A 104,049-nucleotide genomic window follows, 5' to 3' on the forward strand; every position below is an offset into this window, starting at 1 on the left:
GCGCTGCCCGGCCACCATTGCCGACCGCGAGGCCACCTGCGCCAAGGTGCAGGCCGATACCGGCGCCACTCTGGTCCATCCGTACACCAACCCCGCGGTGATCGCCGGGCAGGGCACGGCCGCGCTGGAGCTGCTGCACAGCGAGGGGCCGTTCGACGTGCTGGTGGTGCCGGTGGGCGGTGGTGGCCTGGCCAGTGGCACTGCGTTGGCCCTGCAGCACGCCAGCCCGGGCACGCGGCTGGTGCTGGCCGAGCCGGCCGGTGCCGACGACACCGCCCGTTCGCTGGCGACCGGCAAGCGCCAGGAGGCATTTACCCCGGACACGATCTGCGACGGACTGCGCACGCTGATCGGCGCACCCAACTTCGCGCTGCTGCAGGCGGCGGGCGCCGAGGTCATCGTGGTTGACGATGCCGCCACCGTGGCGGCGATGCGCCTGCTGTGGGACGTGCTCAAGCAGGTGGTCGAGCCGTCCTCGGCGATCGTGCTGGCAGCGGTGCTTGCGCAGCCTGCGCGCTTCGCCGGCCTGCGCGTTGGACTGGTGCTGTCCGGCGGCAATGTCGATCTGCCTGCCCTGCGTTGGGGAGCGCCATGAGCCGCGGCCGCCATCGCGAACGTACCGGCCTGCTCGGTTGGGTGTGGCGGTTGTTCGTACTGCTGGTGATCTGGCTGCTGGGCGTGACCGCCTGGATCGTCTGGGTCGGCGAGCGCGACCAGGCGGCCAAGGCGGACGCGATCATCGTGCTGGGTGCGGCGGCCTACGATGCCAAGCCCTCGCCGGTGTTTGAAGAGCGCATCCGCCACGGCCTGGATCTGTACGACGCCGGCTACGCGCCACTGCTGATCTTTACCGGAGGCTACGGCGGCACCGGTGCGCGCTTCTCGGAATCGCAGGTGGCCCGGCGCTATGCGCTCAAGCACGGCATTCCCGATGAGGCGATCCTCATCGAGACCGCCTCGCGCAATACCGTGCAGAACCTGGTCGAGGCCAAGCGGCTGATGGACCAGCGCAAGCTGCATTCGGTGATCATCGTCAGCGACCCGCTGCACATGGCGCGCGCGCTGCGCCTGAGCAAGGCGCTGGGCATCCAGGCGTTGGCCTCGTCCACGCCCAGCACGCGCTTCCGCAGCTTCCATACCAGCTGGCGTTTCCTGGTGCAGGAGATCTACTTCTTCCACCGCGACCTGGTACGGCCGCCGTTGAGTTCACCGGCCAATACCTGAGCGGCTGCCGCTGCGCTCGCCGGGCATGGCCCGGCGCTACCCATAACGCGCGCCTGGCCGGGACCTGCTTTTGGTAGTTGCCGACCTTGGTCGGCACGGGAAGCACAGCGCCGACCAAGGTCGGCATCTACCAGTGCGGATCGCGTGCCGACATCAGGTCTGCTTGCGCCGGATCGGGATCGCCGACACCGGCACGGAAGCAATGTCATGCCCACCTTCGCGGATCGGCGCGCCCGGATCCGGCGCCCAGGCATGGGCGTAGATTACTTCCCAGCTGCTGGGCAGCTTGCCATCGGCACGGCGCATCGGTTCGTACGCCGCCGCTGCCGCCGCGAACCGCCCCCGGCCGGTCAACGTATGGCGGCGATCGACCCGTGCGTTGGTCGCGCCCATCGCGCGCAGCTCGCGCATCAACGAGGGCAGGTCGTCGTAGGTCAGGGTGAACAGGTCGCGGTCCAGAACTGGATCACGGAAGCCGGCCATCATCAGCGCATCGCCGAACTGGGCGATCTGCGCGAAGCGGCTCACGTGCGGGCGGTCGTCGGCGGCGGCGAAGGCCTCGTTGAGCTCGACCAGCGTTTCCGGCCCGAACGTCGAACACACCAGCAACCCACCGGGCTTGAGCACACGGCGGAAACCGGCGAACACCGCCGGCAGGTCGTCCACCCACTGCAGGCACAGGTTGCTGAAGATCACATCGACGCTGTTGTCGGCCAACGGCAGCGCCGTGGCATCGGCGGCCAGGCGCTGGAACGGCTTCCACCAGCCGGCCTGGCGCTTGGCCTGGTCGAGCATCGGCAGTGCCACGTCCAGCGCGATCACCTGCGCCTTCGGCCAGCGCTTCTTCATCAGCGCACTGGCATGGCCGGTGCCGGCACCGATATCCAGCACCACCTCCGGCTTGCGTGCCTCCAGGTAGTCCAGCGATTCCAGCAGCCGCGACTGCACCTCGCGCTGCAGGGCGGCGGCAGCGTCGTAGCTGGTGGCGGCGCGGGCGAAGGCGCGGCGGACATGGCGGGCATCGAAGTGGGACGGCATTGCAGAAGTCTCTTAGAACGTACCGGGGTAGGCGCCGCCGTCGATCAGCAGGTTCTGCCCGGTGAGGTAACCGGCCTGTGCACTGCACAGGAAGGCGCAGGCGGCGCCGAATTCATCCGGCGTGCCGAAACGGCCGGCGGGAATCTGCTGGCGGCGGCGTTCGGCCACCGCCTGCACGTCCCCGTCCTGGCCGGCGGCGTGGGCGAAGTTGGCGCGCAGGCGGTCGGTATCGAACTGGCCGGGCAGCAGATTGTTGATCGTGACGTTGTGGACGACGGTGCGCCGCGCCAGCCCGGCGACGAAGCCGGTCAGGCCGCTGCGCGCGCCGTTGGACAGCGCCAGCGCGTCGATGGGTGCCTTCACCGATGACGAGGTGATGTTGACGATGCGGCCGAAGCCGCGCTCGATCATCGCGTCCACGGTGGCGCGGATCAGCGCGATCGGCGCCAGCATGTTGGCGTCCAGCGCGGCGATCCAGTCGTCGCGCTCGAACGTGCGGAAGTCGCCCGGCGGCGGGCCGCCGGCGTTGGTCACCAGGATGTCGACCTGCGGGCAGGCGGCCAGCGCCTGGGCGCGGCCCGCCTCGGTGGTGACGTCGGCGGCGATCGCCCGCACTCCAGCGGCACCGGGCAGCGTACGCAGTTCTTCAGCCGCGGCCTGCAGCGCAGCGTCACCGCGGGCGACGATGACCACGTTCACGCCTTCGCGCACCAATGCGCGCGCGCAGCCAAGGCCAAGCCCCTTGCTGGCGCCGCAGACCAGTGCCCAGCGGCCGGAAATGCCCAGATCCATGCGTCAGTCCTGCACAAGCTTAGGAAGGCTCATTGTCCGCCATCGGCCGGTGACAGGCCGGCAATGAAGTGTTGCAGGGCGGCTGCAACGTCATCGGCGTGGCCGAGGAAGGGGGCGTGGCCGCCATGACCCACGGTCAACGACTGCCCCCCGGGCGCCAGCGCGGCAGCGGCCTGCATCGCCGCCGGCGAGACCAGACGGTCACGCTGGCCGGCAATCCACAGGCTGGGCTTGCCCAGTGCGGGCAGGGCACCGCGCAGGTCGGTGTTCTCCAGCAGCTGCAGGCCCTCGTGCAGTGCGCGTTCGGTGGGCGCTCCGCGTTCGACCAGGCGCTGCCGCAGCGTGCGCAGTTCCTCGCGGGCATGCGCCGAACCCATCACGTCCAGTGCCAGGAAACGTTCCAGGGTGCCACTGAAGTCCTGCGCGAGGTCACGACCGAACTGCTCGAATACCGATGGCTCCGCCGCATGCGGCCAGTCATCGCCGCGCACGAAGCGCGGCGTGGCGGCGATCATCGCCAGACCGCGCACCTTCGGCAGCGTGGCCGCCGCGTGCAGCGCGAACAGACCGCCCAGTGACCAACCGCACCACACCGCTGGCGGCGTGGCCGCGGCAATGGCATTGACCACGAACGGCAGGCGCAGCGGGGTGCTGTCATCGCGGCTGTGGCCATGGCCGGGCAGGTCGACCAGATGCAGCGTGAATCGATCGGCCAGGCGCTGCACCAGCGGCGCAAACACGCCGCCCTGCAGGGCCCAGCCGTGGATCAGTACCAGGTCCGGCCCATGGCCGGTCACTTCAATATGCATGGGGAACTACACGATCACTCAGGCCAGCGCCGGTAACGACGGCGGCAGCACTTCGCGCGCGGCAAAGGCCACGCGGTCGCGTGCAACGGCGATGGCTTCGACCAGGCCGCGTACCTGCTCGGTGGTGTGCAGCGCGGACAAGGTGACGCGCAGGCGCGCCTTGCCTTCCGGCACGGTCGGTGGGCGGATCGCGCCGACCAGCCAGCCGGCCTGCTCCAGCGCCTGCGACATCGCCATGGCAGTGTGGTCGTCGCCACACAACAGCGGCTGGATCGGCGTTTCCGATGCCATCAGATCCAGCCCATGACGTCGCGCTTCGCTGCGGAACAGGGCAATCAGATCGGCCAGCTTCGCCCGCCGCCAATGATCGCGGCGGGCCAGGCGCACCGCTTCCAGTGCGGATGCCGCCAGCGCCGGCGCCATGGCGGTGGTGTAGATGTAGGGGCGTGCGGTTTCGGCCAGGTGCTCGATCAGGTCTTCGCGGCCGAGCACCAGCGCGCCGGAACCGCCGAGCGCCTTGCCCAGGGTGACCAGCTGCAGCGGCACATCGTCCACGCCCAGGCCGGCGGTGGCGACCGCGCCACGACCATCGCCGAGCACGCCCACGCCATGCGCATCGTCCACGTAGAACAGCGCCTGCTGCAGGCGCGCGACCAGCGACAGCGCACGCAGCGGCGCGATATCGCCATCCATGCTGAAGACACCGTCGGTAGCCAGCATCGCTGCGCCATCGGGCGCATGCTTGAGTTGGCGCATCGCACCTTCCGCGTCCAGGTGCGGGTAGCGGCGCAGGCGCGCGCCGGCCAGCCGCGTAGCATCGAGCAGACTGGCGTGGTTGAGCTTGTCCTGCACGCAGACATCGTTCTCTTCGCCCAGCAGCGCCTGCTGCACGGCCAGGTTGGCGGTGAAGCCACTGCCGAACAGCAAGGCACGCGGGTAACCGAGCCACTCGGCCACTTCGCGTTCCAATGCGTCGTGCAGCGCGTGGTGGCCGCAGACCAGATGCGAGGCACCGGCACCGGCGCCTTCGCGCGCAGCGGCATCCTGCAGTGCGTTGACCACGCTGAACTGCTGGGCCAGGCCCAGGTAATCGTTGCTGCAGAAGCCTGTCAGCCAGCGCCCATCGACTTCCAGGCGCACGCCATCGCGACGGGTGACCGTGCGCCGCGGGCGGCGACGGCCTTGTGCATCGCGCAACGCGCGCTGGGCTTGGAGGCGGGCGGTCAGGTCGGGGCGTGCCATGGCGGCTGGATGCGGCGACGGGGCGGCTAGGGTAGCGCGTTGCCGCGACGCCTGCTTGGCCGCCGGCTCAGGCCGCGTGGGCGCAGCCGCAGCCGGGGCCATCGGCGCTGATATCGGCATGCACGGTGCCGCCATGGTCATGACCGTCGGCGTCCACCTGCACCGCCATCGGCTGCAGGCCCAGGCGTGCGAACAAGGCCATGTCGCGCTCGCTCTCCGGGTTGCCGGTGGTCAGCAGCTTGTCGCCATAGAAGATGGAGTTGGCGCCGGCGAGGAAGCACAGCGCCTGCAGCTCGTCACTCATCGCCTCGCGGCCGGCCGACAGCCGCACCATCGAATGCGGCATGGCGATGCGGGCCACGGCGATCATGCGCACGAACTCGAACGGGTCCAGCTCGGCACTGCCATGCAGCGGCGTGCCGGCCACCTGCACCAGCTTGTTGATCGGCACCGAATCGGGATGCGCCGGCAAGGTGGCCAGCGCCAGCAGCAGGCCGACCCGCTGCGCGCGTGTTTCACCCATGCCAACGATGCCGCCGCAGCAGGTCTTCAACCCCGCATCGCGCACATGGCCCAGCGTATCCAGGCGATCCTGGTACTGCCGGGTGTGGATGATCGACTCGTAGTAGTCCGGCGCGGTATCGAGGTTGTGGTTGTAGTAGTCCAGGCCGGCGTCCTTCAACGCGCGCGCCTGCTCGCCACTGAGCATGCCCAGCGTGGCGCAGGTTTCCAGGCCCAGCGCTTTCACCCCGGCGATCATTGCTGCCACCTTGGGGATGTCGCGGTCCTTCGGCGAACGCCACGCTGCACCCATGCAGAAACGCGAGGCACCGGCCGCTTTGGCTTGGCGGGCCTTGGCCAGCACCGCATCGGTGTCCATCAGCTTCTGTGCGTTGACCCCGGTGCTGTAGCGCTGCGCCTGCGGGCAGTACGCGCAGTCTTCCGGGCAGCCACCGGTCTTCACCGACAACAGCGTGGAGACCTGCACCTGGGCCGGGTCGAAATGCTCGCGGTGGACGGCGGCGGCGCGGAACAGCAGTTCCGGGAAGGGCAGGTCGAACAGCGCCTGCAGTTCGTCGTGGTGCCAGTCGTGGCGGATGGCGGTTGCCATGGCGGGACCTTGGAAGGGCTGGAGCGAGGGCGCAGTCTGGGTGGGGTTGGGAACGCTGTCAACTATTAATATAAAATAGTGGTTTACAGGAAGTCGTCGCCCGCGTCAGTTGCAGCGGTGCTAAGTTCGCCGCTACGCATGGAATGTGAGAATCGGCATGGACACGCACAAGAACGCCGCAACCCTTCGCAACGCTGTGCTGTGCAGCCTGGCTGATCTGCCCGATGGAGGCTTGCGCGTGGTAATGGATGACCTGCGGAAATCGGACACCGCCGGTATGTGGCAGCACCGCACGTTCGTTACGTTCAAGGACTATCCACCAGGCATGCTTGCCGACCCGGTAGGCCTGTCCGAAGCGGAGTTGGCAGACTTTGGCTTCTTCGTGCTGGTCCGCCTGCTGGCTGTAAATGGCCGGCTGGCTGACACTGACGACGCGCCGGACTGCGATGCGCACCTCACCAACGAACAGCGGCACCGCATCGCAGCGCTGACCGAGGAGGACGTCGCGCGGATCGATCAGCAGCTGCTTTCCCACTGTGACGGTCAGTTCCGCAAAGTCGCCTATATCGTGGGCACGGCGATGTCGTTGGATCCCGAACGTCCGCCGGGAATTCCAGAGGTGTTCTACGCAGGGCGTGTGCGCAAGCTGGTCGAGCGTGGCGCGCTGCAGGCTGCCGGCGACCTGTCGCGCATGCGCTACAGCGAAGTGCGCCGGGTCAGCTCTGCTTGAAGACGGTTCTCTGCCCGATCGCGCTGGACTTTCGAACGTCGGACCGGCCCAACCCGGGAATCAGGAAATCGGCAGGGCTGCGGCCATGCTTGGTCTTCTCGGCAAGCCAGCGCGGCATCCGGCCGCGGCCCGACCACGTATTGCGCTTGTTGTCCGGGTCGCGGTACTTGGCCGCCACCTTGCCCGCCTTGCGCCGTGTGGCAGGTTTGCGGACCGGTGCAGCGGCCTCGGCGGGCGCGGCCCCGATCAGCTCTTCAATCGTGTAGCCGCACTGCGCGGCGAAGGCGATCAGCTTGCGACGGACAACGGCCACGGGGCGGCGGCTGGCAACCAGCGCCCTCCGCTGCTCGGCAGCAGTCACAAGGGCGTTCAGTTCGCGCAGGCTCAGGTGTTCGACGTCGATTGTCATGCCGCGAAGGGTCCGGACATCCCGGCAGCCTGTCAAGCAGCGGACGGGTATCTCAGCCTGGGCAACCAGTCCCCCAGCCGGGCTGCCACCAGGCATCTGGCCACCAGTGTGGGTAGGCCCAGGGCGTCCAGCATGCTGCTGACGCTGTGGGGTATGTTGTTGAAAGGCGGCGGACCCAGCCGCTACCTTGTCGAGTACTTTTACTTTATCGATGCCGCTGAGCGTGGAACGAGACCAGACCGGAAACATGCCCACAACTGACCGAAAGCTCCTGGTGCTCGATCTCGATGAAACGCTGGTTCATGCCAGTGCGCGTCAGTTGCACCGTCCTGCTGACACTCAAGTGGTGGGCTATCACGTCTACAAGCGGCCCTACGTTGACGACTTCCTGGATTTCGCATTCGCGCACTTCAACGTAGGGGTGTGGACATCTTCCGGCAGTCTGTATGCCGAGCCACTGGTGGCATGGTTGATGCCAGGGCGCACGCTGGAGTTCCTGTGGTCGTCCCAGCGTTGCAGTACTGCGCGTGATTGGGAGACCGGTGGCTACACCAGCCAGAAGCGCCTGGCCAAACTGAAACGTCTAGGCTTTGCGCTGGAGCAGATGATCGGCATTGACGACACTCCCAGCAAGTACGCCAAGAACTACGGAAATCTGATACAGGTGCGGGAGTTCACTGGTGATGGTTGCGACGATGAATTGCTTCATCTTTCTCGATATCTGGATGTACTGCGCGCGCAGCCCAACATCCGGACCGTGGAGAAGCGCCGTTGGCGAGAGCGCATGATGGAGTGAATCGGCAGGATCATTGATTCACCCGCTTCCAGTGTCGTTTGCGGAAGTGTCACGCTGCGCACACCACCGCACTCCTGTGCGCGGTGCCCGCAGCGGGCCCCCTTTCTGGTTTCACCAACGTCTCTGCGCTTTCGTATGAAGCGGACGACCAGCAATGTTGAAGGGACGAGTGGGCGGGTTCTTCGCCGATTCAATGGTGCTGGCCGACGTTCCTTCCAGTACGATTCCGCGAACGTTCGCAAGCGCAAGGATGCCTTCGATGTCGACCGCTCAGCACTCTCGAATGATCAACGCTGCAGCCAGAACGGTGCTGCGCCCTCTGGGCTGCGTGCAGAAGGGACGCTCCAGAATCTGGATCGACGACCAGGTATGGTGGATCGGCGTGGTTGAATTCCAGCCCTCTTCGGGACGGAAGGGAAGCTATCTGAATGTTGGAGCGTGCTGGCTCTGGCATGAGAAGGACTTCCTTTCATTCGACGCCGGGCACAGAGTGGGAACCTTCCACGAATTCATCGACGAGGAGCAGTTCTCGGCGGAGGCCACGCTGCTGGCCAGGCGTGCAGCGCAGGAAGTCCTTGCGCTGCGCGATCGCTTCCCCTCGATCGCCCACGCGCTGGCGTGGACTACTGCCAATGCATCGCCCGCGCTATGGAACACGTACCACTCGGCGGTGTTGGCGGGGTTGGCGGGTGAGGTCGAACGCAGTGGGTTGCTGTTTACAGAAGTGATCGCCGATCCAAATGACGTGCCATGGGCCGTTGAGCTGAAGCAGAGGGTTGTCGGGCTGCTGCATTGCCTGGAGTCAGGGGCTGGCTTTGAACAGGAGATCGCGGCCACGGTCGGGCGAACGCGTATCGCGCTGGGACTGCCTGCCTGCCAGCGTGCAGCCAACGGGATCGAGTTTTGAGGGGAATTCACGGTGGTCGATCCGCTGCGTGCGGCTGACCCCCGGTGAGCCCAAGCCAGCCACGTCCAGCCTTGGGCTGCCGCCGCCAGGAGCAGGACAAGCCCATGCGTGGTTGCACCGTCCTGAAGGTATTGGCCATCCTGGCGTGGGCGAGTGCTGACCGGGGAGCTGGGGGGCTCCCCATCGTCATATCGCCCTGATCAGGAACAAGCGGAAGTCTGTTCCTTCTGACCCGGCTGGGATGCTGCACGCCATGCCCATCCTTGCAAGATTCCGTTCCCAGAATGCGTGCGCCACATGATCCTTGCGGAATGTGGCCAGCAGCCATTCTCCCGCCGTTGGCCGCACAAGCTCTGCGACCACTGCGGACGCGATGCCTTTGCCCCGATGCCTTGGAAGGATGAACAGATCGGCCAACTCTGGCAGGCGCCGCCCCTGGAAGTCGACTTCATCCACCTGGACGAATCCACACAGCTGGCCATCGAGCCAGAGCAGACGGGTCCACTCCGGCTCTTCCTGCAGGCGGGCCCGGACATCGGCAAGTGTGCAGTCGTAGAGACCATCGGCAAGGATCTCCTCACCACTCCAGGCAGAGGCTTCGAAGTAGTACAGCTGCATCAATCTGAAGACCACATCTGCGTCCTGCGCAGTTGCTTTGACCAGCGTCAGTCCGTCCATGCAGTAGAGGTCCATCCAGGGCAACCGCGCCCATCCTGATGATAGCTGGCGCAGGATCGGCCAGTAGTGGTTCTGCAGTTCCGGCCGTACGTGGATGGAAGCGCGCGGTAGCAGGTGCGATGCAGGTCTACGGCCTGGCAAGGTGCAGCCCCCATCGGCCAACGCTCCCTGTACTGACATGCAGGCAGCCCCTTTACCGATGGGCAGCCTGCGCTTGCAGGGCGATGCTGCGGCATGCGCTTCCCACTGCCTTCTGCCCTTGGTGAACCGTTGCAGGCCGCCTTTCGCCTGTTGCTGCCCCTGCGCTGCCTGGTCTGCAGCGAGCGCGGCCACGACACCCTCGACCTCTGCGTCGCCTGTCTCGCCGACCTACCGTGGGCGGGTCGCGCCTGCCTTCGCTGCGCGCTGCCGCTACCGGAGGAAGCCCTGCCCATCTGCGGCACCTGCCGTGACGAGCCGCCGCCGCAGACCGCTACCCACGCCAGCCTGCTGTACGTGCCGCCGATCGATCAACTGCTGGTCCGCTACAAATTCCACCAGGACCTGGCTGCCGGACGCCTGCTTGCGCAGTTGATGCTGCGCAATCCGCCGCCATGGTCGTGCCCACCGCTGGTACCGGTGCCGCTGCATCCCAAACGCCTGCGCCAGCGCGGCTATGATCAGGCAGCCGAGCTGTGTCGGCTGCTGCGGACGCCGAGGTGGCGCGGGCTGTACCGTCGCCGTCATACCGCGCCGCAGTCCGAACGCAGCGCCGAGCAGCGCCGCGACAACCTGTTCGACGCCTTCGATGTGCGCGGTGCCGTCCCCGCGCGGCTGACCATCGTCGACGACGTGATGACCACCGGCAGCACCGTGCTGGAAGTCGCCGAGACGCTGCGGCTGGTGGGGGCTGAAGATGTGCGGGCATGGGTCTGTGCGCGGGTGCCGTGATCGCGCCTTTCATTCCGTAGGTCTAGGATGTTCGCGAACCCGGATCGAAGGAGTGGTCATGAATTCCCCTCTGTCTCCCTTGTTGTCGGCCGTTGGACGCAGCTGGTGGATCCTGCTGCTGTACGGTCTGGTCGCGCTGGGCTTCGGCATCATCGCGATCGGCTGGCCGATGTCAGCGGCTATCGCGCTGGCGTGGACGCTGGGCGTGATGGCGATCGTGGAAGGCGTCATCAGCCTGCTGGCGCTGATTACCGGTGGTAGTGGCGCCTCGCGTGGCTGGCTGCTGCTGTATGTGGTCGCCTCGCTGGGCTTCGGTATCCTGGCGGTGATCAATCCGCTGGCCACCGCCAGCGTGCTGGTGCTGTTCCTGGCGGCATGGCTGCTGGTGGCAGGCATCTATCGCATCGTCTTCGCCATCCGCGTGCGCAGGCAGATCCAGGGTGAGTGGTTGCTGATTCTCAGCGGCGTGCTGGCCATCGTGCTGGGCCTGCTGTTCGCGGCCAATCCGTATGCCGGCGTGGCGGTAACCACGTTGTGGATCGGCATAGGCAGCCTGCTGTACGGCGTGCTGCAGGTGCTGGTGGCGTTCAAGCTGAGGAAGCTGCGCTGATGCGGGCCTGGAACAGATGGGCGCTGCTCGGCGGCGGCCTCGCGGTGTTGCTGCTGGCGGGCTGCAACCGGGTGCTTCCGGCGGAGACCCGGCATCCGCCGCGGGAGGGGGTGCAGGTGCAGATGCGTGAGGTCGATCCCGATGGTCGCGCTACCCTGCAGTGGCAAGGGCGCAGCATCGCCGTGAAAGCGCCGCCGATGCTCACCAGTGCCGATATCGTCGACGTGCGAGCGGCGTTGGACGCCGCGCACCAGCCCGTACTGGAACTGACGTTCCGCAAGGAGTCCGCCGGCCGGTTGCTGCACGCGACCGAGGCCCTGGTGGGCAAGCAGGTGGCGCTTACCGTCGATGACCACGTGCTGTCCGTGGCCACCATAGCGGGCCCTTTTGGCGAGTCCATGCAGGTGGCCGGTACCAACATGAGCGTGGCCGAAGTGCACGACATGGCGCGCTACATCGTGCACGGCGGCCCTGCGCCGCCACAGCAGCGCTGAATCAGCGCTGCTTTCCTGCAAACCCGGCTTCGATCTCTTCCAGCGAGCGCCCCTTGGTTTCCGGCAGCCAGAATGCGGCCACCAGGAAGAACACGAACGTGCAGCCCGCCCAGAACAGGAACATGCTGGCGTAGCCGTAGTGTCCCACCGTCGGCAGGAAGATGGCGGCAATGGTGGTGGACACGAACTGGTTGACCAGCAGCGCGATGCTCATGCCGTTGGAGCGGATGCGGTTGGGCATCAGCTCGGACAGCGCCAGCCACACGCACACGCCTGGGCCAACTGCGAAGAACGCCACGAATACCAGGATGCAGGCAGCGACGGCCCAGCCATGCGCGGGCGGCGGAATCGGGCCGATACGGGCTTGCTCGATGCGCAGCGGTGCCTGCGCGGCACTGGCCGGGTCGGCGAACGGATTGAGGTGCAACGTGCGGAAGAACGCGCCGATGACGCTGTCCGGCTGCACGGTGCCGGCGCGCTCGATGCGCAGCTCGCGGTCGGTCAGGTTGTCGCTGCGCAGCGCGCGCACGTTGGTGAAGTCGCCATAGGCGTAGGACACGGTCAGCTGCAGTGGCCGGCCTTCGCGGTCGACGCCACCGGCAAGCCGCTGCCACTGCGCGTCATCCAGTACCAGTTGCAGACCATCGCCACTCACTGCGGCCTGCAGGTGCGGCTGCACGTCGGCGCGGCCCCGTTCGGCCTGGAAGAACAGCGTTGCTGCGGCCAGCAGGGCCACGCAGATGCCACCGCTGCCCAGCATCAGCAGGAACTTGCGACCCTTGCGGTCGACCAGCAGCAGCGCGGCGACGGTCATCACCGCGTTGAGCAGTTTGATCGCCACGTCGGCGCCGTTGGCCACCGAGCCGGACAGGCCTGCCTGGTTGAGGATGTTGACCGCATAGGCCAGCACCGAGTTGATGCCGGTGGCCTGGGTGCAGGCCAGCACCACGCAGGCCAACACGAACGGCACCACGTAGCGGCGGCTGAGCAGCGGGTCACGCTTGCCGCTGCTGCTGCTCGATTCCGGAGCCTGGATCTGCGCCAGGGTGGGCTCGACGTCGGCAGCGGGCAGCACGCGCTGCAGGCTGCGGCGCGCATCATCGATGCGGCCACGACGCACCAGCCAGCGCGGTGATTCGGACAGCCAGAAGATGCCAGCGCAGAACAGCAGGCCCGGTGCCAGGCAGGTCCAGAAGATGGTTCGCCAAGCGTGGTCCTTCACCGTGAACAGCTCCTGCGCCTGCTGCGCGACCGGCAGCGAGCGCACCGACTCTGCGGCAGCGTCCACGGCATGGGCGTGGTACAGGCCGATCAACGCGGCCAGCACCAGGCCGACGGTCAGCAGCAGCTGGAACATCGCCGCGCCGCGGCCGCGTCGTTCCGGGCTGAGCACTTCGGCCAGGTACAGGGGAATGACCACGCCGATCAGGCCGCCGCTGACACCCTGCAGCAGGCGCCCCAGCAGCAGCGGGGTGTAACCCGAGGCCAGTGCCATGATCGGGATGCTGGCGGTGAACAGCACGCCGGCCAGCAGCATCGCGCCACGGCGGCCGATGAGGTCGGCGATCATGCCGGCGAACAGCGAGGACAGCACGCTGCCCAGCAGCACCGCGGCGACGACGAAACCGAGCTGCTGGCTGCTGAGCTGCCAGGCGTGGCTGGCAGTCGCTTCGAGGTAGGGCAGGGCACCGGCGATGATGCCGATGTCGATGCCGTACAGCAGGCCACCGAGGCCGCCGATGAAGAGCAGGTAACGTACGGGCCAGCGCGGGGCGGTGGAAGCGGGTACGGCAGGTGCAGTGGCTGCGGTCATCGGCTCGTTCCTGGACTGACGGGATGGTGCGTGGCTGATGCAATGCGCTTGCGCGCCTTGTGTGCGGCATCCGGGCCGCATGGCGCGTGTCAGTCCAGATCGATCAATCGACCGCCTACCACCACTTTCTGCAGGCGCAGTTCCGCATCCAGCACCACCAGGTCGGCGCGGGCGTCGGGCGCAATGCGGCCGCGATCGCTCAAGCCCAGGTAATCGGCCGGGAAGGTGGACACGCGCTGCGATGCGTCAGCCAGATCCAGACCCACCTGCACCAGGTTGCGCAGCGCCTGGTCCATGGTCAGCGCGCTGCCGGCCAGCGAGCCGGTGGCCAGGCGCACGCAGCCGCCGCACTTGTGTACGCGCTGCTCGCCCAGTGCGTACTCACCATCGGGCATGCCGGTGGCGGCCGTCGCGTCGGTTACCGCATACAGGCGCGGAATCGCGCGTGCGGCCAGACGGATCACGCCGGGATGGATGTGCTGCAGGTCGGGAATGATCTCGGCGTACTGCGCATGCGCCAGGGCAGCGGCGGCGATGCCCGGCCGGTAGTGGTCGACGCCGGTCATGCCGTTGAACAGATGGGTGAAACCGGAAGCGCCGGCCTGCAATGCGGCCACGCCTTCCTCGTAGGTGCCTGCACTGTGGCCGAGCTGCACGCGGATGCCGAGTGCGGACAGCGCGGGGATCAGTGCGGTGTGCTCGCCGATCTCCGGCGCCAGCGTCATCACCCGGATCGGTGCCAGCGCGTGCAGCTGCCGCACCAGCGCCATCGTCGCCTCGATCGTACGATTGGGTTGTGCGCCCAGCCGCTGCGGGCTGATGAAGGGGCCTTCCAGGTGCACACCGGCGATGCAGGCGGCATCGGCATCGGGCGCTGCCATCGTTGCCGCAACGCCCTGCAGCGCGTATTCGATCTCGTCCAGGCCAGCGGTCATGGTGGTCGCCAGCAGCGTGGTGGTACCAAAGCGCGCATGGGTGCGGGCGATGCTGCGGGCCACGTCGCCGCCCTGCATCAGGTCGACGCCGGCCGCGCCATGCACGTGCAGGTCGATGAAGCCGGGCAGGATCACCGGCAGTTGCGGGTCATCGCCGCCGCTGTGGTCATCTACCTGCAGCTGGCGCACGTGTGAATCGAACTGGACCTGGCCGCGACGCCAGCCCAACGGGGTGAGGATGCGGCCGTGCAGGGAGCGGGTGTCGGTCATGCGGGGGGCTCGGCGATGATCACTTCGATGCCCAGCCGCTGCAGCCCCTCGCGGGTCGCGTCGTCGATGCCGGCGTCGGTGATGATGGCGTGGATCTGATCGAGGCGGGCGATGCGGTGCAGGCTGACGCGTCCGAATTTGGAGGCGTCGGTGAGCACCACGATGCGCCGCGCGCGTTCGACCATGCGGTGGTTGAGGCGGGCTTCGGCTTCGTCGTGGGTGGTCAGGCCGAACTGCAGGTCCAGGCCATCCACGCCCAGGAACAGCGTGTCGAAGCTGTAAGAGTTGAGGCTGGCTTCAGCCTGGCTGCCCTGCAGCGACAGCGATTGCTGGCGCAGCAGTCCGCCGGTCAGCAGCACGGTGATGCCGGCGGCGTTGGCCAGTTCCCAGGCGATGTTCAGGCCGTTGGTCATCACCGTCACATCGCGGTGTTCGCGCAGATGGCGGGCCAGGGTCATCGTGGTGGAGCCGGAGTCGATGATGATGTTGTCACCGGCCTGCACCAGGCGCGCGGCCGCCGTGCCGATGGAGTCCTTCAGCGGCAGGTTCAGCGCATCCTTTTCGTGGATGTCCTGTTCCTGCGGCGGTGTACGCACCAGGGTGGCACCGCCGTGGGTACGCGTGGCCAGCCCCTGCGATTCGAAGTGGGTCAGGTCGGCACGGATGGTCACCGCCGACACGCCGAAGCGCTCGACCAGATCGGCCACCTGCACCGAGCCGTGCTCGATCAGCAGCTGCAGGATCTGTTGCCGGCGGGAGCGGGTGTTGCGCATGGCCATTCTCGGTTTCGCAGGGAAAGGTAGAGATTAGCCGTTCGCAAGATCGGCGGCAGCCGGACTTGCGTTGTGCTTGCGGGTTCCAGCCTGGTTGGCGCTGCAGGCGCGGGCGTATTCGCCCAGGCAGAGGCCGATGCGATGCTGCACCAGGGCGGTAGGCGTATTGGCCAGGGTGCCCTCGCGCACGGCGCGGTACTGCTCCGGCAGGTACTGGCTGAGCAGCACCAGCGGCGGCGCGTGCTGTTCCAGGTTGGCAAACAGGGTGTGCACGGCCTGCACCAGCGCCGGCTCGCCCCAGTAGTAGCGGCAGCGGTCGCTGAAGGAATAGCTGCGCAGCAGGCGCAGGGTCGCTTCGTCGCCCTGGTAGTACGACTGCCAGGACTTCGGCTGCGCCACCATCACCTCGTCCAGCACCTGCGGCAGGCGCGAGCACTGCGCGGCCGGCAGCAGCTCGGCTTCGATGGCAGAGAGTGCGAACAGCGCTTCGCGATAGGCGAAGGTCGCCGCGGGGCCGACCTTGAGGATGGCGAAATGGTCGCGCACCAGCGCATGCAGGCCGCTTTCGCGCTGGTAGTCGGTCGAATGCGCTTCGAACACAATGCGCGGCTGCTGTTCGAGGAAGTCGGCCAGTTCGCTGGCGGCGGCCGCGTCGTACTCGTGCACGCTGCTGTGGTCGAAGTCCACGCCCGGCTGCACCACCATGGCCAGCACACGCTGCCATGCATCGCGCAGCAGCGGGGTATCGAAGGCCTGCCGATGGATGGCCAGGGTCTGCGCAGCGGCGGCCGGGGTGGTCACCTGCAGGCCACCGGCCAGCGAGGCTTCGCCACCGGGAATCGGCACTTCGGTACCGATGACATAGACCGGCGGCGGCAGGCCGTGCTCGGCGGCGGTGCGCTCGGCGATCTCGGCCAGCTCGGCCGAACGTGCAGCAACGATGGCATCGGGCAGCGGCACCGGGTCATCGGCGCAGGACATGCTGCAGTCCAGGTGGATCTTGTGGAAACCCGCGGCGACGTAGGCCTCGATCAGCACGCGCGCATGGGTCATCGCTTCGGCGGCCGGGCGCTTCTGCCAGGCGTTCGGGCCAAGGTGGTCACCGCCGAGGATCAAGCGCTCGCGCGGGAAGCCTTCCTCATCGGCCAGGGTACCGACGTAGTCGCGGTACTGCGGCGGGGTCATGCCGGTGTAGCCGCCGAACTGGTCGACCTGGTTGGAGGTGGCTTCGATCAGCAGCACGGTATCGTGCGCCAACGCCACGTGCATGGCCGCGCGCAGCACCTGTTCGTTGCTGCAGCAGACGCTGTACAGGCCGACGTTGTGGCCGGCGCGGTGGGAGGCAAGCAGGGTCTGCAACGGGGACATGGTCAAGCTCCGGACATCAGGAAAACGAGGGTTGGCAGGCCAGCAGGGCGGCACCGCGTGCACCACCGGCATCGCCGAAGCGCGGCGGCACGATGGGCGGCACCTGCACGCCGTTGAACAGATGCGCGGCGATGGCCGCCGGCAACAGCTGGTACAGCGGTGCGTACTGGGACAGGCCGCCACCGAGCACGATCACGTGCGGGTCCAGCGCCAGCACCAGGGCGGCCAGGCTGTGGCCGAGCAGGTCGCGATGGATGTCCAGCGCCTGCCGTGCACGCGCATCGCCGGCTTCGGCCAGGGTGACCACCACGCTGGCATCGGCAGCGCTGCCACCGAGGTGGCGCTCGATCATCGCCAGGCCACTCCCGGACACGTAGCGCTCCACGCAGCCTTGCAGGCCACAGGCGCAATCAATGAGCGGCAGGCCATGACGCTGCAGCAGGTGACCCGGCACGCTCCAGTGGCCCCATTCGCCGGCCAGGCCGTTGAAGCCGGACAGCAGGCGCCCCTGCAGGCAGAAGCCGCCACCGGCACCGGTGCCGAGGATGGCGCCGAACATGCTGGGGTAGCCATCGGCGGCGCCACCGTGCGCTTCAGAGAGCGCAAAACACTGCAGGTCGTTGCCGAAATGCAGCGGGCGCTGCAGGCGTGCCTGCAGATCAGCCGCCACGCATTGACCGGTCAGCGCAGGCACATTGGCGCTGAGCTGGCGGCCGTTGCGACGATTACGCACGCCGGGCAGGGCGATGCCGATGGCCGCATCGCTGCGACCCAGCGCAGCATCGGCTTCAGCAACCAATGTCACCACCGCCTGCAGGAAGCCGTCGTAGTCGCCCTGCGGGGTAGCCACGCGGCGGCGCCAGGTGACCTGCATCGCCGCATCGCACACCACCAGCTCGATCTTGGTGCCGCCGATGTCGATGCCGTAGCAGGCGTTGGCGATCAGCTCAGCCATGGTGGATGGTGACACCCTTGACCACGCGGTTGACGGTGCCGTCCGGGAACGGATTGTCGGGGGTCAGGCCGAGTGCGGCCGAACGCTGCAGCGCGTACAGCTGCGCAAAGCCCAGCCACACCGGCGCCAGCCACGGGTCATCCAGGGCAGGCACGGTGAGGGTGTAGTCATCGTCGGCGCCGATATCCGAATGCGGGCCGATCGACAGTACCTGGCCAGCCACGCCGTCGCGGCGCAGCTCTTCCAGCAGGTCCTGCTCATAGCGGCGTGCCAGCGGCTGCACGCTGCGCAGCACGACCACCAGGGTGCTGCCGTCCAGCGTGGACTTCGGTCCATGGCGGAAGCCGAGCGGGGTGTTGGCCAGCGCCAGCACGCGGCCGGCGGTGAGCTCCAGCACCTTCAGCGCAGCCTCGCGCGCCAGTGCTTCCAGCGGGCCGCTGCCAAGGTAGATGACCCGGTTGAACGGGCGCTGCGCCAGCGCGGCCACAGCTGCATCCCACTGCGCCTGGCCTTCGCGGGCCAGACCGGCAATCTGCTGCAGGCGCGCGATGCGCGCATCCCACGGCGAACGGTCGAACACGGTCAATGCCGCCAGCAGCATGCAGGTCAGGCTGCTGGTCATGGCGAATGCACGGTCGCAGCTGGCCGACGGCATCAGCAGGGTGCAGGTGTCGGCACGGCCGGCGCCACGGCGGGCCAGTTCGCCCTCGGCATTGCAGGTGATGTCCAGGAAGCGCGCATCGTCCACGTCACTGCGCACGCGGTCGACGGCGGCAACGCTTTCGGGGCTGGAGCCGCTGCGGCCGAACGACACCAGCAGGGTCGGACGATCGCGCTGCAGGTACAGCGCAGGATGGGTGAGCAGGCTGGTGGTATGCACCACGCGCACCTCGGCCGGCCACTGCGCGTTGATGGCATCGGCCACCATTTCAGCGATGAAGCCGGAACTGCCGGCGCCGGTGAATAGCACGCGCTGGTTCGGGTCGTTGAGGCTGTCGCCGAGGAAGGCCTGCAGGCGGTCGCGGGCACGCGACAGATCCTGTGCAAGGGCTTCCCACAGCGCCGGCTGCTGGGCGATTTCGGTAGCGGTATCGGCTCCGCCGCGGCGCTGCCAGGCGGACACATCGGAAAGCAGGGTGACGTCCATTCGGAGGTTCCAGTTGGGCCAGCGCACCATCTGCGTTTTCTTTCGAAATGTCAAATACCGAAAGTAAAAAGAAAGATATCGCGGTGATGACTTTCCTCGCGTGGCATCACTCCGGAAACGAAAGAAACCGCCGGATGCCGTATCGCACAATGCTTAACAGGCGCCTGCAAGCGGTTACACAAAGTATTGCGCCGCAACAACTTTCGTTTCATGTAAATATATCTTCCTTTTTCCTTTCAATTTGTTGACATCTTTCGAATCGCTGCCCTAGAGTCGGCCCAACCGCTTTCGAAACGCCCGGTGAACGGGTTGGGAGTCCGTGTGGAAATCTGCGTTCGTCGTTCGCCACTGCTGCTGGCCCTGTTGCCGGCACTGCTGTCGGCGTCCCTGTCGGCCCAGGCCGCACCGGTCGGCAACCTGCGCTCGGTCAGCGCCAGTGCCAGCACCGACGGTGTAAATGGCTGGGACCTGCAGACCGACAACGGCACGCGCATCCGCATTGAACTGCCGGCCACCGACATCATCCGCGTACAGGCCGGCCGCAACGGCAAGCTGACTGGTGCCGGTGACAAGGCCGCGCCGATCGTGCTGCCGCAGCCCAAGGCCAACGTGCAGGCACAGCTGGAAGAAGATGCGCAGGAGATCCGCGTGCGTACCGCTGCACTCGTGCTGCATGTGCAGCGGCAGCCGTTGCGCCTGCGCCTGGAGCGCCTGGACAACGGCCAGCCCACCGCGCTGTGGCAGGAACTGCAGCCGCTGGACCTGGATGCCGCGCAGAGCGTGCAGGTGCTGTCCTCGCAGGCCGATGAAGGCTATTACGGCGGTGGCCAGCAGAACGGCCGCTACCAGTTCAAGGGCCGCGAACTGGACGTCTCGTACTCCGGCGGCTGGGAAGAGGGGGATCGCCCGAGCCCGGCACCGATGCTGCTGAGCAGCCGTGGCTGGGGCATGCTGCGCAATACGTGGAGCGATGGCAGCTACGACCTGCGGCAGAGCGACCAGGCCACCCTGCTGCATCGTGAAGACCGCTTCGATGCGTACTACTTCGTTGGCGCCGACCTGCCGAAGCTGATCGAGCGCTACACCCAGCTGACCGGCCGCCCGAACATGGTCGCGCGCTGGGCGCTGTCCTACGGCGATGCCGATTGCTACAACGATGGCGACAACGGCAAGAAGCCCGGCACCGTGCCCGAGGGCTGGAGCGACGGCCCGACCGGCACCACACCGGATGTGATCAACAGCGTGGCCAAGCAGTACCGCGCCAACGACATGCCCGGCGGCTGGATCCTGCCCAACGATGGTTATGGCTGCGGCTACAAGCAGTTGCCGGAGACGGTGAAGGGCCTGGCCGGGTACGGCTTCCGCACCGGCCTGTGGACCGAGAACGGCGTCGACAAGATCGCCTGGGAAGTGGGCAAGGCCGGCAGCCGCGTGCAGAAACTGGACGTGGCCTGGACCGGCAAGGGCTACCAGTTCGCGATGGATGCCAACCGCCAGGCATTCAACGGCATCCTCGACAATTCCGATTCCCGCCCGTTCCTGTGGACGGTAATGGGCTGGGCCGGCATCCAGCGCTATGCCGTGGCCTGGACCGGCGACCAGAGCAGCAGCTGGGACTACATCCGCTGGCATGTGCCGACCCTGGTGGGTTCGGGCCTGTCCGGCATGGCCTACGCCAGCGGCGATGTGGACGCGATCTTCGGCGGCAGCGCCGAGACCTTCACCCGCGACCTGCAGTGGAAGGCGTTCACCCCGGTGCTGATGGGCATGAGCGGCTGGTCGTCGAATGCGCGCAAGCACCCGTGGTGGTACGACGAGCCCTACCGCAGCATCAACCGCGATTACCTGAAGTTGAAGATGCGCCTGACCCCGTACATGTATGGGCTGGTGCATGAGGCTGCGCAGACCGGTGCACCGCCGGTGCGTGGCCTGATGTGGGACAACCCGCGCGATCCGTACGCGCAGGATGAAACCTACAAGTACCAGTTCCTGCTCGGCCGCGACCTGCTGGTTGCACCGGTGTACCGCAGCCAGGCCGCCAGCCGTGGTTGGCGCCGCGACATCCACCTGCCCGCCGGCGGCTGGATCGACTACTGGGATGGCCGCCGCGTGCAGGCCGCCGCCGATGGCCGCCAGCTGGACCGCCAGGTGGACCTGGCCACGCTGCCGGTGTTCGTGCGTGCCGGTGCGATCCTGCCGATGTACCCGTCGATGCTGTTCGACGGCGAGAAACCGCTCGATGAAGTGACCTTCGACCTGTACCCGCAGGGTGATTCGCAGTACACGCTGTACGAAGATGACGGCAACACCCGCCGCTACCAGCAGGGCGAATCGAGCACGCAGCGGATCAGTGTGCAGGCGCCGGCACAGGGCAGCGGCCCGGTACAGGTGCAGATCGATGCGGTACAGGGCCAGTACAACGGCCAGCTGGCACAGCGCCGCTATGGCCTGCGCGTGCTCAGCCGGCAGGCGCCGCGTGCGGTGCAGGCCGCTGGCCGCGCGCTGCCGGCGCTGGCCGACGCGACCGCATTCAACAGCGCCAGCGAGGGTTGGTACTTCGATGCCAAGGAGCGTCGCGGCACCCTGCATGTACGCACCGCGGCGCAGGACATCCGCCAGCCGCTGCAGCTGCAGCTGGACTTCGCCGTCGCCGCAGCGGCCGCCGACGATGCCTATCCGGCTGCACCGGTGCTGGGCCGCGAACTGCCGGCCGACAGCCTGCTGGTGGTCAACCGCCCGGCCGAAGAACCCGGCCATGCGCTGGAAAATGCCTTCGATGATGATCCGGCCACCTGGTTCCGCAGCGTGCGCAACCAGGCCGTGCGCACCGGTGCCCATGAGTGGGTGATCGGTTTCGGCGAACGGAAGATGATTGATGGCATCGACATCGCGCCGCGCAACGACAAGAACTGGAAGCACGGCCAGGTGCGCGACTACGAAGTGTACCTGGGCGACAGCAACGGCGAGTGGGGTGAACCGATTGCCCGCGGCCACCTGCAGCTGAAGGAAGGCACGCAGCGCATCGACTTCCCGGCCCACGCCGGCCGCCTGCTGCGCTTCCGCGTGTTGAGCGTGCAGAACCCCGAAGGTGATGGTGCCTCCAGCACCGATCCGATGGTGACCGCTGCACAGGGCAGTGCGCGTGCCTTCGACGCGCTGCAACCGCGCGACGTCGGCCCGATTGCGCTGTCCACCTTCCACATCCTCGAACACCAGGAACCGGAGCGACCGGCCCGGCAGCGCTATCTCTCCGAGCTGCCGGTGCCGGCCGCGCTGGCCAGCCAGGTGCACGCCGACAAGGCGTTCACCGGCGACGCCGGCATGCGCATGAACGGCCTGCAGTTCCGCCGCGGCCTGGGCGTGTCCGCCAACAGCCGCATCGACCTGCGCCTGCAGGGGGGATGGCGCCTGCTGCGTGCCGACCTCGGCATTGACGACGCCTGCCGCACGGCCGGTGGCCTGCAGTTCCAGGTCTGGGGCGACAACCGCCTGCTGTATGACAGCGGCCTGGTGAAGGCACCCGGCGTGGTCAAGCCGGAGCTGGACATCCGTGGCCTTTCCACCCTGAGCCTGCGCACGCTGGGTGCGCAGGGCAGCCAACCCGCCCAGGTCTGTGCCAACTGGGCCAACGCCGTGCTGATCGGCCAGGAGGGCGACTCCGCCAGCATCGTCGCCCCATGACCGCCACGTAACACCGCTCCTCCCCCGCCCATTCCGACTACGGCTTCACCACGACGGTGGGAGCCGTGGCCCGGGAGCGTTTTGCCCGCCGATCCACCATTCGCGCCGCACCCCTGCCAGGAGAGAACCCCGATGTTGCCCGCCCGCCACCACCGCCCCCCCTGTCGTTCGATCGCACCGTTGTCGCTGGCCATCGCCGGCGTGCTGCTGTCGGTCGCCGTTCCTGCCTTCGCCCAGGAGAGCAAGGACAAGGCCACCGACCTGGCCCGCATCGAGGTCACCGGTTCCAACATCCGCCGCACCGACGTTGAAACCGCCTCGCCGGTGCAGGTGATCAGCAAGCAGGACATCCAGAACATGGGTGCGCGCACGCTGCTGCAGGTGCTCGACAACCTGCCTGCTGCCCGGCCAGCGCAGCAGGATTCGCGCTCGCTGTTCACCGGCTCCGACGGCGCTTCGCAGGCCAACCTGCGCGGCCTCGGCGCGCAGGGCACGCTGGTGCTGTTGAATGGCCGTCGCCTGTCGTACTACGGTGCGCCGGCGGGCTTCCAGACCCAGTTCGTCAACATCGATGCGATTCCCGCCGCCGCCATCGAACGCATGGAAGTGCTGACCGACGGCGCCTCGGCGGTGTACGGCACCGACGCGGTGGCCGGCGTGATCAACGTGATCACCAAGCGCAACTTCCAGGGCGCGGAGATCAGCTTCACCAACGACACCTCCTCGCGCATCGATTCCTACGGCGAGCGCCAGGCCAGCATCACCGCCGGCTTCGGTGACCTCACCGAGAACCGCTTCAACATCTACGGCGCGGTGAACATGTACCGCCGCGACGCGATTCCGCTGGCCGACTTCTATGACAAGCGCCCGGACCAGTACTACGTCAACAACCCCAACTACCTGAACAACCTGCGCCTGGGCGTGGGCAGCAAGCCGGGCGAGTTCAACCCGGGCAGCTATTTCGCGTTCGATCCGGTGACCGGCCGCCGCGTGCAGGAAGCCGCACCGGGCTGCAAGAACGTGCTGACCAGTGAAGCGGCCGGCCCGCGTTGCGTCTGGGAAACCTGGATGAACAACGAGATCGACGCCGGCGCCAAATCCGAGCGCAACACCGCCTACCTCAACGGCACCTTCCTGGTGGGCGACAGCACCGAGATCTTCGCCGAGGCCACCTATACCGATATCGACCTGCGTGCCAACGGCGGTACCCCGCGCAGCTACGGCACCACCACCGGCAACCCGACCAGCTGGTTCTCGCGCGATACCGGAAACAACGTCAACCAGTTCCTGTATCCGTTCCTGGGCCCGAACAACGAGTACAACCACGCCAGCCCCGAGCTGAAGGCCATGATGGGTGGCGTGGTCGGCCTGCAGTACCTGCTGCAGGATGCAGGCGCCAACTACTTCGGCCAGCGCAACACCGACAAGAGCTACCGCGTGCTGACCGGCGCGCGCGGCAACGTCGGTGACTGGAACTGGGAAACCGCGTTCGCCACCGCCGGCACGCACTCGACCACCTACCAGACGATCAACGTCAACGTGAAGGGCTTCGAGAAGGCCTTCGGTCCTTACAGCATCGACCCGGGCACGGGCCGTGTGATCATCTCCGATCATCCAGCGTACAAGTTCGGTGAGATCAGCGAGGCCAACGCCGCACTGATCCGCGGCGCCTTCCCGACCTTCGACATCCAGTCGTGGACGCGCCTGCATACGCTGGATGGCAAGATCGAAGGCCCGCTGTTCCAGCTGCCGGCCGGTGACATGCGCGCCGCGTTCGGTTTCAACGCCAGCCGCGAAACCTTCTACACCCCCGGCAACGCCGACGCGGCCGCCGGCCTGATCACCCAGCAGGGTGGCTCGTGGTTCGATGGCGCGCGCAACACCTATGCGCTGTTTGCTGAAACGGTGGCGCCGATTACCGAGAAGCTGGAGCTGGACGCGGCCGTGCGCGTGGACAAGTACCCGAACTTCAGCGCCAACGTCGCGCCGAAGATCGGCTTCAAGTACCAGGCGTTCGACCAGCTGATGCTGCGCGGTACCTATTCCACCGGCTTCCGCGCCCCCAGCCTGGCCGAGTCCGGCAACGGCGGCGTGTACGCGCAGCTGGGCGGCTACCGTGATGAACTGCGCTGCGCCGAGACCAACGCCATCGCCAACCTGCTGCTGAAATCGCAGCGCGGCGGTGATGTCGACCTGGGGAAGAGCCTGCTCAACGTGGACTGCAGCCGCACCGTGGCCCGCATGACCCAGCCGAACCAGAACCTGAAGCCGGAGAAGGCGAAGATCGCCACGCTGGGCTTCGTTTACGAGCCGGCCAGCTGGCTGTCGGTGTCGGCCGATTACTGGTTCATCTACCGCGACAACGAAATCGTTGCCCCGGACTACCGCCGCGCCGAAGACATCATCTCCTCGTCGCGCTCGCCGATCACCGACAGCGACCGCGCCAATCTGGCGCAGCTGGCGGCGATGTGCGCCGACCCGGCAAGCGGTGTGAGCTGCCCGGGAACGCTGCCGGGCTACTCGGCCGGCAACGTGGCCAGCGTGGTGGGCCAGTACAAGAACCGCGGCAAGACCCTGATCGATGGCTTCGACATCGATGCGCGCAGCCGCTTCTCGCTGGGTGAGTGGGGCGGGCTGAACATCGGCCTGGCAGCCACCATCGCCAACCGCAACCGCTTCTACATGGATGAACAGAACGGCTGGTACTACGGCGACGTGGTGGGCTATTACAACAACCCGCGCCTGCGTGCGACGCTCAATGCCGACTGGACCTACAAGCAGGTCACCACCAGCATGTTCGTCAACTACGTGGGCGGCACCAAGTGGGCCACCGACCAGATCGACGAAGAAAGCAACAACAAGGAAACCTGCACCGGCGGTTACCTGGCCCTGGAAAAGAGCAAGTGCGATGGTGCACCGTCGTGGTGGACCGCCAACATGAGCGTCACCTGGCGCCCGGATGACGCGTGGAACCTGAGCTTCACCGTCAAGAACCTGTTCAACCGCCTGCCGTTCTACGATCCCAACAGCTTCCTGGGTGACTCCAGTGACTACGCCACCATCTTCGGTCGTGGTTACAGTGTGACCATCGGCTACCGGTTCAAGTAATTCCGTTTGCGTGACCAGGCGCGCCGGCCCAGGCTGGCGCGCCTTCAAGAGGAGAGTGTTTGCCATGAAGCGTAGGGAATTCATCGCGGCCAGCGCCGCTGTCGCCGCCAGCAGCCTGCTGCCGCAGACCCCGGCATGGGCACGTGGCCGCAAGGTACGCCTGGCCGTGATCGGTACCGGCATGCGTGGCCTGGTGCTGCTGAAGGAACTGGTGCGCCGCGACGACGTGGAGGTCGTTGCCCTGTGTGATATCGAGCCGATCATGCTCGGCCGCGCCGTGGAGATGGTCAGCAAGGCTGGCAAGCCCGCGCCGAAGACCTACGGCCAGGACCGCGACATCAACGCGTGGAAGCGCCTGCTGGAGCAGAAGGGCATCGATGGCGTGATCATCGCCACGCCGTGGGAGTACCACGCACCGATGGCGATTGCCGCGATGCAGGCCGGCGTGGCCGTGGGCTGCGAAGTGGTGGCCGGCATCACCCTGCAGGATCACTGGGACGTGCTGAAGACCCAGCTGAGCACCGGCACCCCGTACATGCTGCTGGAGAACGTCTGTTACCGCCGTGACGTGATGGCGGCCCTGCAGATGGTGCGGCAGGGTCTGTTCGGCGAACTGGTGCACCTGCAGGCCGGTTACCAGCACGACCTGCGCGGGGTGAAGTTCAACTCCGGCGACCCGAACCAGCCCTACGACAGTGGCGTGGAATTCGGCCCCAAGGGCTGGAGCGAAGCACGCTGGCGCACCGAACACTCGGTGGAGCGCAATGGCGAGCTCTACCCCAGTCACGGCATCGGCCCGTGCGCGATGTATACCGGCATCAACCGCGGCAACCGTTTCACCCGCATCAACGCATTCGCCACCAAGGCGCGTGGCCTGCACGAATACACCGTAGCCAAGAGCGGCGGCACCACCCATCCGAGCACCAGGGTGAAGTTCAAGCTCGGCGACATCGTCACCACCACGCTGGCCTGCGAGAACGGCGAGACCATCCTGCTGCAGCACGACACCTCGCTGCCGCGACCGTATTCGATGGGCTTCCGCGTGCAGGGCACCAAGGGCCTGTGGATGGACGTGAACCATTCGATCCACATCGAAGGCCGCAGCCCGCCGCACCAGTGGGAAGAGTTCAAGAAGTACCAGGACCAGTACGAACATCCGCTGTGGAAGCAGAATGCCGACACCGCTGCCAGCGCCGGCCATGGCGGCATGGACTGGTTCGTGATCCATGCGTTCGTGGAAGCACTGAAGGCCAAGGCGCCGATGCCGATCGACATCTACGACGCAGTGACGTGGAGCGCGATTACCCCGTTGAGCGAGCAGTCGATCGCCAACAGTTTCCAGACGCTGGAGTTCCCGGATTTCACCGCGGGCCTGTGGCAGAAGCGCAAGCCGATTTTTGCGTTTGACGGAAAGTACTGAGGTCTACACCCTTCCACGCTGTGACGGAGACGCCGGGCATTGCCCGGCGTTTTTGTATCTTCGGGCCATTATCGATGGTTGGCGGTTATCAGAAAACTCTGAAATTCGACCCGCTCCACACTTTCTGACTTGAATGCGTAACCCACATCGGAGATAACGTCCCCATGCGGCCACGCCGCAATCCGGAACAGGGACGATCCGACGCAGGGCGGGAAAGGGCAATGGCTGCCCGAGCGCCTTCGTTCCTCCCGGTGCGGTAACCGCCCAGGAAGGAGAACAGGGATGTTGAAGCGATTGAAGGATCTGTCGTGCGCAGTGCTGGCGATGGCCATGCTGGGGTGCGTGGGTACCACTGCGGTGCAGGCGCAGGAGGTGAAGAAGAAGTGGGAGAGCTACCTGTCGATGGGCCAGCCACGGGCCACCGAAGCTGCAGTGCAGAAGGACATCAGGGCCTTCTTTGCCCGGTACGAGGACGACAGGCCGTTCGTCTGGGAAGTGAAGCGGCAGCGCGTGCAGGCAAACAAAGTCATCTATGACTACCGGGCCAAGCCCGAGGCTATTGTCAGCACAGACTGGGTCTACGTTTACTCGGATCAGGAGTATGCGTCTGAAGATGAGGTCCGGGAGGCGATCCTTGGTCTCAACGCGAGCGACCCCCAATGTCCGGCAACCACGCTGACGGAGGAGGAGTGGGCTGAATTTCCAGGCCTTGGCGTCGGAGACGACGGAAGCATCACACACGAGGACAAGAAATTTCACTATACCCAGAATCGTTTCTACGCAGGTACACAGAGCTGCTCAGAGATGAAGGGATGGGAATACGTGCGCCGCGATAGGACAGCTGAGTGTCCGAATCGATCCGGTATGTTGTGGAATGAAGCCATCCAGATGTGCTCGCTGATTCAGCAGGATGAGCCGATGATGGCGCCAATGCTGGCGTATACGAGTACCCCGCTGCCGCCCCAGCAGTGCCCGGTGGGAAATCCGTGTGATCCGACAACGGGTGACAAGTCCCAGCCAGAATTCGATTTCGATTTCGGCTGGATCAGCTTCCGTCGCCATTATCATTCGCTTACCAGTACAGCGGGCGGAGCACTTGGGACTGGCTGGACGCACTCGCACAACCTGCGGCTCACAGCTGCGGTGGACGACTCGACATTCCCACCGAGCACCGATGTGAAGGTCGGGCTGATTGAGGAAAATGGCGGCCAGATTTCCTTCCAGAAGGTGGGGGCTCAGTACGAGGCAACGGATGGCAGTGGCGATCGTGCGGTGCAGCAAGGCAGTGGCTGGCTGTTGTCAAGGGCGCAGGAACGCATCGAGTTCGGCTCCGACGGGCTGATGCAGCGCCGCGACTTTGAAGATGGCACGTCATTGGTCTATGAGCGCGACGCTCGTGGCCGGCTCCTCGGCATCACCCATTCCTCTGGTCGTCGTTTGGATATCCAGTACGGTGCGCCTGGCGACGATGCGCTGATTTCGACGATTTCGGTAGCCGGTCAGGTCGTGGCCGCGTACGGCTATTCCGTGGCAGGCGAACTGACCACAGTCACCTATGCCGACGGCGGAGTAAGGACCTATCACTACGAAGATGCCCGCTTCCCTGGATACCTGACAGGCGTCACCGCCGAGGATAGCCGGCGCTATAGCTGGTTTGGCTACGACGCCAAGGGGCGTGTGACCTGCAGCCGTCATTCGGGCGACTGCACACAGGCGGATGTCGGCATTGATGGGGTGCGGCTGGATTACACGACCGCCGGCCCGGTCATCGTCACCGATGCACTCGGCAAGCAGAGCACGTACGCGCTTACCGCAAGCGGCACCAGCGGCCTGCCACGCAAGGTCAATGGCATCACTGACAGCAGCGGCACCGCCGGTCGTACCTACCTCCCAGAGGGCACGGACTTCCGCCGCCGCCTGCAGTCCTCGACCGACCGACGCGGCGTGGTCACCCAGTTCGCCTACGCAGAGGCCAGCGACCCGGCCGCCGGTGCAGTAGCCGTGACAACGACGACGGAAGCGGCGGGTACCCCCGAGCAACGCATCAGCGAAACGCGTGTCGCGCTCGACAGTAATCGCCTCGTGCAGCAGACGGTCGGCAACCAGGAAACCCGCATTGTCCGCAACGCGCGCCTGCAGCCGACCAGCGTCACCGTGCGCGATACAGCGACCAACCATACCCGCGTGACCACGCAGAACTATTGTGAAGCCGAAGGTCAGGACTGCCCGCAGGTGGGCCTGCTGCGAAGCATCGACGGTCCGCGTACGGACGTGGCAGATACCGTGACCTATGCCTGGTACACCGCCGACGATGCAGGGTGTGCGACCAACGGCACCTGTGCGTTCCGCAGGGGCGATCTGCGCAGCGTCACCAGTGCGTTGGGCCATACCGTTGAGACCCTCGCTTACGATGCCTTCGGGCGCCCGTTGTCAGTGCGTGATGCCAATGGGGTGGTGACCGACTACACCTATCACCCACGTGGCTGGCCGACGTCGGTCACCGTGCGTGGCGCCACCACTGCCGAAGATCGCAGCACCCAGCTGAGCTACTGGCCCACCGGCCAGGTGCAGCAGGTCACCGAGCCCGACGGCAGCAGCGTCACCTATGTCTACGACGCCGCCCAGCGGCTCACCGACATTGCCGACAGTGCGGGCAACACCATTCACTACACCTTGGACAACGCCGGCAACCGTCTGCAGGAAAACACGGTCGATGCAGGGGGTACGCTGCGCCGCACGCTGGCCCGTGTCTACAACACCCTCGGGCAGCTGACCGCGCTGAAGGATGCCGGCAACAACGCCACCGGCTTTGCCTACGACGCCAATGGCAATCCGCAGTCGGTCACCGATGCCCTGCAGCGGGTGACGAACCAGCAGTACGATCCGTTGAACCGGCTGGCGCAGTCCCTGCAGGACGTGGGCGGTGTTGCTGCGGAAATCCGCAGCCAGTACAACGCGCTGGATCAGGTCACCCAGGTAATCGATCCCAAGGGCCTGCACACCACCTACGCCTATAACGGCTTTGGTGATCTGACCGGACAGGTCAGCCCGGATAGCGGGAACACTACTTTCACTGTTGACGCCGCTGGCAACCGCAAGACCCGCACTGATGCGCGCGGCGTGACGGCCACCTACAGCTACGACGCGCTCAATCGACTGGTCGGCATTGCCTATCCGGATCCCAACCTGGACGTGGGCTATCACTACGACACCGCACCAGCGGTATGTGCCAGCGACGAGCATTTCGCCAAGGGTCGCCTGGGCCAGGTGCTGCACGCCAATGGCAGCACCGTGTACTGCCATGACCGCTTCGGCCAGGTCACCCGCAAGGTGCAGACGATCAATGGTGTAGCCAGCACGCTGCGCTATGCCTACAGCAAGTCCGGTCGCCTGACCGCGTTGACCTACCCGGACGGCAGCGTTGCCGACTATGTGCGCGACGCCCAGGGGCGGATCAGCCAGATTGGCCTGACCCGCCCGGGACAGGCCCGGCAGGTGGTGGTCAACAACGTGGCCTACGCAGCCTTCGGGCCAGCGACCGGCTGGACCTACGGCAACGGCCGCCAGCTGCAGCGCCCGCTGGATCTGGACTACCGGCCGCAGGCGGTGCATGACCCCGCGGCAGGCGGTCTGTCACTGGGCTACGGCTACGATCCCGTCGGCTCGATCACCGAGCTGAAGAGCGGTGCGGGCTCGGAAGTGCTGGCCAAGTACGCCTATGACACGCTCGGCCGACTGACCCAGACCCAAGACGGTGCGACGGGCACGCCGATTGAAACCTATGGCTACGACGCCACCGGCAACCGCACCTCGCTGACCACGTCGGCCGGGACCGCAAGCTATACCTATCCGGCTGACAGCCATCGACTGATTGCCGTGGACGGTCAGGCGCGCAACCAGGATGCCGCAGGCAACACCACCAGCATTGGCAGCAAGACGCTCGCCTACAACGATGCCAACCGCATGAGTGCGGTGAAGCAGGGCGATGCTGTGGTGGAGAGTTACGGTTACAACCACCGCGGTGAGCGCGTGCTGCGTGCGCCAGCCAGTGGCGATGCGCAGGTCACGGTCTATGACGAAGCCGGGCAGTGGGTTGGCAACTACTCGACGACCGGGCAAGCGCAGCAACAGGCGATCTGGCTGGACAACTACCCGGTGGCGTTGATCCAGACACCCGCCACGGGCGTGCCGGGGCTGGCGTACATCCAGCCCGATCACCTGGGTACGCCGCGTGTGGTGATCGACCCCATACGCGATATCGCGATCTGGGAGTGGAGCAGCAAGAGTGAGGTGTTTGGCGACCAGGCACCGGTCAATGACCCTGATGGGGATGGCGTGCTGTTTGAGCTGGCACTGCGCTTCCCGGGACAGCAGGCGACGAATGCGAGTGAGCTGTTCTACAACTATCAGCGCGAGTATGAGCCGGCGGTGGGGCGGTATTCGCAGAGTGATCCGATTGGCCTTAGTGGTGGGATCAGCACTTACGCCTACGCTGAATCCGGTCCTATGGAAAGGGATGACTCGCTTGGTCTCTGTCCCGGTTGCGTACTTGCTCGGCCTCCGGTCGTCGTTCGGCCCCCAGGTAATTCTGGTCGGGGCACTGGAGCTAGTGCAGGTGCGGGCAGATCGCACTCGTGGTACAGCCGGCCTCAGCAAAAAATTGCGCCTAAAGGAGGGAAGTCAAAAAATGACATACCATCTTGGGCGCGGGGGACAAATCCTACGAATGGGGAGACACCTGTTCAGTATGCCCAGCGAGTGTGCAAGGAGTTTGGTCAGGACCCCGGCAAAGGGCAGGGGTCAAACTTGAGCAAGCTAAAAAAATATGCGGAAACGCACTTCACTCCTAGCGGTGAGAAGCCCGGATTCTTTGAGGAATTCTTTTTCAATTTCAGTCAAGATCCTCTGATGGACGCAATTCCAGAAGAGCTCAGGGTTGATGGCGGCATTTAGGCGGGAGTTTGTGATGGCTGATATATATCCGGTTGGGGTTGCTGCGCATGGGAGAGTCGTCTGGTTTGCGTGGGTGTCCGATGACTATGATTATGCGCTATCAAAAAATGGGAGGCCTGTATCAGCCGGTAGCAAGGAGGATCTCGATTACGAAGTCGCTGCTTGCGACGGGACCCTGGACTGGGAGGGTGAATCGTTGCTCGACTTCGAATCCTTGATATCTTCGATTGATTCGGGAGTTGGAGTTAGCCCAGATGCTGTTATTGATGCTTGGAACTTCATGACTGATCTTTTCAGGGTAGTAGCAAATGCTCCACGGAAGATGTTCCACGTCGATATGATAGATACGTACGACTCATTCTTTTCGCAATGCGAGATCGCTCGAGCTGTTGGGCTGACGTCGGTCTCCATCTCTAGACATGACCTCGATCGCGCGAAGATCGTTTTGGAGGACGGGTTGCAGATGGTACTCAGCATTTAGCGACGCGCTTCTAGTTCGCTACGGTATGTACCCGTGCGGAGTGCGGTGCAGCTGAGCCGACGCTGCAAAGGTGACACTGCCTTCTCGACTTGGTTTAGGCGCAGTGACGCCTATTGGTACCGCTGTGTGTTCAGTCCCCGGGCGCGTAGCAAGGAAATTACATGATGGTTGAACGTGCGGAACGGCATAGAGGGTGTCTGATGCGCTTGTTCACCTTTGCCTGCCCCATGTGCGTCGCCGATCGGCAGCGATTTTCGATCCTTTCGGCGCTCGCGCGCCGGCCGAAAAAGCTCTGTCGAGGCTGTGGGATCGTGCTTCGTTCACGCCCATCAATGGGCGTGTATCTTCTGTTCTTGCTATATACGCAATTCATCGGGCTGATCGCGGACTTTCCGCTGATATGGGCCTACATGGAGCAGCAATGGATGGCGATGCCGCGCTCTGTGTAGCTGCGCTTCTGCTATGCCACGTACCAGCGATGGTGATACATGCGCGAGGAACCGCTGTGACAAGGTGAAGCCAGATCGAAGCTACGCCCGTGCCAAGATGAAGGCGTCCAAGCATGATCCTTGAGTTCAACGCATTGCCCTGGTCGGACGCCACCTTGGTTGCGGTGTCCGTTGACCGCAGCAATCCGGGCAACCAGGATGAAGTAGTGGTCCACGTGCGCTGGCCCGACGGGCGCAATGCGCGGGTGGTGTTCCTTGAATGCTGCGGCGCACGATTGGCGCTCAACTTCGGTGTCCTGGGTGAGGACACGATCGACCGCGCATATGTCGATGAGGACAGCAAGCTACTGGCCGATGGCAGACGGCGCTGGGCGGCCTCGGGTGTGTTGCTGCCAAGGCTTCAGTGCTTCCGCATCGAAACCTGCACCACTGCCAGCTCACTCGACATCCTGGCCCTGGGCTGGCGGATAGACTCGCAGTGACGTCCGGTGTGGAAAATTAGGAGTGGCATGGCATGCATGAGACGCACCGTGGCCGGGTATCGGCGAGTGATTCCGTTCGGGTGGGTCCGCCCACCAGCGGGCATCTGGCCGCTCTGTGGCGCGGCAAGCGCAGGGAGATTCCAGGTGCCCCAGCAAGGGACATCATCAAAGGGCCGGTGGCTGGCATCTTGCGCGCAGCGCTGCTGGTCTTGCCAATGCTGGGCGGGTGCAGCATCAACAAATTTCAACGTTCAGAATGGAGCTCGGACTGGGTAGATGTTTCATCCGACGCGATCTTCCCTGGCAATTCAACGACTCTGCCGCTTGACCGCATTTCCACGCTTGATGCGGATAGTGAAGCCGCCATAGCGGAGTGGATGTTGAAGAACTCACTGGTCGCAGTATCGGCATCAGAGGTTGAAGGGAAGATCGGATCATTGCCGTTGAGTGGCCTGAAGCCAGCCCCCGGGGAGAGCGTCTATCTCGTCAGGACCGCTTCGGATGAAGGTAATGGCACGTTCATCGGCTACGTCAACGACAAGGGACTTCTCATCATGTATGGGGTCATGGGGGGCTGCGGCGAGCAGAAGCACCGGGTGGTTGCTGTGAGCCTGCGGGAGAAGCCCGCCAACGTGTTCGGCAGATGCTCGGCGGCGCTGTAGTGCGCTGAAGAGTCGAGCGGCGGTCTGCCACCGTCCCTGGGCGCGCTGGTTCCACATGTGTGATGTCAGCATTCCGTCCGGCAGCGATACCGCATTCCCCACCTCACGGCCGCGTTGTCGGCGGTGCTGGAGGCGGTGCCATCGGCCGCTGAGGCCGCGTGGAGATCCCAAAACTATTCCCCATCCTCTGCTGGGCGGCAGCCCGATGGGCCAGACCGAGCGCGGTTGGCGCCTGCCGCACCCGCTGCTCGGACGCCGGCATCTCAGGCATGGGCTTGCGCGAGGCGGGCATCAACCGTTCGCTCATGCAGGCGTAGTCGGGGATGCGTTCGCCGTTGACCTCCAGTTCGATACAAGCAGCGTCGGCGGCCGTGAGCGCGGGCGCGGTCCTAGGCGCAGCCTTTGCCGGGCCGCCCCACGCGTGCGGCGGTAGCAGCAGAAAGACGCCCGTAGCAAGCCAGCGCAAGAGATGCATGGGTGTCACCAAGTTGCAATGAAGCCGACCTAACGTGACCGGCTTGGCGTTGTGATGCTGGCGTGTCTTGCATGCAGTTTGATGACACCGGAGCGCAGGACGGGGGGCCGGCAATGCGGGCGGGAAGGCGTGATCGCTGCATCCGCGGCGTTGCCTGGCTATTGTGCATCGCATGGATGCTGGCGCCGACGCTGCTGGCCTGGGCCGGCGCGGGCGCTGCGCCCGAGGGGGCTACCCACCTGTTCGACATTCCAGCCCAACCGTTGCCACAGGCGTTGCAGGTGTATGGGGAGACCACAGGGGTGGCGGTACTGATTGATGCCCGCATGCTGGGCGGCCTGCGCTCGACGGCAGTCAGTGGACGCCATGCGCCATTGCCGGCGCTGCAGATGCTGCTGCAGGGCACGGGCCTGGCCCCTCGCTTTGTCGACGGTGGCGGGTTCACGCTGGTAGCGGGTGAGACCCCGGCGTCCAGCGGTGCAGGCCCAGCCAATGCCGGCACACCCTCTGCAACAGACCCCGCCGCGTCCCGGCGCCGAGCGGCGCGTGTCATCCAGCAGTCACTGGAGACAGCGTTGTGCGGCGCGCGCGCGACGCGCCCGGGCGGCTATCGGGTCGCGCTGCAACTATGGTTGGACCCGGCCAACCATCGGGTGAGCCGCGCCGATGTCATGGAAAGCAGCGGCGACCCACGTCGTGATGCCGCGATTCTGCAGCGGTTGGACGACCTGGCCATGCCAGGGCTGCCGGCGGACCTGCCGCAACCGGTGACGCTGCTGTTGCTGCCACACGCTGCGGGCCGCACGCCGCCATGCAGGGGGGCACTGTGACGGCACTCCGCGGGCTGTTCCTGGACCACTACGAGGCCTTCCGCAAGCGCCTGCGCCGCCGCCTGGGCTCGGACGACCTGGCGCTGGATGCATTGCAGGAGACCTGGCTGCGCGTCGAGCGAATGGGCAATATCGTGCCGCAGCGCAGCCCGGTGGCCTATCTGTTCCGCATGTCGATCAACGCCGCCAGCGACCAGCGCCAGGCCCACGCACGGATGCTGACCGGCACCGAGTTGGATGCGCTGATGGACGAGACCGCCGACCATCTGGATCCGGCCACGGTGACGTTCGGCCAGGTGGAAATGGCGCAGCTGGAGCAGGCGCTGCGCGAGCTGCCCGAGCGCCAGCGCGCCATCCTGGTGGCGGCGCGCATCGAGCAGTTGCCGATCGAGGCCATTGCCCTGCAGCACGGGGTGTCGGCGCGGATGATCGGCAAGGAGCTGAAGAAGGCCCTGCAGCACTGCGCAGGACGGCTGGACCGGCCGTTGGTGCAACGGTTCGGTCCCGGCGCCGGAAAACCGTCATGACTGATATGAAGACGAATGTGGCCTCCCCACTGCCGGCAGACGTACGGCAACAGGCACAGGATTGGTTGCTGCGCCTGAACGGTGCGGCAGTCAGTGAAGCCGACGCCGACGCCTTCCGCCGATGGCGGGGGCTCGACCCGCGCCACGCCGCTGCGTTTGCACAGGCACGCGCGCTGTGGAAGGCGCTGGGGCCGGCGCTGCAGGCTACGGGTGCGCAGGCAGAACAGGCGCCTGTGGCCCGTGAGGAGCAGCCGGTGGCAAGTCCGCCGCCAGCTGCCCATGCCGGCAGCCCTGCTCGGCCGCGCAGCCGCGCGCGAATGGGGCGCAGGGCATTCCTGGGCGGCGCAGTCGCAGCGGCGGCAGGTGGCTGCTGGCTGGCGGCCAGTTCGCCACTGGGTCTGTGGCCGGAGCTGGGGGCACTGGGCGCGGACTACCGCACCGCCACCGGTGAGCGCCGCGAGCTGGAGATCCAGGGGGTGACGGTGGCGATGGGTACACGCACCCGTCTGCGACGGTCCGACGATCATGCGCGCGGACTGCAGTTGAGCCAGGGCGAGGCACAATTCGCGCTACCTGCGTGGGCACGGCGTGGCTTCGAGATCCAGGTGGAGGGCGCGCGGGTGACGCTGGACCCGGGCGCTCGGGTGAACGTGCGCTGCGTGGGTGGGGATGTACGGGTGACCTGCCTGGCTGGCACCGCCGCGCTTGCCCGTGGCGCGCGGACAGTGGTGCTGCAGCAGGGCTGGCAGGCACGGCTGGATGGCGCGCGCATTGCCTCGGTGGGGGAGGTGCCCACCGAACGCGTCGACGCGTGGCGACACGGCTGGTTGATGTTCGATGACCAGCCGCTGTCGGAGGTGGTTGAAGAGATCAACCGCTACCGCACCGGGCGCATCGTCATCGCAGACAGCACGTTGTCGCAGCGCCGTGTGCAGGCCCGTATTTCGTTGCAGCGCATCGATACCTTCATCGACTTGGTACGCGATGCCTATGGCGCACGTGTTGTCAGCATGCCCGGCGACGTGGTGCTGTTGGGCTGAGCATGCGGATCCTGCGGGCGCGCGATCACAACACGCCTGCATGACGTTGCGATGACACCTGCAGTGCTGACCGACAGGCCGTCATCTGTAGATGAAATTTTTGTTGCAGCGGTTCAGTCGCTGCCATCCAACCCGGTCTTATCCACCGTAACAAGCGCAACGCAATGCGGCGTCAGGCTGGCTCCTGTTCCTGGGGGTGCGCCGATGGAGTGCCGCTACGGCATGTGCTTGCCCTTATCAGCGAACGATATTGCGACGGGTGATGGCGATGGTGAAGCAGCAGAACGATCTGGGCATGCGCGCAGCTGCACGGGCACCGCAGGTGCAGCCGCTGGCGCAGGCCATTGCCCTGTTGCTGATGGCAGGCGGCATGGTGGGCGGAGTATCGGCGCAACAGGCCTTCAGCCCTGCGTGGTTCGCCAACAAGGGCGCACAGCAGCAGACCGCCGCGCAGAGCGGACGGCTGCCCAGCGGCATGCCGTCCAATCTGCTGCGCACCGATGCACAGGCGCAGAAGGCGCGTGAGACGCTGCAGACCTCGCTGGACAATCTCGGCACTGCTGCGCAGGCCATCGCAATGCAGCAGCGCCTGCAGCAGAGTGCCCGCGATGCGGCGCGATTGCGCGTCAGCCAGGTGCCCGATGGCCTGGGCCAGGGTGGCCTGAAGATCGACGACGATGCGCTGACCAAAGGCTGGTCCAACGCCAGCGGCCCGGTGCAGAGCAGCAAGGACGGCACCACCACGGTCAGCATCGCGCAGACGGCCGACAAGGCCATCCTCAACTGGGAAACCTTCAACGTCGGCCGCAACACCGTGGTCGACTTCGACCAGCAGGCGGGCTGGTCGCTGCTGAACCGCATCAGCGATCCGTCCGCACGGCCGTCGCAGATTCTTGGCCGCATCCAGGGCCAGGGTACGGTGATGCTGGTCAACCGCAATGGCGTGGTGTTCGACGGCAGCAGCCAGGTGAACGTCCGCAACCTGGCGGCCTCGGCCGTGAACATCAGCGATGCGCAGTTCCGCAAGGGCCTGTACAGCGATGCGCAGGGAACGGCTTTCATTCCCACGTTCGGCAACGAACTGAGCAGCAGCGCCAACAGTTTCGCGCATGCGGCAGCCACCGGTGATGTGGTGGTCGAGCGCGGTGCGCAGATCACCACGCATGCGCCTACCACCGTTACCGAAGGCGGTGGCTATGTGCTGCTGCTCGGCCGGCAGGTCAGCAACCATGGGCAGATCAGCAGCGCCAACGGGCAGACCGTGCTGGCCGCTGGCGATGCGTTCGTGATCCGCAAGGGTCTGGGCACCGACCAGAACCTGACCTCCACCACCCGTGGCAACGTGGTGACCGCACTTCGCGCGCCTGCAGCGGCCGGCATGCCGGTGGACGCTGCGGCAGGCGTGGTCAGCAACACCGGCCTGGTGCAGGCCAGCACCGGCGACATCACCCTGGTTGGTCATGAAGTGCAGCAGCACGGCACGCTGGTGGCCACCAGTTCGGTGCATGCACGCGGCACCATCCATCTGCGCAATGAGCGCAGTGACACCGAAGGCAGCATCCAGCTGGCGCAGGGCAGCACCACCGCCATCGTGCTGGACGACTCGGCCACCACCGCGCTGGATGTGCAGCGCGAGACGCTGGTGCAGGACTCGGACAAGGCCGGCGATGGCATCCAGCATCGCCGCGACCAGTCACTGGTGCAGATCGATACGGCCGGCGATGTCAGCTTTGCGAAGGACAGCCTGACCCTGGCCACCGGCGGCCAGGTGTATGTGGATGCACGCAGCACCGAGCTGCAGCAGGGCGCGCGGATCGACGTGTCCGGCCATGTCGGCGTCAAGATCGCGATGGAAGCCAACAACGTCCAGATCAACGTGCAGGGCAACGAACAGCGCGATGCGCCGGTCAACCGCCTTGGCGAGAAGCTCAGCAGCAACAGCATCTGGCTGGACCGGCGCGACCTGACCCTGGTGCCGGCGGGCACCAACGGTTACGAAGCCGATCGCTGGTACACCGCCGGGGGCTTGCTGGAAGTGGGCGGCTATCTGGGCGTTACCGGTCACGGTATCGGTGAATGGTCGGCGCAGGGCGGCTCCGTGCAGTTCAGTGGCGGCAACCTGCAGACGCGCGCGGGCTCGCAGATCAACCTGTCCGGCGGCACCTTGGACGTGCAGACCGGCTATATCCAGCAGACCCACCTGAAGGGAGCCGATGGCCGTCTGTACAGCGCCTCCACCGCACCGGGCGACCTGCTGTACACCGGCCTGTACAAGGGCTTCGAGAGCAGCCACGCCCGTTGGGGCACTACCGAATACCACTACAACCCGCTGATCGGTGCGCGCCAGCGCCTGGAGAACGGCTACGTGGTGGGTCGCGATGCGGGCCGGATGATCGTGGCCACGCAGTCGGCGCAGCTGCAGGGCGACATCGAAACCGCGACGTTCCAGGGCGACCGCCAGATCAATGCCCGCCAGATCGATCTGGATGGCTACCTGCAGGCGCAGACGGCAGTGGCCCGCAATGGCCAGCTGGTGATCGGCCAGCAGCGTGCGGTGCAGGACAAGGGCACGCACGGCCTGCGCTACACACCTTCGGCCGTGACCGGCAAGGTGCAGATCGGCAGCGTGCCGGTTGCAGAAAGTGACAGCAGCACCGGCATGCATCTGGATGCGGCGTGGTTGAACAGCCTGGCGCTGGGGGGCCTGCAGGTCTACGCACGTGATGCGGTGGTGGTGGACCAGGCGCTGCAGATGGCAGCAGGGGGATCGCTGGGCCTGCATGCCACCCAGGTGCAGGTGAATGCCGATCTGGTGGCCCGTGGTGGCGCGATCGCGCTGGGCAACATCGTGCCCGGCTGGAGCGAGAGTACCGGTTGGCTTGATCGTGCGCTGGTTCCAGTGGCTGCCAACAGCCGTGCACGCACGTTGCTGGGCGAGGGCGTGCTGCTTGATACCCGTGGTCTGTGGAGCAACCTGCAGACTGAGCCACTTGGCATCGAGGGCATGCCCTATGTGGATGGTGGCAGCATCCAGCTACGCAGCAGCCAGGATGTGCTGGTGGCGCGCGGCGCACGCCTGGATGCCTCTTCGGGCGCAGCGCTGCAGGCCGACGACCACCTGCGTGGCGGTCGCGGCGGCGACATCGCGCTGATCGCCAACGCGCTGGAGGAAGCACCGGTGGCCGGCATAGCGGCGGGTCAGCTGAGCCTGCAGGGCGATCTGCGCGGCCATGGTGTCAAGGGCGGCGGCACGCTGCGGCTGCAATCGGGCAAGGCGGTGGTGATCGGTGGACAGGTGGCCGGCAGCGACGGCCTGCTGCGCGCGGGCGAACGCGCGCCAATCGATCTGCTCACCTCCGACACCTTCCAGGTGCTGGCGGGCAGCACATTGCCGGTCGACTATGCCTATACCCGCGTACAGGCCCAACCGGGAGAGACGCTGGGCACGCAGCCGGTGGTGGACCCCGCCCGCCCGGAAACCCACCTCACCCTGGGCGCGAGCTGGACCCCACCCAAGCCGGTGGCCAACGCCGACTCCTACATCCTGCGCACGCTGGATGGGCGCGCGTTCACGGTGAACGCATGGACGCCGCCGCCGACCCTGGCGGCGGGCACCGTTGTTACCCAGATCACCGGCTTCCAGGGTGGCTTCCCGATCAACTATGCGGTGCCGGCGGACGTGTTTCCGCAGGGCATCCGGGTACTGCCGTCGGCGGCAACGCTGAAAGCCGGCAGCGTGGCACCGACCGATATCCGTTTCGCCGCCGGCACGCGCATCGGCGCCGGCAACGTGCTGGCGCAGGATGTGGCGGTAGAGCGCCCGTTGCAGCTGTCCAGCGAGCTGTTCGGGCAGGGCTTCGCGCGCTATGAAGTGACTGGCCAGCAGAGCCTGGCGGTGGCACCCGGCGCCGACCTGCGGGTGAGCATGCCGGTGCTGCAGCTGGACCTGGAACATGCGCGGGCGCTGCGCAGTGGCGGCGCGCCCGGCGAGGCATTGCAGGAATGGTTGGCACCGGAATTCAGCGCTGACACTGCCAAGGCGACGCTGCAGCAGCGCAAGGGGGCCGACCTGCAGCTGCGTGCAGGCAGCACGATGGGCGCGCTGGCAACGCTGGCGATCGGCGAGGGTGCGCACCTGCAGGTGGACAACGGGCGCAGCATCGGTCTGGCCGGCAATGGCCAGATCACCGTGGACGGCACGTTGCAGGCCCACAGCGGGCGCATCGACATCCTCGACATGGGGCTGGGTGAGATCGCCGCGTCGCCTAAGAGCCACGACCGCTCGCTGTGGATCGGCGATCACGCCGTGCTTGATGTTTCCGGCGTGGCCCAGGTTGAACGTGATGCACGTGGCCAGCGTTTCGGCCAGGTTGGTGATGGCGGCCGCATCCAGCTGGGAGGCCGCTACGATGCCAACGCCACCAGCGTGGATGGTGTGGACGCATTCGTGGTGGTGCGCCCCGGTGCACGCCTCGATGCCTCCGGTGCCAGTGCCACGCTCGATGTGCCTGGCCAAGGGGCGACTGACGTGGCCGGCGATGGTGGCGTGCTGCACCTGGCCAGCTTCAATGGCCTGTTCCTGGAGGGCAGGCTGCGTGCAGCTGCCGGTGGGCGCGGTGCCGCCGGCGGCACCCTGTCGGTGGCACTGGAAGCACCGAACTATCTGCTGGCCGGCAATCCAGACGATCGCGTGCGCTCGTTGCGCGAACTCAGCGTGACCCAGCAGCAGGCAGATAGTGGTCTGGCTGCTGCGCTGCAACCCGGCCAGCGCGATCCAGCGCTGGTCTATGGGCGCGCCGCGATTGGCGTCGACCGCATCCAGGCCGGAGGCTTCGGCAACCTGGGCCTGCTGGTCAATGGCGTGATGAGCTTCAACGACGGCGTGGACCTGGCCATGAGCCAAGGCCTGCGCCTGACCGCCAGCAATCTCAGCCTGGCAGAACACAGCGGAAACGGCGCGCAGGTGGCGCTGGCCGCACCGTATGTACGGCTGGCCGGCAACACCCGTGGTGCGAAGGATGCGCACACCCTGCCGCTGCCCGAGATCCAGCGCCTGCCTGCGTTGCGCGATGCCTCTACGCTGCGCGTGGAAGCAGGGGTGCTGGATGTGATCGAGTCGGTGGCCTTCGGCACTTCCGGCAAGCTGGCACAGGGCGCTGGCACCATCGATGTGCAGCGCGATGGCTTTGAAACCGTGGAGCTGCGCAGCAGGGGTGACCTGCGCCTGCTCAAATCCAAGGTGCGCGACCGCAGCTCGATCGATACGGTGGGCGACCTGGTGCTGTCCGCCAGCCAGATCTATCCCGCCACCCAGGCGGTGGCTGAGATCCGTGCCGGCAAGATGGGCACCGTCGACCAGTGGGGTCAGTTCCAGGTGGTGTACGACCCGGCACGTTCGCTGCGCGTGGAGCGCAGTGGTGACGCGCTGCCGGCTGCACCGCTGGCGGCGTTCGGTACCTTGCGGCTGTTGTCGTCCAACATCGAACAGGGTGGCGTGGTCCGCGCACCGCTGGGCGAACTCCTGATCGGCCAGGCCGACGGCGGCACCTTCGGACTGGCCAGCCGCGTGCAGTTGTTGCCGGGCAGCGTGACGTCTGTCAGCGGCGCGGGCCTGCGCATGCCTTACGGCGGTACCAAGGATGGCCTGACCTATGTGCATGACGGCCTGGATGCGGTCTACAAGGGCATCGGTGTCAGCGGCAACGAGTTCGGCGGTGTCACCCTGCGCGGCGAGAACATCGATGTACAGGCTGGTGCGGTGCTGGACCTGTCCGGCGGCGGTGAGCTGAGTGGCGCGGCGTTCCTGAGCGGGCGTGGCGGTTCCACCGATGCACGCTTGCATCCGTTGGTGCAGATTGATGCCAACGGCGGTGGCTTCGTGCTGCCTGGCCTGTCCAGCAATCCGGTCTATGCGATCGTGCCCGGCGCACAGGCCGATGCCGCACCGATCGCAGCGGAGAAGGGCGCGGGTGATCCGGCCATCGGCCGCCAGATCCAGATTGGCGCGGGTGTGCCGGGTTTGCCGGCCGGAACCTACACCTTGCTGCCATCCACCTACGCGCTGCTGCCGGGTGCATTCCGGGTGGAACTCAATGGCCAGGCCAGCAGCCAGGCCGGTTTCGGCGCCAGCACGGCGATGCGCAACGGCTCGTGGAGCACGGCGGCGCGGTTCAGCACGGCCGGCACCGATATCCAGGATGCGCTGACCTCGCAGGTGATCGTGACTGCCGCCGACACCCTGCGGCAGTACTCGCAATACAACGAAACCAGCTACGCGCAGTTCGGCCTGGCCTGGGCGCAGCGTGACGGTGCACCGCGGCCCCGGCTGGAGCGTGATGCCGGCAGGCTGACGCTGGATCTTTCCAATCGCCAGGCTGACAAACCCGAAGTGCATGCGCTGGCGATCGCGCCGGGCAGCGTGCGTGGCGTAGCCGCCAGCGGTGGTTACGGCAGTGAGCTGGTTGTGCGCAGCCCAGGTGCGCTGGAAGTGCTGGCGCCCGGCAGTACGGTCACCGACGGCTTCAGCGGCCTGTCGGTGCATGCCGATGCGCTGAACGCGGTAGGGGCCAACACGATGACGATTGGCGGGACGCCTACGTCGGTGTTCCAGGCCAACCGCATCACCCAGGACGCCTACAAGCTTGGGTTCGGCAGCAACGGCCAGGCGTCGTCGCAGGTGGTGCTGCGCAGCGGGGCGCAGCTGTCGGCCGCGCAGGTGTTCCTGGTGGCCGGTGCGCGCGAAGGTGGCATCACGGTGGAGCAGGGCGCATCCATCACGACGCTCGGCCAGGGCGCGGCGGCGTGGGATTCGACCGCTGGCTATATCTTCGACCCCGGCACCACGGCGGTGCTGGCGGTATCCAACGGTTGGCTGGACATGCTGGCACCGGGCACCAGCACCGAAGCGCGCTATGGACAGGGTGACATCCTGATTGGTGGTTGCGGTGCCGACCGCAGCTGCAGCGGTGCCGCTACGCTGTACGCAGGCGGTACCCTCACCGCCGCCACCACGGCGGGCTTCGAGCTGGCCGACAGTGCGCGCTACGGCGCCCGCAACCTGGTGCTGGCCGTTGGCAACATCAACGTTGGCAGTACTGATGCGCTGGCACGGATGGCCGCCGAGGGCCTGCTGCCGGCTGGACTCACCCTCAACCAGCAGGTGTTGGATCGCCTGCTGCGCGGCGATGCCAGTACCGGTGCGCCTGCATTGGAAAAGCTGGTGCTGACGGCCGGCGATGCGGTGAACTTCTTTGATTCGGTAGAGCTGTCCACGCTCGATGCCAGCGGCAAGTCAACGCTGGGACAACTGGTGCTGACCGCGCCCGCCATCCGTGGCCAGGGCGATGCCGATGCAGTGGCCCGCATCCGCACCGATACCCTCGTCTGGAACGGCAGTGCGCGTCCGGCTGGCGATGTTGTTGCCGGTGGCGCGGGTACAGGCAGTGGCCAGCTGCAGGTGGATGCGCGGCAGATCCTGTTCGGCTATGCCGAGCAGTCCCAGCCCGACACCGTGGCCATGCATGGCCGGCAGACGCTGGGCTTCGGCACGGTTGCACTGAACGCCAGCGATCGCATCAGCGCCAATCACATCGGCAGCCTGTCGGTGTACCAATCGCAGGGCGCCTGGAACGGGCAGGCCAAGGCCTTCGATTACAGCGGCGGTGACCTGCTGATCAGCACCCCGCTGTTCACCGGCGCAGCCGGATCGATCAATCGCATCCGTGCCGGTGGCCGCATCGCCGTGGTCGCAGCGCAGGGCGGCAATGCGGTCGCCAGCGATCCGGCAGCGGCGCTGGGCGCTGAGCTTTCACTGCAGGCCGGCCGCGATCTGCTGCTGGATACCCGCGTACAGCTGCCCAGCGGCAAGCTGCAGCTGGCGGCGCAGGATGACGTGCGCCTGGGCGATGGTGCGCAGCTGGACCTTGCCGGGCGCCGCATCGACATGTTCGATGTCAGTCGCTACAGCTGGGGCGGTGATGTCACCCTGGATTCCCAGGCCGGGAGCATCGTGCAGGCGGCGGGCTCGCGCATCGATCTGTCGGCGGTGAACAACCGCGGCGGTCGGCTCAATGCCAGCGCGCTGGGTGCAGGCGCTGGCACTGTATCGCTGGCTGGCCAGATGCTGGGTGGCAGCAGCGGCCGCTACGACACCGGCGGCACCTGGGTGCCGTACAGCAGTGCCTATCTCGATCTGCGTGCGCAGCACATCGACGACTTCGCCGCCCTCAACACGCGTCTCAACGCGGGGCAGGTCTTCGGTGGCCGCAGCTTCCAGCTCAAGCAGGGCGACCTGGTCATCGGTGATGGGCTGAAGGCGCGCGAGGTGAACGTCTCGGTCGATGCCGGCCATCTGACCGTGCAGGGCCATATCGACGCCAGTGGCGAACAGGTGGGCAGCATCCGCCTGGCCGCCCGCGACGGCCTCAGCCTGGGCACCGCTGCGGTGCTGGACGCGCATGGCAGCGTGCTGCGACGGGACAGCTACGGCCAGGTGATCGACGCACCGAACCGTGCGGTGATCGAACTGGATTCGGGCAATGGTCTGCTGGCACTGGCCGCTGGCGCGCGCATGGATCTCGGTGTCAGCGATGCACCGGCGGCGTACGGAACGGTCGTGCTCAATGCCCCCCGCCTGGGCGGCGCGCGTGGCAATGATGTGGCGATCGATGCTTCGGCACCTGTACGCATCGATGGTGCCCGCGCGATCACCGTCAATGCTTTCCAGACCTACACCGATGCTGCCGCCGGCACCGATGCCACGGTGGATGGCCGCAGCTACCAGGTCATCAACCAGGCGTACCTGGACACGATCCATGCCGACAGTACGGCGTTCATCGACAACGCGCTGGGCAACGGGGCGTTGATCGACGGCAAACTGGCCGGGTTGCGTGCCTATGGCGACCAGTTCCATCTGCGGCCGGGTGTACAGATCAGCAGCAGTGCCGACGCGCTGGTCAATCGTGATGGCCATCTGCATGTCGATGGCGATATCGATCTGTCCGGCTATCGCTACGCCAGCCTCAACCCGCATCTGCAGAAGACCCGCCAGTACGGTTCCGGTGAAGCCGGTGCGCTGGTGCTGCGTGCGGCGGGCGACCTGGAAGTGTTCGGCAGCATCAGCGACGGTTTCGACGGCTCGCGCCTGCTGGTGGGCAGCACACCGGATGACAAGGGCTGGCTGTTGCCGAACGGGCGTATTCCGTTCGGCGGCGAAGTGGTGATTCCGCATGGCGGGGTGGTCACGCTGGATGCCGGCAGTGCGTTCCAGCCGGGACGTACACTCAATTTCGACCTTCCCGCAGCGGCGATGCAGTTGCCCTCGGGTACGCAGCTGCCGTCCCGCATGACCCTGGCAGGCGAGCTGGCGTTGCCGGCCGGCACCGTGCTGGGCGCGGCCATCCGCGATGGCAATGGGGTGCTGCTGCATGCGGCCGGCACGGTGCTGGCGCAGGCCACCACACTGGCGGCAGGCACGCAGTTGGACGCGGGTTTCCGCGTACCTGCGGCCACCTCGATGGCAGCCGGTACCTGGCCGGCCGGCGTTCCGCTGCCGGTAGGCATGAGCCTTGCGCAGCCGCTGCTGCTGGCCAAGGGGGCGATCCTGCCGTCGGAAACCGACGTCAAACTGCCAGGCAGCGCAGAGTCGATCAACCTGCGTCCGGCCGATGCCAACGGCAACCAGGGGCGTACCTGGGCACTGGCGCCGATGCTGGCAGCCGGCTCGCAGTCGTTCGACCTGCGCCTGGTGGCTGGTGCCGATCTGCAGGCGGCCGACACCCGCGCCATGGCGCGAGGCGCCACCGGCACCGTGCGCCTGGCCGATACCCATTACGGCGTGCTGGTGGAGAACGCGCCGGTGCCCGGTACGGGCATCCCCGCCGAGTATCGCTGGGCGGTGGACGTTGATGCTGATACCTGGAACTCGATCGGCCTGCCCAGCCAGGTGATTGCCGGCGAAATCATCACCCAGGACAACATCGACATGTTGATCCTCTTCGGCCTGATCACATCCAGCCCGCTGGAGCTCAATGGCTGGGGCCTGGGGGAGCCGGTGTACGAAGCCAACCCGGGAGTGCCGCCGCAGTTCGCCGACATCGCCCGGCCCGCCCGCGAGCAGGTGTTCAGCGTGCTGCGTACCGGCACCGGCGACCTCGACCTGGTGGCAGCCGGTGACCTGCAGATGCATTCGCCCTATGGCGTGTACACCGCCGGTACGGCGTCGTCGTCGCTGGCCGCCGGCAATGGCGTTGACCCCTACAACCAGCCACGCGGCGCGCTGAAGGATGGCAGCCTGCTGTGGAAGGATCAGGAGGCTGCTTTCCGGCCATTGATCGACGGCGGCACGCAGAGTCTCTACAGCGCGTGGTATCCCGAACATGGTGGCAACGTGCTGGTGCGCGCCGGTGGCAATCTGGTCGGCGACCTGATCGGCGCGGGTGGCGAGCCCCGCAACACCGTGTCCTTCGGCATGATGCGTGGGCAGATCGGCTCGGTGGCCATCGGCAATTGGTTGTGGCGACAGGGCACCGGCAGCGTGACGCCGGGCAGCGACGGCACGCCCGTTGCGTGGTGGGTCAACTTCGGCACCTACGTGCCCGGTTCGGCCGATGGCAGCTACCTGGCAAATTCCAACGCACGCTATGCCAATGCCCCGTTCCTGGCCGGCTTCACCGGCGTGGGCACGCTGGGTGGCGGCAACCTGGTGGTGGAAGCCGGCGGTGATGCCGGTATCCAGTCCGCCCGCGGCGATGCACGCCTCAACCAGGGCGCGCAGAGTCTGGACAAGACGCTGGTACCGCGCAGCCAGGGCCTGAACCTGGCGGTCGGCAGCAGTGGCCGCATGACCGCTGCGGGCGATCTGGTGCTGACCGGTGGCGGTGACCTCGACCTGCGTATCGGCGGCAGCCTGAACCCGAACGCGGAACTGCGCCGCAACGAACACGACCTCAACAGCACGCTGGTCAACCTGCGCGGTGCCTTGCGCGTGGAAGCCGGCGCGCTGGGTGGGTTGCAACTGCGCTACGGCGTGCTGGACCACATCGATTCGCGTGGTGGCGATCCTTTCGCGGCAGGCCGTGCCTACGCCGGTGGCGGACCGGTGCTGGTACTTGGCGATTCGTCAGCACGGCTGGATACGCGCGGCGATCTGGTGCTCGGCGGCGTGGGTGATCCCGGCCGCACCAAGCTGCTCAATGCCACGCCGTTTACGTATGCAGGCCAGCAGGTGGCGGGCGAGGGGTGGAGTTCGTTCTCGCTGTGGACACCTTCCACCAGCATCGATCTGTTCAGTGCAGGCGGCAACCTGACCCCGACCACGGAGTGGGCCGGTGGCGCCAACAACGAAGACATCGCCATCGACCGCCGTGGCAGCAACGCATCGGGCACTCTGGATGGCGATTTCTATCCTTCCATCCTGCGTGCGGTTGCGGCCAATGGCAGCCTCTACTACGGCGTGGGCACCACCGCGCTGCGCAACAACTTCGGCAGCACACCACTGCGCGTGCTGCGCGGGCTGACACTGGCGCCCGCGCCGCAGGGCAGCCAGTTCATCAACGCCACCGGCAAGGGCGAGCTGGCCCTGCTTGCGGGCGACTCGATCTACGCCAGCGGCTACGCCATCACCGCATCCACCGCCGACCCGAGGGCACTCAGCAGTCCGTTCAATCCAGCTTTCATGGGCATCACCGCGCAGACCGGTGGTGGGCCGAATGGCTTCAGCCCCACGCGCATCCACAACGCTGCGGCGGCCAACATCGCCTTCAACGACTGGATCACCGATGGCAATGGCCGCATCAGCAACGCCTCGTTGCTGAACTTTGGCAGCCAGGCGACCTCAAGCTACGCCGCCGTGGGCCAGCAGCCGGCGCGCTATTACGCCGTGCAGGGTGACATCGTTGGCCTGCGCATGGGCCAGATCGCCGAGCTGGGGCTGAAGGCACGCGATGGCTACCGCTATGACGGCTCGATTCCGGTGGCGATCCGCGCCGGCCGCGATATCAGCAACAGCGGCACGGGCCTGGGCCAGAAGGACACCGTCGGCGAGGGCCGCGGCAACCTGATCGCGCACGGCCATGCCGATGACATCTCGGTGGTGCAGGCCGGGCGTGACATCCGCTTCAGCACCTTCTACGTCACCGGCCCGGGCCTGCTGGATGTGAGTGCCGGCCGCAACGTCTACCTGGCCGACAAGGGCGAGATCAAATCGCTGGGCAACGTTGTCGATGCCGGTTCCAGCGACCGCGCCAGCGGTGCCAGCATCGTCGTGGCCGCCGGCATGGGCGCGGGTGCGGACTGGAACGCATTTGCCGCGCGCTACCTGGATGCAGTGAACCTGGCCGATCCGGAGCGGCCGCTGTCCGAGCAGCCTGGCAAGGCCGTGTCGATCTACAGTGGCGAACTGACGCTGCCGCAATGGCTGCAGCGTGAGTTCGGCTACAGCGGCGATGCCGCCGGTGCCGATGCCTTCCTGGCCAGCAAGCAGGCCGAACTGGACCAGGCGCGTGCTGCGTCGCTGGTCGGCGGCGGCAATGCTCCCACACGCTCGTTGGCACGCGAGTTCCGCCTGCAGAGCCAGTTGCATCTGGTGAACTGGTTGAGCACCCGCTTCGGTGCCGACAATGGCCTGGGCCTGCATTTCGATGCGGGCACGATGGATGCGCGCACGTTCTTCGCGGCCCTTCCGGCCGAACAGCAGCACGCGTTCCTGCGCAATGTCTATTACGCCGAGTTGAAGAGTGCCGGCCGCGAGTACAACGATGCCAACGGCAAGCGCTTCGGCAGCTACGTGCGCGGTCGTGAAGCGATCGCCACCCTGTTGCCCGGCGCAGACAACGGCGGCCGCTACAACGGTGACCTCACCCTGTTCAGCAGTGCGCTGTATGTGGATGAGTACATCAGCACCAACGGTGTCGGCAAGGATCGGCCGACGCCGGGCAAGACCTATATCAGCAAGGCCGAGTGGCAGGCGATGGGCAGCCCGTCCTACGGTGTGGCGTACTACGAAGTGGTCGACGCCGGCATCCATACCCAGTTCGGCGGTGACGTGCAGATCATGACCCCGGGCGGGCGCACGCTGGTCGGCATCGACGGCGGCTTCGTGCCGGGTGCCGGTTCGGGCGTGATGACCCAGGGCGAGGGTGACATCAGCATCTACTCGCGCGACAGCATTCTGCTCGGCCAGAGCCGCGTCTTCACCACCTTCGGCGGCAACATCCTGGCCTGGTCGGCCGGCGGTGACATCAACGCCGGACGCGGCAGCAAGACCACCGTGGTCTACACGCCGCAGCGTCGCGTCTACGACAGCGTGGGCAACGTCACCCTGTCGCCGAACACGCCCACCACCGGTGCCGGCATCGCCACCCTCAACCCGATCCCGGAGATCGCACCTGGGGACATCGACCTTATTGCTCCGCTGGGCACCATCGATGCCGGTGAGGCCGGTATCCGTGTCTCCGGCAACGTCAACCTGGCGGCGCTGCAGGTGCTCAATGCCGACAACATCCAGGTGCAGGGCAAGTCCGCAGGCGTCCCGGTAGTGGCAGCGGTGAATGTCAGTGCGCTGACCTCGGCCAGTACCGCTGCCAACAGTGCCGTGCAGGCCGCGCAGGAGATGGTCAAACGGCAGACCCAGCAAGCGCAGCCTTCGACCATCAGCGTGCAGGTGCTCGGCTTTGGCGAGGCCACCAGCAGTACCCGTCCGGCCCGCGATGACGACCGCTACGACCCGGACAGCGTGGTGCAGGTGGTGGGCATGGGCGAACTGACAGCCGAACAGCGTGCACGCATGGCCACGTCTTCGGCCAAGCGGCAATGACGATGCCACTGCCAACCCGTTCCGCATCGCCTTCCCACTTTTCCGCATTGAGACGCCACTGATGTTCTTCCCGACCAAGGCAGGGGCCTGGGCGCCCTTGCCGCTGTGCCTGATGTGTGTGATTCCGTTGGCCGCCGCGCAGGAGCAGGCGCCCACCAACGCGCCGCCCGCCGCCCGCGTCAACATCAACGAGTACCTTGTGCGTGGCAACAGCGTGCTGGATGCGCGCGAGATCGAACGCGCAGTCACCCCGTACCTCGGCCCGGACCGCACATTGCAGGATGTCGAGGCAGCGCGGCTGGCCCTGCAGACCGCCTACCAGGGCAAGGGCTACCAGTCGGTGTATGTCGAGCTGCCCGAACAGCAGGTCAGCGGCGGCGTGGTGATCCTGCAGGTCAGCGAGACCCGCGTCGGTGAGGTCAAGGTGGTCGGTGCGCAGCACAATGATCCGCAGCGGCTGCGCGCCCGCGTTCCCGCCCTGCAGGCCGGGGTGGTGCCGGACTTCGCCCAGGCACAGGCGCAGCTGACCGAACTCAACCGCAACGGCAAGCGTCAGGTGATCCCGCTCGTCAAACCCGGTGCCGACGGCCGCATGGATGTCGAACTCAAGGTGGATGATGCGTCGCCGTGGCGTTACAGCGCCAGCGTCAACAACGACCACAGCGTCGACACCGAGCCGCTGCGCAGCACCCTCAGCATCGGCAACGACAACCTGTGGCAGCGCGACCACACCGCCTCGCTCACCTTCTTTGCCGCCCCGCAGGACCTGGACCAGGCCAACGTGCTGTCGGCTTCCTACGGCCTGCCGCTGGCCGGGCCCGACTGGATGCTGGAACTGTCCGGCTACCGCTCCGACAGCAACGTGGTTTCCAGCGGCCAGACCAACGTGACCGGCAAGGGCCATGCGCTGGGCCTGAAGCTCAACCACACCTTGCCGATGGCCGGTGCGTGGTGGCACCAGTTGTCAGCCGGCATCGACTTCAAGGACCTGGACGAATCGGTGGCGATGGTCGGCCAGGCCTCCGATTTCGCGCCGCTCAAATACGCGCCGATCACCTTCGCCTACAGCGGCTTCCGCCAAGGCGAAAAGCATCAGCTCAGTGTCAACCTGCAGATGGTGTTCGGCACCCGCAGCCTGCTTGGCTACGGCAGTTCCGGCGATGAGTTCGATTGGAAACGCGCCTACGCCGATCCGAGCTTCTTCGCGGTCAAGGCCGACCTCAGCGATACCTACACCCTCGACAGCGGCGCGCAGTGGTTCGTCCGCATGTCGGCGCAGATGACCGACCAGCCGCTGGTGTCGGGCGAACAGTTCGCGGCCGGTGGCATGTACACCACGCGCGGCTACCGCTCGGCCGAAGGCATCGGCGACTACGGTGCGCTGGCCACGCTGGAATGGCGCACCCGTCCCTTCAGCCTGTGGGGGCTGCAGGACTGGCGCTTCTACACGTTCATTGATGGCGCCTGGCTGGGCCTGCGCCGGCCGTTGCCCGAACAGACCGACAGCAACTGGATGTCGGCCGTCGGCGTCGGCAGCAGCCTGCGCATCACCGACCACTTCAACCTGCGCCTGGATTACGGCCGCACGCTCAGCGACGGGCCCACCACCACCAAGGGCGCCAATCGCCTGCACATCAGCCTCGGCACCAGCTACTGAGCCCGGCTTTTCCGAATTCCCTGGAGATATTCCCATGCAACGCGTTCTTGCCCTGTTGTTGTTCTGCCTGAGCCTGTCCGCGCTCGGCACTGCCCGCGCCGATACGCCGTGGTGGCAGGCCGAGTGGAAGTACCGCAAATCGATCACTCTGGATGCGGGCCCGGGCGGTGCTGCGCTCGGCGGCAATCTGGGGCGCACCCCAGTGCTGGTGCGCCTGCACACCGGCAACTTCGCCTTCGATGGCGTGGCCGAAGGTGGCAAGGACATCCGTTTCGTCGGTGCGGATGGCCACACGGTGCTGAACCACCAGATCGAGCAGTACGACGCCGGCCTGGGCATGGCGCTGATCTGGGTGGATGTGCCCAGCCTCAGCGGCACCGCACCGCAGACCGTATGGATGTACTACGGCAACGGCAATGCACCGGCTGCCAGCAATGGCCAGCGCGTGTTCGATCCGGATTACAGCGCGGTTCTTCACTTCGCCGACAGCGGCAATGAAGCACACGACACCACCGCCTACGCCAACCCGGCCAGCGGCGCGTTCACCGCCGCCGACGGCGCCATCATCGGCCGCGGTGCGCGCCTGTCCGGCACGCCGCTGCAGTTGCCGGGTTCGCCGTCGCTGGCGATTGCCGCCGGCGGCGCGATGACCTTCTCGGCATGGATCAAGCCGGCCCAGCTCGGCCCGGATCAGGCCCTCTACGCGCGCCGCGAAGGCAGCAACGTGATGATCGTCGGCCTGGATAACGGCGTGCCCTACGTACGCCTCAATGATCAGCGCAGCCAGGCGGTACCGGCGTTGGTAGCAGGGCAGTGGACGCATGTGGCAGTAACGGCCAGCGAGGGCAGGGTCGTACTGTGGGTTGGCGGTCGTGAAGCGAGCCGGATCGATGCGGCATTGCCGGCCTTGGCGGGTGCGGCCCTGATCGGTGCCGATAGTGCACCGCCCGCAGGCGATGCCAGTGCAATCGCCATGGCGCAGCCGTTCCTGGGCGACATCGACGAAGTGCGCGTTTCCAAGGTCGCACGCCCGGCCGCGCTGCTGCTGGCCGACGCAACTGCGCAGGGCGCCGAGTCGCGCCTGCTGACCTTTGGTGAGGATGAGCAGTCGGCTGGCGTCAGCCACTTCGGTTTCATCCTCAAGGCAATGCCGGTGGATGCGTGGGTGGTGGTGGTGGTGCTGGGCCTGATGATGCTGATGTCGTGGGCGATCATGATCGCCAAGAGCCGCTACTTTGGCACCGTGGCCCGCGCCAACCTGGCGTTCTCCGAACAGTACCGCAAGGTGGCCGGTGCACCGGTGGCTGCCCTGCAGCAGGTGGAGCGCAGCGGCGTGCTGGCACCGCACGTGCGCGACAACTCCACACTGTGGAAGCTGTACCGCATCGCGATGGAGGAAATGGATGGTCGCGGTTCGCACCATCATGGCCTGACCGCCGCGGCGATCACCTCGATCCGTGCGTCGATGGATGCAGAAGTGACCCGTGAAAGCGAGCGCATGTCCAAGCGCATGAACTGGCTGTCCACAACCATCGAAGGCGCACCGTACGTGGGTCTGTTCGGCACCGTGATCGGCATCATGCTGGTGTTCGTGGTGGCCGCGATGGCCGGCGCGGTGGACATCAACTCGGTGGCACCGGGCATGGCCGCCGCACTGCTGTGCACCGCCGCGGGCCTTGGCGTCGCCATCCCTGCATTGTTCGGCTACAACTGGTTGGCATCGCGCGCCGAAGCGATCGCCGCCGACATGTCGGTGTTCGTCGATGAATTCACCGCGCGCCTCGCCGAAGAGTTCGACCGCAGCGAACCGGCCGCCGTCGCGCGTCCGGCGCTGGCCTGAGGGGCATCGCCATGGCCAGGGCAAAGCGGTTCGGCATCAAGAAGCGCGAAAAAGGCATCAATGTCACGCCTTTCGTCGACGTGCTGCTGGTGGTGCTGGTGATCTTCATCCTCACCAGCAACGCCTCCATTCCAGGCATCCAGGTGAACCTGCCCAAGGCCAGCTCCAGCATGGCCCTGGAAAAGCCCAAGACCAAGGCCATCACCGTGGACAACAACGGCCAGGTGTTCCTGGATGCCTATCCGGTGAACCTGGCCGAACTGGAAGACCGGCTGCGCACCGAGAAGGCGCTGACCCCGGATTTTCCGGTGATCGTGCGCGGCGACGCGCAGGTGCAGTACGCCCGTGTGGTCGAGGTGCTGGATCTGTTGCGTCGCATCGATCTGAACCAGGTGGGCCTGGTCACCGGGAAAGTGCAGGGGTGAACACGTGACCTCACTCCACTCCCACGCCAACCACGCGGTTCCCGCATGGCGGCGCTGGTGGCCCTGGCTGGTGGTGCCCGCCGCTGTCGCGCTGTTGGCGCTGCTGGTGTGGCTGCTGCTGTTCAGGAACACAGCCAGTACGCGGCGGCCGGTGGCCGAGGTGCCGATGGTGATGTTGCCGCCCCCGCCGCCCCCGCCCCCACCGGAACCTGAGCGCGAGCCGGAAGCCAAGCCGGAAGAGGTGATGCCCGAGCCGGAGCCGCTGGACGAAGTGCCCAAGCCGACCGAAGAGGCGCCCACCCCGGACACCGCCGACCCGGTGACCATGGATGCCGATGCGCAGGCCGGCGGCGACAGCTTCGGCATCCAGTCCGGCAGCGGCGGTGGCCGCAGTGGCACCGGCAGTGGTGGCGCCGGCAATGCCAGCTACGGCCGTTACCTGGGCTATGTGCTGCAGCAGGCCGTGGCGCGCGATGAGCAGGTGCGACGGTTGGCGTTCCAGCTGACGGTCAACATCTGGCTGGACGCCGACGGCGCGGTGAGCCGTGTCGAACTGCTGCGTGGCAGCGGCAATGCCGATGCCGACGACCGCGTACTGCAGGCGATCCGCGCAGTTGGCCGCATCGACGAGCGTCCCCCGGCATCGCTGGATTTCCCCGCGCGCGTGCTGGTACAGGGCCGACGCCCCGGCGGGTGAATGCTGCCATGACGCTCTTTCCATCGAATTCCCTTTTTCTGCGAGCAAGCCGATGACCCGTTCCAACTCCTTCCCCGTGCTGCGGCACCTGCGTCGCTCTGCCGTGGCCACCGGCATCGTGCTGGCACTGGCCAGCGGCGGTGTCCACGCCCAGCAGGTCGGTGGCGAAAGCACCATGATCAAGCTGATCCGTGGCCTGATGGACAGTGGCGCACTGACCCCGGAAGCCGGCCAGGCATTGCTGCTGGAAGCACAGCGCGATGCGGCCGCATCTACCACGGCCAGCACCGCCGCCGGTACGGCCCAGGCCGGCGATGTGCGCGTGCCGTACATCCCGCAGACCGTGCGCGATGAGATCCGCGATGAGCTCAAGGCCAGCGTGATGACCGAAGCGAAGGCCAATGGCTGGGCAGCACCTGACCAGGTGCCGGAGTGGACCCAGCGCCTGCGCGTGCAGGGCGATGTGCGTGTGCGCAACGAGAGTCGCCTGTATTCCGAACGCAACAGCGACATCGAAGTGGATTGGGCACGCATCAATGCTGGCAATGGCTACGACGTCAACGGCAATACCCATCTGGGCCTGCCGCCGCTGCGCAACAACCGCCAGGACCGCAACAACTCCTGGCGTATCCGCGCCCGGCTGGGCGTGGTGGCCGATCTGGGCGAACACACCCGCGCCGGCGTGCGTTTGGCCACCGGCAACGACAATGGTCCGGTGTCCTCCACCCAGACGCTGGGCGGTGGCTTGGCCAAGAAGGATGTCTGGCTGGACCAGGCCTGGTTGTCGTGGGCGCCAGTGCAGGGGCTGGAAGTGATCGGTGGTCGCTTCGGCAATCCGTACTGGTCCACCGACACCCTGTTCTCCAACGATCTCAACTTCGATGGCGTGGCGTTCAAGTACCGCCAGGCATTGGGTGATGGCGGCCTCTCGCTGTTCGCAACGCTGGGGCTGACTCCGCTGGAGTATTCCTCCGACGGCTTCCCCAACACCAGCCAGAGCAAGATGAAGAGCGAGAACAAGTGGCTCAACGGTCTGCAGGTGGGCGCGGACTGGCAGTTCGGCAACGAGCAGAAGCTGCGCGCGGCGGTCGGTTACTTCGACTTCCGCAACATCGCCGGCGAGTACTCGCAGCCCTGCGCGCTGTATGCCGGTGCCGATTTCTGCAGCAGCGACTGGTCGCGCCCGGCGTTCATGCAGAAGGGCAACACCCTGATGCTGCTGCGTAACATCGCGCTGAATCCGCTGGACCCAGCCAACACGCCGATGCCGCAGTACGTGGGCCTGGCATCGGAGTTCGAGCTGCTGGACCTCAACCTGGCGTGGGAAACACCGCTGTTCGCTGGATACGCGTTGCGTCTGGAAGGCCACGGCATCAAGAACCTGGCCTTCGACCGCAACGCCATGTGGCGTCGCGCGCAGGGCGGCATCGTCACCAACCTGGCCACCGCCGCCAACGGCGTGGCCGGGCCACAGGACATCGACAGTGGCGACATGGCCTACATGGCGCAGGCTACGTTCGGCCACCTCGCGCTGAAGCAGGCCGGCGACTGGAACCTGTGGCTGGGCTACAAGCGCCTTGAGGCCGATGCACTGCCCGATGCCTACAACGATTCCAACTTCCACCTGGGCGGCACCAATGCCAAGGGCTACTACCTGGGCAGCTCCTACATGTTCGACAGGAACGTGTCGCTGACCGGACGCTGGATGGCGGCCAAGGAGATCACTGGTGCGCCGCAGTCCATCGACGTGTTCCAGCTGGAAGTGAACGCTGGCTTCTGACGTGACGGCCGGCGTTCGCGCCGGCCGCTTCCCCGCACTCTGGATGCAAACCGAAATGATCGAAGACTCCCAACTGTCCGTAGCCGAGAGTGATGCCGTGGACGCGCTGTCCGCGCAGGACGCCGTTGGCCCGATGTACCCGCCGCTGTACCGCGCGCCGGTAATGCTGTCCTCGCGCGACCATGCGCGCTGGCGCCTGTTGCCTGGCGATGCCGCCTTCGCTGCGGCCAGCCATGCCGTGCCACTGGTGCTGGGCGAATTTGCCGCTGCTGCGCGTTGCTACCCGCTGGTGTTTGTCGGCGAAGAAGCCGCGCCGGTGGCCGTGCTGGGTCTGGAGGCCGAGCACAATCGTTTCGTGGTGGCCGACCGATGGCAGAGCGGCGCCTATGTGCCGGCCTACGTGCGCCGCTACCCCTTCGTGTTCGCGCGGACCGCCCAACCCGAAGGGTATGCGTTGGCCATCGATGCCGATGCAGCGATGCTGCGCACCGAGGGTGACGAAGGCCAGCCACTGTTCGAGGCCGATGGCCAGCCCAGCGGGTTGACCCGTCAGGCGTTGCAGTTCTGCGAAGCCTTCACCAGCGAAGCCGCTGCTACCGCTGCCTTCAGCGCGCAGCTGCTGGCCTCGGGCGTGCTGGTGGATCGCCAGGCCGATGTAGAGCGTGCCGACGGTCGAACCTCCAGCCTTCTCGGCTTCCAGGTCGTCGATCCCGATCGTTTCGCTGCGCTGCCCGAAGCGACCGTCATCGCCTGGCATCGGCAGGGCTGGTTGGCGCCGTTGCATTTCCACCTGGCCTCGCTGGCGCGCTTCAACGACCTGCTGAACGGCTGACACCTTCACCGGGATACTGGACAGGCGCACGACACGGATGTCGAAGGCCGCGCGCGATGCGTGGCCTGCTGCCCCCCAGGCAGGTGGGAAGACCTCGCCCTGGCATGGCTGCACCCTGTCCGGATCCCGACCTTTGTGCTGCGAAGGATCGGCTCTGCAGCGTCGAGCCGTGCTCGACTGGCCTCAACACGAATGCACGCTTCAGCGTTCCCGGCCAGACAGCGGCCAGGTTGAAATCGTCGCAGGGAAGATGGCGCGCCCGGAGGGATTCGAACCCCCGACCAATGGCTTCGGAAGCCACTACTCTATCCGGCTGAGCTACGAGCGCGTGGTGGAACCGCCGCGCCGTCGGCCAGGGCCGGGGCGGGCATCGCAACGCAATGAGGCGGTGCGGGATGGGCATTCTATCCAGTTTCGCCGCACAAATCTCCCCCCGCCGGCAAAGTCGGTCCGAAGGCACAGGAGTATCCTAGTGTCATGGCTGATACCCCCCTTTCCGCGCCGCATCCGGCGCCGACGCCGCGTTGGCGGCATTACTGGTCCCTGATGCGCGCCGATCGCCCGATCGGCACGCTGCTGCTGCTGTGGCCCACCTGGTGGGCGTTGTGGCTGGCCGCTGGCGGCCTGCCGCCGCTGTGGACCCTGTTCGTGTTCACCGCTGGCGTCTGGCTGACCCGCTCGGCCGGTTGCGTCATCAACGACTACGCCGACCGCTGGCTCGACCCGCACGTAGAGCGCACCAAGGCGCGACCGCTGGTGACCGGCGCAATCAGCGGCCGGGCGGCGCTGGTGCTGTTCGCGGTGCTGATGCTGGTGGCCTTCGGCCTGGTGCTGACCCTGAACGGCCTGACCATCGCCCTGAGCTTCATCGGCGTGTTCCTGGCGGCCAGCTATCCCTACCTGAAGCGCTACACCCATCTGCCGCAGGTCTACCTGGGCATGTCCTTCGGCTGGGGCATCCCGATGGCCTTCGCCGCCGTGCAGGGCGAGGTGCCGATGCTGGGCTGGCTGCTGTATGCCGGCAACATCCTGTGGTCCACCGCCTACGACACGTGGTACGCCATGGTCGACCGCGAAGACGACCTGAAGATGGGTTCGCACTCCACTGCGATCCTGTTCGGCGATCTGGACCTGGTCATCCAGGGCGTGCTGTACGCGCTGTTCCTGGCCACGATGGCGCTGGTGGGCGTGCGCGGCGGGCTGGGTGGGTACTACCTGGCCGGCGTAGCGGTGGCGACGCTGCTGGTGGTGTACGAGTTCTGGATCTGCCGCAACCGCGAGCGTGGGCCGTGCTTCAAGGCCTTCCTGCACAACAACTGGGTGGGTGCCGCGCTGTTTGCCGGTATCGCCGTGGATCTGGCGCTGCGTTGAGAAGGCCGCCGGGCATGGCCCGGCGCTACCCGGCGCCCATGTGCACGGGTCGGAATCCTCGGTCGAACTGGTAGCGCCGGGCCATGCCCGGCGGGCGGCCACCTACGACCAATAGGTGGCTGACAGCCCGCACCCCACCGCCCAGAATCAGGCCATCGAACCTGGGAGGGTAGGTGATGGCCTCGACGGCAACAGTACAGGACGGCTGGATGGCGCGCGCCGCGCTGCGCTCGGCCGCCTGGGCGGAAAAGTGGTTCCCCGATGCGTACGTATTCGCGGTGCTCGGCGTGGTCATCGTCGCGCTGGCGGCGATGGGCTTCGGCGCCACCCCGCGGGCCACCGCCAGCGCCTTCGGCGACGGCTTCTGGAGCCTGATTCCCTTCACCATGCAGATGGCCTTCGTGGTCGTCGGTGGTTATGCGGTAGCCACCGCACCGGTGGTCGCGCGCTTCATCGACTACCTGGCCCGGGTGCCACGCACCGGTCGTGGTGCCGTGGTGTACGTCGGTCTGGTCAGCATGCTGGCCTCGCTGCTCAGCTGGGGCTTCTCGCTGGTGTTCGGCGGCCTGCTGGTGCGCGCGCTGGCCCGCCGCACCGAGCTGCGCATGGACTATCGGGCTGCCGGTGCCTCGGCCTACCTGGGCCTGGGCGCGGTGTGGGCGATGGGCCTGAGTTCGTCGGCGGCACAGTTGCAGGCCAACCCGGCCAGCATGCCGCCGGGGCTGGTGGAGATCACCGGCGTGCTGCCGTTCACCGAAACCATCTTCCTGTGGCAGTCGATCGCGTTGACCTCGGTGTTGATCGTGGTTTCGCTGCTGATCGCCTGGCTGACCGCGCCGGCCGCCGGCAGTGCGCGTACCGCCGAAGATTTCCCCGGCGCGGCGCAGGCCGAACCGGAGCCGCTGCAGCGCCGCACCCGCCCGGGCGAATGGCTGGAGTACAGCCCGTTGTTGACCGTGCTGCTTTCGCTGCTGGCCTTCGGCTGGCTGTTCAACGAGTTCGCCAACAAGCCATTGGTCAGCGCGATCGCCAACCTCAACACCTACAACTTCATGTTCATCTCGCTGGGCCTGCTGCTGCACTGGCGCCCGCGCAGCTTCCTCAACGCGGTGGCCAAGGCGGTACCGAGCACCACCGGTGTGCTGATCCAGTTCCCGCTGTACGGCGGCATCGCGATGATCCTCACCCACGCTGCCGGTGGCGACGGTGAGACGCTGGCGCACCGGCTGTCGAGCCTGTTCGTGCACGTGGCCAGCACCGATACGTTCGCGCTGGTGATGGGCGTGTACTCGGCGGTGCTGGGCTTCTTCGTACCGTCCGGTGGCGGTAAGTGGATCATCGAAGCGCCCTACGTGATGCAGGCCGCGAACGAGCTGAAGGCGCACCTGGGCTGGGCGGTGCAGGTCTACAACGCGGCCGAAGCGCTGCCGAACCTGATCAATCCGTTCTGGATGCTGCCACTGCTGGGCGTGCTCGGCCTGAAGGCCCGCGACATCGTCGGCTTCACGTTCATCCAGCTGCTGGTGCACATCCCGCTGGTGCTGGGGTTGCTGTGGCTGCTGGGCATGACCCTGGCCTACGTGCCGCCGGTGATGCCGTAGCGCAAGCACAGGGTCATGTGGGGCCAGAGCCTCTCCGCTGGAGAGGATCCGACCCCGGGGTCAGATCCCTTTCGAAGGAAGGGCTCTGACCCCGGAGACCCTCAGCCAGCCGGCGCCAGTTTTTCGATCTCGGCCTTGCGCAGCAGGAAGCGCTGCAGCTTGCCACTGGGCGTCTTTGGTAGTTCCGCCACGAACGCCACCTGGCGAGGGTACGCATGGGCGGACAGCCGGCGTCGCACATGCTGCTGCAGTTCCTGGGCCAGCGTGTCGCTGCCGCTGAACCCAGCGCGCAGGATCACGAACGCTTTGACGATTTCGGTGCGCTCTGGATCGGGTACGCCGATCACCGCCGTTTCCGCCACCGCAGGGTGTTCCATCAGCACGCTCTCCACATCGAATGGACCGATGCGATAGCCCGAGGAGGTGATCAGGTCGTCCGAGCGACCGATGAAACTGATCGAGCCGTCGTCCTCGCATTCCACCGAATCACCGGTGAGGTAGTAGCGATCGCCCAGCGCCGGTGTGTCGGCACCGTAGTAGCCGGTGAACCACATGATCGGCGACTGCTGCAGGTCCACGGCGAGGATGCCGGGCGTGCGCGGCGGCAGTTCGTTGCCGGCATCATCCAGTACCGCCACGCGGTAACCGGGCATCGCAAAGCCCGATGATCCCGGCCGCACGGCGTGGTCCAGTGCGTGGTGGTTGTTGACCACCATGCCGGTCTCGGTCTGGCCGTAGTGGTCGAGCACCGTGGTGCCCAGATGGGCGGCGAACCAACGGGCGATCTCCGGGTTCAGCGGTTCGCCGGCGCTGCTCACCACCCGCAGCTTGCCGTTGATGGCCGCACTGGCCTCGGGCCCGGCGGCGATGATCTGCCGGTACGCTGTGGGCGAGCCGGCAAGATTGGTGACACCCAGCCGCGCGACGATGTCGTTCAGCCCCTGCACGCTGAAACCGGCTTCGCTGAAGGTGGTGGCCTGGCCCAGCAGCAGCGGGCCGATCACGGCGTAATACAGCCCATAGGCCCAGCCGGGATCGGCGATGTTCCAGAACACGTCCTCTGGGCGCAGGTCCACGGCCAACTGCATGTAACTGGCAAAGGCCAGCAATGCGCGCAGCGGCACCGGCACGCCCTTGGGGCTGCCGGTGGTGCCGGAGGTGGACAGCAGTGCCATCAGCGCATCGCCGCGCAGCATCACCGGCGCGAAATCAGGTGCAGCATCGGCGGTGCGTGCGGTCCAGTCGATGTCGCCGGCACGTAGTGTCTGCTCCGGTGCCAGGAGGGTGGCGACCGGCGGGCAGCCATCGACCTCGTCCAGCTTGCTGCGGTTTGCGCTGTCGGTCACCACCAATGCGGTGCGCCCGGTTTTCAACCGTGTTTCGATGGCCTTGGGGCCGAACGCAGTGAACAGCGGCTGGTAGATCGCACCCACCCGCCAGGTGCCGAGGATGGTCGCCAGCAGGTCCGGTGTACGCGGCAGCAGGCCGGCCACCACATCGCCCTTGCCGATGCCCTGCGCGGCCAGCACCTGGGCAACACGCGCAGAGGCATCGCGCAGGTCCTCGAAGGTGTACCGATGCAGGGCACCGTGGGCGTCCACCCAGCGCAGCGCCAGCGCATTGCGGCCGCAGTGGCGGTCGCAGCACTCCACGCAGGCGTTGATGCCGGTCTGCAGGTCACCGTGCAACTGTCGCTGTCCGCGCTCGATGCTGAAATCGGCCAGTGCCTGTTCGTAGGCGGGGCGTGCTGCAGTGTCGCGGGCCATGCGCATCTCCGGGGTGACGTCATTCCGACGATAGGCGGCGGCCCTGCATGCTGCAAATGGGACCATGGGCGTAGGCCGCCGCTGCGCGCGCCGCGGCGGACAAGAACGCTGAATGCGTTCGTTTCCGGCTGCAGCATGACGACATGCCAAACCCGCATGAATCCTTCAGTCGCTTGTGCCGCAAGGGCTGGCGCCGGTTCATTCACGCACGTACACATGGGTGTAGCCCGCTCACAACGCATGGTTAACCAATCGCTGCCGACGATGGCCCCGTCCACCGCATTCCGCGCGTGGCATTTGGAGATCGGACATGGCACAGCAGAACCAGAACCCGAACCAGAAGCAGCAGGGCCAGCAGAACCAGCAGGATCAGCAGCAGGGGCGCGGCCGCGACCAGCAGCAGCAACAGCAGCAGGAGCAGCAGAAGCGCAACCAGAACCAGCAGCAGGGCGGGCAGGACGAGGAAGAGTGATCCTGGCAGCCGCCATCCATCACCGACGAAGCCCCGCCCCGCGCGGGGCTTCGCTTATTCCAGCACGCCGATCCGCTGCAGCACCGGTGCTGCAGCCATGTCGTTGGGGTTGGTACCGGGCAGGCCCTGCGGCACCTCCATGCCCATGCCGCGATACAGATCAACCCAGTGCCGGGAGATCTCACCGGTCTGCGGGTTGCGGAAGTTCATCGGCTGCAGTGCGAACACATGGTGCGCACGGAACGCGCGCTCGATGAAATCCGAGCAGTAGTAACTGTCGTCGTTCAACACGTAGGCAGTGTTGTACGGTTTGCCCAGCATCGTGCGCGCGGTGGCCACGGCATCGGCGATGGCATTGTCCGGCGGCGCACGCAGGCGATAGACCACGATCTGCCGCTGCTTGCCTTTCGCGTCCTCGCGGAACTGTTCCAGCGTCTGCCGGCGCGAGCCCTTCTCATCGGCGTGCAGCACCTCCCAGCCCTGCGGTGCGGAAGCCACCAGCGCGACATGGTCGAAACTCGGCGCGCCCTGTTTTCCGGTCGCATCGTCGATGGCCGCACTCAGGCCGCCATGGCCGGCGGTGACGAACAGCAGGTCGCCGTCGCGGACGTCGACGCCCATCGCCATGGCTGGCCACAGGGCAGGCAGCAGCAGGCCGATCAGGAGCAGGAGGCGGCGCATGGGCATCTCGGACAGGCGGAAAACCGCGATTGTAGGCGGCAGGGTAGGATGACGCGACCAAACCGGAATCAGGACGATCCCATGAAACCCCGCCGTTCCCTTGTGCTGCTGGCACCCGCCCTTGGCCTTGTGCTGTCCGCCTGCACGCCTGCGCCGCAGCCCGCGCCGGCTGAAGCCCCGGCTCCTGCAGCGGCACCTGCCAGCACAGCGACGGCGGTGGAGCCGGCGCCCGCACCCGCGCCCGCAGTGGCGACCGCAGCGTGCCCCCATCCCGCGTTCGACACCTTCCTGAAGCACTTCGGCAACGAGATCACCCTGCAGGAAAAGGCCACGGCCGATCCGCTGCTGGACAGCTACGTCGACGCCGGCGCCGAGCCTGAGCCGCGCACAGTGCAACGCCCGCTGGCATTGGCCGATGTCGAATGGCCGGTGATGCCTGATCCGGCAGGGTTGGCCGGGCAGGGCCGGCAGATGCAGGTGACGGCCGTGGCTGACGGGCAGATGCAGGTGCAGATCCGCACACCGGACAGCAGCGACCAGCAGACCTATACCTTCGCGCAGAGGCCGTGCTGGACGCTGGTCAAGCGCGAAGACGAGTCGATCTGAGGCCCGATCGGGACAGGCGCGCACCGTCGGCGGCTGCTAGGCTCCAAGCTCGTTCAAGGCACGGAGACGCCGATGCAGGCCCGCAGGATGCGCACCACCACCGTTACCCTGGTCATCGCCACGCTGTGGGCGATGACCACGTCCCTCGGCGCCCACGCGCAATCGCTGCACGCTGACGATCGCGCCTACTTTCCCAGCGCCGCCGCCGAACAGACGGCACGCATTGCCCTGGGCGAGCGCGTTGAGGCGTTGCAGGGCGCCACGGCGAGCGAGCCGTCCACGCGCTTCCGCCAGGCCGAAGCGCTGCAGGCGCAGTGCCTGCGCCACCATGCGTATCTGCATCTGCAGGCTGCCCGCAACGCACGCGATCGTCGCCCGGCGCAGGCGCTGGACCAGGTGATGGGGCTGTGCAGCCGTATCGCCCGCGCTGGCAGGGCCGCCCTGCGTGAGGCACCGGCGGATGCACCCTGGTTGGCGTCCTACCGGTTCCTGCGCGACCGTGCGCTGCAGGAAGGTGCGGCGCCGGCCAATGCGCAGCTGGATGATGCCGTGGATACGCTGGCCGACCCGGCGCTGGATACCTTCGCGCGCCTGCATCGGCAGATCTTCCACAGCGCCGCATTTCCGCGCGTCGAGGGGGCTGGCCGCAGCTGGGATACCGGCGCTGACAAGCAGGCGCTGGCCCAGCACTCCGACCGTACGCTGCGTGAGGCCGGCTGGAAGGGATACTGGCAGGGCCTGCAGTCGCGCCGCGAGCCGATGGCTTCGGTGCTGCTGGGCCTGGCGCAGGTGAATGACGCCGCCGCGCGCCTGCAGGGAGACGGCTCGGCCACCGCACGTGGCTACCGCCGCATGGGCATGGATACGGCGACCGTCGACGCGACGCTGGCAGCGATCGAGCGCCACGCGGCAGACCGTCGTGCCTACCAGGACATGCTGCTGCAGCATGCTGGGCGCAGCGGCATCACGTCGCCGCAGGTCTGGGATACCACCGTGCCGGATGCCGGCTATACACCACCGGTGCTGACGCTTGAGCAGCTGCGCGATACCGCCGCCGATGCCATGCAGCACCTGGGGCCTGAGTATGTCGCCGAGCTGCGCGCGCTGCTGGACCCTGCGCACAAGCGCATGGACCTGGCCACCGTGCTGGGCAGCCGCAGCCACGACGCGTTCCAGGTAGTTGCTCCGGACATGCCGTCGCTGTTGTTCGTGGGGCTGCGCAGCGGGGATCTGGAGAGCGACGTGGAGATCGCCCATGAAGCCGGGCATGCCGTGCACGGGCAATGGATGCAACGCGGCCATGCCTCGCCGTTGCAGCGCAATGGCAGTGCGTGGCTGACCGAAGCCTTTGCCATCTACAACGAACTGCGTTTCCGTGACCAGCTGTACCAGCAGGCACAGGATCCTCGCGCCAAGGCGTACTACCTGAAATCGCTGCTGGATGACATGGTGATGCAGCTGTTCACCTCCTCCGAGGAAGCGCAGCTGGAGCAGTCGATCTACCAGGGCGTGGCTGGCAACACCCTGGGCACCGCCGACGATCTGGATGCGCTCACCGGCCAAGTGCTGGCGCGCTATGGCCAGCAGCCGCAACGCTACCCGCAGCTGCGCAGTAACTGGATCAGCAAGCGCCTGATGTACGAGGACCCGCAGTACCTGGTCAACTATCTCTACGCCGGCCTGCTGGCGGTGCAGCTGTATGTGCAGGACCAGCAGGACCCGGAGGGTTTCCGCCAGCGTTATCTGACCGTGCTGGGCGAGGGCTTTGATCGCGCACCGCAGGAACAGGTGGCGCAGTTGCTGGGACATGCACCGGAATGGCCGGCACTGGTAGACGCGGACCTGCAGGTGTTCGCGCAGAACGCTGCCCGGCTGCAGGCGTTGTATGCGCAGATCGAGGCAGGGCAGGGCACATGAGCCGGGTGCCGCAGGCGCGCGTTGCCAAGCCGTGGGCGTGGCTTGTGCTGCTGCTCTGCCTGTTGCCGTTGCTGTCGCTGGCGGCAGCCCCGATTCCTGCACTGGACGACCCGGTAGTGGACACCGCCAATGCGCTGTCCCCCAGTACCCACGCCACGCTGCGCGAGCAGGCATTGCAGCTGCAGGCACGCAAGGGCGCGCAGCTGCAGGTGCTGGTGGTGCCCAGCGTTGGCGAGGAAGGCATCGAAGCCTATGCGCAGCGGGTCTTCGACCAATGGCAGCTGGGCCGCGCCGGCGTCGATGATGGCGTGCTGCTGCTGGTGGCGGTGCAGGATCGGCGCGTACGCATCCAGACCGGCTATGGCCTGGAAGGCACCATTCCTGATGCGTATGCCGCGCGCATCATCGACAAGGCGATCGTGCCGCGGCTGCGCGAGGGAGACCTGGACCAGGGCGTGCTGGACGGCACCGCGGTGCTGGTGGCGCTGGTCGATGGTGAGGAAATGCCGCCCTGGGAAGATCCGTCGGCACGCAACGTGTTGCCCGCGGACTGGCGCACGGGGGATTCGGTCGTCGCGCTGACGTTGTTGGCGGGCTTCCTGGCCGGTCTGTGGCGATCGCCACCGCGTCTGCTGGCGACCAGGACCGAAGCCGATTTCACCGGTAACCGCCGCGAGCGGCGGCGCAAGGCACTGGCAGCCAATGCGGCGGTGCCCAGGTCAACGTGGCCGACATTGCCTGCCTGGGGCAGGCCGCTGCTGGTGACGGCGGTGATCGCCGCGGGAGGGCTTTCTGCGTCGCTGCTGCTGCCGCGCCATGTGCTGCCGGCGTTGGTCTTCGTGCTGCTGCCCGCCGTACCGGTGGCAACCCTGCTGGGCTGGTGCTGGCGTCGCAGCGGCGGCGTACGCATCGTGCTGTACGGCATGCTGGCCGTCAGCACCGGCTTCTTCGCGGTGATGCTGGTACGCGTCCAGTTGCCGCCCAGCCTTGCGCTGCACACGCTGCTGAACCTGGCGGTCGGCATCGCCGCCATGCTGGTGTACTTCCTGGTGCAGGCCGGTCGCGCGCGTTGGCGGAAGAACCGCAACAGCTTCGCCATCCGCTTGGTGGTGCTGGTGCTGCTGAGCGGTGGCTATGCGCTGGGCGCGCTGCTGGCCATCGACCGTGCCGGCGACGAGAACGCCCGCGTGCTGGCGACGATCGTGTCCAGCATGGGCACGCTGTTCCTGTACTTCATCTGGGTGTTCACTCTGCTGCCCGGCGAAAAAGCCCGCGGCGGCCGGGGGGCGTCCAGAGGCTACCGCTCCTCGTCCAGCACCTCGTCGTCCAGTTCGTCCTCGAGCAGTTCCAGCGACTGGTCCGGTGGTGGCGGCCGCAGCGGAGGCGGTGGCGCCTCGGGCAGCTGGTAACTCAGGCCGCCTGCACCCGCCAGCCCAGCGCGGCATCGTGCAGCTCGCCGCTGCCGCTCACATCGGCCACCTGCAGCTGCAGGCCCTGCGCGTTGGGCAGGTCCTTCTGCTCGGGGAACCAACGGCGATCGGCAGCGACCACGATCAGCAGGCCCTCGTCATCGCCCATCGGCGCGAACTGGGGCGACGGCGGGCTGATCGGCCGCAGGCCGAAGCGTTGGTTGGATTGTTCGCGCACCGCATCGACATCATGGCTGGGCAGGCCGACCTCGCTCAGGCAGGTCAGTTCGCTGCCATGGAAGGCGCCAGTGCGGTCGCTGGCCGGCAAGCGCCTGCGGCCGATCAGTTCCAGGATCAGGCCATCGGGTCCGGTGAAATACACCGACTGCGACTGCCAGCTGCTTTCCAGTGCGAAGTAGTCCAGCCCTTCCGGATTGCATTGCAACGGCGTGCGTGCACGCAGCCAGCTCATGGCGTCGGCGAAGCGGTTGTCCGGCACATTGAAGGCAAGGTGCACGCCGCCTACCGGACGGCCATTCGCCGGTTGCAGCTGGATCGTGCTCCAGCCAATGCGGATCTGGTCGCCGGCCACCTCCAGCTGCAGCACGTCGCGGAAGTACGCGGCGACGTTGGCAACATCGGATACCGGCAGAGAAAGATGCAACAGGCGCATGATCGATCCTCCGTGGAGCGCTGGGGGCAGTGTAGTCCCGCGCACCTTTGCGCCGCGTCATCACCTGTGCAACGAATCGTTGTTGCCAGCCCTGGCATCGAGCCGTGCTCGACTGTCTTCAGCGCAAGGCTTCCCCGAAGAAGCGCACCGCGTCTTCCACCGCCACCGCATGCGTCTGCACCTTCGGTACCGCAGTCATGCACAGCGCCTGCAGCCGCTCATCCGCCAGCGGCGTGCAGGCAGACAGGAAATCGTAGTGGCCGACACCGGGCAGCGCGTGCAGCGTTGCTTTCGGAATCAGCGCCGCCGCCACATCACCGTTGGTCGCTGGCGGCGCCACTTCATCCGCTGAACCCAGCACGATCATCACCGGCTGTCGCAACGCCTTCAGCTGCTTCGGTGCAAACGCCTGCACGATGGCGGGCGCCAGCACGAACACCGCGCGCACGCCGGCAATCGAACGATCATCCTGTGCATGCTGCACGTACGGTTGCAGTTGTGGTGACGCCGCCGCAGCAAGACGCGCCGCCATCGTATGCGCGGCCGCTTCCTGCTGCGGCCTGCACACGCCGTCGTCCGGGTGCGCCTGGCAGAACGCCAGCAGCCGCGTCATGTCCGGCCGTGCGCCGGCGCTGAGCAGTGCGGTGAAGCCACCGGCGGAATAACCCACCACGCCCAGCCGCGACGCATCAACATGTGGCCCCAGCTGCGGGTCGGCCTGCACGGCCGCCAGCGCCGCCTTCAGGTCGTCGGCGCGCAGCCAGGTCAGCACGCTGCCGGCCAGCGTCATCTCATCGGCGCCGTTGTTGCCGGGGTGGTCCACGGCGATCACCAGGTAGCCAGCCCGCGCCAGCGCAGTGCCCAGCCACCCCATCATGCGCGCGGTGCCGCCATTGCCATGCGACAACAACAGGGTTGGCAGGCGCCCGCCGGCAATGGGGGCATCCTTCGCCGCGCGCCCCACCTCGAACAGCGGCGCATCCGGTGGCCCGATGGTCAGCGGCGTTTCTTCGCTGCCCGGCATTGCCGGGTACCACACGGTGAAGCGCAGCACCTCGCGCCGAGCACTGTCGCGGATCGCCGCGCTGTTCAGCGTTGTCACGCCATGACGTTCACCGGCAATGGTGGGAGCGGCCGCCATCGCCATCGGCGCCAGAGCAGCCAGCAGCAGGGTCAACATCCATCGTGTCGCGCGCATCATCGGTTTCTCCGGGTCAGTCAGGACGGTGATCGACCGGCAGCCAGATCTCCACGCCGCCATGGCCGGTATGCTCGTCGAAGCGGGTGTCGTAGCGTTCAAGATCCGGCGCGTTGGCCAGGTGGAGGTCGCTTGCCGGCAGGTACTGGTCCAGCAGCCAGAACCAGGTCGAGCGGATGGTGGAGATATGGCCGCCATGCCAGGCCACCAGGTAACGGCGCGCAGGCACATCCACCCGCTGCCAGTGTGCAGGCACCGATGGCAGTGCATTCACCGGCAAGGCTGCGATGTAGTCGAAGCCACCCTCGTCGTCGCTGCTGCAGCACACACCGAAACTGACCGGCGCCGGTGTTGGCCATTCGCGGTTGAGCTGCGCCCACTGCCCGGGAATCGCACCGCCGCTGTCGCGACTGTGGCGCATGCCGATGCCGGCCACCTGGAAGGGCGTGCAGTCGATCAGCCTGGGCGCCTCGGTGCAGGCCTGTGGCGCGTCGTCGAGGCGGATCGCGTGCACCAGTGCCAGTTCCTGCAGGCCCCGCTCGCGCACGCGCTCCGGGGTCTGCCCGAACTGCTCGCAGAAGGCACGGGTGAACGCGGCATGCGTGCTGTAGCCGGCTGCCAACGCCACCTGCAGGATGTCGCCGGCACCGTTGGCCAGCTGTTGCGCGGCGGCGGTCAGGCGACGTCCACGCAGGTAGCGCACCACCGAGGTGCCGGTGCGGGCCTGGAACAGGCGTGACAGGTGGAAGGGCGACAGTCCGGCGGCTGCCGCGATGTCGGCCAGCGCCAGCGGCTTGTCGGCATGGCTTTCGATGTACCACAACGCTTTGCCGGCTGCGCTCATCGCGCTGTCCCTCGTTCGAATGCCGGGCAGCGTACCGGATCGACGGGGTGGGGCGCTTAGCAGTTCTTGCGCCGGCAGGGCTTTGCGTTTGCCGTTGCACCGGCAACAATGCGGTCTTCATGGACACGATCGAGGCCAGGGACATGCCGGAAGTCACCGCTATCAGCCAGACCGCGCAGATCGCCGCATGGTGATGATCATTGCGATTGCCCTGCTGCCGGCGCTGCTGCCACTGGCGCTGCTGGTGCTCATGTGGCGGCGGGCACCGCGCTGGCGCGGCGACCCCTGGCTGTACCGTGTGATGTTCTCATTGCTGGCAGCACTGCTGGCGCCCACGTTGTTGATGGCAGGCCATGGCGGCCTGCCGTGCCCCACCATCGGTGGCCTTGTGCTGGTGCTCATGGACCTTGAGTGGATCGGCCAACTGCAGGTGAACCTGATTGCCTTCGGAACCGAGGACACTGCCATCCTCTCCGCGCCTTTCCTGTTCGTTTTCGCGATCGCGCTGGTCATCCCGCTGCGCACGGCGCGGCCCGCCGTCTTCGGCTTCGACGACGACACCGCATAGCGCAGAGCCCGGCATGGGTGGCGGCTGTACCTCCAGCGGTCGCAACTGTCGTCTCCACGTCATCGCTGCTTCACATCCCGCCCCGAGACTGCGCGCCTTGTCCAGGTCCCGCCTGGCCCTGTCGTGCCTTCCCGGAGTCCTGCCGTGCATCGTTCGAAGCTGTCGCGTTCCATCCTCCTCGCCCTTGGTCTGGTCAGCGCAGGAGGCGCGATCGCTGCAGATGCCGGAACGGCAGACACCAGCAGCAGTGGCAACGCCGCTGCGCCCACCCAGCTCGATGCGATGCTGGTCACCGGTACCCGTGCCTCCAACCGCACCCAGTTTGAAACCCTGGCGCCGGTGGACGTGTTCACCAAGCAGGACATCCAGTCGGTCGACTCCACCGACCTGAAGGACGTGCTGGCACAGCTGGTGCCTTCGTTCGTGGTGCAGCGCCTGCCGATGGCCGATGGCCAGGTGTTCGTACGCCCGGCCACGCTGCGTGGCCTGTCGCCGGACCAGACGCTGGTGCTGGTCAACGGCCGGCGCTTCCATCGCAGTGCGTTGCTTGGCAACCGCGGCGCACAGGCCGCCGACCTGGCGCAGATTCCGACCAGCGCCCTCAAGCGCATCGAAGTGTTGCGCGATGGCGCGTCGGCGCAGTACGGCTCGGATGCCATCGCCGGTGTCATCAACATCATCCTGGAGGACAGCCCGGGCACCGAGATCACTGCGGGCTATTCGCAGTACGCGCAGGGCGATGGCGGCTCGCGCGACTTCAGTGCGCGCACCGGCCGGGCGCTGGGTGACTACGGCAGCCTCGCCCTGTTCGCCGAATCGTCCAACTCCGACGCGACCTCACGCACGCGCCAGCGCCCCGACGCCATCGCCTTCCAGGCCGCGCATCCCGAACTGGACGTGCCCAACCCGGTGCAGCGCTGGGGCCAGCCGGAGCTGGAAAGCCGCCGCGTGGGCTTCAACCTGAAGGCCAATGCCAGCGACACCCTGGAGTTGTATGCCTTCGGCCTGTACAGCCACAGTGACGGCGTCAGCGATTTCAACTGGCGCAACCCCGATACCACCACCGGCGCGTACCGTACGACCAGCATCTTCCCGGGCTGGAACCTGCGCTCGCTGTATCCGGTGGGCTTCAGCCCGCAGTACGGCAACACCCAGAACGACCTGCAGCTGGTCGCGGGCCTGCGGGGTGAGATCACGCCCAAGCTGCGCTGGGACCTGAGCGCCTCGCATGGCCGCAATGCCATCGACTACAGCCTGGACAACTCCATCAACGCCTCGCTGGGCCCGGACAGCCCGACCTCCTTCGACCTCGGCCGGCTGACCCAGACCGAGAAGAACGCCAATGCGGACTTCAACTACGAATGGGACGTGGCTGCGCTGTCGAAGCCGGTCAACGTCGCCTTCGGCGCCGAATTCCGCCAGGAGACCTACCAGGTGCGCGCCGGCGACCCGGCCTCGTATGCGGTGGGCCGTGGCGCTGCGGCGGGCCTGGAAGCCAATTCCAACGGCGCGCCGGGCTTCTCGGCCAGCCAGGCCGGGCAGTGGAGCCAGCGCAGCAAGGCCGCCTACGTGGACATGGAAGTGCCGCTGGGCGAGCGCTGGAGCATCGGCGCGGCCGGTCGCTATGAAGACTTCTCCAGCTTCGGCAGCACGGTGGATGGCAAGCTGTCGGCACGTTTTGCGATCACCCCGGACGTGGCGCTGCGCGGCACGCTCTCCACCGGCTTCCGCGCGCCCACGCCGGCCCAGCTCAACACCACCAGCACCACCCAGGGCCTGGACACGCGCACGCTGCAGATCTTCACCAGCGGCCGCCTGTCGCCCAGCGATCCGTTGGCGCAGCTGCTGGGTGCCAAGCCGCTCACCCCGGAAGAATCGCGCACGGCCTCGCTGGGCCTGACCTGGCGCACCGAGCTGGGCCTGTCGGGGTCGGTCGATGTCTACCGGATCACGCTCAGCGACCGCTTCAGCCAGTCGGCCAGCTTCGCCATTCCGGCCGGCACGCCGAACCCACTGGGCTATACCTCGGTGAACTACTTCACCAACGATTTCGACACCACCACCACCGGCGTGGATGTGGTCGGCAACTACCTGCGCGACCTCGGCGCAGGGCGGATGACGCTGACCCTGGCTTACAACTACAACCAGACCCGCGTCGACAACGGCAGCACCTCGGTGGCCACCAACGAAACCCAGCGCGTGCTGTTCGAAGACCGCCTGCCCGAGCACAAGGGCAGCTTCACCGGCAGCTGGGACGTCGGCGCGTGGTCGTTGATGGCACGCGTGCGCTATTACGGCAAGTGGACCGACTCCACCGGCAATGCCACCGGCGACATCTACCAGCAGTTCGGTGCGATGACCTTCCTCGACCTGGCCGTGGGCTATCGCATCAACGAACACCACAGCCTGCGCGTGGGCGCCGACAACGTGTTCGACCGCTACCCGGACGAAGCCACGTTCCAGGCCAGCCGTGGCCTGATCTATTCGCGCAACGCGCCGTACGACACCGATGGTGCCAACGTGTACGCGCAGTACCGGCTGAGCTTCTGATGGACAGCCGCCGCCGCTCCCTGCTGCGCGCAGGTGCGCTGTTGCCGGCCAGTGCAGCGCTTGCCGCGCTGGCTGCTCCGACGGCCGAGCGCTACGCTGTGCCGATGGACATTCCTGCACCTTCCACGACGCCGGATGTGCTGGCCCGTGACGAGTCGTACTGGTCCGCCGTCGCCAGCCACTTCGACATTACCGATGAAGTGAACCACTTGGAGAACGGCTACTGGGGCGCGATGGGCAAGCAGACCCTGGCCAGCTACCAGCGGCATACCGCCGAAGTGAACCGGGGCAATGCCTGGTACGGTCGCCACGCGTTCCCGGCGCAGTACCTGGCCGTGCATCGGCAGGTGGCCGACATGCTTGGCGTCGGCGCCGACGAGATCGCGCTGACCCGTGGCGCCACCGAAGCGATGCTCGCGCTGATCGGCGGCTACAACCGGTTGGCCGCGGGCGACCAGGTGCTGTACGCCGACATCGACTACGACAGCATGATCAACGCGATGCGTTGGCTGCAGCAGCGTCGTGGGGTGCAGGTCGAGCGCATCGCACTGCCGGTGGTGCCCACCCATGAGCAGATCCTGCAGGCCTACGATGAGGCGTTCGCGCGCCTGCCGCGCCTGAAACTGGTACTGCTGACCCAGGTCAGCCACCGCCATGGGCTGGTGCTGCCGGTGGCCGAGCTCGCCGAGCGTGCGCGGGCGCGCGGCATCGACGTGATTGTCGATGCCGCACATGGCTTTGGCCAGATCGACTACGCGGTGCCGGACCTGAAGGCCGATTTCGTTGGCATCAACCTGCACAAGTGGATCGGCGCACCGGTGGGCGTGGGCGCGATGTACGTGCGCAAAGGACGCGTGGCCGACCTGGATCCGTACATGGGCGAGACCGACGACGGCCGCGTGGGCAGTCGCGTGCACACCGGCACGGTCAACTTCGCCGCCTATCTGGCGCTGCCGGAGGCCATCGCGCTGCATCAGCGCATCGGCGCAGCGAACAAGCAGGCGCGGCTGCGCTACCTGCGTGAGCGTTGGACGGTGGCGGCGCGGCAGATGGCGCATATCGAGGTGCTGTCGTCGCCGGATCCGGCGTTGGCCAGTGCATTGGCCAGCTTCCGCCTGCGTGGCCATGCCTCGGTGGAAGACAACCTGGCGCTGCAGAAACGGCTGCTGGATGAACATCGGATATTCACCACCCATCGCGATGGCCTGGACTCCGGCGCCTGCGTGCGGGTGACACCATCGGTGTTCACCCGCCCCGCGCAGATGGATGCGCTGGTGCAGGCGTTGGCCGCGCTGGGGTAGTGCCGGCCGCTGGCCGGCAACCTCATGGCCGTAGTGTGCATGCCGTTGCCGGCCAGCGGCCGGCACTACCGGGCGCAACACCCATCCACGCATGGCGTGAACGGGCATTGCCAACCAAGGTTGGCATCTACCGGAACGGGCCCAGTAGATCCACGCCATGCGTGGATGCCCTTCCACTACCGGTCAATCGCCGGCAACGCATCGGACAACAACAACCGATCGATCCGCCGCAGCGCGTTTTCCAGTTGCCGCCGGTCCGCAGCCAATCCCAACGACAGCCGCACCCCGCTCGCGAACGGCGCGCCCGGCGGACAGAACGCCGATGAAGGCGCGATCGCCAGGCCCTGCAGCTGCGCCGTACGCACCAGCGTGGCGTCGGTCCACGGCGCTGGCACCCGGCACCACGCATGCAGCCCATCGGCGCGCTCCAGCAACGAGGGCGCCAGCAGATACCGCGCCATCCGCGTGCGCTCGCGCGCTTCCTCGCGTACCTGCGCCAGCAGCGCCTGCGCCGAGCCATCCAGCAGCAGCTGGCTGGCCAGTGCGGATACCAGCGGGTGACCCATCAACCGCGTGGCACGCAGTGCGGTGGCCATCGCCTCGGCATGGGCGGCGCCCGGGCATTGCACGAACGCGGTACGCAGGCCAGGGCTGATCACCTTTGAAAGCGTGGCCACATGGAACACGTGTCGCGGTGCCAGCGTCGCCAGCGGAATGGGCGCGGTGACGGCCAGGTGCCAGTACGGATCGTCCTCGATCGCCAGCAGGCCTTCGCGCTCCAGCACCCGCGCCAGCGCTTCGCGCCGCGTGGTGGGCACGGTCAGCGCCGTCGGGTTCTGGCAGGTGGGGTTGAGGTAGACCAATCGCGCGCCACATTCCCGCGCCCGGCGGGCCAGCGCCTCCGGGCACATGCCGTGTTCGTCGCCCTCCACCGTGACCAGCCGCCGTCCCAGTGCGGCGGCGGCCTGCAGCAGACCCGGATACACCAGCCGATCGCAGAGGATCGCATCGCCCTCGCGCCCCTGGCTGAGCAGGATCGCCGCCAGTGCCACCTGCGCGCCTTCGGTCAGCAGCAGGCGAGCATCGTCCACCGTGCCCAGCATCGGCTGCAGCCAGCGCGCCGCCGCGTGGCGGTCGGTCGGGTTGCCACCGCCCAGGTGATAGGTCATCAGGTTCGGCGCATTGCTGCGCGCAAGCACCGCCGCTGCGCCTCGACGCAGCATTTCCGCCAGTGCATCGGCGTCGGGTACCGGTGGCACGTTCATGCTGAGATCCACGGCCTGATCAAAACCGGCCTTGGGCGGCGCGATGAAGCTGCCCTGTGGCCCGCGTGCTTCGATCAGTCCACGCTTGCGTGCTTCATCGAAGGCGCGGGTCACCGTGGTCAGATCCACGCCGAGCTGCTGCGCCAACGCGCGCTGCGAGGGCAGCCGTTGCCCGGGCGCAAGGCCACCGCGATTGATGGTGCGTTCCAGCGTGTTGACGATGCGCAGGTAGATCGGGCCGCTGTGCACGTGCACGTCCTGCACCCAGCCCAGCCCTGCAATGCCAGGCCCTGCGACATCGGGTCGCGGCATGTACGGAGGATGTCGGGGCGTATCGTTGCTTCCAACGGCGGGAGCCTGTCCATAACCATCGGTCGGTTCGGACAGGTGACCGCCGTTGTTGTGTGTGGCGGCTGCGCCAGCCAGCGTCGGTGATGTCATCGCACGTCCTCAGCGCTGGGCCTGCCAGGGGCAGTAGCAGCCCACGGCAAGCAGTCCTTTCGGGCGCACGGTTTCCCCGCGCACCAGTTTGTCCAGCAACGGTTCGACGAAGCTGTTGGCCGAATTGCAGACCATGCCGATGCTGTACGGGCCGGCATAGGCCAGGTGGCCCTGGCGGTCCCAGATCGCCACCGCCGGGCTGGCCGGAATTTTCCCGATGCCGTCGATGGTCGGCAGGGTGATCACCTTGCTGCGCAGCGGCTCGGGCAGTTCACCCTGGGTGCCGGGGCGGCGGATGGCATAGAAGTCGATGCCGGCGCGGCGATACATGCTGATCAGGTAGCTCAGGTGCGCACCGGTTTCGCGGTTGCACACGCCGCAGGCCGGGTCCCAGAAATGCACCACGCGGATGCGGCCGGTGTTACCGGCCAGTTCCGCCGGCAACCGCAGCTGCGAGTCATCGAAGACGATGGCCTGTTCGGCGAACGTGGACTGCTCGCCATAGCCGAAGTACTGCCACAGTGCCGCCGCCACGCCGGCCATGAACAGGCAGGCGAGGGCGATCATCACCGGCAGCATCGAACGGCGTGGGCGCGGCGCGGCTGCGCCCATCAGGAGCCGTCCGCGCCGAACTTGTGCACGTACTGCTTGCGCATCTCGCGGCAGGAGTCGGCTTGGGCGCGGCGTTGAATCTCGCTGCGCGCCGCGTCCTCGCTGCGGTGCAGGCACTGTTCAATGGCGTGGCGCTCGGCGGCCTGCACATCCACGGTCTGCGGTTGCAGGCAGACCCAGGCCAGGGCGGCCAGCATCAGCACGACGAACCCGCCGCAGCCGGCCATCACCAGGTGGAACTTCAGTTTGTCGGCGGCCATCTGCGGCACATCCCTCCGTCCATACATTGCATACAAGATATCATCTTGTATGGGTATGGCCCACGGGATGGCTCAGACGATCGCCGAATGCCGCGCGTCGGGCGTCTCGGACAGGATCTCGTTCAGCTTGGCCAGCGCGCCGGCCAGTGCCTCCTGGTCCACCGCACCGCCCAGCGACAGGCGGATGGCGTTGCCCGGTGGCGGTTCCTCCACGCTGAAGGCGTCGGAGCTGGCAATGCCCAGGCCCTGTTCCTGTGCCGCCTGAATCAGCCGGTACTGGTCCAGCCGCGGCGGCAACGGCAGCCACACATGCAGGCCGGCCGGGTGGGCCTGGCGGCGGGCGGGCAGGTAGCGGGCAGCAATGGCCTGGCGCTCGCGCAGTTCCTGCTGGAAGCGTTGCACCATCGCCTGCGCTTGGCCGGTGCGGATCCAGTGCGAGGCCACGGCCACCATCGACTGGGTGGGCATCAGCGCGATCGCACGCAGGGCGTCCAGCACCGGCTCCATCGGCTCGCCGCCCGGCACCACCAGGTAGGCCGTGCGCAGGCCGGGGGCCAGGCACTTGGACAGGGTGGAGATGTAGTAGACCGGGCAGCCACCGTCGGCCAGCGCGGCCAGCGGCGGGGCGGCATCGCCGGCCAGCAGCCAGTAGGGATCGTCCTCGACCACGGTCAGTTCGTGCCGCCGTGCCACCGCCAGCAGGGCCTGCCGGCGCTGCGCGGACATCGTCGCCGTGGTCGGGTTCTGGATGGTCGGCACCAGGTACAGCAGGCGCGGCCGACGCTGCTGGCAGGCTTCGTCCAGGGCATCGGGCAGCATGCCCTCGGCGTCCATCGCCACCGGCACCACGCCCCGCTGCAGCACGCGCGCAGCGGCCAGCAGGCCCGGGTAGGTCAACTGCTCGGCGGCGATCAGTTCGCCCGGCTGGGTGCGGGCCAGGATCAGTGCGCACAGCGCAGTCTGCGCGCCGGGGCAGATCACCACCCGCTCGGCGCCCACCGGGCCGAGCACCGGCGCCAGCCATTGCACGGCCGCAGCGCGGTCGTCGCGGCTGCCGGCACCGACGTGGTAGCTCATCAGCTCGCCCTGGCCCAGCTGCTGGCCCAGGTGCTGGAAACCGGCCTCCATGCCCTGTGCGAACGGCGCGCTGCCCAGCAGCGGCGGGATGTTCATGCTCAGGTCGACCGAGGTGCTGCGGTTGCCGGCGGACATCGCAATGAAGGTGCCGCCGGCGCCCTGCGCGTCCAGCAGGCCGGCCTGGCGCAGTTCGGCGAAGGCGCGGGTGACCGTGGTCAGGTCCACCCCCACCTGCTGGGCCAGGTCGCGCTGCGGCGGCAGGCGATCGCCCGGCCGCAGCACGCCATCGTCCACCGCCTCGCGCACCTGCTGGGCGATCTGCAGGTACAGCGGTCCTGCGCCCTCACGGAAGGGGCGGACCCAGGTCCGGTTGGGGTGTTTCAGGCGGCGGCCGGCAGCAGGAGGCGTCATCGGTCGGATTTTTCCATACGTGCAGATGCACAAGTCCATACAATGCTGTATCTTGTATGGGCTTGATTGGAGTGGCTCGCCTGTTTGTAGGCGACCTCGTACCCACAGTGTAGCCGCTCCACGCCCGGGCGCTGCGCGCAGGCGAGCCGGTCAAGCGCGCATCTTCAACAGGGTTGACCACCAATGAATATCTGCTGGAACCGCATCCGCCTGGCGCTGGTCGCCCTGGCCTGCATTGCCCTGACGGGCTGCGATTGGGTGCTGCTGGATTCGAAGGGCATGGTCGGGATCGCACAGCGCGACCTGATCCTGATCTGCATCGGCCTGATGCTGATCGTCGTCGTGCCGGCCATCGTGCTGACCTTCGTGTTCGCCTGGCGCTTCCGCGCCGGCAATACCAAGGCGAAGTACACGCCGGACTGGTCGCACTCCACCAAGGTGGAAGTGGTGGTCTGGGGCGTGCCGTTGCTGATCATCGCGGTGCTGGCGGTGATCGTGTGGAAGTCCACCCACGAGCTCGATCCGTACAAGCCGCTGGACGTGGCCGGCGAACCGCTGCACGTGGACGTGATCGCCACCGACTGGAAGTGGGTGTTCGTGTACCCGGACCTGGGCATCGCCACCGTCAACCAGCTCAACTTCCCGGCCAACCGCGCGCTGGCGTTCAACATCACCTCCAACTCGACGATGAACACCTTCTTCATCCCGCAGCTGGGTGGACAGATCTACGCGATGGCCGGCATGCGCACGCAGCTGCACCTGATCGCCAACGAACCCGGCCAGTTCCGTGGCATGTCCGGCAACTACAGCGGCCATGGCTTCTCGAACATGAAGTTCATCGCCACCGCCAGCAGCAACGAAGACTTCGATCGCTGGGTGGCCGAGGTGCGCAGCGCGCCGGACGCGCTCAGCTTCGAGCAGTTCAAGGCGCTGGCCGCACCGTCGAAGAACGCGCCGGTGCAGCACTTCTCCAGCGTCGAACCGCTGCTGTTCAAGAAGGTCATCGACCAGTTCATCGGCGTCGGTGAGAACACCGCTGCTGCAACCCCGGCGGGCGCTGCCGGCGGTGCCCAGGTTTCCCAGGAGTAACGAACATGTTGGGTAAATTGACGTGGGAGGCCGTGCCGCTGCACGAGCCGATCGTCGTGGTCACGTTGGCGGCCATGGTGCTGGGCGGCCTCGCGCTGCTCGGCGCGGTGAGCTATTTCAAGCTGTGGGGCGTGCTCTGGCGCGACTGGTTCACCACGGTGGACCACAAGAAGATCGGCATCATGTACGTGGTCGTCGCGCTGGTCATGCTGGTGCGCGGCTTCGCCGATGCACTGATGATGCGCGCACAGCTGGCGGCGGCCGGGCCGGGCAGCGATGGCTTCCTGCCACCGGAACACTACGACCAGATCTTCACCGCGCACGGCGTGATCATGATCTTCTTCGTGGCCACCCCGTTCGTGGTCGGCCTGATGAACATCATCGTGCCGCTGCAGATCGGCGCGCGCGACATGGCGTTCCCGTTCCTCAACGCCTTCAGCTTCTGGATCTTCGTGGTCGGCGCTGCGCTGATGATGATCTCGCTGGGTGTTGGCGAATTCGCGATGACCGGCTGGGTCGCCTATCCGCCGCTGTCGGGCATCGAGTTCAGTCCCGGGGTCGGTGTCGATTACTACATCTGGGCGTTGCAGGCCTCCGGCATCGGTACCCTGCTGACCGGCGTCAACCTGTTCATCACCATCCTGCGCATGCGTGCGCCGGGCATGACGCTGATGAAGATGCCGGTGTTCACCTGGACCGTGCTGGTCACCAGCGTGATCATCATCGCCGCCTTCCCGATCCTGACCGTAGCCCTGGGTGCGCTCACCCTGGACCGCTACCTGGACTTCAACTTCTACACCAACACGTTGGGTGGCAACCCGATGATGTACGTGAACCTGGTGTGGGCCTGGGGCCACCCGGAGGTGTACATCCTGGTGCTGCCGGCGTTCGGCATCTTCTCTGAAGTGACCGCCACCTTCTCGCGCAAGAAGCTGTTCGGCTACAAGTCGATGGTCGGCGCCACCCTGGCGATCGGCATCCTGTCCTTCATCGTCTGGCTGCACCACTTCTTCACCATGGGCTCCGGTGCCAGCGTCAATGCCTTCTTCGGCATCATGACGATGATCATCGCCATCCCCACCGGCGTGAAAATCTTCACCTGGCTGTTCACCATGTACGGCGGCCGCGTGGAGTTCAGCGTGCCGATGCTGTGGACCATCGCCTTCCTGGTCACCTTCACCATCGGTGGCATGACCGGCGTGCTGCTGGCCATCCCGGGCGCGGACTTCCTGCTGCACAACAGCCTGTTCCTGGTCGCGCACTTCCACAACACCATCATCGGCGGTGCGCTGTTCGGCTACCTGGCCGGCTTCGCCTACTGGTTCCCGAAGGTGTTCGGCTTCACCCTCAACGAGCGCCTGGGCAAGTGGTCCTTCGCCTGCTGGGTGATCGGCTTCTACCTGGCCTTCATGCCGCTGTACATGCTGGGCTTCATGGGCATGACCCGGCGCATGAACCAGTACGACAACCCGGCGTGGACGCCGTACCTGATCGCCGCCTTCATCGGTGCGCTGTTCGTGTTCGCGGGCATCATCCTGATGCTGGTGCAGATCTACGTCAGCGTGCGCGACCGCAAGCGCAACCTCGACCTCACCGGCGACCCGTGGAATGCACGCACGCTGGAATGGGCCACGCCGTCGCCGCCGCCGTTCTACAACTTCGCCGTGGTGCCCAAGGCCGATGAGCTGGACGCCTTCCACGAAGCGAAGAAGCGTGGCCTGCCGCCGCCGCCGAAGAAGTACGCACCGATCCACATGCCGAAGAACACCGGTGTGCCGCTGATCCTCAACGTCTGGATCCTGGTGCTGTGCTTCGCCCTGGTGTGGCACATCTGGTGGATGGCCGGTGCCAGCTTCATCGCGATGATCGCCACCCTGATCGCGCGCTCCTACAACGAGGACGTGGATTACTACGTCAGCTCCGAAGAGGTGGCGCGTACCGAAGCGGCCAACCACGCCAAGCTGCAGGAGGCAGGCGCATGAACCTGTTGACCCGTCCGCAACTGGACAGCGATGTGCTGGTCCACGACGACCATCATGAGCACGATCACGCCCACGAACAGGGCGGCATGAAGGTGTTCGGCATGTGGGTATACCTCATGTCCGACCTGGTGCTGTTCGGCTCGCTGTTCGCCTCGTACGCGGTGCTCAGCACCGCCTACGCCGGCGGCCCGACCGGCAAGGAACTGTTCTCGCTGCCGTTCGTGATGGCCGAGACCTTCATCCTGCTGGTGTCCAGCATCACCTATGGCCAGGCCGTGCTGGCCATGCACCGCCTGGACAAGGCGGCGGTGCTGCGCTGGCTGGGCGTGACCTTCGTGCTCGGTGCCTCGTTCATCGGCATGGAGCTGTACGAGTTCTCGCACCTCCTCCATGAAGGTGCCGGTCCCAGCACCAGTGCCTACCTGTCGGCGTTCTTCGCCCTGGTTGCCACCCACGGCCTGCACGTGGCCAGCGGCCTGATCTGGATGGCGGTGGTGATGCACCAGGTGTATCGCCGCGGCCTCACCCCGACCAACATCACCCGCGTGTCCTGCCTGAGCCTGTTCTGGCACTTCCTGGACCTGGTGTGGATCTGCGTCTTCACCTTCGTCTACCTGATCGGAGCCTTCTGACATGGCCCACGTCGAAACCTCGCGCGCCGGCAATGCGCACGGTTCCACCAAGTCCTACCTGATCGGCTTCGTGCTGTGCGCGTTGCTGACGGTGGTGCCGTTCGCGCTGGTGATGAACCCGGTGCTGTCGCGGCCGGTCACCCTGTTCCTGCTGGTCGGCTTCGCGGTCGCGCAGATCCTGGTGCAGTTGGTGTACTTCCTGCACATGGATCGCAAGTCCGAAGGCGGCTGGAACCTCGCCAGTTTCGTGTTCACCCTGGTGATCCTGTTCATCGTGGTCGCGTTGTCGATCTGGATCATCTGGAGCATGCACTACCACATGATGATCAACTGACCGTGGCCGGGGCGATCGGCAAGGAGTGCGCGATCGCCCTGGCACCTCAGCCCTCTCTTCCCCCAGGGCAGGCCTGACCGAGACCGCGCCCACCTCGTGTTGGTGGTACCCGTGATGCGTGTTGCTTCCGTTGTTCGTTCCCTGCGCCTGCCGCTGCTTGCCGCAGGCCTCGCACTCGGCCTGCTGGCCGGCTGCAGCGCGCAGTCGCGCATGGATTTCTATTCCAAGGACATCGCCTGCGAGGAACTGGGCCAGCACTGGACCATGCCTGACAGCGCCGGCACCCTGCGTGGCCCGAAGGACCTGCAGGGGCAGGTGACCTACCTGTTCTTCGGCTTCACCAGCTGCCCGGACGTGTGCCCGACCACCATGGTCGAACTGAGCCAGGTCAAGCACCTGATGGGCAAGGATGCAGACCAGCTTCAGGTGGTATTCGTCAGCGTCGATCCGGCGCGCGATACCCCCGAAGTCGCGCACACCTATGTGCACGCGTTCGATCCGAAGGCGATGGCACTGGTCGGTGACGAGGCACAGCTCTCGGCGATGGCCAGTGACTTCAAGGCGTTCTACGAGAAAGAGCCCGGACAGCTGCCGGACACCTACACGATGAGCCACATCGCCGGCGGCTACGTGTTCGACCGCCAAGGTCGCCTGCGCCTGTTCGCGCCCTACGGCATGCCGGTGGAGCAGCTGTTCTCGGACGTGCAGCGGTTGCTGCTGGAGCCGGAACATCCGGCCGCAGGCAGTGAAGCGTTGGCGGCGTGCAAGCCGCCGCACAGCGCGAGCGTCGCCGCACGCTGAACGACGCATCGCCCTGGTAGGTGTCGACCTTGGTCGACACGCGATGAATGAATCTGGCAGGTGCCGACATCCTGATTCTGGCAGGTGCCGACATTGGGAATCTGGTGCATGCCGACCGTTGGGATTCTGGTGGATGCCATTGGAATCTGGTGGGTGCCATTGGATTGTGGTGGGTGCCGACCGTTGGTCGGCACGCCCTCCCGCTCGCCAATCCCCCGGCCAGCCAGGAGAGCCAACCGGCCGGGGGCACCACGCAACGCCCTAGATCACTTCTTCTCTTCCCACTGCACCACGTCCGGCTCGGCCGCGCGCACGCCCGCAGTCGACAGCAGCCGGGTGCTCGCATCCAGCGCCGCGTTCACCGACGGGTATTCCACGATGGCCAGACCGGCAGCCCTGGACACCTTCACCACGGTGCCGCCCGTGGCCTTTGCCGCGCGCTGTGCAGATGCCGCATCGGTAAAGAACACCTTCACCCGCGAGGTCGCCACCACCGGCGCACCATCGTTGGACACCGCAGCGGCGAACTTGCCGGCGCCGGCATCAGCGCCAGCTGCTGCCGCGCCATCCAGCGAACGCTTGCTGCGCGAGCTGGTGGTGGCCGCTGCCTGCGGCGTGATCCGGAACTGGCCGCCCGCAGCCTGCTGCACCGTGGTCGACGGGGACAGCTGGAAACGCGTGCCGCCCACGTCGAACGAACGGCCGGTGGCCGAAGCTTTCAGCTCCTGCGCATCCACGGTGGACAGGCTCCGTGCCGGTGGGGTCTGCCCCGAGCTCTGTGCCCAGGCAGGGGAGGTCATCGCCGCGAAGGCGAGCGTGCTCAACAGAATGGTCGTTTTCATCATCAGTGCCCCAGAACGCGGATCTTGAAGAATTCGAGGTTGCCGCGCGATGCAGCATTCGCGGCCTGCCCCATGTCGGTCACTTCCAGCGTCCAGGTGCCGGTGGCACTTTCATCCAGGAAGGCATTGCTGGACAGCAGATCCCAGTTGGTGAAGTTGCGCTGCACGCCATTGGTACCCGAACCGATGGCGGTGAAGGCCGGCTGCACCACGCTGCGCGTACCACTGGGCGAAACAAGCACGAACTGCAGCTGGCGGGTATTGCTGTGGTTCACCCGGAAGCCCAGCTGCACCGACTCGATGTTGCGTGCGCCATTGGCCAGCTGGAAGGTCAACCGCGCGGCGGCGGCGGAGGTGTTGCCGATGGCCACCGTGCGCGTGGTGGTGCGCCAGCCCGTATCCAGCAGCGGACCCAACGACTGGAAGTTCTCGGCGACCTGCACGGCGCGCGCCGCGTTGACCACACCGAAGCCGTACCAGTTGCTGTAAGCGCGGTTTGCTGCATTCACCGTCCAGCCCGGCACCAGCGTGCGGCCGTCGGCCAGCGTCACCGCCGGCTGGTTCGGATGGTTGCGGGTGGCCGTGGTGGCCAGGATGTACTTCACATCGCGGTAGGACAGGTTCGGGTTGGCCTCCAGCACCAGCGCCGCCACGCCCGACACCATCGGCGCCGACGCCGACGTACCGTTCATCTTCGCGGTGTAGTTGCAGGTGCTGTCGATCGCCGACAGGTTGCTGTCCAGCGTGTTCTGGCGGTTGGTGTTCTTGTTGCTGCCCTGCGTGCAGCCGGTCACGTCGGTGGTGACGATGGCCGGATCGTACGCACGTGCCACCAGGTTCGGGGCGTACTGCGCCTGCAGGCCGTACTCGCCACCAAAGGCCGACACCCACAGTGCCGAACCGGTGGACGAGTACGACGAACGCACGCCATCGGCGCGCACTGCACCCACGGTGATCACGTTGAACAGGTTGTTGCGTGGATCGCGGCCAGCCGGCACACAGCCGGTGTTGCGGTTCTTGGTATCGGTGGTGCAGACGTCCTGGGTCTGGCTGATCGAGGCGTTGTTGAAGTTGTTGCCGGCCGACTTCACGTAGATGCCGCCGCGGCCACCGCGCGTGCCCGACAGTGCCTGCTCGTATGAACTCACCGTGTTCTGGCTGTAGGCCACGGGCAGGTTGGGGTTGCCCGGGCCAGCGCCCCAGCTGTTGTTGAACACCTGCACATCGGCCGACTCGGCGCCATCCCACCAGGCGTATTCGATGTTGCTCTGCTGGTTGCCCTGCGCATTGGAGGCCAGCACGTTGAAGCCTTTCAGCGTTGCCGCCGGGGCCACGCCACGCACGCCCAGGTTGTTGGCGCCCACCGCACCGGCGATGCCGCCCACCATCGTGCCGTGGTTGTCAGCATCGGGATTGGACGGCGTGGGATTGTTGGAGCCGTTGGCGAAGTTCTTGCCCGCTACCGCCGCCACGTTCGCGGCCAGGTCCGGGTGGGCGATCTGCAGGCCGTCATCGACGATGCCGATCACCACGCCCTGGCCACGGATGCCATTGCGGAACAGGCCATCGACGTTGAGATCGTTGCCGGCCACCGGCAGCGTATCGGCCGGCACCGTCTGCCCGGTATTGAGCAGATGCCACTGGATACCCGCCAGTGGGTCGGCCTGTTGCGCCTGGGCGGTAACGGCCAGGCTGCCCAGTACCAGGGCAGTGGCCAGGGCCAGGCGCGCAGAGCGCGGTGGCGCGGAGCGTTGCGTGTGTCGCTTCATACACGAATCCTTCTGTTGTGAATCGGCATGGCAGGACGGCGGGGCGGATCTGCCCCATCGCAACGAGCCAAACGCGACACAACGAACAACCCCCTACCTCTTCACGCAGCCGATGTGCGGATGTGCCAAATACGTCACAAACACTTATGCCGCCTTGTAATGACGACTGCGCCGCTCTGGTCGGTGCCCCGGTAGGTGCCAACCTTGGTTGGCAAATCCACCCGCACCGGAACCCCACCGCCATGCCACCATGCCCAGGCTCCCCGGAGGACACCGGATGAAACGCCCCAATGCCCGCCCCCGCGCCGATCTGGCCCCACTCACCGTGGCCACCATCCGCAAGGTGGTGCTGTCGATGTATCACCGTCGCCACGATTACTGGACCGACGCCGACATCGCCGAGCTGCTGCCGGAGCTCAGCGCATTCAACATCACCACGGTGAAGCAGCTGCGCATGCTGATGAAGCGGCACCGCCGCGCGCTGCTGCGGGAGGAAAGGACAAAGATGCCCCGGGCGCAGACGCTGGATCTGCTGGCAGGGGGCGGTTGGCATGGCATCGATGTGCACGCCAATACCAGCTGGTTCGCCATTGGCGGCCTGGTCCGCATCAGCATGGAACACGAATTCGGCTTCGAGACCATGCTGCCATTCCATGAGATACGGGACGCTGCCATGGAGCTGGATGCGGAGGCGCAGACGTGAAGAACCTGGCGTGGCTATTGGCGATGGCAGCCGTGTTTTACGTGGGGGGATGCTCGGCTACTTCCATCCTGGCCGAGCGCGGCATCGCTTCCCTGCAGCCCGGGGACCGTCGAGAGGCGGTCATCGATGCGCTGGGCGCACCCGATGTCACAGAGCCGCGTGGACAACGGTTTTCCCGCTATGCCAGCACCCCATGCAGTGGCACCTGCGTGGAACGGCTGTGGTACGAAAATCAATTCCTGCCCCATATCGAGGCGTGGTCGGTGGAGCTGGATGGCACTGGCCACGTCGTGCGGACTTCGCATTGGGCATCGCCATAGCGTCGACGCCATCCGATGCCCAGATCATCGCACCCCCTCCCGCCCCCCTGTGCTACTACAGCCCGTGCACCCCTTCCCCGAACGGAGCACGACCATGGTCAACCCCGTCGCCCAGGCCCATCGCGGCCTCGGCACAACACTCTTCAGCCTGTTGAATCCGATACCGTTCGGCTTCTTCGTGGCCGGCCTCATTTTCGACATCCTCTACCTCAACACCGCTGAAGTGATGTGGGGCAAGTCGGCGGCGTGGCTGATCACCTTCGGCCTGCTGATCGCCATCCTGCCGCGGCTGATCAACCTGTTCGCGGTCTGGCGCCGCAACGGCACCGCCACCGGCACCGACCGCCTCGATTTCCTGCTCAACCTGGTCGCCATCGTGCTGGCCGTCTGGAACGCCTTCGTGCACAGCCGCGATGCCTATGCGGCGGCCGTGCCGGGCACCATCCTCTCCGCGCTGACGGTGGCACTGATCGCGCTTGGCTTCATCGTGCTTTCGCTGCAGCAGCCGGTGCTGCAAGGAGCCCGTCATGGCTAAGCGCATCCTGCCTGCCGTGGGCGTGCTTTCGCTGGCATTGGCGCTGGCCGCGTGTGCCGGAAAAGCCGAATACCACCCGGCCGACCAGTCCGGTGCACAGCCACCGCTGCCCGCGCCGCAGAACTACCTGATGCCGCCGATGCAGGTGCCCAAGGGCGTGGGCTGGGCCGAGGGACAGGCACCGTCGGTGGCCGACGGCCTGAAGATCGAACGCATCGCTGCCAACCTGCAGCACCCGCGGCGATTGTTGACCCTGCCCAACGGCGATGTGCTGGTGGTGGAGGGTAACGGCCCCGGTGAAGAGCCGGTCACCACGCCCAAGCAGTGGATCGCCGGCAAGGTGAAGGCGCGCTCGGGCAAGGCTGGCAAGGGCGGCAACCGGGTCACGTTGCTGCGGCGCGCGCCGGGCACCGGCACCTGGACCCAGCACGTGTACATCGAAAACCTGCACTCGCCGTTCGGCATCCAGCTGATCGGTGACACGCTGTATGTGGCCAACACCGGCAACATCATGAAATACCACTACGTGCCGGGCGAAACCCGCATGTCCGACAAGGGCAGCGAGTTCACCGACCTGCCCAGCACCATCAACCACCACTGGACCAAGGAACTGCTGGCCAGCCGCGATGGCAGCAAGCTGTACGTGGGCGTGGGCTCCAACAGCAACATCACCGAGAACGGCCTGGCCGTCGAGTACCGCCGCGCGGTGGTGCTGGAAGTGGACGTGGCCACCAGCGGCAGCCGCATCTACGCCTCGGGCCTGCGCAACCCCACCGGCCTGGACTGGGAGCCGAGCACCGGCAAGCTGTGGGCGGTGGTGAACGAACGCGACGAGATCGGTGCCGACCTGGTGCCCGATTACCTCACCTCGGTGCAGGAGCACGGCTTCTACGGCTGGCCCTACAGCTACTACGGCCAGCATGTGGACGAGCGCGTGCAGCCGCAGCGGCCGGACCTGGTGGCCAAGGCAATCCGCCCGGACTTCGCCATCGGCTCGCACGTGGCACCGCTGGGCCTGCTGTTCTACACCGGCCAGGCGTTGCCGGCGAAGTACCACGGCGGTGCCTTCATCGGCGAGCACGGCAGCTGGGACCGTTCGCCGCTGAGCGGCTACGAAGTGGTGTACGTGCCGTTCAAGGACGGCAAGCCGGCCGGCCGCCCGGAAGCGGTGGTGAGCGGGTTCGCGTCCAAGGACGAGAAGACGCTGATGGGCGCGCCGGTGGGCATGGCCATCGATGCGGAGGGCGCGCTGCTGGTCGCCGATGATGTGGGCGACGTGGTGTGGCGGGTGTCGGCGAAGTAGCCGGTCGCCCGCGCATCACCCGTGTTGTAGAGCCGAGCCGATGCTCGGCTCTACAACGCCGATGACCCGCTGCGGAAGCCACTGAATACTGATTCGGCCGCAAAGCCTACGCCGCCCAGCAGCACACCGAAGTACACCACCGACGCCACCACGAAGCCGTAGCCGGCCGCCACCGCCGCGCCATCGCGCTGGATGAAACCGATGGCGAAGGACATCAGCGCCAGCGCCGGCAGCGTGTTGCTGAAGGGAATCGGCCCGGCCGGCAGCATCAGCAGGATCGTGGCAAACACCAGCGCCAGGTTGTTCAACCGCATCATCTTCTTCGAGCGCACCATCGCTGCCAGCCGCATCGGCCGGGACAACCGCTCCATCCGATGCACCCATTTCAGGGCACGGCCCAGGTTGGCTTTCAGCTTGTCGGTGGCGATCTGCTTGTCGGCCAATCGCTGCGGCACCCACAACGGACGGTCGCGCACGCGGCTCAGGCCGATCAGCAGGATGGACGCACCGAACACCGTGCTCAGCCCGGGAATCGATACTGGAATCAGGAAGATCGCCGACAGCAGGATCACCACCAGCATCAGGCCTTCGTCGCCCAGCGCATGCAGCAGCGTGCCGACGCGGATATGGTCGCCGGGCAGGCCGTCGATCAGGTCTTCAATCTGCTGGGCGAGAGGGGCGGTGTCAGTGGCGTCGGGCGCTTGGTAGGTCATGCGTCGAAAGAGTGTCCAGGGAAGGGCGGTCGATAGGGCCGTCCTGCGGTGGGGGACGCACAGGCCCCACGAGTATCCCCGGCCAGCGCCGCGCAGAGGTGAACGATGCATGAGGCCGGCGTTGCCAGGCGGCCTGGCCTAAAATGGGCGTCCCCCGCACTTGTTGAAGATGATGGACATGGGTCGCAGGCAATCGACCATCGAACTGGTCGCCATCGATATGGATGGCACCCTGCTGGACCCCGCTCACAAGCTCACCGCGCGCGTGAAGCAGGCCATCGCCCAGGCGCGCGCGCTGGGCGTGCACATCGTGCTGACCAGCGGCCGCCCGGTTCCAGGGCTGGCGCCGTTCCTGCATGAGCTTGGCATCGATGGCGACGATGACTACTGCATCGCCTGCAACGGCGGCCTGGTGCAGCGCATCGGCCCGCGCGAAACCGTGGTCGAGTATCCGCTCAGCTTCGACGATTTCGTGTACTGCGAACAGGTCGCCCGCGAGATCGGCGTGCACTTCCAGGCACTGGACGCGCAGCGCATGTACACGCCCAACCAGGACATCAGCATCTACACCGTGGCCGACTCGCATCTTTCGCGCATGCCACTGTCGTACCGCCGCGTGGCCGACATGGACCCGGGCATGTCTTTCATCAAGCTGATGATGATTGACGAGCCGGACGTGCTGGATGCTGCCATCGCGCGCTTGCCGGCCGCGCTGACCGAGCGCTTCGCGGTGCTGAAGAGCGCGCCGTTCTTCCTGGAAGTGTTCGACCACCGCGCCGGCAAGGGGCCCAGCCTGCAGAAGCTGGCCGAGCACCTGGGCATCGACCGCGCCAACGTGATGGCCATCGGCGACCAGGAGAACGACCTCACCATGCTGCAGTACGCCGGCACCAGCGTGGCGATGGGCAATGCCATCGATGCGGTAAAGGCCGTGGCGCGCCTCGAGACCGCCACCAACGCCGATGAAGGCGTGGCCAGGGCGATCGAGCGCTTCGTGCTGCAGTAAGAAGCCGGCAATACGAAGAAGGACGCCGCCACGCACGGTGGCGGCGTCCCACCAACGGTTTTACTGGCAGACGTACTCGTTGCCCGACTGGACGCTCTCTACATCGAGCTCATGGTTCTGGATCTCGATCGTTTCCATGCGGGTCGAAACCACCACCGCACGGGCACCGACGTTGCAGCTGGCAGGCAGGCCGCCAGCGTAAACCTGCCCATTGATCGCATACGCCAGGCCGTAGCAGGCCGAGCCGAGCTTCTGCGAGTCGAAGTGGCAGGCATTGAGCTGGTTGTTGGCCGATGCGCTGGCGGCGTTGTAGTTGGTCGTCCAACCGCTGAACGGATCGTTGGCGCAGGTGCCCGGGAAGTCCTGGATCGGCGTGCCGCCGGTCGTGCAGGTGTGTTCCCATGCGCTGGAGAAGGGGCTTTGCTTGAAGTACGCAGTGCGGCCGCTGTCGACCCATTGCGCGGCGGCGGCATTTTCGGCGAAGGCGGACAGGCCGAGCAGGCAAAGTGCAGTTGCGGCGAGCGGTTTCAATCCATTCAACATGACGTTCGTCCTTTGAAGTGTCGAGTTAACGCGTCGGAGCCTTGCATGGCAGCGCGTGCGGAAGGCATCGCAGATATCCGCGTGGCCGCCGCCGACATGATCATTCAGCGTCCAGGGCGGCGCAAGTCGAGCCAGGCACGAATAGTCGAAAGGCTGACCGAGCGCACAGACATCACGCTGCAACGTGCAGGTGATAGCGCGGCATCGAAAGCGATACCTGCGTATAACCGCGCTTTCCCACGGTGCAATGGCGGATGTGGCGGTCCGATGCAACACTTCCGCACGTCGAAATCACGCCATCGAATCGTTCGGCAGCTGATCGTCTTCGTCTGCCGCTGACCGGCGCGCGCGCAGCGCCGTTCCCGCCTTCAACGCAATCGCGTCACCAGCTACTGCATCGCCATCCGGCGCTGCATCGCGCTGGGCGTGCGCCTGCGTCCTCTTCTCCCTGCACCTTGGATCTGGCCATGAACACTCCACCTACGCTTCTTGCCCTGGCAATCGCAACCGCCCTCGTTGCACCGCTGCACGCTGCCGAATCCACCGACGCCGCGCACGACACCCCCACCACCTTGAATGCGCTGCAGGTCATCGCCACCCCACGCGGCGCGGCCGTTGCCCCCACCCAGGTGGTGGGCCCGAACCGCTACGTCATCAACGCCACCGACCTGGATGCGATGGTGTCCGGCAACAACGGCCTGTCGATGCTGAAGAACGTGCCGGGTGCCAGCTACACCGCCACCGACGGGCTGGGGCTGGATATTTCCGCCACCAGCCTGTTCGTGCGCGGTTTCCGCATGAATGAAATGGGCATCACCTTCGAAGGCGTGCCGCTGAACGACAACGGCTTCCTCTCGCTTACCGGCACCAGCGTGGTCAACGTCGGTGTGCCCGATGGCATCGGTTCGATCACGGTCAGCCCGGGCGGTGCACCGGTCAGTGTGTTCTCCAGCAGCGTCAATGGCGGTAGCCTCGAGTACCGCCTGCGCGACCTGCAGGACACCCCCAGCCTGCGCATCAAGCAGGGCGTGGGCAGCAACAACACGCGGGTCACCACGGTCTCGGGCCAGAGCGGCCAGCTGGGCGAACACGGCCCGAAGCTGCTGGTCGACCTGCAGCGCGTGTCGGCCGACAAGTACCAGGGCGCCGGCACCCAGAAGTTCCTGCGCGGTGACCTGAAGGCGCAGCAGGATGTGGCGTGGGGTGACTTCACCGTGTTCCTGTCCGACAGCAAGGCCGCGGTGTGGGGCTACAACAACATTTCCTTCGACATGATCCGCAAGCTGGGCTGGAAGGCCGACAGCTTCTATCCGGACTATGCATGGGCGTACTACGTGGCCTCGCCGGAGAACGCCGACACGTCCTGCGGCGCCTACACCTGCGGCGAGCTGTCCGAGCTGATTCCCTACGACACCGGCCAGGTGACCCGCGACCGCGTCGCGTCGATCAACCATCGCTTCCAGATCACGCCCGCGCTCAGCGGCAACGTGCAGCTGTACAACGCCAACAGCCACACCCAGGCCACGTTGACCGACCCGACCGTGCCCTCGCCCAACGGCGCGCCTTTCTCCGAACAGGTACAGACGCCGCACCTCAATCGCCTCGGTGGCATGTTCAACCTGCAGTTCGAGACCGGTGCGCACACCCTCACCACCGGTTTCTGGCAGGAGAAGAGCAAGGCGGCCGCGAAGACCGAGTGGTACCAGCAGCCGCTGCTGGGGCAGGGCAAACCACTCAAGGCGACCGGGCCGTTCGATGTGTATGGGCCGGCGTTCCAGACCGACAACGCATCCAGCTGGGTGACCCGCTCGAGGCAGTTCTACCTGCATGACAATTACGCCGTCACCGACACGCTGGTGCTGGGGCTGGGCTTCAAGGCCGTGGACTTCACTACCACCGGTGGTGGCATCGGCGACTCAGCGGAGCGCCCGGTGTCCGGCACGCTGCGCGCCAAGAGCAACTTCCTGCCACACGTGTCGCTGTACTGGAGCCCGACCGAGCGGACCGACGCCTTCATCGACCTGGTCAACACCATGAACGGCTATCGCGTGGCCCAGCGCGGCAACATCGGCTATACCGCGTCGGCCTGGACCATCAGTGACCAGAAAGAGTTCGACCGCGTGGCCGGCACCCTGCGCCCGGAAAAGAACTGGAACCTGACCGTGGGCGCCAGCCACCGCTTCGACCGCCTGACCGTGACCGGTGATGTGTTCTACAACGACATCCGCAACCGCCTGCTGTCGGCGGCCATCGGCACACAATTCGCGCAGATCAACACGGTGCGCTTGATGCCGAAGATGCACGTGATCGGCGCCGACCTCGGCATCACCGCCGACCTGACCGACCACCTGCAGTTCTACCAGGGCATCGCGCTGGCGCGCTCGTACTACGACAGCGATTTCGTGGTGGGCGATACCGTGTACCCGATCAAGGGCAACGCGCAGCCGGGCTACCCGCAGCTGTCGCTGGTCAGCGACCTGTCCGCGCACTTCGGCGACTGGCGTTTCGGTGCCACCAGCACCTCATACCTGCGCCAGCCCTTCACCTATGAAAACGACATCCGCGTGCCGACGTTCTGGCAGGTCAACGCGTACACGGCCTACACCCTGGGCCCGGACAGCCTGCTGCCGGGGCTGGAGCTGCGGCTGGACGTAAGCAACCTGTTCGACCGCAACAACATCGGCACCGCCACCATCGCCGGCTCGTCGTTCTCGGGCGACTACCAGACCCTGCAGCGCAGCGCCCCCCGGCAGGTGATGTTCAGCACCTCGATAACCTTCTAAGTAAATCCACGCCACGCGTGGATGCACTTCGCGGCAGGCTGGGTAGCGCCGGGCAATGCCCGGCGAAATCCCCCCGGCGCCGACGCGCCTTGCCAACCAAGGTTGGCATCTACCCAAGCGTGGCCCTTCGCCGCACGCAATCCGGTAGCGCCGGGCCATGCCCGGCGGAATCGCTCCGGCGCCGACGCGCCTTGCCAACCAAGGTTGGCATCTACCCAAGCGGGGCCCTTCGCCGCACGCAATCCGGTAGCGCCGGGCCATGCCCGGCGGAATCGCTCCACCCAAGCGGGCCATCCGCCGCACTTTGCACAATCAGCACTGATATTCCGGCACCAACGCAAGGTTCCCACAATGTTGCTGGGTCATCCTGTACGCATGGCACAGCACAACCCCCGTTTCCCTCCGGTTCGCAGGCGCGCCCATGGACGTGCGCGTCCGGTGCCGTTCGCAGCACCGGCGGTCGACCTGGAGGCCGAATACCAGTTCTGGCAGGTCTATGACCGCGTGGTCCGTCCCCTGCCCGGGGGCGGGTTCCGCCTGGCCTGGCTGGTGCTGCAGGCCGTGTACCGGGCGCGGGCGCGCTATCCTGCCGACACCCACAAGGCGGCGCTGTCGCGAGTACTGTTCGGTACCAACATGACCGACGCGCGCGCGGCCGAACTGGAAGAACTCTACGGGCTGGTCAGCCGCAGGCTGGCGGCGGTGGCCGTGCGCACGCTGGCACCCGGCAGCACCGCCTAGCCCGCCTTGCAGGGCATGCAGATCCGTCCCACCCCGCCGGCACCGGCGCGCAGGTCAGGGTCGAAGAACTCTTCCTGGCTGCGGATCTGCCCACAGCGGCTGCAGACTTTCTTCTCTTTCGATTCCAGCCCCTGCACCTGCTCGATCACCTGATCGACCGCTGCCGAGCGGATCTCCGTGCCGGCCACTTCAATCAGGCGATAGAGCCGGTCGGACAGCGTCTGCACCGGGTCGCTGCCGAGATTGAACCGGTTGATGCGCAGGAAGCGGTAGCCGTAGCTTTCCAGGGTCAGCTGGCGCTCGACATCAGCCTCCACCAGATAGCGCTCGTGGTTGCCCACATGCACCGGCTTGTCGCGGCGGAAATGGAATTCGAAGCCGTCGTACTCGATCACGATCTGCAGCGCGCCGCGCACGGTCTGCACGGTCACCAGGAAGTCCACCCGCCACGCCGGGTGCTGATAGGTCGGGTCAAGCTGGCGCAGGTAGTCGCCCACCGGGAACTGCGGAATGATCTCGACCGCATCGCCATGGGCAAGCACGAACGGCGTCTGCTGCAGCCACTGCAGCACCTTCGATTCCATCGGGCTGCGCGCATCGGTCTGCGCGGCGTCGGGCGCGGGACGGTCCAGCTGGCTGGCGTAGTAACGCAGCGCATGGCCAATCGCGCCGCGGAACGCATCCACCGGCATCGAATGGACGAACCAGATCGCCTCCTGCGCACGGGAGAAGCCGACATTCAGGCGCTGCACTTTCAGCTTGTCTTCCACCGCATCCACCGCGCCGCTCAGGCTGACCGGGAAGATGTAGTTCAGCGCATCCTGGCCGGCAGTCGCCACCATCGAATAGAAGATCAGCCCGCGTTCCTCACCCTGGCAGGAGTCGACCGTCATCACCTTCAGGCGAAGCCGCTCTTCGAACTCGCGGCCGCGCGGATGGTTGAACAGCGTCTTGGACAACAGCGTCTGCTGCTCGCGGAACGGGGTGATGATGCCCACCGTGGGCGGCGCATCCGTATCCAGCAGTTCCACCAGGCGCTCGGCGATGAACGCCGCTTCGGCGTCGTTGGTGCTGCGGCTGGTGCGGTGCCCACTGGCATCGACCTGGCTGAAGCGGATCACTTCCTGCAGCGGCCGGCTGCGGATCTTCAGCGCCTGCAGCTGGTGGTTGTAGAAGGTGGAGGACGAGAACCCGATCAGTTCCGCATAGCTGCGGAAATGCTTGCGCAGCATCACCGAGTACGAGGCCGAGAGCGAGCAGAACTCCAGCACCGAGCGCTTCACATCGAACATGGCCAACCGTTCCAGCACGTCGGCCTGCTGGCTGACGTTGGTGCGGAAATAGTTGACCAGGTCCGAGCGGTACTTGTCGTTCAGCGCGATGCTGGCGTTGGCAGCCTTGACGTTGGAGAACTGCTTGGAATCGCCCAGTACCACCACCTTGCGCGCGCGCAGCAGCGCCGGCAGCGCCTGCGCCACCGAGACCTGCGAGCCTTCGTCGATCACCAGCACGTCGAACAGGTCCGGCGCCAGCGGCATGTATTCGCCGAACTCGCGGATGCTGGCGATCATCACCGGGAACGACTCGCGCACGCTCTCGAACTTGTCCACCGGGAATTTCTGCCGGTTGGCGATCACGCCCGCCAATGCCCGCGCATCGGCGCGGTGATGATCCATGAAGCTGATCAGGCGCCCATCCACATGGGCATTCATCACCGAGGTGTTCAGGCGCTCCAGCTTGGTCTTGGTGCCCACATAGTCGTACTGCGGCGCGTCGACGAAGGCCTTGCGTGTGGCCATCCAGCCCTGCAGGAAGCGCAGGGTCAGTGCCCACAGTGCGGGATCGTCCTTCGGCTCGGCCAGCAGGGCCTCGACGATGGCCGGATTGAGCCTCGCCAGCAGGGTCATCGCCTGCCGTGCAACCGCCGCACCCGGGCCCGGCGCGGCGCCGTGGGCAATCTGCCGGTAACTGGCCGGCAGCTGCGTGCCCAGGCCTTCGGCCTCCAGCTTCATGCGCAGCGCGTTTGCGCCCTGCACGATGTTCTGCAGGGCGGCTGCATCCTGCTTGAGCAGCAGCGGGCGGGTGGTGCCGAGCTGGTTGAGCTGAAGCTCCAGCCCGCGCACCGCATTGCCACGCAGCAGATAGCCCAGCAGCGGCATCTTCAGCTGCTGGTACTGCAGCAACAGCGTGCCCAGCAGCCGTATCTGCCCGGCATCCAACGACTCGAACAGCGCCCAGCCGTCAACCGGTCGGTCGGCAAGAAAGGCGGTGGTCACCGCATCGCGGCGGATACGTTCGTCCAGTGAGGCCGGCGTGTAGTCGGTGCTGCCGAACAGGTCGGCAAGATAGGCTTCCAGTGCGTCCGCCTGCGCGGTCACCGCTTCCAGCTCGGACAGCACGTTGGCATCCATCACCGCGTGCACCTGCTGCAGCACCGCGGGGGCGCGCTCGCCCAGCGCCGCTTCCTGCTCGTGCATGGTCTTCACTGCAGCAAGCGAGACACGCCCCAGCGTCTGCACGGTAGTGGAGATGGCCTGACGCAGTGTCTGCGCCGTGTCCTGGCGCTCGCTTTCTAGTGCGGGCTGGTTGGCCTTCATGGCCTTGGCGAAGGCCGAGATCTGGCTGATCGTGCCGGTGGAGGTCAGGCGCTTGAAGTTGGCCGCCTGCTGGCCGAGCCGCAGGATCGGGTTGGGGAAGTCGCGATCATGGCGAACCCGGCTCATCGCATCGGACAGCTTGTCGTACACCACGTCCAGCGCTTCGGTCTTGTCCGACAGCACCAGGCAGCTCTTCTTGTTGAAGGCGCAGTCGGCGGCGATGGCGGTGATGGTGTGCGACTTGCCGGTGCCAGGCGGGCCTTCGACCACCACGATGCGGCCCTGTGGTTCGCGCACCGCCAGCAGGATCTTGCGCTGTTCCTCGTTCAACGGAATGGGCGAATCGAACACCATGCGCTCCACCAGCGGCAGCGCATCCCAGGCCGATTCCACGCGTTCCCCGATGGGCTCGGGGTTGCGCATCAGCACGCCTTCCACCATGCCGTGGAACAGATCCACCAGCTTCGACCCCCCATTGCGGGCCTGGTCGATGATCTCCTCGAAATCATTCAACAGCGCCTCGTCGGCGCGCTCGAACGCAGCCAGGTGCAGGGCAGGCGACAGCGCAACGGTGGCGGTGGATGCCTCGTTGGCAGACGAGGAAAGTGAGACGTCGCCGCCCAGATCCACCGCGTTGGCCACCTGCCGGAACAGCGACGCTGCCACTTCGAACAGGCTCTGCGCCGGGTCGAGGTACTGGATGCGCTCCTGGATCGGCGACACCCACTCGCGGGCCATGCCCACGGCCAGTTCCTGCAGCACGAAATCGATCGCGCGGCGGTTGGCGAACAGGCGGTTGCTGAGGGTCAGGGTGTAGCCCGACCCATCTTTGGCCCGCACCACGTCCAGCGGCAGGTAGAACACCGGGTACTGCACGCCCGCGTACTTGAGCGTGCCCACGTAGAGATACAGCTGCAGGCCATCGCCGGTGGCGACATAGGTTTCCAGGTCGCGGAACTCATGGAAGGCGTCGGCCGCCACGAAGTTCTCGAAGAACGCCATCAGCGCGCTGATCGTGCCTTCGCGGGTCAGCTGGTGCTCGCAGGCCTGCTGCAGCGGCAGCTCGTCACCGGTGGCCAGCAAGCGCGCCAGCACCTCCGGCAGCGTCTGGTACAGATCCACAACGGAGCGGGTGACCAGGTCCGATTCAGCCGCGTGCAGCGAATCCATCACCCAGTACGCCTGGCCCTGCAGTGGGCCGGCCAGATGCGCGATCAGCGGCCGCACCACCTGCACGCACATCGCATCCACCAGGGTGCCCTGCACCGATTCCACCCAGGCTTCCGGGTCTTCCAGTGCACCGGTCATGCTGGCGCGCGCCTTGTCCAGCACGGCCACGCGCACCGTGGCGATGGCGGTCTCCGTGATGGCGTTCACTTGTTCTTCGACGATGCGGCGCAGCGTCGCGCTGATCGGCCGGGTATAGCTGCGCGGGCCGATGGTGAACGACAGCTCCTCGCCGGAGGGCCGGCTGAGCAGCTTCCACAACTCCTTGTCCAACGCCGGATACGGCGCGGTGCGCATGCCCGCGCGGAAGCCGGAATCGCTGGTAAGCACGATGCGGCGCCGCGGTGCCTGCGCGCGCTTGAAATCCGATTCAAGGAAATCGCGGAAGTACTGCGAGATCCGCACCGCGATTTCGCGCATTTTCGTTTCACCCAGAGGCCCGCCGCCGCCGGTTGCCGCAGGTGTCAGGGGGGTGGACGCATCGGAGGTCGGCAGGTGCGGCGGTTGCAGAGTGCTCATGGATCAGAAGGCCGGCCTGCTGGGACAGGCGACATCGTAGACAGGGCCTTGCATGGTCGCACGCGGCGTGTGTGGCGGGGAGGGGCGCCTCCTGCGCCGTTGCTTCTGCTCAGGCCAGGTCGCGGGCCCACACCTGGCTGGTCTGGTCACTGCCGAAGCTGTGGTGGTGCTCTTCCTCCACCAGCGAAAAACCGGTCTTCTCATACAGGCGCACCGCATCCAGCAGCACCTTGTTCGTCCACAGCACCATGCGGGTATAACCGGCGGCACGCGCAAAGCCGATGGCTTCTTCCACCAGGCGGCGGCCGACGCCCAGGCCCCGCGCGCTGGCATCCACGTACAGCATGCGCAGCTTGGCCGTGGTGGCATCGTGGCGCACCACGAACACCGAGCCCACCATCTCGCCCTGGCGGTCGGCGATCCAGCAGCGGTCGGAGGTAGGGTCGAACTCGCGCAGGTACTTGCCGACGATGTCAGCCAGCAGCGCCTCGAACTCCTGGTTCCAGCCGTACTCCTGCGCGTACAGCCGCGCCTGCTTGTGTACCACCAGGCCCATGTCACCCGGCTGCGGGGCGCGCAGCACAACATCTGCCGGGCGCGTATCCAGCAGTTGCCCGATGCGGTCCATCGCGTCCACCAGCGCCTGCTGTTGCGCCTCCGGCAACGGCGACAGCATGGCCAGCACTTCCTGGCGCGACGCCTCTTCGAAAGGCTGGAACGTCTGCCGGCCAAGCGCGGTCAGCGCCAGCAACTGCGAGCGGGCGTCGTCCGGGTGGGGTGTCTTCTCCAGTAGCCCCTGGCTCTCCAGCGTGGCGATCACGCGGCTGAGATAGCCGGCGTTGAGGCCCAGCTCCGTGCGCAGGTCCAACGCCCGCGCTGCCCCGCGGCTCGACAGTTCGTACAGCACACGCATTTCCGTCAGGGAAAACGGGCTGCCCAGCAGGTGGTCCTGCAGCACGCCGATGCGGCGGGTGTAAAAGCGATTGAAACGACGCACCTGCTCGACGCGGTCGGGGGCTTGGCTGTGCATGGCGGGCATGGCGGGTGTTCTTTTATTGCCTGAGGCAACTAATATTGTGTGCCTCAGGCAAGCAAGTCAACAGTGTGAGGACGGGGCCGCTATGTGCCTGGCTTGCCCCGGTCCAGCTGCCGGTACCCAATGGCCTCGGCCAAGTGTGCGGTCTGGATGGTCTCGCTTTCGGCAAGATCGGCAATGGTGCGTGCCACGCGCAAGATGCGATGCATCGCCCGCGCCGACAGCTGCAGGCGCTCGATGGCTTGTTCCAGCAGATCCTGGTCGGCTTCGCTCAAGCGCGTGCACGCGCGCAGGGCAGCAGGCGGCAGGTGCGCGTTGAGGCCACCACGCGCCTGTTGCCGCGCATGTGCCGCTTCCACCCGCGAACGCACGCTGGCGCTGGGCTCGCCCAGCGGCGTGCTCTCGCGAAGCTCCACCGCATCCATGCGGCTCACGTTGATGTGCAGGTCGATGCGGTCCAGCAACGGGCCCGATACCCGTGCGCGGTAGCGGGTGATGCGCTCGTCGCTGCACAGGCAACGGTTGCTGCGGTCGCCGGCCCAGCCACAGGGACACGGGTTCATCGCCGCCACCAGTTGGAAGCGTGCCGGGTAGACCACGCTGCGCGCTGCGCGGGAGATGCGGATGTGACCCGACTCCAGCGGTTCGCGCAGGGTTTCCAATGCGCTGCGATTCCACTCCGGCAGTTCATCCAGGAACAGCACGCCGTGGTGCGCCAGCGAGATTTCGCCGGGGCAGGGCGGATTACCGCCGCCCACCAATGCCGCCGCGCTTGCGCTGTGGTGCGGCGCCCGGAACGGCCGCTGTCGCCAACGCTTCGGGTCCAGCCCTTCGCCGCTGACCGAGGTGATGGCCGCCAACTGCAGGGCATCGATCTCTTCGGAATCCGGCAACAGGCTGGGCAGGCGCGAGGCCAGCAGGGTCTTGCCGCAGCCGGGGCTGCCGATCAGCAATAGATGATGACCACCGGCCGCCGACACTTCCAGTGCCCGGCGCGCGAGCGCCTGTCCACGAACGTCGGCCAGATCGGGCAGTGGCAACGGTGTGGTGTCCACGCGTTCCACCTGCGGTAGCAAACGCGGGTTGCCCAGCCCGGCGCAGCATTCCAGCAGCGTGCGCGCCACGCGCACATCGGCGTGCTGGGCCAGCGCGGCTTCAGCGGCATTCCCCGGTGGCACGATCAGGATGCGCCCCGCTTCGGCGGCGGCGATGGCGGCCGGCAGCGCGCCGGATACGGGACGCAGCTCACCGGTCAGGCCAAGTTCGCCGAGGAACTCGTACTGCAGCAGCGACTGCGGGTCTACCTGACTGCTGGCCGCGAGGATGCCCAGCGCGATGGCCAGATCGTAGCGACCACCTTCTTTCGGCAGGTCCGCGGGGGCCAGGTTCAAGGTGATGCGCCGCTGCGGGAAGTCGAAGCGCGCGCAGAGCATCGCGGCACGCACGCGCTCGCGCGACTCGCGCACGCTGGTCTCGGCCAGGCCGACAATCTGGGTGACGGGTAGACCGCCGGAGAGATGCACCTCGATTCGCACCAGCGGGGCATCGACCCCGGCGCGGGCACGGCTGTGGACCAGCGCCAGGCTCATGTGTGGATTCCTGCAGAGGGGCGCTTGATGGTGGGGCGGCGCGCTGCGGGTAGCCATCGGGGATTGCTGGTGAAGCGGCTAGGGGGAGTCCTCCCCACCGCGCAGCGTGCCCTCTGTTGGCTATGAATGCGCTCCCGACTTGCCTTTTTCCCCGCGAGCAAAGACATTTCTTCGGATCTCGCTCGTTGAGCCAATGGGACTGCAGGACGCCCAGCTTGGCGTGACTAGGACAGAGACCGGTGTGTACACAGTTCGCCTTGGACGATCTGGACGAATAAGCCCTGCTGGGAGTTGCTCGCAGATGTGCGGGAGCTATCGTCCCGGTGGAAATTTCCCCTACTGATGACTTGCATGCCTCCAATGAACACTCGCAAGCTCTTCCTGATGGTCACGCTGGCACTCGCACTTTCTGGCTGCTCGGAAGTTGCAAGCACTCAATATGCAGACCGAAACCAAGCCGTTTCGAGACAGGCAATCGGTGAATCGAAGTGGTTGCCCGGGTGGTTGCCTGAGGATGCTGTCAACATACAAGAGACGCACGACATGGACACCAATGAGTCGTGGTTGGTCTTTCGTTTAACCAGCGGGATTCTTACTTTGCCTGAAGACTGCACGCTGGCAAGCAGGCCGGAGATGCCGGACGCGCGAGTCATGCGGCGGTTTCCCCAGTTCGCCCGAAGCGCTTGGTCGCGCGCGTCAAATTACGCCGAAAAGTTCTACCTGTGTCCGGAGGGCAATGCTGGTCGCTGGGTCATGCATGATGAAGAAATGGACCTTGTTTACAGCAGAGTAAAGTTCTGAGACCGATGTCCGGGCGCTCAAGTTCGATCACGAACGGCAATCCTCTTCGTCCGAACTTGGACTCCCTCAACGTAGTCAGGCCGACGTCTCCCCGATTTTGAGTAACAGGACGATTTGGAGTTCAAGCTCTAGTTGGACACCGCTGCCCATCAGGGACCGCCCCACTGAAGCGCCCAAACAGCGCTTCGATCCAGGACGTTCCTGCACTCTCCACCAGCAACCCGCCCTGGCTCTGGTGGTAGCCAAACCACCGCTCGAAACTGAGACGCAGGCGTTCGATGTCCGGCGCCCGCCACCTGGCATCGGCGGGCAGCCGGATCAGCACGCGTGAGGGGGCGTTCTCCACGTCCATCACCAGGACGCCCTTGCAGCGGATCTCGAAGGACGTCACCCCGGCATAGCGCGTGTGCAGTTCAAAGCCCTCATCTGCTTTGGCGGTCGCGAAGCCGAGTGCATCACTGTGCAGCAGCCGGTAGTCGACTGGCTGCAGCTTCTGGTAGGCCCACACCTGATCGCCCGCTGGCTCGGGCCACCCCGCCCATACCGCGCCGATCACCGCGATGCACACCGCCGCCGCGGCAAGGCCGTGTTTCTTCATTCATCACCCCGCACAAAAACAGAACGTCCCGCCCACAAGTGCGGCCTCAGTCCTGTGGCCGCACCCGCTCGTGGATGAAGGCCGTGAGTGCGATGTCGGCCATTACCAGTCCCTCCATCACCCGATCGCCCACGTACTGGTCGGACTCGCCGTTCTGGCGCGTGCGCTCGGCCGCCAGCAGGATCTCCTGCACGATGCGCTGGCCCGTCAGCGCGCAGTCGGCGTCGGACAACTGCATCTGCCGGCTGCGCAGGTGATGGCGCTCGGGCCACGGCTGGCCATCGGCTGCAGCACCAGCGCCGATGCTGTGCAGGATGGCGATGAGGCTGTTGGGGTCCAGGGCAGGGGCGGGCGAGGGCGCTTCCTGGATGGGGCGCGGG

At 66.4% G+C, this 104,049-nt stretch carries 81 protein-coding genes and 1 tRNA gene (1 of these 82 running past the window's edge); 49 read left to right on the forward strand and 33 right to left on the reverse strand.

The features are described from left to right. Window positions 1-595, forward strand: the 3' portion of a protein-coding gene (locus BW38_RS07005; RefSeq protein WP_025877505.1) for a pyridoxal-phosphate dependent enzyme. The gene continues 368 nt to the left of window position 1, outside the view; only the last 595 of its 963 coding nucleotides appear in the window; its start codon lies off the left edge, out of view; its stop codon occupies window positions 593-595. Continuing rightward, window positions 592-1,224, forward strand: a complete 633-nt coding sequence (locus BW38_RS07000; protein WP_025877503.1) for a YdcF family protein — start codon at window positions 592-594, stop codon at window positions 1,222-1,224. The genes BW38_RS07005 and BW38_RS07000 overlap by 4 nt, the downstream gene beginning before the upstream one ends. Before the next feature lie 153 nt (window positions 1,225-1,377). On the opposite strand, the gene bioC is transcribed toward BW38_RS07000, so the two are convergent. From bioC to bioB, 5 genes are all read right to left on the reverse strand, one after another. After that, window positions 1,378-2,262, reverse strand: a complete 885-nt coding sequence (gene bioC, locus BW38_RS06995) for a malonyl-ACP O-methyltransferase BioC (protein WP_025877501.1) — start codon at window positions 2,260-2,262, stop codon at window positions 1,378-1,380. A gap of 12 nt (window positions 2,263-2,274) precedes the next feature. After that, window positions 2,275-3,054 (reverse strand): SDR family oxidoreductase, encoded by a 780-nt coding sequence (locus BW38_RS06990; protein ID WP_032976861.1) that lies wholly within the window; start codon window positions 3,052-3,054, stop codon window positions 2,275-2,277. Between the two features lie 29 nt (window positions 3,055-3,083). Continuing rightward, window positions 3,084-3,863 carry a pimeloyl-ACP methyl ester esterase BioH gene (gene bioH, locus BW38_RS06985; RefSeq protein ID WP_032976862.1) on the reverse strand — a complete coding sequence of 260 codons (780 nt, stop codon included), beginning with the start codon at window positions 3,861-3,863 and terminating at the stop codon, window positions 3,084-3,086. A gap of 18 nt (window positions 3,864-3,881) precedes the next feature. Next, window positions 3,882-5,105 carry an 8-amino-7-oxononanoate synthase gene (bioF, locus tag BW38_RS06980; RefSeq protein WP_032976863.1) on the reverse strand — a complete coding sequence of 408 codons (1,224 nt, stop codon included), beginning with the start codon at window positions 5,103-5,105 and terminating at the stop codon, window positions 3,882-3,884. A 67-nt stretch (window positions 5,106-5,172) separates the two neighbouring features. Next, the gene (gene bioB, locus BW38_RS06975; protein WP_032976864.1) at window positions 5,173-6,216 is read right to left on the reverse strand and encodes a biotin synthase BioB; all 1,044 of its coding nucleotides are present in this window, start codon (window positions 6,214-6,216) and stop codon (window positions 5,173-5,175) included. A 157-nt stretch (window positions 6,217-6,373) separates the two neighbouring features. On the opposite strand from bioB, the gene BW38_RS06970 reads away from it, so the two are divergent. Next, window positions 6,374-6,946 carry a DUF3658 domain-containing protein gene (locus tag BW38_RS06970; protein ID WP_032976865.1) on the forward strand — a complete coding sequence of 191 codons (573 nt, stop codon included), beginning with the start codon at window positions 6,374-6,376 and terminating at the stop codon, window positions 6,944-6,946. On the opposite strand, the gene BW38_RS06965 is transcribed toward BW38_RS06970, so the two are convergent. After that, window positions 6,933-7,355, reverse strand: a complete 423-nt coding sequence (locus BW38_RS06965; protein WP_032976866.1) for an H-NS histone family protein — start codon at window positions 7,353-7,355, stop codon at window positions 6,933-6,935. The genes BW38_RS06970 and BW38_RS06965 overlap by 14 nt on opposite strands. Window positions 7,356-7,629: 274 nt before the next feature. Here BW38_RS06965 and BW38_RS06960 point away from each other — a divergent pair, with 274 nt between their 5' ends. Next, the gene (locus tag BW38_RS06960) at window positions 7,630-8,151 is read left to right on the forward strand and encodes an HAD family hydrolase (RefSeq protein WP_157804433.1); all 522 of its coding nucleotides are present in this window, start codon (window positions 7,630-7,632) and stop codon (window positions 8,149-8,151) included. A 259-nt stretch (window positions 8,152-8,410) separates the two neighbouring features. Further along, on the forward strand, window positions 8,411-9,058 hold the full coding sequence (locus BW38_RS06955) for a DUF4304 domain-containing protein (RefSeq protein ID WP_235189966.1): 648 nt from the start codon (window positions 8,411-8,413) through the stop codon (window positions 9,056-9,058). A gap of 186 nt (window positions 9,059-9,244) precedes the next feature. Here the strand turns inward: BW38_RS06955 and BW38_RS06950 are convergent, their stop codons facing one another. Beyond that, window positions 9,245-9,736, reverse strand: a complete 492-nt coding sequence (locus tag BW38_RS06950) for a GNAT family N-acetyltransferase (protein WP_161763245.1) — start codon at window positions 9,734-9,736, stop codon at window positions 9,245-9,247. Window positions 9,737-9,970: 234 nt separating this feature from the next. Between BW38_RS06950 and BW38_RS06945 the strand changes: the two genes are divergently transcribed. Genes BW38_RS06945 through BW38_RS06935 form a run of 3 tightly spaced genes read left to right on the forward strand, consistent with a single transcriptional unit; the run spans window position 9,971 to window position 11,770 of the window. Then, complete coding sequence (locus BW38_RS06945; RefSeq protein ID WP_032976869.1) at window positions 9,971-10,666, forward strand: ComF family protein; 696 nt, start codon at window positions 9,971-9,973, stop codon at window positions 10,664-10,666. Between the two features lie 58 nt (window positions 10,667-10,724). Beyond that, complete coding sequence (locus BW38_RS06940) at window positions 10,725-11,276, forward strand: HdeD family acid-resistance protein (protein ID WP_025877483.1); 552 nt, start codon at window positions 10,725-10,727, stop codon at window positions 11,274-11,276. Beyond that, window positions 11,276-11,770, forward strand: a complete 495-nt coding sequence (locus tag BW38_RS06935) for a hypothetical protein (RefSeq protein ID WP_025877482.1) — start codon at window positions 11,276-11,278, stop codon at window positions 11,768-11,770. The genes BW38_RS06940 and BW38_RS06935 overlap by 1 nt, the downstream gene beginning before the upstream one ends. A 1-nt stretch (window position 11,771) precedes the next feature. On the opposite strand, the gene BW38_RS06930 is transcribed toward BW38_RS06935, so the two are convergent. The 7 genes from BW38_RS06930 to BW38_RS21950 form a co-directional block, all read right to left on the reverse strand. Continuing rightward, the gene (locus BW38_RS06930; RefSeq protein ID WP_032976870.1) at window positions 11,772-13,583 is read right to left on the reverse strand and encodes an MFS transporter; all 1,812 of its coding nucleotides are present in this window, start codon (window positions 13,581-13,583) and stop codon (window positions 11,772-11,774) included. An 89-nt stretch (window positions 13,584-13,672) separates the two neighbouring features. Then, window positions 13,673-14,788: an amidohydrolase family protein gene (locus BW38_RS06925; RefSeq protein WP_032976871.1), complete on the reverse strand. Its 1,116-nt coding sequence runs from the start codon at window positions 14,786-14,788 to the stop codon at window positions 13,673-13,675. Continuing rightward, on the reverse strand, window positions 14,785-15,561 hold the full coding sequence (locus tag BW38_RS06920; RefSeq protein WP_032976943.1) for a DeoR family transcriptional regulator: 777 nt from the start codon (window positions 15,559-15,561) through the stop codon (window positions 14,785-14,787). Before BW38_RS06920 ends, BW38_RS06925 begins: the two co-directional genes overlap by 4 nt. Before the next feature lie 33 nt (window positions 15,562-15,594). Continuing rightward, window positions 15,595-16,929: a D-tagatose-bisphosphate aldolase, class II, non-catalytic subunit gene (locus BW38_RS06915; protein ID WP_032976872.1), complete on the reverse strand. Its 1,335-nt coding sequence runs from the start codon at window positions 16,927-16,929 to the stop codon at window positions 15,595-15,597. Window positions 16,930-16,945: 16 nt separating this feature from the next. Continuing rightward, on the reverse strand, window positions 16,946-17,884 hold the full coding sequence (locus tag BW38_RS06910) for an ROK family protein (protein WP_032976873.1): 939 nt from the start codon (window positions 17,882-17,884) through the stop codon (window positions 16,946-16,948). Continuing rightward, window positions 17,877-19,031, reverse strand: a complete 1,155-nt coding sequence (locus BW38_RS06905; RefSeq protein ID WP_025877469.1) for an SIS domain-containing protein — start codon at window positions 19,029-19,031, stop codon at window positions 17,877-17,879. Before BW38_RS06905 ends, BW38_RS06910 begins: the two co-directional genes overlap by 8 nt. 50 nt (window positions 19,032-19,081) lie before the next feature. Next, window positions 19,082-19,243, reverse strand: coding sequence for a hypothetical protein (locus tag BW38_RS21950; protein ID WP_161763247.1), 162 nt, complete (start codon window positions 19,241-19,243; stop codon window positions 19,082-19,084). A gap of 109 nt (window positions 19,244-19,352) precedes the next feature. Here BW38_RS21950 and BW38_RS06900 point away from each other — a divergent pair, with 109 nt between their 5' ends. The 18 genes from BW38_RS06900 to BW38_RS06830 all read left to right on the forward strand — a co-directional run bounded on the left by BW38_RS06900 (window position 19,353) and on the right by BW38_RS06830 (window position 58,183). Further along, window positions 19,353-22,712, forward strand: a complete 3,360-nt coding sequence (locus tag BW38_RS06900) for a TIM-barrel domain-containing protein (protein WP_032976875.1) — start codon at window positions 19,353-19,355, stop codon at window positions 22,710-22,712. 132 nt (window positions 22,713-22,844) lie between these two features. Next, on the forward strand, window positions 22,845-25,820 hold the full coding sequence (locus BW38_RS06895; RefSeq protein ID WP_032976876.1) for a TonB-dependent receptor: 2,976 nt from the start codon (window positions 22,845-22,847) through the stop codon (window positions 25,818-25,820). Between the two features lie 64 nt (window positions 25,821-25,884). After that, a complete protein-coding gene (locus tag BW38_RS06890) occupies window positions 25,885-27,240 on the forward strand; it encodes a Gfo/Idh/MocA family oxidoreductase (RefSeq protein ID WP_032976877.1) in 1,356 nt (451 codons plus the stop codon). Between the two features lie 282 nt (window positions 27,241-27,522). Further along, complete coding sequence (locus BW38_RS06885) at window positions 27,523-32,193, forward strand: RHS repeat-associated core domain-containing protein (RefSeq protein ID WP_235189968.1); 4,671 nt, start codon at window positions 27,523-27,525, stop codon at window positions 32,191-32,193. A 13-nt stretch (window positions 32,194-32,206) separates the two neighbouring features. Further along, complete coding sequence (locus BW38_RS22115; protein WP_235189970.1) at window positions 32,207-32,674, forward strand: hypothetical protein; 468 nt, start codon at window positions 32,207-32,209, stop codon at window positions 32,672-32,674. Window positions 32,675-32,835: 161 nt separating this feature from the next. Continuing rightward, a complete protein-coding gene (locus tag BW38_RS21115) occupies window positions 32,836-33,123 on the forward strand; it encodes a hypothetical protein (protein WP_051585062.1) in 288 nt (95 codons plus the stop codon). A 113-nt stretch (window positions 33,124-33,236) separates the two neighbouring features. Beyond that, on the forward strand, window positions 33,237-33,605 hold the full coding sequence (locus BW38_RS06875) for a hypothetical protein (RefSeq protein ID WP_032976878.1): 369 nt from the start codon (window positions 33,237-33,239) through the stop codon (window positions 33,603-33,605). 32 nt (window positions 33,606-33,637) lie between these two features. Beyond that, window positions 33,638-34,267, forward strand: coding sequence for a hypothetical protein (locus tag BW38_RS0120790; RefSeq protein ID WP_235189971.1), 630 nt, complete (start codon window positions 33,638-33,640; stop codon window positions 34,265-34,267). 651 nt (window positions 34,268-34,918) lie between these two features. Continuing rightward, window positions 34,919-35,572, forward strand: coding sequence for an STN domain-containing protein (locus BW38_RS06870; protein ID WP_152543314.1), 654 nt, complete (start codon window positions 34,919-34,921; stop codon window positions 35,570-35,572). Next, a complete protein-coding gene (locus BW38_RS06865) occupies window positions 35,569-36,099 on the forward strand; it encodes a sigma-70 family RNA polymerase sigma factor (protein WP_235189972.1) in 531 nt (176 codons plus the stop codon). The genes BW38_RS06870 and BW38_RS06865 overlap by 4 nt, the downstream gene beginning before the upstream one ends. Next, window positions 36,096-37,139: a DUF4880 domain-containing protein gene (locus BW38_RS06860; RefSeq protein WP_081794581.1), complete on the forward strand. Its 1,044-nt coding sequence runs from the start codon at window positions 36,096-36,098 to the stop codon at window positions 37,137-37,139. The genes BW38_RS06865 and BW38_RS06860 overlap by 4 nt, the downstream gene beginning before the upstream one ends. A 295-nt stretch (window positions 37,140-37,434) precedes the next feature. After that, window positions 37,435-50,952 (forward strand): filamentous haemagglutinin family protein, encoded by a 13,518-nt coding sequence (locus tag BW38_RS0120800; RefSeq protein WP_161763254.1) that lies wholly within the window; start codon window positions 37,435-37,437, stop codon window positions 50,950-50,952. 61 nt (window positions 50,953-51,013) lie between these two features. Continuing rightward, window positions 51,014-52,609, forward strand: a complete 1,596-nt coding sequence (locus BW38_RS06855) for a ShlB/FhaC/HecB family hemolysin secretion/activation protein (protein WP_032976880.1) — start codon at window positions 51,014-51,016, stop codon at window positions 52,607-52,609. 34 nt (window positions 52,610-52,643) lie between these two features. Further along, a complete protein-coding gene (locus tag BW38_RS06850; protein WP_032976881.1) occupies window positions 52,644-54,449 on the forward strand; it encodes a MotA/TolQ/ExbB proton channel family protein in 1,806 nt (601 codons plus the stop codon). Between the two features lie 11 nt (window positions 54,450-54,460). Then, window positions 54,461-54,874 (forward strand): biopolymer transporter ExbD, encoded by a 414-nt coding sequence (locus BW38_RS06845; protein ID WP_032976882.1) that lies wholly within the window; start codon window positions 54,461-54,463, stop codon window positions 54,872-54,874. A gap of 4 nt (window positions 54,875-54,878) precedes the next feature. Further along, on the forward strand, window positions 54,879-55,571 hold the full coding sequence (locus tag BW38_RS06840) for a TonB family protein (protein WP_235189973.1): 693 nt from the start codon (window positions 54,879-54,881) through the stop codon (window positions 55,569-55,571). Between the two features lie 52 nt (window positions 55,572-55,623). Further along, window positions 55,624-57,351, forward strand: coding sequence for a putative porin (locus BW38_RS06835; protein ID WP_032976883.1), 1,728 nt, complete (start codon window positions 55,624-55,626; stop codon window positions 57,349-57,351). Window positions 57,352-57,406: 55 nt separating this feature from the next. Then, window positions 57,407-58,183, forward strand: a complete 777-nt coding sequence (locus BW38_RS06830) for a SapC family protein (protein WP_235189974.1) — start codon at window positions 57,407-57,409, stop codon at window positions 58,181-58,183. A 251-nt stretch (window positions 58,184-58,434) separates the two neighbouring features. On the opposite strand, the gene BW38_RS06825 is transcribed toward BW38_RS06830, so the two are convergent. After that, a tRNA-Arg gene (locus BW38_RS06825) sits at window positions 58,435-58,511 on the reverse strand. 149 nt (window positions 58,512-58,660) lie between these two features. Here BW38_RS06825 and ubiA point away from each other — a divergent pair. Continuing rightward, window positions 58,661-59,554: a 4-hydroxybenzoate octaprenyltransferase gene (ubiA, locus tag BW38_RS06820; RefSeq protein WP_032976885.1), complete on the forward strand. Its 894-nt coding sequence runs from the start codon at window positions 58,661-58,663 to the stop codon at window positions 59,552-59,554. Window positions 59,555-59,730: 176 nt separating this feature from the next. Next, complete coding sequence (locus tag BW38_RS06815) at window positions 59,731-61,155, forward strand: TIGR00366 family protein (RefSeq protein WP_200867511.1); 1,425 nt, start codon at window positions 59,731-59,733, stop codon at window positions 61,153-61,155. A 101-nt stretch (window positions 61,156-61,256) separates the two neighbouring features. On the opposite strand, the gene BW38_RS06810 is transcribed toward BW38_RS06815, so the two are convergent. Continuing rightward, complete coding sequence (locus BW38_RS06810; protein WP_200867512.1) at window positions 61,257-62,921, reverse strand: AMP-binding protein; 1,665 nt, start codon at window positions 62,919-62,921, stop codon at window positions 61,257-61,259. A 310-nt stretch (window positions 62,922-63,231) separates the two neighbouring features. Between BW38_RS06810 and BW38_RS22030 the strand changes: the two genes are divergently transcribed. Beyond that, on the forward strand, window positions 63,232-63,393 hold the full coding sequence (locus BW38_RS22030) for a hypothetical protein (RefSeq protein ID WP_164745118.1): 162 nt from the start codon (window positions 63,232-63,234) through the stop codon (window positions 63,391-63,393). Between the two features lie 54 nt (window positions 63,394-63,447). Here the strand turns inward: BW38_RS22030 and BW38_RS06805 are convergent, their stop codons facing one another. Next, the gene (locus tag BW38_RS06805; RefSeq protein WP_032976963.1) at window positions 63,448-64,074 is read right to left on the reverse strand and encodes a YiiX/YebB-like N1pC/P60 family cysteine hydrolase; all 627 of its coding nucleotides are present in this window, start codon (window positions 64,072-64,074) and stop codon (window positions 63,448-63,450) included. 81 nt (window positions 64,075-64,155) lie between these two features. On the opposite strand from BW38_RS06805, the gene BW38_RS06800 reads away from it, so the two are divergent. The 3 genes from BW38_RS06800 to BW38_RS06790 all read left to right on the forward strand — a co-directional run bounded on the left by BW38_RS06800 (window position 64,156) and on the right by BW38_RS06790 (window position 68,006). Next, complete coding sequence (locus BW38_RS06800) at window positions 64,156-64,680, forward strand: hypothetical protein (RefSeq protein ID WP_032976888.1); 525 nt, start codon at window positions 64,156-64,158, stop codon at window positions 64,678-64,680. 72 nt (window positions 64,681-64,752) lie between these two features. Continuing rightward, complete coding sequence (locus tag BW38_RS06795) at window positions 64,753-66,597, forward strand: M3 family metallopeptidase (RefSeq protein WP_032976890.1); 1,845 nt, start codon at window positions 64,753-64,755, stop codon at window positions 66,595-66,597. Then, a complete protein-coding gene (locus tag BW38_RS06790) occupies window positions 66,594-68,006 on the forward strand; it encodes a TPM domain-containing protein (RefSeq protein ID WP_032976892.1) in 1,413 nt (470 codons plus the stop codon). The genes BW38_RS06795 and BW38_RS06790 overlap by 4 nt, the downstream gene beginning before the upstream one ends. 1 nt (window position 68,007) lies before the next feature. Here BW38_RS06790 and BW38_RS06785 read toward each other — a convergent pair whose 3' ends face one another. The 3 genes from BW38_RS06785 to BW38_RS06775 all read right to left on the reverse strand — a co-directional run bounded on the left by BW38_RS06785 (window position 68,008) and on the right by BW38_RS06775 (window position 70,721). Beyond that, window positions 68,008-68,679 carry a VOC family protein gene (locus BW38_RS06785; protein ID WP_032976893.1) on the reverse strand — a complete coding sequence of 224 codons (672 nt, stop codon included), beginning with the start codon at window positions 68,677-68,679 and terminating at the stop codon, window positions 68,008-68,010. Between the two features lie 118 nt (window positions 68,680-68,797). Then, a complete protein-coding gene (locus tag BW38_RS06780) occupies window positions 68,798-69,877 on the reverse strand; it encodes an alpha/beta fold hydrolase (RefSeq protein WP_032976964.1) in 1,080 nt (359 codons plus the stop codon). A 16-nt stretch (window positions 69,878-69,893) separates the two neighbouring features. Next, a complete protein-coding gene (locus BW38_RS06775; RefSeq protein ID WP_032976895.1) occupies window positions 69,894-70,721 on the reverse strand; it encodes an AraC family transcriptional regulator in 828 nt (275 codons plus the stop codon). A gap of 82 nt (window positions 70,722-70,803) precedes the next feature. On the opposite strand from BW38_RS06775, the gene BW38_RS06770 reads away from it, so the two are divergent. From BW38_RS06770 to BW38_RS06760, 3 genes are all read left to right on the forward strand, one after another. Then, window positions 70,804-71,289 (forward strand): hypothetical protein, encoded by a 486-nt coding sequence (locus BW38_RS06770; protein ID WP_235189975.1) that lies wholly within the window; start codon window positions 70,804-70,806, stop codon window positions 71,287-71,289. Window positions 71,290-71,433: 144 nt separating this feature from the next. Beyond that, window positions 71,434-73,839: a TonB-dependent receptor gene (locus BW38_RS06765; RefSeq protein ID WP_032976899.1), complete on the forward strand. Its 2,406-nt coding sequence runs from the start codon at window positions 71,434-71,436 to the stop codon at window positions 73,837-73,839. After that, entirely contained in the window at window positions 73,839-75,140 is a 1,302-nt protein-coding gene (locus BW38_RS06760; protein ID WP_032976900.1) for an aminotransferase class V-fold PLP-dependent enzyme, read from the forward strand. The genes BW38_RS06765 and BW38_RS06760 overlap by 1 nt, the downstream gene beginning before the upstream one ends. Window positions 75,141-75,316: 176 nt before the next feature. Here BW38_RS06760 and BW38_RS06755 read toward each other — a convergent pair whose 3' ends face one another. The 4 genes from BW38_RS06755 to BW38_RS06740 form a co-directional block, all read right to left on the reverse strand. Beyond that, window positions 75,317-76,846: a PLP-dependent aminotransferase family protein gene (locus BW38_RS06755; protein ID WP_032976903.1), complete on the reverse strand. Its 1,530-nt coding sequence runs from the start codon at window positions 76,844-76,846 to the stop codon at window positions 75,317-75,319. A gap of 9 nt (window positions 76,847-76,855) precedes the next feature. Continuing rightward, the gene (locus BW38_RS06750; protein ID WP_032976905.1) at window positions 76,856-77,458 is read right to left on the reverse strand and encodes a DUF6436 domain-containing protein; all 603 of its coding nucleotides are present in this window, start codon (window positions 77,456-77,458) and stop codon (window positions 76,856-76,858) included. Next, entirely contained in the window at window positions 77,458-77,718 is a 261-nt protein-coding gene (locus BW38_RS06745) for a hypothetical protein (RefSeq protein WP_032976966.1), read from the reverse strand. The genes BW38_RS06750 and BW38_RS06745 overlap by 1 nt, the downstream gene beginning before the upstream one ends. Before the next feature lie 72 nt (window positions 77,719-77,790). Next, window positions 77,791-79,206 carry a PLP-dependent aminotransferase family protein gene (locus BW38_RS06740; RefSeq protein ID WP_032976907.1) on the reverse strand — a complete coding sequence of 472 codons (1,416 nt, stop codon included), beginning with the start codon at window positions 79,204-79,206 and terminating at the stop codon, window positions 77,791-77,793. A gap of 183 nt (window positions 79,207-79,389) precedes the next feature. On the opposite strand from BW38_RS06740, the gene cyoA reads away from it, so the two are divergent. The 5 genes from cyoA to BW38_RS06715 all read left to right on the forward strand — a co-directional run bounded on the left by cyoA (window position 79,390) and on the right by BW38_RS06715 (window position 84,044). Then, the gene (gene cyoA, locus BW38_RS06735; RefSeq protein ID WP_025877429.1) at window positions 79,390-80,295 is read left to right on the forward strand and encodes a ubiquinol oxidase subunit II; all 906 of its coding nucleotides are present in this window, start codon (window positions 79,390-79,392) and stop codon (window positions 80,293-80,295) included. A gap of 5 nt (window positions 80,296-80,300) precedes the next feature. Then, window positions 80,301-82,277 carry a cytochrome o ubiquinol oxidase subunit I gene (gene cyoB / locus BW38_RS06730; protein WP_032976908.1) on the forward strand — a complete coding sequence of 659 codons (1,977 nt, stop codon included), beginning with the start codon at window positions 80,301-80,303 and terminating at the stop codon, window positions 82,275-82,277. After that, window positions 82,274-82,909: a cytochrome o ubiquinol oxidase subunit III gene (cyoC, locus tag BW38_RS06725; RefSeq protein ID WP_081794582.1), complete on the forward strand. Its 636-nt coding sequence runs from the start codon at window positions 82,274-82,276 to the stop codon at window positions 82,907-82,909. The genes cyoB and cyoC overlap by 4 nt, the downstream gene beginning before the upstream one ends. A gap of 1 nt (window position 82,910) precedes the next feature. After that, complete coding sequence (gene cyoD, locus BW38_RS06720; RefSeq protein ID WP_025877422.1) at window positions 82,911-83,243, forward strand: cytochrome o ubiquinol oxidase subunit IV; 333 nt, start codon at window positions 82,911-82,913, stop codon at window positions 83,241-83,243. 114 nt (window positions 83,244-83,357) lie between these two features. Beyond that, complete coding sequence (locus tag BW38_RS06715) at window positions 83,358-84,044, forward strand: SCO family protein (protein WP_051585071.1); 687 nt, start codon at window positions 83,358-83,360, stop codon at window positions 84,042-84,044. A 266-nt stretch (window positions 84,045-84,310) separates the two neighbouring features. Here BW38_RS06715 and BW38_RS06710 read toward each other — a convergent pair whose 3' ends face one another. Beyond that, on the reverse strand, window positions 84,311-84,889 hold the full coding sequence (locus tag BW38_RS06710) for a hypothetical protein (RefSeq protein ID WP_032976910.1): 579 nt from the start codon (window positions 84,887-84,889) through the stop codon (window positions 84,311-84,313). Then, window positions 84,889-86,655 (reverse strand): S8 family serine peptidase, encoded by a 1,767-nt coding sequence (locus tag BW38_RS06705; protein ID WP_025877415.1) that lies wholly within the window; start codon window positions 86,653-86,655, stop codon window positions 84,889-84,891. The genes BW38_RS06710 and BW38_RS06705 overlap by 1 nt, the downstream gene beginning before the upstream one ends. 277 nt (window positions 86,656-86,932) lie before the next feature. On the opposite strand from BW38_RS06705, the gene BW38_RS06700 reads away from it, so the two are divergent. The 4 genes from BW38_RS06700 (at window position 86,933) to BW38_RS06685 (ending at window position 89,516) form a co-directional block, all read left to right on the forward strand. Continuing rightward, window positions 86,933-87,358, forward strand: a complete 426-nt coding sequence (locus tag BW38_RS06700; RefSeq protein WP_051585073.1) for a hypothetical protein — start codon at window positions 86,933-86,935, stop codon at window positions 87,356-87,358. Next, a complete protein-coding gene (locus tag BW38_RS06695) occupies window positions 87,355-87,678 on the forward strand; it encodes a hypothetical protein (protein ID WP_032976912.1) in 324 nt (107 codons plus the stop codon). The genes BW38_RS06700 and BW38_RS06695 overlap by 4 nt, the downstream gene beginning before the upstream one ends. Window positions 87,679-87,772: 94 nt before the next feature. Further along, window positions 87,773-88,213 (forward strand): DUF2231 domain-containing protein, encoded by a 441-nt coding sequence (locus tag BW38_RS06690; RefSeq protein WP_025877408.1) that lies wholly within the window; start codon window positions 87,773-87,775, stop codon window positions 88,211-88,213. Continuing rightward, on the forward strand, window positions 88,206-89,516 hold the full coding sequence (locus tag BW38_RS06685) for a sorbosone dehydrogenase family protein (protein ID WP_032976914.1): 1,311 nt from the start codon (window positions 88,206-88,208) through the stop codon (window positions 89,514-89,516). The genes BW38_RS06690 and BW38_RS06685 overlap by 8 nt, the downstream gene beginning before the upstream one ends. Before the next feature lie 50 nt (window positions 89,517-89,566). On the opposite strand, the gene BW38_RS06680 is transcribed toward BW38_RS06685, so the two are convergent. Then, window positions 89,567-90,229: an exopolysaccharide biosynthesis protein gene (locus BW38_RS06680; RefSeq protein ID WP_025877405.1), complete on the reverse strand. Its 663-nt coding sequence runs from the start codon at window positions 90,227-90,229 to the stop codon at window positions 89,567-89,569. 172 nt (window positions 90,230-90,401) lie between these two features. On the opposite strand from BW38_RS06680, the gene yidA reads away from it, so the two are divergent. Next, window positions 90,402-91,235, forward strand: coding sequence for a sugar-phosphatase (yidA, locus tag BW38_RS06675; protein ID WP_032976915.1), 834 nt, complete (start codon window positions 90,402-90,404; stop codon window positions 91,233-91,235). 60 nt (window positions 91,236-91,295) lie between these two features. Here the strand turns inward: yidA and BW38_RS06670 are convergent, their stop codons facing one another. Next, a complete protein-coding gene (locus BW38_RS06670; protein ID WP_032976916.1) occupies window positions 91,296-91,778 on the reverse strand; it encodes a hypothetical protein in 483 nt (160 codons plus the stop codon). Between the two features lie 45 nt (window positions 91,779-91,823). Here BW38_RS06670 and BW38_RS21795 point away from each other — a divergent pair, with 45 nt between their 5' ends. The 3 genes from BW38_RS21795 (at window position 91,824) to BW38_RS06660 (ending at window position 95,302) form a co-directional block, all read left to right on the forward strand. Then, window positions 91,824-92,117 carry a hypothetical protein gene (locus BW38_RS21795; protein WP_152543315.1) on the forward strand — a complete coding sequence of 98 codons (294 nt, stop codon included), beginning with the start codon at window positions 91,824-91,826 and terminating at the stop codon, window positions 92,115-92,117. A 128-nt stretch (window positions 92,118-92,245) separates the two neighbouring features. After that, window positions 92,246-94,561, forward strand: coding sequence for a TonB-dependent receptor (locus BW38_RS06665; RefSeq protein ID WP_032976918.1), 2,316 nt, complete (start codon window positions 92,246-92,248; stop codon window positions 94,559-94,561). Window positions 94,562-94,999: 438 nt separating this feature from the next. After that, complete coding sequence (locus BW38_RS06660) at window positions 95,000-95,302, forward strand: hypothetical protein (protein WP_234003398.1); 303 nt, start codon at window positions 95,000-95,002, stop codon at window positions 95,300-95,302. On the opposite strand, the gene BW38_RS06655 is transcribed toward BW38_RS06660, so the two are convergent. The 3 genes from BW38_RS06655 to BW38_RS06645 all read right to left on the reverse strand — a co-directional run bounded on the left by BW38_RS06655 (window position 95,299) and on the right by BW38_RS06645 (window position 102,270). Further along, window positions 95,299-99,645, reverse strand: coding sequence for an AAA domain-containing protein (locus BW38_RS06655; RefSeq protein ID WP_152543316.1), 4,347 nt, complete (start codon window positions 99,643-99,645; stop codon window positions 95,299-95,301). The genes BW38_RS06660 and BW38_RS06655 overlap by 4 nt on opposite strands. A 109-nt stretch (window positions 99,646-99,754) precedes the next feature. Continuing rightward, window positions 99,755-100,684, reverse strand: coding sequence for a helix-turn-helix domain-containing GNAT family N-acetyltransferase (locus tag BW38_RS06650; RefSeq protein ID WP_235189977.1), 930 nt, complete (start codon window positions 100,682-100,684; stop codon window positions 99,755-99,757). A gap of 80 nt (window positions 100,685-100,764) precedes the next feature. Continuing rightward, window positions 100,765-102,270 (reverse strand): YifB family Mg chelatase-like AAA ATPase, encoded by a 1,506-nt coding sequence (locus BW38_RS06645; RefSeq protein ID WP_032976923.1) that lies wholly within the window; start codon window positions 102,268-102,270, stop codon window positions 100,765-100,767. 360 nt (window positions 102,271-102,630) lie between these two features. Here BW38_RS06645 and BW38_RS0120805 point away from each other — a divergent pair, with 360 nt between their 5' ends. Next, window positions 102,631-103,071: a hypothetical protein gene (locus BW38_RS0120805; RefSeq protein ID WP_032976924.1), complete on the forward strand. Its 441-nt coding sequence runs from the start codon at window positions 102,631-102,633 to the stop codon at window positions 103,069-103,071. A 121-nt stretch (window positions 103,072-103,192) separates the two neighbouring features. Here BW38_RS0120805 and BW38_RS06640 read toward each other — a convergent pair whose 3' ends face one another. Together BW38_RS06640 and BW38_RS0120810 are read right to left on the reverse strand one after the other, a co-directional pair. After that, on the reverse strand, window positions 103,193-103,669 hold the full coding sequence (locus BW38_RS06640; protein WP_032976925.1) for a hypothetical protein: 477 nt from the start codon (window positions 103,667-103,669) through the stop codon (window positions 103,193-103,195). Window positions 103,670-103,715: 46 nt separating this feature from the next. Beyond that, window positions 103,716-104,049, reverse strand: a 334-nt coding sequence (locus BW38_RS0120810) for a hypothetical protein (protein ID WP_081794583.1), incomplete at its 5' end; no start/stop codon positions are given.

The sequence above is a fragment of the Stenotrophomonas sp. RIT309 genome (assembly GCF_000632045.1).
Lineage (GTDB): Bacteria > Pseudomonadota > Gammaproteobacteria > Xanthomonadales > Xanthomonadaceae > Stenotrophomonas > Stenotrophomonas indicatrix.

Bases quoted from the DNA above. Each gene is read 5' to 3' on its own strand.
- BW38_RS06705 (WP_025877415.1), bottom strand. From the start codon at position 86,655: ATGAAGCGACACACGCAACGCTCCGCGCCACCGCGCTCTGCGCGCCTG.
- BW38_RS06875 (WP_032976878.1), top strand. From the start codon at position 33,237: ATGATCCTTGAGTTCAACGCATTGCCCTGGTCGGACGCCACCTTGGTT.
- BW38_RS06780 (WP_032976964.1), bottom strand. From the start codon at position 69,877: ATGCGCGCGACACGATGGATGTTGACCCTGCTGCTGGCTGCTCTGGCG.
- BW38_RS21115 (WP_051585062.1), top strand. From the start codon at position 32,836: ATGATGGTTGAACGTGCGGAACGGCATAGAGGGTGTCTGATGCGCTTG.
- BW38_RS06650 (WP_235189977.1), bottom strand. From the start codon at position 100,684: ATGCCCGCCATGCACAGCCAAGCCCCCGACCGCGTCGAGCAGGTGCGT.
- BW38_RS06965 (WP_032976866.1), bottom strand. From the start codon at position 7,355: ATGACAATCGACGTCGAACACCTGAGCCTGCGCGAACTGAACGCCCTT.
- BW38_RS06910 (WP_032976873.1), bottom strand. From the start codon at position 17,884: ATGGCTGAGCTGATCGCCAACGCCTGCTACGGCATCGACATCGGCGGC.
- yidA (WP_032976915.1), top strand. From the start codon at position 90,402: ATGGACATGGGTCGCAGGCAATCGACCATCGAACTGGTCGCCATCGAT.
- BW38_RS22030 (WP_164745118.1), top strand. From the start codon at position 63,232: ATGGCACAGCAGAACCAGAACCCGAACCAGAAGCAGCAGGGCCAGCAG.
- BW38_RS21795 (WP_152543315.1), top strand. From the start codon at position 91,824: ATGGCAGCGCGTGCGGAAGGCATCGCAGATATCCGCGTGGCCGCCGCC.
- BW38_RS06810 (WP_200867512.1), bottom strand. From the start codon at position 62,921: ATGGCCCGCGACACTGCAGCACGCCCCGCCTACGAACAGGCACTGGCC.
- BW38_RS07000 (WP_025877503.1), top strand. From the start codon at position 592: ATGAGCCGCGGCCGCCATCGCGAACGTACCGGCCTGCTCGGTTGGGTG.
- BW38_RS06835 (WP_032976883.1), top strand. From the start codon at position 55,624: ATGACCCGTTCCAACTCCTTCCCCGTGCTGCGGCACCTGCGTCGCTCT.
- BW38_RS06950 (WP_161763245.1), bottom strand. From the start codon at position 9,736: ATGGACGGACTGACGCTGGTCAAAGCAACTGCGCAGGACGCAGATGTG.
- BW38_RS06905 (WP_025877469.1), bottom strand. From the start codon at position 19,031: ATGGACGTCACCCTGCTTTCCGATGTGTCCGCCTGGCAGCGCCGCGGC.
- BW38_RS06805 (WP_032976963.1), bottom strand. From the start codon at position 64,074: ATGCGCCGCCTCCTGCTCCTGATCGGCCTGCTGCTGCCTGCCCTGTGG.
- BW38_RS06655 (WP_152543316.1), bottom strand. From the start codon at position 99,645: ATGAGCACTCTGCAACCGCCGCACCTGCCGACCTCCGATGCGTCCACC.
- BW38_RS06760 (WP_032976900.1), top strand. From the start codon at position 73,839: ATGGACAGCCGCCGCCGCTCCCTGCTGCGCGCAGGTGCGCTGTTGCCG.
- bioB (WP_032976864.1), bottom strand. From the start codon at position 6,216: ATGGCAACCGCCATCCGCCACGACTGGCACCACGACGAACTGCAGGCG.
- BW38_RS0120805 (WP_032976924.1), top strand. From the start codon at position 102,631: ATGAACACTCGCAAGCTCTTCCTGATGGTCACGCTGGCACTCGCACTT.
- BW38_RS06940 (WP_025877483.1), top strand. From the start codon at position 10,725: ATGAATTCCCCTCTGTCTCCCTTGTTGTCGGCCGTTGGACGCAGCTGG.
- BW38_RS06990 (WP_032976861.1), bottom strand. From the start codon at position 3,054: ATGGATCTGGGCATTTCCGGCCGCTGGGCACTGGTCTGCGGCGCCAGC.
- BW38_RS06645 (WP_032976923.1), bottom strand. From the start codon at position 102,270: ATGAGCCTGGCGCTGGTCCACAGCCGTGCCCGCGCCGGGGTCGATGCC.
- BW38_RS06800 (WP_032976888.1), top strand. From the start codon at position 64,156: ATGAAACCCCGCCGTTCCCTTGTGCTGCTGGCACCCGCCCTTGGCCTT.
- cyoD (WP_025877422.1), top strand. From the start codon at position 82,911: ATGGCCCACGTCGAAACCTCGCGCGCCGGCAATGCGCACGGTTCCACC.
- BW38_RS06715 (WP_051585071.1), top strand. From the start codon at position 83,358: ATGCGTGTTGCTTCCGTTGTTCGTTCCCTGCGCCTGCCGCTGCTTGCC.
- BW38_RS22115 (WP_235189970.1), top strand. From the start codon at position 32,207: ATGGCTGATATATATCCGGTTGGGGTTGCTGCGCATGGGAGAGTCGTC.
- cyoA (WP_025877429.1), top strand. From the start codon at position 79,390: ATGAATATCTGCTGGAACCGCATCCGCCTGGCGCTGGTCGCCCTGGCC.
- BW38_RS06775 (WP_032976895.1), bottom strand. From the start codon at position 70,721: ATGAGCGCAGCCGGCAAAGCGTTGTGGTACATCGAAAGCCATGCCGAC.
- BW38_RS06685 (WP_032976914.1), top strand. From the start codon at position 88,206: ATGGCTAAGCGCATCCTGCCTGCCGTGGGCGTGCTTTCGCTGGCATTG.
- BW38_RS06945 (WP_032976869.1), top strand. From the start codon at position 9,971: ATGCGCTTCCCACTGCCTTCTGCCCTTGGTGAACCGTTGCAGGCCGCC.
- BW38_RS06845 (WP_032976882.1), top strand. From the start codon at position 54,461: ATGGCCAGGGCAAAGCGGTTCGGCATCAAGAAGCGCGAAAAAGGCATC.
- BW38_RS06680 (WP_025877405.1), bottom strand. From the start codon at position 90,229: ATGACCTACCAAGCGCCCGACGCCACTGACACCGCCCCTCTCGCCCAG.
- cyoB (WP_032976908.1), top strand. From the start codon at position 80,301: ATGTTGGGTAAATTGACGTGGGAGGCCGTGCCGCTGCACGAGCCGATC.
- BW38_RS0120800 (WP_161763254.1), top strand. From the start codon at position 37,435: ATGCGCGCAGCTGCACGGGCACCGCAGGTGCAGCCGCTGGCGCAGGCC.
- BW38_RS06920 (WP_032976943.1), bottom strand. From the start codon at position 15,561: ATGCGCAACACCCGCTCCCGCCGGCAACAGATCCTGCAGCTGCTGATC.
- BW38_RS06670 (WP_032976916.1), bottom strand. From the start codon at position 91,778: ATGTTGAATGGATTGAAACCGCTCGCCGCAACTGCACTTTGCCTGCTC.
- BW38_RS06745 (WP_032976966.1), bottom strand. From the start codon at position 77,718: ATGGCCGCCGACAAACTGAAGTTCCACCTGGTGATGGCCGGCTGCGGC.
- BW38_RS06870 (WP_152543314.1), top strand. From the start codon at position 34,919: ATGCTGGCGCCGACGCTGCTGGCCTGGGCCGGCGCGGGCGCTGCGCCC.
- BW38_RS06785 (WP_032976893.1), bottom strand. From the start codon at position 68,679: ATGCGCCTGTTGCATCTTTCTCTGCCGGTATCCGATGTTGCCAACGTC.
- BW38_RS06955 (WP_235189966.1), top strand. From the start codon at position 8,411: ATGTCGACCGCTCAGCACTCTCGAATGATCAACGCTGCAGCCAGAACG.
- BW38_RS06830 (WP_235189974.1), top strand. From the start codon at position 57,407: ATGATCGAAGACTCCCAACTGTCCGTAGCCGAGAGTGATGCCGTGGAC.
- cyoC (WP_081794582.1), top strand. From the start codon at position 82,274: ATGAACCTGTTGACCCGTCCGCAACTGGACAGCGATGTGCTGGTCCAC.
- BW38_RS06935 (WP_025877482.1), top strand. From the start codon at position 11,276: ATGCGGGCCTGGAACAGATGGGCGCTGCTCGGCGGCGGCCTCGCGGTG.
- BW38_RS06850 (WP_032976881.1), top strand. From the start codon at position 52,644: ATGCAACGCGTTCTTGCCCTGTTGTTGTTCTGCCTGAGCCTGTCCGCG.
- BW38_RS06795 (WP_032976890.1), top strand. From the start codon at position 64,753: ATGCAGGCCCGCAGGATGCGCACCACCACCGTTACCCTGGTCATCGCC.
- BW38_RS06750 (WP_032976905.1), bottom strand. From the start codon at position 77,458: ATGGGCGCAGCCGCGCCGCGCCCACGCCGTTCGATGCTGCCGGTGATG.
- BW38_RS06970 (WP_032976865.1), top strand. From the start codon at position 6,374: ATGGACACGCACAAGAACGCCGCAACCCTTCGCAACGCTGTGCTGTGC.
- bioH (WP_032976862.1), bottom strand. From the start codon at position 3,863: ATGCATATTGAAGTGACCGGCCATGGGCCGGACCTGGTACTGATCCAC.
- BW38_RS06930 (WP_032976870.1), bottom strand. From the start codon at position 13,583: ATGACCGCAGCCACTGCACCTGCCGTACCCGCTTCCACCGCCCCGCGC.
- BW38_RS0120790 (WP_235189971.1), top strand. From the start codon at position 33,638: ATGCATGAGACGCACCGTGGCCGGGTATCGGCGAGTGATTCCGTTCGG.
- BW38_RS06755 (WP_032976903.1), bottom strand. From the start codon at position 76,846: ATGACATCACCGACGCTGGCTGGCGCAGCCGCCACACACAACAACGGC.
- BW38_RS06740 (WP_032976907.1), bottom strand. From the start codon at position 79,206: ATGACGCCTCCTGCTGCCGGCCGCCGCCTGAAACACCCCAACCGGACC.
- bioC (WP_025877501.1), bottom strand. From the start codon at position 2,262: ATGCCGTCCCACTTCGATGCCCGCCATGTCCGCCGCGCCTTCGCCCGC.
- BW38_RS06790 (WP_032976892.1), top strand. From the start codon at position 66,594: ATGAGCCGGGTGCCGCAGGCGCGCGTTGCCAAGCCGTGGGCGTGGCTT.
- BW38_RS21950 (WP_161763247.1), bottom strand. From the start codon at position 19,243: ATGAAACGAAAGTTGTTGCGGCGCAATACTTTGTGTAACCGCTTGCAG.
- BW38_RS06700 (WP_051585073.1), top strand. From the start codon at position 86,933: ATGAAACGCCCCAATGCCCGCCCCCGCGCCGATCTGGCCCCACTCACC.
- BW38_RS06640 (WP_032976925.1), bottom strand. From the start codon at position 103,669: ATGAAGAAACACGGCCTTGCCGCGGCGGCGGTGTGCATCGCGGTGATC.
- BW38_RS06815 (WP_200867511.1), top strand. From the start codon at position 59,731: ATGGCCTCGACGGCAACAGTACAGGACGGCTGGATGGCGCGCGCCGCG.
- BW38_RS06885 (WP_235189968.1), top strand. From the start codon at position 27,523: ATGTTGAAGCGATTGAAGGATCTGTCGTGCGCAGTGCTGGCGATGGCC.
- BW38_RS06895 (WP_032976876.1), top strand. From the start codon at position 22,845: ATGTTGCCCGCCCGCCACCACCGCCCCCCCTGTCGTTCGATCGCACCG.
- BW38_RS06860 (WP_081794581.1), top strand. From the start codon at position 36,096: ATGACTGATATGAAGACGAATGTGGCCTCCCCACTGCCGGCAGACGTA.
- BW38_RS06855 (WP_032976880.1), top strand. From the start codon at position 51,014: ATGTTCTTCCCGACCAAGGCAGGGGCCTGGGCGCCCTTGCCGCTGTGC.
- bioF (WP_032976863.1), bottom strand. From the start codon at position 5,105: ATGGCACGCCCCGACCTGACCGCCCGCCTCCAAGCCCAGCGCGCGTTG.
- ubiA (WP_032976885.1), top strand. From the start codon at position 58,661: ATGGCTGATACCCCCCTTTCCGCGCCGCATCCGGCGCCGACGCCGCGT.
- BW38_RS06890 (WP_032976877.1), top strand. From the start codon at position 25,885: ATGAAGCGTAGGGAATTCATCGCGGCCAGCGCCGCTGTCGCCGCCAGC.
- BW38_RS06690 (WP_025877408.1), top strand. From the start codon at position 87,773: ATGGTCAACCCCGTCGCCCAGGCCCATCGCGGCCTCGGCACAACACTC.
- BW38_RS06915 (WP_032976872.1), bottom strand. From the start codon at position 16,929: ATGTCCCCGTTGCAGACCCTGCTTGCCTCCCACCGCGCCGGCCACAAC.
- BW38_RS06925 (WP_032976871.1), bottom strand. From the start codon at position 14,788: ATGACCGACACCCGCTCCCTGCACGGCCGCATCCTCACCCCGTTGGGC.
- BW38_RS06710 (WP_032976910.1), bottom strand. From the start codon at position 84,889: ATGATGAAAACGACCATTCTGTTGAGCACGCTCGCCTTCGCGGCGATG.
- BW38_RS06665 (WP_032976918.1), top strand. From the start codon at position 92,246: ATGAACACTCCACCTACGCTTCTTGCCCTGGCAATCGCAACCGCCCTC.